Consider the following 108851-nt stretch of genomic DNA (forward strand, 5'->3'; position numbering starts at 1 on the left):
CTCGGCCATGATGCCGCGGCCTTCGCCCGCCGGGAAGGCAACCCAGCCCAGTTCCGGTTCCGGCCAGCCTTCGGGCTGCCAGATACCGGTGATGCCGAGCGTTTCGCCTGTATCCTTGCAGGTGATGGTCCAGAAGCCGAAACCGCGCATTGCCCAGTGTCCCACCGACATGGTGAACCAGCGCCAGGCTTCGTTGCGGTCGAGCGGGCCGCCAAATCCCCAGGAGCGTGCTTCATCGGCGAAGAACATTGCCACCGGCCCGAAATCCGCCGCCTCCGGTCCGCGCAGGACCAGGCGTTCGGTTTCAAGCTGAGGGATGACGGGGAGCCGCATAGGTTACTTCTTCTTGCCGAAGCCGCTGAGGCCTGCGGGCAGGCCCATGCCGCCGCCAAGACCGGGGAGGCCGCCGGGCAGGCCCTTGCCGCCGCCCATCGCCTTGGCCGCCGCTTCCAGCGCCTTGGGGTCCATCTGGCTGGGGTCCATGCCGCCCATGTCCGGCATGCCGCCTTTGCCGAACATGCCGCCCAGGGCCTGTTTCAGCATCTTGCCTTTGCCCATCTTGCCCATTTTCTTCATCACATCGGCCATCTGCCGGTGCATTTTCAGAAGCTTGTTGAGGTCGGAAACCTCCATGCCGGAGCCGGCCGCGATGCGTTTCTTGCGCGACGCCTGCAGCAGCGCGGGGTTGGCGCGTTCCTTTTTGGTCATCGAGTGGATCATGGCGATCTGGCGCTTCAGCACTTTGTCGTCCATGCCGGCGTCCTGCACCTGCTTGGCCATTTTGCCCATGCCGGGCATCATCTGCATCATGCCCTCCATGCCGCCCATCTGGAGCATCTGTTCAAGCTGCATCTTCAGGTCGTTCATATTGAACTGACCCTTCATCATGCGCTTCATCATCTTCTCGGCCTGTTCGGCCTCGATGGTCTCCTGGGCCTTCTCGACCAATGCGACGATGTCGCCCATGCCGAGGATACGGCCGGCGATGCGGTCTGCCTCGAAGGTCTCCAGGGCGTCCATCTTCTCGCCCAGGCCGACAAAGCGGATCGGCTTGCCGGTGACAGCGCGCATCGACAGCGCCGCACCGCCGCGGCCGTCGCCGTCCATCCGGGTCAGCACTACGCCGCTGATGCCGATCTTGGCATCGAATTCCTCGGCCACCTCAACGGCGACCTGGCCAGTCAGGCCATCGACAACCAGCAGGGTTTCGCGCGGGGAGACCACATTGCGGACGTCCTCGACCTCCTGCATCAGCACTTCGTCGATGTGCAGGCGGCCGGCGGTGTCCAGCATGTAGACGTCATAGCCGCCCAGGGTTGCCTGCTGCTTGGCGCGTTTGGCAATATCGACGGGTTTCTGGCCGGGCACGATCGGCAGGGTGTCGACGCCGATCTGGGTGCCCAGGACGGCCAGCTGGTCCATCGCTGCCGGGCGGTAGACGTCGAGCGAGGCCATCAGGACTTTCTTGCCCTCTTTGTCCCTCAGCCGTTTGGCCAGCTTGCCGGTGGTGGTGGTCTTGCCTGAGCCCTGCAGGCCGACCATCAGGACCGGGGCGGGCGGGTTGTCGACCTTAAGCTTGCCGGGGTCTTCGTCACCGCGCAGCACGTCCACCAGCGCGTCATGGACGATTTTGACCACTTGCTGGCCCGGGGTCACCGATTTGGTGACGGACTGGCCGGTGGCCTGCTCCTGCACCTTTTTAACGAAGTCGCGGGCCACCGGCAGCGAGACATCAGCCTCCAGCAGGGCGACGCGGACTTCGCGCAGGGCGGACTTGACGTCCTCTTCATTGAGGGCGCCCTGTTTGGTCAGCCGGTCAAAAACGCCGGAAAGGCGTTCGGATAGATTTTCAAACATGCCTTGCGGCCTCCTGTGCCGGTTTCCAGTTGTAGCGCCCCCGTATGTAGGGGACATGCGATCCATGCGCAAATGCCGCCAAGGTCCTTAGTGTTTGTCGCGAGGGCAAACCAAACGGGTTTGCCCCCACGGGCGTAACACGCTGGTGGAGGGCGATCCCTGGCACGGGCAGGGACCGGAAGACTCAGTGCTTCCGGATGTTCGGAAAGGCGTTACGCCGATTGACCGCCAGAGTCAACAGTTGCAGGGGCAGCTGGCAGCCATGCATTGATCGCATCGGCCAGCCGCTGCGGGCCGCGGCCGTTGGTGTAGGCTGCAACCACCGGGTGGCGGCCCGCTCTCATACCGCCGTCCAGCACCAGCACCGGGCGGTAAAGCGTGCGGGTGCGGCCCTCGCTGCGGCTGGTGGTGCTTTCCACCTCGGCGTGGGACAGGTCGGCGAGGCGGTGTTCGGCTTGGCTGTAGCCGAAGACCGACTGGCGCCGGATCACGATACTGCCGCCGGAGCGGTCTAGGATCACCTGCACCCTGCGCACAAAGAGGCAGAAGGCCAGCGCGCCCATGCCGCCGCCAGCCAAGGTGAAGATAAGGCCGGGCCAGATCAGATCGCCGCCCTGGCTGAGCATACCCAGGCCAGCGCCGGCAAAGGAGAGGATAAAAAAGACGAGCATGATTCCGATCAGCCATGGCGTGTCGGCGAGGATCAGCTGCTCCGGTGTATTGCGGGTGATCTTCATGATTTCAGCTTACCTTGGGGAAGGCTGTAATTCAGGGGAAACTGGCGCTTTTGGCATCAGATATGAGTGCAAACAGGAACAGGCCTTGGGATTGCACGCTTGACTCAGGCGGGGTGGCTTGGCCAACATCAAGGGGCTGGCCCAATGCCGTCCACTCACCGGCGGGCTTGCTTGGATGAGCACCGAGGCAAATCTTCAGCACAGGCATATTACGCGGACCTCAGCGTTCGCGATCCTTACCGAGCAGCCACATCAGCCAAGGGAGGATCAGATACATGCGCGTTTTCACTATTCTGGGACCGTCGCAGTCCGGCAAATCAACGCTGGCCACGGCGCTGGCCAATCTGGACAGCGCCGCCGGTAAACGGCAGGAGGTTGCAGGCGTCGCCGCTTTGCAGCCTTTTTCATTCATGGGCGAGCACTGGGCCGCAATCGACATCGCGGGCGGTGCTGACAATCTGGCGCAGGCTGGGCCTGCACTGGCGGCGAGCGATGCTGCCGTCCTCTGCGTGCCGGCTGATGCCGGGGCTGCGGTACTCAGCGCGCCGTACTTGCGCAAACTGGAAGAGGCGGGCATCCCCGCCTTTCTTTTTGTCAACCGCATGGACCAGGCAGCGGACCGGGTGGCGGAGATTGTTGCCGCGCTTCAGGCCTATTGCAGCCACAACATCATTCTGCGGCAGGTGCCGATCCGCGAGGATGGTGAGGTTGTGGGTGCTGTGGATCTGATTTCCGAACGCGCCTGGCAGTATCAGGAGGGCAAGCCTTCGGCGCTGATTGAGCTGCCGGTGGCAATGTATGCGCGCGAGCAGGAGGCCCGCACCGAGCTGCTGGAAGCGCTGGCGGATTTTGACGACACGCTGCTGGAGGAACTGATCGAAGATCAGAAGGTGATGGCGGAAGAGGTCTATGATGTGGCGACCAAGGTGCTGCAGCATAACGACCTGGTTCCGGCATTGATGGGGTCGGCTGAGCATAAGAATGGCATCCTGCGGCTGATGAAGTCCCTGCGGCACGAGGCGCCGGATGTGGGCGTGGCACTGGAGCGGCTGTCGCAGGACGGCGCGGTGGTGGCCGTCGGCTGCATGGCGGATCTGGTCAAACATCTTGGCAAGACGGTGATGGTGCGCGCGCTGGACAAAGGCATGGGCAATGGCGCCTCTGTCGGCGGCGCGGCTCTGGGGTCGCTGACAGGGATCGGCGGCGCCGTGAACAACGCGTTTCAGGCCGGAGACATTGGGCAGGCGGTTAAATCGGATCATTTGAACCTGGGTTTTGCCTATGGGCCGGACGGGGCGGCGCCGTTGCCGGATTGGGCGCAGCCGCGGCCTTCGACATTCCGGCGGGTGATCACTCCGTTGAATGAGCGCGACGATGCGCGGCTGTCGGGCGCGCTGGAGCGGCTGGCGGAGATCGATCCGGCGCTGGTGGTGGGGCAGGATGAGGCCAGCGGACATCTGCTGCTGAACCTGCAGGGGCCGCTGCACATGCGACGCATCAAGCAGGCTTTGAAAGACGAGTTCGGCGTCGAGGTGGAGGAGCGGCAGGTGCCGCCGGCGCTGCGCGAGACCATCAGCAAGAGCGTGCAGATCCAATACCGTCACCGCAAGCAGTCCGGCGGCGCGGGGCAGTTTGCCGATGTGCTGATCGAGGTGAAGCCGTTGCCGCGCGGCAGCGGTTTTGTGTTCGAGGAAACCGTGAAGGGCGGCGCCGTGCCCAAGAACTACATCCCCTCGGTCGAGGCCGGCGCGCGCGAAGCGCTGGCGCAGGGGCTGAACGGCCATCCGGTAGTGGATATCTGCGTGACGCTGAAGGATGGCAAGCATCACTCGGTCGACAGTTCCGACTATGCCTTCCGCACCGCGGGCAAGAACGCGGTCCGGGAGGCGCTGTCCGAGGCCGGCGCGGTGCTGCTGCAGCCGATCATGCGGGTGCATATCCATGTGCCGTCCGTCTTCACCGGCGGGCTGGTGCCGGTGGTGAGCGGCATGAAGGGGCAGATTCTGGGGTTCGAGGCTGAGGACGGCGTGGCCGGCTGGGACGTGTTCGAAACCCTGCTGCCGATGTCGGCGCAGGATAACCTGTGCAACACGCTGGCCAGTGCCACCCGCGGTACCGGCTGGTTCAGCACTGATTTCGACCACTACGAAGAGGCGCGGCGGGCGGATTTCGCCGAGGCCTAAGTCCAGGCTGGCGCAAATCGGGGCGCAGGGGGCAGAACACCTCTTGCGCCCCGCTGCTGTTTTGCGTGATCTGCTCTGCAATTCGACACTGATTTCGCGGAGCACGCCATGGACGCCTCATCAACCTATCAGGACAGCCTGCCTGTCTCTTCGGATGCGCTGCTGAAGCAGCTGGATGACTGGGGCATCGCCTATCAGCTGCATACCCATGTGCCGCTGCGCACGGTAGAGGACGCCAAGGGTGTCGAGGAGCAGTTCATGGTGCCGGGCGAAAACGCGCTGCGGCTGAAGAACCTGTATCTGCGCGATAAGAAAAAGCGGAACTATCTGGTGACGCTGCAGCAGGACAGGGAGATCGACCTGAAGGCGCTGGGCGCTGAGCTGGGCATCGGCAACCTGTCGTTCGGCTCAGCTGACCGGCTGCTGGAGAACCTTGGCATCCACCCCGGCGCGGTCAGCCCGCTGGCGATGATCACCGGCGCGGAGAAGGGCGTCACCTTCTATATGGACGCCACTGCACAGGAAGCGGATGTGATCTATATGCACCCGCTGGTCAATGACCGCACTGTGGCGATGAAACGCGCCGATGTGATGGCATTCTTTGCAAAGGCCGGGGTCGAAGTGAACTGGGTCTAGCCGGCCTTTTCCTCTGCCAGCGCTAGGTCTAGCGCGGCGGCGACATGGGCGGCAGAGGGGTTCACGAACAGGAAGCCGCCGGCCTCGAAACTGACGTCGTCGATGTGATCGGGGAAGGCCAGCGGCAGTTCGGTGCAGGCCAGCAGAATGGCGGTGCCGGGTTCGGCGTGTTTCTTACAGAACCGCAGCAGGCGGTCCTGTGCGCCACTGGCCGCACCGCCATAGAAGTTCTCGTCGATCATCGCCTGCATCTCTGCGATTTCGTCCTGCGGCAGGGTATCGTTCGCACTGATCCCATGTGCGGCGAGCACATGGGCATAGTTGCGGTCCTGCATAGTGACGGCGGTGCCCAGCACCAACGCCTGGATGGCACCAGTTTGCGCTGCGGCCTCTGCGGTTGCGTCGAAGATGCTGAGGACCGGCATCACCACCCCCTCGCGGATCGCATGCAGCCGGGCGTGCGGGGTGTTGGAGGCTATGATGGCAAAGTCGCAGCCTGCCCGTTCCAGCGTCAGCATCGCTTCGCGGAAGACGGCGTCGAAACCGGCCCAGCTGGCCTCATCCCCCGGCCGGCCGCGCAAGGCACGGGTTTGTGCCTGTACTACGGATTCGATGGTGATCGGCGGCACCGGCAGCGGTGAGCCCGCGCCGCGGGCTGCAAAGAACGCTCCGGCGCCTTCGCAGATGGCGCGGTAGTAATCGACGGTAGAGGCCCAGCCGACGCCGCCGAGGATGCCGATCTTCTTCATGGAAATGCCTGTGTTTAGAAATGCGGGTGCGGGCAGAGTGGCATGGCGGCCACGGGCTGCCAAACGTAAAAATGCCGCCAGCCGGGGGGGGGGGGGCTGACGGCGGGTGCGCGAGGCGGAGGGGATCAGGCCGCCAGCGCTTCGATCTGGGTTTTTGCCTTGGCCAGGGCACTGTCAGCGTTAACCATCAGGGCGTCGGCGGCAACGATCTCAACCTCGGTGATGCCGATGAAGCCCAGCACGTGGCGCAGATAGGTGGTGGCAAAATCTATGTCAGAGCCCGCCTGAGTGCCTCCAGAGGCCACTGCGATGATGGCGCGCTTGCCTTCCAACAGGCCGACGGGACCGGTTTCCTCATAGCGGAAGGTGACGCCCACGCGAGCCACCAGGTCAATCCAGGCCTTGAGTGTGGACGGCACCGAGAAGTTGTAGATCGGCGTGCCGATCACGATGGTATCGGCCTGTTTCAGTTCCTCCACCAGCGAGTCGGAAAGGGCCAGCAGCTGCTTTTGTTCATCGCTGCGCTGGTCTGCCGGGGTGAAGTTGGCCCCGATCCAGGCGCCGTCCAGCAGCGGCAGCGGCGCAGCCAGATCGCGGCGGATCACATGGGAGGCGCCAAGGCGGCTGGTGATCTGCGCCGAAAGATCGCGGGAAACGGAGCCGTCGGTGCGGGCGGAGGAGTCGATATGAAGGATGGTACGGGTCATTACAGTATTCCTGTGCTTGTTGCTGACAGGAATTTGGGTTATTGCATTTTCGAACGCAATGCCGCTTTAATCACATGAATTGTGCGTTTTTGCAAAAATCGCTATTTCGCCGGCAAGGAGGCCGCCATGGATAATTGGGACGAAGTCCGCACCGCCTATCAAGTGGCCCGCATGGGCACGGTCAGCGGTGCCGCCGAGGTGCTGGGCGTGCATCACGCGACGGTGATCCGGCATATCGATGCGATCGAGGCGCGGCTGGGCGTTAAGCTTTTTCAGCGTCATGCCCGCGGCTATACCCCGACGGAATCGGGTCAGGACTTGCTGCGGGTGGCGCAGGCGACCGATGACCAGTTCAGTCAGCTGGTCGGGCGGCTGAAAGGGCAGGGCGACGATGTCTCGGGGGAGCTGGTTGTGACCTCGCTGGCGTCCTTTGCACCGATGATGGTGCCGGCGTTGAAGCTGTTTCAGGATATGCATCCGGGGCTGATTATCCGTTACCTGACCGGTGACCGGCTGTTCCGGCTGGAGTATGGTGAGGCGCATGTGGCGATCCGCGCAGGCAATGCACCGGATCAGCCCGACAATGTGGTGCAGCCTTTCATGAAACAGCAGATCGGGCTCTATGCCTCAAAGGCTTATGCCGAAGAATACGGAATGCTGAAGGGTGTCGAGGATATTCCCAATCACCGGTTTGTCGGTCAGGACGATGAGAGCAGCAGGGCGCCGTTTTCCCGCTGGTTGCGGGCCAATGCGCCGGCTGAGGCCATCGCCTTTCGCTGTACCGATGGCTTTACCCTGAAGTCGGCGGTCCGCAGCGGTGCCGGGATTGGCTTTATGGCGGCCTGGGAGGCGCGGCGGCAACCGGATCTGGTGGAGATGATGCCGCCGCAGGAAGACTGGGAAGGCGCATTGTGGCTGGTGACCCATGTGGATCTGCACCGGACCACCAAGGTGCAGGCGTTCCTGACGTTCCTCAAGGAGCAGGTAAAGGACTGGCAGCTGTGAGCGAGGCACTGCGCGGGCATCTGGCGATGCTGTTGTTTTCGGCACTGGTGGCGGGGTCTTTCTCGCTGGGTGTCATGGTCGCCAACGAGATTGCACCAGCGGCCTTGAATGCGGCGCGGTTTGGTATTGCCGCTGTGGTGATCGGTGTCGCGGCGTTGGCCACCACCGGGCTGCGGCGGGTGCATTTCCGGGCGCCCTGGCGGTTTGCGGTGCTGGGCGGGCTGTTCGGCGGCTATTTCGTGCTGATGTTCTACGGGCTGCAGACAGCGGCGCCGTTCAGTGCCGCAGCGGTGTTCACGCTGGTGCCGGTGATGAGCGCCGTGTTTGGCTGGCTGCTGCTGCGGCAGATCACTACCGGCTGGATGGGACTGGCGCTGGCGATTGGCGCGGCAGGCGCGGTCTGGGTGATCGTGCGCGGTGATCCGGGCGCCTTGGCGGCATTCGAGATCGGCCAGGGCGAGATCATCTATTTCTGGGGCTGCGTGCTGCATGCGATCTATACGCCGATGGTGCGCAAGCTGAACCGGGGCGAGCCGGCGGTGGTCTTTACCTTCGGGATGCTGCTGGCGGGCGGTGCGCTGCTGGCGGTGTTCGGCTGGCAGGACATTCTGGCCACCAATTGGGCCCAGCTGCCCGGTATCGTCTGGATCGGCCTGTTCTATCTGGCGGTCTGTGCCAGCTCGGCCACCTTTGTGCTGCTGCAATATGCGGCGATGCGGCTGCCCTCGGCCAAGGTGATGGCCTATACCTATCTCACCCCCAGCTGGGTGATCCTGTGGGAGATCGCGCTGGGCCGCGGCGCGCCGCCGGGCCTGGTGCTGATCGGGGTGGCGATGTCGGTGGTTGCGCTGGTGATGCTGCTGGAAGGGGCGCGGTCGCGGGTCACAGCCTGAACGCAACGGGCTTGACCGCAACGGGCGTGCCCTCCGGCGGCCCTTCGCCGCCGCTTGCGGCAGGTCAACGCAATTCCCTTGTTTTCCGCTATACTGGTCCTGAGGGACTCTTCGGATAGAGGAGGGAGTAATGTTCAAGCATATCATGGTGCCCGTTGATCTGCACATGCCCGCATCGGTCAAGAAAGCCCTGGATGTGGCGGCGGACTTTGCCAAAAATCACAGCTCGCGCGTAACGCTGGTGCATGTGACGGATCAGCAGGTCAAGCGCGGGCATACAGTAGGGCCGTCAGGTGATGAACTGGCGGATCTGGCAAGCAAGATGGCGGCGCAGACCGGTGCAAGGGTTGAGGGGCTGCCGGTCTATTCGGTGGATGTCGGATCAGAGATCGACTCCATCCTGCCCCGGACCGCTAAGGAGCTGGAGGTGGATCTGGTTGTGATGGGCACCCATATGCCTGGAATTCTGGACTATGTGTTTTCGTCCCACGCCAGCCATCTGGTGCTGCATTCCGAAGCCTCGGTATTTGTGGTGCGCTAGGGGTCCGGCTGGGCGTCCTCGGCCAGATGCTCGGCCTCCAGAAAGCGTTCAAAGGCATCCAGATTGACCGGTTCGAACTGGCCGAAGCCCTGCATCCAGACCGAGGCTGCGCCCATGGCATCCGGTTGCAGCTTGCACCATTTGACCCGGCCATGCTTTTCCTGCGCGATCAGGCCTGCACGGGTCAGGATCACCAAGTGTTTTGAAATTGCTGCCAGCGACATCTCGAACGGTTCCGCCACATCGGTCACCGCCATATCGTCCTCCAACAGCATGGTGAGGATCGCCCGGCGGGTCGGGTCGGCCAAGGCCGCAAAGACAGTGTCGAGAGGGTCGCTCATGCCTGATACTCCTACCCATCGTCCGGCAGTTTGACAATCTGTTCTGAACCGTCATGGTGGCGCCCTTCAAGCGCACGGGGATTGATGGCATGGCATTGAAATACTGGCTGGTGATATTCATTCTCGGCATCGGCTGGGGCATGTCGTTCATGTTCAATGCCATTCTGCTGCGCGAACTGGGACCGTTGTCGGTGTCGATGGGGCGGGTCGGATTTGGCGCGTTGGGCTGCTGGATCTATGTGCTGGCGGCGCGCAAGCGGGTGCCGGCAGAGCCTGGGCGCTGGCTGGCGCTGTTTGGCTTCGGGGTGCTCAGCTATGCCGGGCCGTTTGCCTTTTACGCGCTGGGCCAGCAGCATATCGCCAGCGGTGTGGCCGGGATTGTCAATGCGACCACGCCGGCGCTGGCAGTGGTTGTCTCCCATTTCTGGCCCGGCGGCGAGCGCGCAACCGGGTTGAAGTCACTAGGGGTGGTCTGCGGGTTCCTTGGTATCGTGCTGCTGTCGCTGCCTCTGCTGGAAAGCGGCCGGTCGTCGGAGATCTGGGCGGTTTTGATCACCCTGTGCGCACCCTTGTGTTATGCGTTTTCGGTCAATTTCGCGCGCAGTTTCCGGGACATGGAGCCGGTGGTGCTGGTGGCGATTGCTCTGACCGGGGCCACCGCGGCGATTGCACCGCTGGCTATCTGGAGCGAAGGCCTGCCGCATGTGACGCGGATAGAGACCTGGGCCTCCTTGTTTGTCATCGGTTTTGTTCTGACCTCGGCCGCATTCATCGCCTTTTACTGGGTGCTGCCCAAGGTGGGACCAACCAACATAACCCTGCCGACGCTGATCGCGCCGGTTTCGGCGCTGTTCCTGGGGACCTACATCCTGAAGGAGCAGCTGCTGGCAGAGCATCTGTGGGGCATGGCAGCGATCCTGCTGGGATTGTTGCTGATTGACGGGCGGATTGTGCGCTGGCGGATGGCAAAACCGCCCATTCGCTAAAATCAACCTTTTGGTTGAATATGAAAACTGGGGTGGATTGGCGCTAGCGGTTGCTGCGGCAGAGCGGCGCGGCTTTTCTCGAAATCAAATTATTATATAAAAATCAGCTACTTGATGGCGTTCTGAATCTTCTGTCCTTGTAATTGACTCCTAAGCCCCATGGCCTTAGCAACCTCATAGAAATCGCGTGAGGATGGCGCCCGTGACCGACGACGACCAAAAGCAGCGCATGGCGCAGCTGGAGGAGAAGCTCGCGGCGGCGCGTAAGGCACAACAGCCCAAGCCGCGCGCGGATGAGCACTATTCCATGGCCAATCAGGCCTGGCGGATGGTGATTGAATTGGTGGCCGGTCTTGGGATCGGCTTTGGCATCGGATACGGGCTGGACCTTCTGTTTGGAACCCTGCCCATCTTCATGGTGCTGTTTGTAATGCTGGGCCTTGCGGCTGGAGTGAAGACAATGCTTCGCACCGCGCAGGAGATCCAGGAACAGAAACTGGCCGATGAGGCCAAGAAAAATGCGCAAGACCGGGACTGATCCGACGGGATCAAACGCCGGCGACAGGAGAAGCGGACCGATGGGCAAAATTTTCTTTTACGCAGCGCTGGCGCTGGTGCTGGTATCCGGCCTGATTTTCGCCCCGGCGGAGTCAAAGCTGGCAATCCACCCGATGGATCAGTTCAACGTGGCAGCACTGTTTGGCGATCACATCTCCTGGTACACCCCGACCAACGTGACCCTGTGGATGGCGCTGGCTGTAGCCGCGGTGTTTGCGCTGCTGGTCATGGGCTCATCGCGCCGCGCCATCGTGCCGGGCCGCGCCCAGTCGGTTGCGGAGCTGGCTTATGGCTTCATCTACAAAATGGTCGAGGACGTGGCCGGCAAGGACGGCGTCAAGTTCTTCCCCTACATCATGACCCTGTTCATGTTCATCGTGATGGCCAACTTCCTGGGCCTGATCCCCGGCTCGTTCACCACCACCTCGCACATCGCGGTGACCGCGGTTCTGGCGGCGCTGGTGTTCTTCACCGTGACCATCGTTGGTTTCGTCAAGAACGGCGCTGGTTTCCTGGGCCTGTTCTGGGTGTCGAGCGCGCCGCTGGCGCTGCGCCCGATCCTGGCCATCATCGAACTGATTTCCTACTTCGTGCGCCCCGTCAGCCACAGCATCCGTCTGGCAGGCAACGTAATGGCGGGCCACGCGGTTCTGAAAGTGTTCGCAGGCTTTGCCGCAGCACTGGGCATGTTCAGCTTCCTGCCGATTTTTGCCATCACCGCGGTTTACGCACTCGAAGTTCTGGTGGCCTTCATTCAGGCCTACGTCTTTACCATCCTGACCTGCGTGTACCTGAAGGATGCGCTGCACCCGAGCCACTAAGGCCAGGATCGACAAGTTTACCGGGTGAGCCTGGCGGTTCACCCAGACCCTAAATCACCACATTCCATCGTAAGGAGAATACTCATGGAAGGCGATATCGCACAACTCGGTCAGTTCATCGGCGCAGGCCTGGCAGCAATCGGTTCCGGCGCAGCCGCAATCGGTGTGGGCCACGTTGCCGGCAACTTCCTGGCAGGCGCACTGCGCAACCCGTCGGCAGCCGCCGGCCAGACCGCAACCCTGTTCATCGGCATCGCATTTGCAGAAGCACTGGGCATCTTCTCGTTCCTGGTCGCTCTGCTGCTGATGTTCGCCGTCTAAGACCTCAGGAACCTATTTCCTTACGGCCGGGCAGTGCGGCCTAAATCCGCACTGCCCGGTGTAACGGCAAGTTCCCAAGGAGGACGACATGGCATCTAATACGCAAGACGCAGCACACGGCGCCGCAGACGCAGCGCACGGGTCTGCTCCGGGTATGCCGCAGCTGGACTTCTCGACCTTCGGGAACCAGATCTTCTGGCTCGCGGTCGCTCTGGTCGTGATCTACCTCATCCTGTCGCGCGTCGCGCTGCCCCGCATTGCGGCTGTGCTGGCCGAGCGTCAGGGGACCATCACCAACGACCTCGCCGCGGCTGAAGACCTGAAAGCCAAGGCAGTCGAGGCCGAAAACGCATATAACAAAGCTCTGGCAGATGCCCGTGCCGAATCTCAGCGCATCGTTGCTGAGACACGTGTGGAAATTCAGGCCGGGCTGGACGAGGCAATTGCCAAAGCAGACGAACAGATCTCTGCCAAGGCCGCCGAGTCCGAAAAGGCAATCGCTGAAATCAAGGCCGGTGCGCTGGAAAGCGTAAAGGCTGTTGCCACCGATACCGCAGGGGCGCTGGTAAGCGCACTGGGCGGTTCGGCAGACGCAGACGCAATTGCCGCGGCAGTTGCCGAGCGGACGAAAGGATAAGGACATGCGCAATATTCTCGCCCTTGCCCTGACCTTGGGTGCAGCTTCGCCTGCCTTTGCTGCCGGCGGCGGCCTGGACCTGTCCAACACCAATCTGGTTGTGGGTCTCGGTTTCGTGCTGTTCGTTGGCATTCTGCTGTTTGCCAAAGTGCCGTCGCTGCTCGCAGGCCAGCTGGATAACCGTGCAGAAGGTATCCAGAAGGAGCTGAACGAAGCCCGCGCGCTGCGTGAAGAGGCCCAGACCGTTCTGGCGTCCTATGAGCGTAAGCAGCAGGAAGTTCAGGCCCAGGCAGATCAGATCGTTGCCGCCGCCCGTGACGAAGCTGCCCGCGCAGCGGAACAGGCAAAAGCGGATCTGCAAACCTCCATTGCCCGCCGTCTGGCGGCCGCCGAGGAGCAGATCGCTTCGGCGGAAGCCTCGGCTGTGAAGGAAGTGCGCGATCAGGCGATCACAATCGCTGTTTCTGCGGCGGATCAGGTGATCTCCAAGCAGATGACCGCCGCAGAGGCCAACAAGCTGATCGACGCCGCCATCGCGGATGTGGACGCCAAGCTGCACTGAGTTTGGCAGACACTGTTGAGTTTAAAAAACCCGGCCCAAGCGGCCGGGTTTTTTTGTCTTGCCAGCTGTTGGGGGTAAGTTTCTACCAACACAGCCTTGCGGATACTATTCAATCCGCGCCAAATTGCTTGCAGCCGAATTTTGTCGATTACTGGCCGCGGGCAGTTTTCAACACGGACCTATTGATATGAAACATCTCCGAGTTTGGGCAGTGCGGTTCTTAGGGGCTTATCTCCTAGTTTTGCTAGCAACATTTTTGTTTGCCCTCGGATCAATGAAGTTCAACAGTTTGGCGATCTGGGAACGCAAACTAAACCCATCGACCTTTGTGTTTTGGCAAGGCGGCGAATACTATTCAAATCCGCCGCTTTTTTCGCAAACGATGTCCGATGTGCAGGGGCAATTGACTGCAAGGGAGCCGCGGAGTTTTGAAGATGTAGATATCTGGGTGCTGCTTCTGGATGGTTTCGCAGAAATTAGAAACGTCGAAGTCGCTTTGCAGTTGGGGATCGAAACGGACAAGATCGCGAGAAGACTGCCAAGTCAAACGACCAAGCTTTCAGGTGTAAGCCTAAGCATGCGGCTCCACCCTGTTCCATTTTACGTGAAGCGCAAAAGCGTACTCATCATGAATGCTGAGTTTTTGAGAGAGAACTACAAATTTCAGTGTCTGGACGAGATGGTTTACGGCGCAATGATCGGGCTACGAGATCAAGCGCTGTGGGACAGGTGCGAGGTTAGTTAATCTTCGTCGGAATGAATGGGGTAATTGCTACCCGCATTCACCCCTTCCCCGTTTCATGCTCCAGCCGCTGCCGCGCCACCTCGGCGTTGCGTTCGGCGCGCTGGTGGTCGGTTAGGGCTTGCTTCACATAGTCCAGATGCATCTCCACTGCCGTCCGCGCAGCCTGCGGATCGCGGGCCTGCAGGGCGGCGTTGATGGCGCGGTGCTGCTCCAGCAGCGCCTCATAGGTGGTGTGCTGCTGGAACATGATCCGGCGGTTGTAGAAGACCCCCTCGCGCAGCAGATCGAACATCGAACGCATCATATGCAGCATGATGACGTTGTGGCTGGCGTCCATGATAGCGGAGTGGAACTGAGCGTCGAGCCGGGCCGCTTCCTCGGACACGGCGGGATTGCCGGCCGCCTCCATCTTGTCAAAGATCGTTTGGATCACCTGCAGGTCATAGTCCGACCCGAACCGGGCGGCGCGCTCTGCGGCCAGCCCCTCCATGTCGCGGCGGAAGGAGAGGTAATCAAACACCGCCTCGTCATGGGTGGCGAACAGCTGGATCAGTGCCGGCGAAAAAGCCGATCCCAAAACGTCCCCCACAAACACGCCGGAGCCTGCCTTGGAGGCAAGCAGCCCACGCGCCTGCAACTCGCCGATGGCATCACGCAGGGAGGGGCGGGAGACACCCAGCCGCTCCGCCAGCTCCCGTTCGGCAGGCAGCCGTTCACCAGGTGAGAGGATGCCGCGCAGGATCAGCTGCTCGATCTGCTTAACGACGGAGGCGGAGAGTTTTTCGGGCTGAACTTTCTGAAATGGCATGCGGAGGCTCATCTGAATTGGTCAAATCATATGACCATGGGGGGGGAGGGGCTGCAAGGGCAGGCAGGGATCACGAAGGCTGTAACATTAGGTCAGTATTATTGACATTATTTCGCGCTCTCCTACCGTGGCACCAGATCCCAAGCCAGGAGAGCCAGGATGCAGTTCGACCAGATCATTGCCAGCCGGAACACGCGGATGAAGGCGTCGGAAATCCGCGAATTGCTGAAGCTCTTGGACCAGCCGGATATCATCTCATTTGCTGGCGGCATCCCGGACCCGGCACTGTTTCCGGCGGATGAATTTGCCGAAGCATTCAAGAATGCGCTGACACCGGAACGGCAGGCCATGGCACTGCAGTATTCAGTGAGCGAAGGATATCTGCCGCTGCGTGAATGGATTGTTGAGGAGATGGCGAAGATCGGTATCGCCTGTGATGCGGACAATGTGCTGATCACCTCCGGCTCCCAGCAGGCGCTGGATTATCTCGGCAAGCTGTTCCTGTCGCCGGGGGATACTGCACTGGTCGGCTGGCCTACGTACTTGGGGGCGCTGGCAGCCTTCAACGCCTATGAGCCACGTTATGACCGGCTGTCTTTGAAAGGCAACCGAACGGTGGAAAGTTATGCCGAGGGTGCTGCGGACGCGGGCAGCGCGGTGAAATTCGCCTATCTGTCGCCGGATTTTGCCAACCCAACCGGAGAGACCCTGGACCGTGCCGGGCGGCTGCGGCTGCTGGAATTGGCTGACAGCCTGAAGTGTGCCGTCATCGAAGATGCGGCATACCAGTCGCTGCGCTATGACGGGGAGCCGGTGCCGCCGGTTCTGGCGCTGGAGCTGGAACAGAAGGGCTCGATCGAGGACTGCCGGACGATCTATTGCGGCTCGTTCAGCAAGACCCTTTCGCCGGGTTTGCGGATCGGCTGGGCGGTGGCGGCCAAGCCGGTGATCTCGCAGATGGTGCTGCTGAAGCAGGCGGCGGATCTGCATAGTTCGACAATCAACCAGATGGCAGTCCATGGCGTTGCAGAGGCCCGTTTCGATGCGCATGTGGCGCAGCTGCACGCGGTCTACCAACGCCGCAGGGACGTCATGCTGGCGGCACTGGAGGAGCACATGCCGGAGGGCGTCAGCTGGACCCGGCCTGAGGGCGGCATGTTCGTGTGGATGACCCTGCCGGACCGCATGGATGGGGCGCAGTTGCTGGCCCGTTCTTTGGAGACGGCGAGGGTGGCCTTTGTCCCGGGGCAGGCATTTTTCGCCGATGGCAGCGGTCAGAACACGATCCGGTTGAGCTTTTCCAACTCTAACCATGCGGCGATTGAGGACGGGATTGCCCGGTTGGGGCGGCTGCTGGGCTCAGTCTAAGGCCGGATTGCCCCCGGCTTGGCAAAACACCGCCGGATCCTGCGGGTTATCCACAAGATATGGTGTGGTTTGAGGCAGATTCGCCCCGATTTGGGGATGCAGAGCGTTGACACACACGATAGGAACCGTTGAACTTTCTCGATCCGGAATCACGGAGGGGCAGCTTTGCGGTTTTCCAAGCTCAGGCTGAACGGCTTCAAAAGCTTTGTTGATCCTACGGAACTGGTCATTGCCGATGGGCTGACCGGGGTTGTGGGTCCAAACGGTTGCGGCAAATCCAATCTTCTGGAGGCTTTGCGCTGGGTGATGGGCGAGACCCGCGCCAAGGCAATGCGCGGCGGCGGCATGGAAGATGTGATCTTTGCCGGCACTTCGTCGCGGCCCGCGCGCAACTTTGCCGAAGTCAGCCTGCAAATCGACAATTCTGAACGGCTGGCGCCCTCGGGGTTCAATGAGGCGGACGGGCTGGAAATCGTGCGCCGTATCACGCGCGATGTGGGCAGTGCCTACAAGTCGAACAGCAAGGATGTGCGGGCGCGCGATGTGCAGATGCTGTTTGCCGATGCCTCGACGGGGGCGCATTCGCCGGCGCTGGTGCGGCAGGGGCAGATCGCCGAGCTGATCAACGCCAAGCCCAAGGCACGGCGGCGTATTCTGGAAGAGGCGGCGGGTATTTCCGGCCTTTATCAGCGGCGCCACGAGGCCGAACTGAAACTGAAGAACACCGAGTCCAACCTGCTGCGTGTCGATGACGTGATCGAGCAGCTGGCGGCACAGCTGGCGCAGCTGGCCAAGCAGGCGCGGCAGGCGCAGCGCTACCGCGAGATCGGTGAAAAGCTGCGCCTGGCCGAAGGCATGTTGCTGTACCGCCGCTGGCGCGAAGCGGATGCGTTGCGGCTGGCCTCCGAGGATGAGCTGCGGGCGCGGGTTGAGCAGGCCGCCAAGGCTGAGGCGCTGGTGCGTGCAGCCGCGGCGCAGCGCGGCACGTTTGAAGAAAAGCTGCCGCCCTTGCGTGAAGAAGAGGCGATTGCCGCTGCCATCCTGCAGCGGCTGGTGGTGCAACGGGATTCGCTGGGCGATCAGGAGGCGCAGGCGCGCCAGACCATCGAGCGGCTCAGCAGCCGTGTTGTGCAGCTGGGCAACGACATTGAGCGCGAAGCGGGGCTCAACAAGGACGCCGGCGAAACCATCGAACGGCTGGAGTGGGAGCAGCGCGAGCTGTCCAAGGCCGGCGACGGGCATGACGGCAAGATGGCCGAAGCTGCGGAACTGGCGCGCGATGCCGGCTCGATCTTGCAGGCACGCGAGGATCATCTGGCGCAGGTGACCGAAGATGTGGCCCGTCTGGCGGCTCGCCACCAGTCGGCGCGCCGTGCATTAGAGGATTGCCAACGAGCTTTGGGCCGTTCCGAGGGCGAGGCTGAAAAGGCCCGCGCCGCCAAGGGCGAGGCGCAGGATGCCTTGGAACTGGCGGTGGAGAAATTCGAAACTTCGGTGGCCGCTGAGGAAGAGGCCCGCGAGGCCTCGGAAATGGCTGAAGAGGCGCTGGCCGATGCGGATGAGACCCGCACCGAGACTCAAAGCCGGGAGGCCGAAGCGCGTTCGCAGCGCTCTGAAGCCGAAGGCGGGCTGGGCGCGTTGCGCGCTGAGGTTACAGCGCTGGCCAAACTGGTGGAGCGGGATACCGCCGAGGGTGGGCAGATCCTGGACGAGCTGACAGTGGCTCCGGGGTATGAAAAGGCTCTGGGTGCGGCACTGGCCGATGATCTGCGCGCGCCGCTGGCGGAGGCGGACGGGCCGACGGGCTGGGTGGCGCTGTCCGGTTATGACCATGATGCGCCCCTGCCCGATGGAGTGCAGCCTCTGGCGCTGTTTGTTTCCGGCCCTGATGCCCTGTCCCGCCGGGTGGCGCAGATCGGGCTGGTGGATGGCGATGCGGCAGCAGGGCTGCAAGCGCATCTGACGCCAGGGCAGCGTCTGGTGACGGTTGAGGGTGACTTGTGGCGCTGGGATGGTTACCGCGCCTGGGCCGAGGACGCGCCAAGTGCAGCAGCCCTGCGGCTGGAGCAATTGAATAAGCTGGAAGCGCTGAAGCAGGAGATGGAACGTGTCAGCGCTACTGCGGACGGCGCGCGTGCGGCACATGAGATGCTGTTGCGCAAGCTGGAGGAGGTGACGCTGGCCGACCAGAACGCCCGCCAGGCGCGCCGCGTGGCCGACCAGCGGGTGGCTGACGCCGCGCGTGCGCTGAGCCGTGCCGAGGCGGACCGCAACCTGGCTGAGGCCAAACTTGAGACATTGGGGATTGCCGTCTCCCGCCATGAGGAAGACGCGCTGAGTTCCAGCCTGCAGCTGAAAGAGGCGGAAAAGGCGCTGGGGGATCTCGGCGATCTGGACCAGGCCCGCATTGCGGTTGAGGACATCAAGCAGTCGGTGGAGGCGGCGCGGATCACCATGCTGACGCACCGGTCCTCCCACGATGAATTGCGCCGTGAAGGCGAGGCCCGCACCAAGCGCGCCCAGGAAGTGACCAAGGAGCTGTCCGGCTGGCGCCACCGTCTGGAGAGCGCTGAGGCACGGATCGCAGAATTGGCAGAACGCCGCGAAGCCTCGCAAGAAGAGCTGGAAGAGGCGAATGCGGTCCCGGCTGAGATTGCCGGGAAACGCGAGGAGCTGAACGAGGCGATTTCCGAGGCAGAGCTGCGTAAGTCCGCGGCGACAGAAGCTCTGATTGCAGCCGAGGCCGAACTGCGTGACGCGGTTCACAAGGAACGCGAATGCGAGCGGCTGGCGTCTGAGGCACGCGAAGCACGCGCCCGCTCTGAGGCGCGCAGCGATGCGGCCAAGGAGGCGGTGACCCAGGCCGCGGGCCGCATCATCGAGGCGCAGCAGATCACCCCGCAGGCGTTGCTGGAGAAGCTGGGCGTGTCACCGGATGAAATGCCCGCCTCGGATGACCTGGAACACGACGTGGACCGCTGCAAGCGCCAGCGCGATGCTATGGGTGCAGTGAACTTGCGGGCGGAGGAAGACGCCCGCGGCGTGCAGAACGAGCATGACACGCTGGTCGCCGAGAAGCTGGACCTGGAAGGCGCGGTCAAGACCCTGCGCGATGGGATTGCCAGTCTCAACCGCGAGGGCCGCGAACGGCTGCTGACGGCGTTTGAGCAGGTGAACAGCAGCTTTGCCATGTTGTTCACCCATCTGTTCGGCGGCGGTGAGGCCAATCTGGTGATGGTCGAAAGCGACGATCCGCTGGATGCGGGCCTTGAGATCATGTGCCAGCCGCCAGGCAAGAAGCTGTCGACCCTGTCACTGCTGTCCGGCGGTGAGCAGACGCTGACCGCGATGGCGCTGATCTTTGCGGTTTTCCTGTCGAACCCGGCGCCGATCTGTGTGCTGGACGAGGTCGACGCGCCGCTGGATGACGCCAATGTCACCCGTTTCTGCGACCTGCTGGACGAGATGTGCCGCCAGACTGACACCCGTTTCCTGATCATCACACACCACGCGGTGACAATGGCGCGGATGGACCGGCTGTTTGGGGTCACCATGCAGGAAAAGGGCGTTAGCCAGCTGGTTTCAGTTGACCTGAAGAAAGCAGAGGCGATGGTGGCCTAAGGCAGAGGCACTACTGGGATTGGTGCTTTTGTTTTCGAATTTATTAGTGGAGTGACAAATGAATATGCTCAAAGCAATTGCCGCATCCGTGGTCTTGATGATCCCGGTTGCCGCGGCGGCCCAGAATGTAGTGGCCAAGACCGGCGACAGTGTTGCCGGTTTCTTCAAGGATGAGGGCGCCAAGGTCGAAGTAACCACAGACAGCGTAGGTGATCCCAACCTGAAAGTTGAGTATTACGGCAACGATTTCTCGGTCTATTACTACGGCTGCGACAACAACACCAACTGCGAGGCCATCCAGTTCTTTTCCGGCTATCAGACAGACGGCAGCGTGCGCCTGTCCAAGATCAACGAGTGGAACAATGAAAACCGTTTTGCCCGCGGCTATGTCTCGGAAGAGGGCTCAGCCCGGATCGAAATGGACGTGTTCCTGGGCAAAAAGGGCATGAGCCCGGATGATTTTGCCGAGGCCGTGGGGATCTGGAACCGCGCGATGCAGGATTTCGAAACTTTCATTGACTGGTGAAACCACGAGTCACCGGATCGTGACACCAGCTTAACAAGTGAACCGCTAAGGTAGGGGCATGAAACGGATCATGCCCCTTTTTCTATCTCTGATGGCAGGCAGCGCGTTGGCCGGCGATTGGCCGCTGCGGCCCGGCGACACGGCCTTGGCGCAGGACGAACTGGACGCGCTGCCAGGCCGGTCCTTTCGCTTTTATGATGGCGGAGAGTCGCTGTATGGCAGCGATGGCGCCTATGCTTATACCTACTCGGCGGAGAACGGCGGGGGCACCGCTTGGGGCACTTACCGGATTGCCGCAGATGGCAGCGTCTGCGTGGAATTCGCCAACGGGCTTGGCCGCTGCGATCTGTATGTGCGCAATGGAAGCCGGGTCATCCTGATTACCGAAAAGGGCGAGCGGTTCCCGGTCCGTTAAAGCTTCTGCAGCAGCGCCGGCGTCGGCCAGGCATCAGCGGGCAGGCCAAGGCGGGCTTGCTCTTTTTGCACTGCAATCCGGGTGCGGGCGCCAAGAATGCCGTCGATATCCCCAACGTTATGGCCGCGGGCCTGGAGTATCTGCTGCAACTGCTTCATCTGGGTGCCATTCAGCCCTCTTTCGGGTTGGCCGGCGCTAAAGGCCTCTGCGCCTTTCAGCCGGTTGGCAAAGTAAGCAGCAGTGAGGACATAGGTAAAGCTCTGGTTCCACTCAAAATAGACGTCAAAGTTGGGGTAAGCGAGGAAAGCCGGCCCCTTGTGGCCCTGCGGCAGCAGAAGCGAAGCGCGCAAGGAAGGATCGGGGAGTTTGCCGTCCCGCGCTGAGACGCCCAGACCGCGCCACTGGGCCACGGATTTCTTGCGTCCAGTGCCTGTCAGCGTCAGATCCAGATCCTGGGGGATGATGACCTCTTGCAGCCAGGGCTGGCCCGGTTTCCAACCCAAATGGGACAGCATCCGCGCCCCCGACATCAGCGCGTCGGCGGCAGAGGTTTTCAGGCTGACCTGGCCATCGCCGTCGGCATCGACACCATGATCCAGAATATCTCCGGGCAGCATCTGTACCATGCCGATCTCGCCGGCCCAGGCGCCTGTTGTGCGTTTGGGATCGAAATTGCCCTGGCTGAACAGCTCCAGTGCCGAGAAAACCTGCGGCCGGAAAAGCTCCGGGCGGCGGCAGTCATGCGCCAGGGTGACAAGCGCATCGCGGGTGTTGAAATCGCCCTGATAGCCGCCATAGTCGGTCTCGAAGGCCCAGAACGCCAGCAGCACACCGCGGTCAATGCCATAGGTGTTCTCAATCCGCTGGAAGGTGGCATCATGTTTTTGCGCCATCTGGCGGCCGCGCTTGATCCGGTTTTGCGAGATCAGGTGGCGGGTGAACTCGATGAAAGGTTTTTGGAACACACCCTGGGCACGGTCCGCCTTAAGAACTCGGGCATCTTTGCGGGTGCCCGAGAAGAAGGCGTTGACAGTGGAGGTGTCATACCCGGCCTGCACCGCCTCGTCTTTCATCAGCTTAACAAAATTCTGAAAGCCGCCGCCGCATTGGGCAGTTGCCGCCGCAGGCAGCAGGCTTGCTGCAAGGACGAAGGGCATTAGGCGCATTGTTCCGGCGTTCCTTTGTCTGACCGCTCCCGCAGGGTCTTATGTGCTAGAAAACCGTGGCAATGGCAACCGTCAGGACAAGACCAAGCGCCCAGGTCTGCCACAGCAGGGTCACGGAGCGGGTGATGGTTTCGGCATTGGCGCTTTTGGTACCAAATGCATGGACCCAGGGAAAGTCGCGCATCTGCCCCTCATAAGATCGCGGGCCGGCCAGTGCGGTGTCCAGCGCCCGCGCCATGGCGGCTTCGGGCCAGCCGGCATTGGGCGACCGGTGTTGTCGGGCGTCTGCAGAAATTGCACCCCAGTGGCGCAGCTGGCCGCTGGACAGGGCGATCAGCAACCCAGTAAGGCGGGCCGGGATCAGGTTCAACAGGTCGTCCAGACGGGCGGCGGCCCAGCCGAAATCCTTGTACCGGCTGGTGCGGTAGCCGATCATGCTGTCGGCGGTGTTGACCATCTTGTAAACAATCAGGCCCGGCAACCCGGCAATCAGAAACCAGAATGCAGGGGCGATGACTCCGTCCGACATGTTCTCGGCGCCGCTTTCAATGGCAGAACGGGCGGCTTGCGGCGCCGTCATGGCCGCGGTGTCGCGGCTGACGATCATGGCAACCGCTTGGCGGCCATCCTCCAGGCTGCTGCGCAGGCCCTTGGCAACGGCGGCAACATGTTCGGTCAGCGAACGCTGGGCGATCAGAATGGCTGCCACCAGGATTTCCACCAGCGTGCCGGGCAGCGACAGCAGCTTGCCAGCGATAACACCGCAAAGAACCAGCGCCAACGCGGCCAGCACGCCTTTGCCGCGGCGGTTTTGGCCGGTATTAAGCTTGCGGTCGAAGAAGCCGACTGCCTTGCCCATCAGCACCGCCGGGTGGGTGATACGGGACCACAGCCATTTGGGCTCGCCGAAAACGGCATCCAGCACGAGGGCCACCGCCAGCATGGCCGCGGTGGTCATAGCGCGGCTTCCAGCCGGTCCCAGCCGTCAGCGGGCGGCAGGCCGAGGCGCAGATAGGTTTTGGAATAAGGGAAAATGCGGCTCCAGATGCGGGCGCGGGCAAGTTTGTCCTGCCAGGTAGCGGCATCGTTAACATTGTAGAGGCGGAACAGATCGGTGCCGCCCACCAGGCTGGCGCCCTTGGCAAGCATCATCTCGTCAAGCCGCGCCGCATCCGCCCGGAGCCGGGTGCGGGTGTCTCCGGCCCAGCCGTGGTCCTGCAGGGCCAGCGCGCCAGTTCGCAGGGCCGGGCCGGAGACCGCCCAAGGGCCTTGCCACGTTGACAGAGCGGCGATCAGTTTGGGATCGCCGATCGCAAAGCCCAGCCGCAGGCCGGCGAGGCCCCAGAATTTGCCAAAGCTTTTCAGGACAATCACGCCGGGGCGGGCGGCCATGCGAATCAGGCTCTCCGTTGGGCAGACGTCGCAAAAGCTTTCGTCGATAATAGTGAGCGGTGCGGTGAGTTGATCTTCGCTCCACATCCGGCCGTCGGGGTTGTTCGGATGCACTGCGACACGGGCCTCAGCCGGGCCATCCACGCGGATTTTCCAGCCGCGGGCTTCAAAAGCGGCGGCGTGTTCGTTGTAAGTCGGTTTGGTGATCTGCACCCAGCGCGGCGCGGCCAGCGCAGGCAGGGCTGCGATCAGGGCTGATGCACCGGGGGCAGCCAGCACGGCGGCCTCATCCGGGATGTTCCAGAATGACCGCGCGGCGCGTTCGAGGTCGGCCAGCGCATCAGCATCCGGAAGTGCGCCCCAGTCTCCGGCGGTAAAGTCCGGCAGCGGATAGGGGTGCGGGTTGATACCGGTGGACAGGTCCATCCAATCGCTGCGGGTACCGCCGAATTCTGCCATGGCAACGCCCAAGTTGCCGCCGTGGTCCCTGGATGGGGCTGCATTTTCATGCGGGAGTTCAAGCATCGCGGTAGCCACCGGTTGAATGTTGCTCCGAACGGATCGGACGTCAAATCAGACACAGCGGTTCATAAAGCAACCGGGGCGGGGCGTGAACTCCCTAATTTTAGCGGTATCGGCCGGAAACGCCGGATTGACGGCTGCCCGCGGCGGATCAGCCGCGCCGGTGCGGTTCTTGCCAGTCGATATCCGGATTGACCGGGATGATCCGGTGCGGGTTGATGGTGTCGTGGCTGTAGTAATAGTGGCGCACGATATGCTGCATGCCGACGGTTTCCGCCACGCCCGGCCATTGGTACAGCTCGCGGGTATAGGCCCATAGGTTCGGGTAGTCTGCCAGCCGCTTGCGGTTGCACTTGAAATGCACGTGATAGACCGGATCAAACCGCAGGAGGGTGGTGAACAGCCGCCAGTCGGCCTCGGTCACACGGTCCCCCAGCAGGTAGCGGTGTTGCGACAGCAGGTCCTCCAGCCAGTCCAGGCTTTCAAACAGCGGCTCAACCGCGGTGTCATAAGCCTGTTGCGTGGTGGCAAAGCCGCATTTGTAGACGCCGTTGTTTATGGTGCTGTAGATGCGGGCGTTCACGGCCTCGATCGGCTCTCGCAGCTCTTCCGGCCAGTAATCGCCGGTGTTGCCGGTGATCCCGTTGAACGCTGAGTTGAGCATTCGGATGATCTCGGCGCTTTCGTTGGAAACGATGGTCTCCTGTTCCTTGTCCCATAGAACCGGCACCGTCACCCGGCCGGTATAGCCTGCATCGGCGCGGGTGTAGATCTGGTGCATATGGGAACTGCCGAACAGAGTGTCGCCGGTGGCGCCATGGTCGTCCCTGTCAAAGGTCCAGCCTTCGCCCAGCATATCGGGATGCACAACGGAAACAGAGATATGATCCTCCAGCCCCTTCAGCTTGCGGAAGATCAGCGTGCGGTGGGCCCAGGGGCAGGCGAGCGAGACAAAAAGGTGATAGCGTCCGCTTGCTGCGGGGAAGCCGCCCTTGCCCGAAGGACCAGCGCTGCCATCGGCTGTGATCCAGTTGCGGAACTGCGATTCGCTGCGTTTGAAGGCGCCGCCAGTGGATTTGGTATCATACCACTTGTCGTGCCATTTCCCGTCGATCAAAAGGCCCATCACGTCTGCTCCTGCTGCTGTGCGCAGGAAACATAGACCTGCTCAGGCCGGGTGCCTATGCAGCGCAGCGCGCAAGGCCTCTGCGTCACTGCACAAGAGCAACAAAATTGCGCGACCGTCAAATTTCCGAAAATGTTCACTTGATTTTATATGTTTGTGACGCACCGTTGAAAGAAGGACCCGAGAGACCCTAAGCATTTGGAAGGCCGGAACGATGAATACCTATGTGCCCAAAGCCGTACAGGAAGCGCTGGACACCGCCCGGCTTCAGGGGATGCGCAAGAAAAGCCGTTTGCGGGTAATGGCGGACAATGAGCTGGTCCCGGTTCTGCGGATGTGGAAGACGGGTTTTTCGGTTGAGGCAGAGACTGCGCCGATGCTGCGCGGGCTGGTCGATCTTTACGAGGGAGCGCGGCACCTGTCGCAATGCCTGATCGTTGCCAGCGAAGAAGAGGGTGGCGAGATGCGCTATGAATTCAAGCGCTCTACACCCGCTGCGGACAGGGCACCGCTGGATTTCTACAAATCCCCGGACGCACCTGCCGGGCTGATCCCCTTCGACCAGTCGCAGGGCAAGATCTGAGCTGCTGGTTCAGGGACGGATTTCAACCTCCGTCCCGATTTCTGCCAGGCGCCACAGCGTTTCCATCTGTTCATTGGTGACAGCGATGCAGCCGGCGGTCCAGTCGCCGGGCAGGGTGATCAGATTGCCCACGGAATTCGGCTGTCCATGAATGAAGATGTCGCCGCCGGGGCTGACCCCGGCCGCATGGGCCTGCTTCCTGTCTTCGGGCTGCGGATAGTTGATTCCCAGCGACAGATGATAGGCACTGTTGGGGTTGCGCCGGTCAATCAGGAATGTGCCTTCGGGCGTTTTGCCGTCACTTTCCTGAAACTTGTCACCTGCCGGCTCGAACCCTAGCGCGATAGGAAATTCCAGCACCGTCTCACCCTCGCGGCTGGCGGTCAGGCGGCGGGCTGATTTCTCAATCAGGATGCGGTCGATCCGCTCCACCGCCGCGGCCTGCGGCGGCGGTGCGGGCCGCGGCGCAAAAGCCTGCCAGGCGGCCCAGGCGGCGCCGGCCAGAACAACCAGCGCCAGCAGGCGCAGCAGGCGCTTCATGGTTATTGCAGGTCCGAGAAGGCTGCAGTCAGGCGGCGGCAGGCTTCCTCCACCCGCGACCGCTGAGTGGCCAGGTTGAACCGCTCCATGAACTCCCCCCCTGTGCCAAAGCCGTCGCCGGGCGAGGTGGCGATCTTGGCGTCTTCGCGCAGCCGTTTGAGGAATTCCTGGCGGCTCATACCGGTGCCGGAGAAATCCACCCAGGCCAGATAGGTCGATTGCAGCGGCAGTGATTCCAGCCCCGGCAGGGCGTTCACGGTCTCGTCAAACAGTCTTCGGTTGCCTTCCAGGTGGGCGATCTGGGCGTCGACCCATTCGGCGCCCTCTGGGGAATACGCGGCGGTGATCATCGCAACACCAAGCGCGCTGGGATCATAATCCAGCGTGTTCTGCCGGTGCCGCATTGCGGCGCGCAGCTCTGGGTCTGGGATGATCATGTTACCGGTCCGCTGACCGGCAATGTTGAAGGTTTTCGAGGGCGCAGTCAGAGTCACTGTCCAACCACGTGCGTCGGGGGCCGCCACGTCCATCGGCACAAAAGTGCTGCCAGTATAGACAAGATCATGATGGATCTCGTCGGAGATCAGAATCAACCCGTTGCGCTTGGCAAACTCTGCCACTGCGCGCAGTTCCTCGGCGGTCCAGACCCGGCCTGAGGGGTTCTGCGGCGAGCACCACAACAGCAGCTTCTCGGTTCCGTTCAGGCGCGATTGCGCATCGTCGAGGTCCAGATTGTAGGTGTCGCCGTCGCGCGCCAGCGGGCATTCGGTAACCTTGCGCCCCGACTTGTTCACCTTGTGCGCAAATTCATGATAAACGGGCGAGAAGATAACAGCGCCATCACCGGGCTGGCTCCAGACATCCAGGCAGAGGGCAATGGCATTGCCCAGCCCTTGCGATGTCAGTACCCAATCGGTTTCAATGTCCCAGCTGTGCCGGGTCTTCATCCACCATTGAACTGCCTGCAGATACTCCGGGTGCTGCCAGGAATAGCCGAAGACACCATGTTCGGCTGCGGCTTTGACGGCATCAATCACGCAAGGCGCAGTTTCATAGTCGGAATCCGCCGTCCACATCGCTAGACCGTCCTGCGCCGGGATGCCGTACAGTTTCTCCATCTTGTCCCATTTCGAACTGTGAGTGCCGCAGCGGTCGGTGATTTTGTCAAAATTCATGTGGTGGATTCCCGTGTCGTTGCCCGTAACTTTGCATGCGAAGCTAGTCACTGCAGCGGCACGCGCAAGGGGGCGTTGCGATGGCGCGGCTGATCGCATACATGAAGCGCATGAAACGACCGATCCTGATCCATCCCGATCCCCGTCTGAAAAAGGTCTGCGTGCCTGTGCCGGACCTGAGCGATGATTTGCGCGTGCTGGCGGATGATATGCTGGAAACCATGTATGCAGCCCCCGGCATTGGCCTGGCGGCGCCGCAGATCGGTATTCTGCAACGGCTGATCGTGCTGGATTGCATCAAGGAAGAGGACGGCGATGCACGCCCCCTGGTGATGTTCAACCCGCAGGTCCTGTCGTCCTCGGACGACACCAACGTTTATGAGGAAGGCTGCCTGTCGATCCCGGACCAGTATGCCGAAGTGACCCGTCCCAGGGTCGTAGAGGTCGAATGGATGGATCGCGACGGCAATGCGCAGCGTGAAACGTTTGACGGGCTGTGGGCCACTTGCGTGCAGCATGAGATCGACCACCTGAACGGCAAGCTGTTCATCGATTACCTGAAGCCGCTGAAGCGCCAGATGATCACCCGCAAGATGCAGAAGCTGAAGCGCGAACGCGCCCGCGCCTGAGGAAACATCAGACATGACCGTCCGCACCTGCCTGCCCTGGCCTGACAAGCGCCTGCGCACCAAGGCCGAAGAAGTGAGCGAAATCACCAGTGAGATTCGTGAAATCTGGAACGACATGGTTGATACTATGGACGCGATGCCGGGCGTGGGCCTGGCTGCTACCCAGATCGGCGCGATGCTGCGGCTGGCAGTGGTGGACGGCTCCACCGAACGCGGACGCGCGGTGAAGCTGGCCAATCCGGAGATCCTGCACGCCTCGGTCGAGCTGCGCGAGCATGACGAAGCCAGCCCCAACCTGCCGGGCGTCTCAGCCAAGATCAAACGCCCGCGTGCTGTGACCGTCCGTTTCATCAACGAACAGGGCATGGTGGACCGCAAGGATTTTATCGGGATTGAGGCCACCTCGGTACAGCATCAGATCGATCATCTGAACGGCAGGATGTATTTCGACCGTCTAAGCAAGGTGAAACGCGACATGCTGATCCGCAAGGCGAAAAAGCTGAACGGCTGAGGCCGGATTTCATTTCCCGGGCCGCTTGGGCCCGGTTCGCGCCCGGCCCCGTCCCCAGGGCGGACGCGGATCTGCCTACAGCCCGTCTTGACGGCTGCGGGCAGGGCAACCGGGGCAGGGGATGCAGATGCGTATTGTCTTCATGGGAACGCCTGATTTTTCGGTGCCGGTGCTGGATGCCCTGGTCGATGCAGGACACGAGATTGCCGCCGTTTACTGCCAGCCTCCCCGGCCTGCAGGCCGCGGCAAGAAGGACCGGCCCGCACCCGTCCACGCCCGCGCCGCGGCCTTGGGGCTGGAAGTGCGCCATCCAGTTTCTCTGAAAGGGACAGAAGAACAGGAAGCCTTTGCGGCTTTGAATGCGGATGTGGCGGTGGTTGTGGCCTATGGTCTGATCTTGCCGCAGGCCATTCTGGATGCGCCCGCGCATGGCTGCCTGAACATTCACGCCAGCCTCTTGCCGCGCTGGCGCGGGGCTGCGCCGATCCACCGGGCGATCATGGCAGGCGACGCCGAAACCGGCATCTGCATCATGCAGATGGAAGCAGGGCTCGACACCGGGCCGGTGCTGCTGCGTAAGGCTACCGCAATCGGCGCCGAGGAAACCACCGCCCAGCTGCATGACCGGCTGTCGGAAATGGGCGCTGCGCTGATCGTGGACGCCCTGAGCCGCCTGGCAGAGCTGACGCCTGAGGTGCAGCCGGAGGCGGGCGTTACCTATGCCATAAAGATCGACAAAGGCGAGGCGCAGGTAAGCTGGACCCGTCCGGCGGCAGAGGTGGACCGTCAGATCCGAGGGCTGTCGCCCTTCCCCGGCGCCTGGTGCGAAATCAAGGGCCAGCGGGTCAAGCTGCTGGCTTCGCGATTGGCAAAGGGCCAAGGCGCGCCGGGCGAAGTTCTGGATGACAATCTGACAATCGCTTGCGGGTCCGGCGCGGTCCAGCTGTTGCGCTTGCAACGGGCAGGTAAAAGCGCGCAGGATCCCGAAGTATTCTTACGTGGCTACCCTGTTTCGAAGGGCTGCCGCCTGTAACCGGGAGCCCGGCATGATTCTGACCTTGATGGGCACCGTGGTGATAGCCGGTATTGTCGGCTACGCTTCTGAACGCAGCGGCTTTACCAGCAATGGCTATGTGCCATCGATCATCATTTGCACTGGTGGTGCGTTCCTGTTCTATTTCATGCGGCTGATGTTCGGCATCGGCTTCAGCGCGCCGGGCTGGAATGCGATTGCCTCTTCCGTCGGGGCCTTGGTGATCGTGCCGACCCATTGGCGCAGATAGGGAGATTGCTATGCCCGTTCTTGCTTTGATTATCATCGGCGCTGCGGCAGGTTTCCTGGCGACCCGGCTGATGCGGCTTGAAACCGATATCATCACTACTGTTGTGATCGGCATGGCCGGTGCATTGATCGGCGGGCTGGTGCTGCGTGCCCTGCTAGCGGTCATGGGGTTCATGGCCGGCTTTGCCGGCGCGGTACTGGGTGCTTTGGTGCTGATCTGGCTTTGGCAGCGCTACCTGGGCAAGTAATCCCGGCTGAGGTACGCAGGCCACAGCCGGGGGGAGAACGGGCGATTTCTGCTGCACCGGGCCGCTGAATGAATACAATATCTCAACCGCTGAGCAACGCGGTGGGAAATCGAGGCAGAGGGCATTTGCAGATGACACAGGACAGCGGCCAGCCCGGCGCGCCGAACGTGGTGGTTGTGACCACCATGAAGGATGAAGGCGCTTACATTCTCGACTGGATCAGCCACTACAAATCCATTGGTGTCAGCGATTTTGTCATCTTCACCAATGAATGCTCCGATCCCACGGACCACATCCTGCGCTGCCTGCACCGGATGGGTGTAATCGAACACCGGTTCAGCCGGGTGGTGCGCCGCGGCCCGCACAAAAGCGCACTGATGTGGGCGGAATACGAGCCCAAGGTGAACAATGCTGACTGGGTTCTGGTGATCGACGTCGATGAATATCTGCAGATCAATTCCGGTGACGGCACGTTACCAGGGCTGCTGGCAGAGCGGGCGGATGCAGATGCGGTTTCCTTTGTTTGGCGCATTTTCGGCAATGCAGGGGTTGGGACTGTGGACCATCCCCCGGTGCCGCAGGCCTTTGTGCTGGCTGAACCTGCGGCGGGGCTCCAGGATGAACACCGGTTCTTCAAGACCGCGTTCCGCAAAAATGGAAAATTCACCCGTATGGGGGTTCACCGCCCTTTTCTTGCGGACACGGCGGGCGAGGTGAACTGGCAGCTTGCCGATGGCACACGCCTGCCGGAGGATGAGCTGGAAGGCGCCCTCTACGTGCGCGGCGGCTACGGCTATTCCGCAGCGCAGCTCAACCACTATGCGCTGCGCTCCCGTGACGGGTTCCTGAACAAGAAAGCCCGCGGCCGGGCAAACCATTTCACCTCCTCCATTGAACCAAGCTACTGGCATAAGTTTGACAGGAATGAAGAAGAAGACCGGCGGCTGGCGGACAATTTCTCAGCCGCGCTGCAGATCAAGGAAGATCTGCTGCAAGACGCCAATCTGCGGGAGTACCATGAAATGGCGCTGGTCTGGCATCGGCGCAAGGGTCGGAAAGCCAGGATCAGCAAGGACGGCCAGGAGTTTCTGAACTCCTTGGATGACAGCCGCAAAACCGCTTGATTGCGGCTGATTGGTAGCCGGTGCCATCAGTATCAGCGTGTCTTGGTTTCCGGTGCCGCCAGATTGAGCAGACTTGCTCCGCAGCAGCCGCGTATCTGATTGCGCTGGTGACAGTTTCCGGATCCGGGTTGTGAAGACTGGGTTCACAATCAGGTATTTCCGGTTGATTGGAGGAGGCGCCCATTGCTCTGACCGCAAGCCGGCCTTAACTGCGCGGCGGGCGGCTTTTGTAGACAGGCAGGTGCCAGCCGAACAGGATGGAACCTGCCCGCAAGGTCCAGCACACACCGGCGCAGGCCAGCAGGGCAAACCGCACCTCCAGCCCCAGCCAGATCATCATAACGGCGGTGATCGCGCCTGCCATGGCGCAGGAGATGTACAGCTCACCCTGTTTCAGCACCAATGGCACCTCGTTGCAGACGACGTCGCGCATCAAACCGCCCATGGTTCCGGTGGCCATGCCCATCAGCACGGTGATCACCGGCGGGCTGTCCAGCGCCAGCGCGGCACCTGTCCCCGCGGGGACAGCTACGGCTAGCGCAAAACTGTCGAGCCACACGACCCAGCGCAACCGGCTTTCCAGCAGATGCGCAGAGAAGAACACGGCCACTGCTGCAAAGGCTGCAAGCAGGATGTAATTCGGGTTGCCGATCCAAAACACCGGATTGCGGTCCAAGAGCAGGTCGCGCAGCGTGCCGCCGCCAAGCGCGGTCAGGCAGGCCACAAAGGCAAAGCCGACAATATCAAGCTGTGCCCGGCTGGCCACCAGTGCGCCGGACAGGGCAAAAACCAGAACAGAAGCGTAGTCCAGCAGCGCCAGAAATGTCATAGGCGGTGCGCTTGCATCAGGCGCTTTTCTTTTTCTTGAAGGGCGCCATGCCCGCGCGGGCCAGCTCATCCGCGCGTTCGTTCTCCGGGTGGCCAGCGTGGCCCTTGACCCATTCCCAAGTCACTTTGTGGCGGGCTTGCGCTTCGTCCAGGCGCTGCCACAGCTCGACGTTTTTGACCGGCTTCTTGCTGGAGGTTTTCCAGCCGTTTCTCTTCCAGCCGAAGATCCAGCCGGTGACGCCGTTCTTCACATAGGCCGAGTCGGTCACCACGGTGAGCGTGGACGGGCGCGCCAGGCTTTCCAGCGCGTTAATCGCCGCCAGCAGCTCCATCCGGTTGTTGGTGGTTTCGGCTTCGCCACCCTTCAGTTCTTTCTCCTTGACGACGGTGTCTCCATCCATCGCACGCAGCAACGCACCCCATCCGCCGGGGCCGGGGTTGCCGGAGCAGGCGCCGTCGGTATAGGCAAACAGCTCAGCCATGGGCGGTCACCAGAATGAAGGGGGCCATGGTGCCATCCAGGCCCTCAGCCTCGCCGAATTTGCGGGTTTTCACGTCAAAGCCAGTCTGTTCCAGAAGCTGCACCAGTTCGTCCTCAGAGTAATAGGTATAGAGGCGGCCGATACCGTCGCGGGCTTCGCCTTCCCCCAGTTTCATGCCGATGTGAAACACACCGCCGGGTTTCAGCGCCTGCTTGAGGGCTGCCAGATGCCGGGGCATATCGGCGCGCGGGGCGTGCAGTAAGCTGAAATTGGCCCAGATGCCATCATAGACCCCGGTGCCTCCGATCTGATCGAAGGTCGCCCGGCGGGCGTTGACGCCAGCATGCTGGTCCGCCAATGCGACCATCTCTGCAGAGGCGTCCAGCGCGTCAGCTTGCAGACCGGATTGGGCCATGGCCGCAGCGGAGATACCGGGGCCGCAGCCGAGGTCAAGCACCCGGCCACCCTTGGGGCAGGCTTCGATGAAGGCCGCCAGGCTTGGGTCGTTTCCGGCTTGCTCATCTGTCAGCGCGGCATAATCGGCAGCGCGGCTGTCGTAGACGCGGATGGTTTCAGAATCGGTCATACTGCGGTCTCCGAAGGCTCAGGCGCGTTCCAGCGCTAGCCGGGCGGCGAGGCCTGCAAACACGGCAGCAAAGCCGCGGCTCATCCATTTCAGCACCCGCTCGCTGTTCAGCAGATAATTGCGGGCCTGTGCGGCAAACAGCCCGTAGAACACAAAAATGACGAAGGTCATCATCATGAACACCAGTCCCAGAACGGACATCTCCAGCGTTGCGCTGGCGGGGGTGCCGCTCAGGAACGGCGGGAGCAGGGCCAGAAAGAACACCGACAGTTTGGGGTTCAGAATGTTGATCAGCGCTCCGCGCCAGGCGATGGTCCAGCCGGGCTGGCTGGTTCGCTTTGAACTGACGGCCAGGACGCCGCCGCTGCGCAGGGCCTGCCAGGCCAGATAAAGCAGATAGGCAACGCCTGCGGCCTTGACGATCTGGAACAGCAGCGCCGAGCTGTGCAGAACCGCCGCCAGCCCAAGGGTCGCAGCAGCCAGGTGCGGAAGAATGCCGAAGGTGCAGCCAAGCGCGGCCCAGATCGCAGCGCGGCGGCCTTGGCCAAGGCCCAGGGCCAATGTGTAAATGACGCCGGTACCCGGGGCGAGGACAACAACAAAGGCGGTGATCAGAAATTGCAGAGTAATCATCAATGCGGCTCCAGAAAAAATGTCCGAGTGCTTTTGGGTAACATGATTAGCGTAGCGCAGGTGTGTTTTCTGTGACTTTTGCCGCAATCCGGCCGCGTTTCGTCAGGCGGTTTCGCGCAACACCTTGGGCACCTTGAATTCCACGGTTTCAACAGCGGTTTCCACCACCTCGACCGTCACGTCATAGCGGGTGCGGAAGGCGTCGATCACTTCGTTGACCAGCAGTTCCGGAGCGGATGCGCCGGCGGTGATGGCAACCGAGCCGATGCCCTCCAGCGCGCGCCAGTCGATGTTGTCCGCGCGTTGCACCAATTGGGCGTAATCGCAGCCATTTTTGGCGCCGACCTCGACCAGGCGGCGGGAATTCGAGGAGTTCGGCGCCCCGACCACCAGAAGGGCATCCGCCTTGGGCGCCACCGATTTCACCGCCTCCTGGCGGTTGGTGGTGGCGTAGCAGATATCTTCCTTGTGCGGGCCGGTAATGTTCGGGAACCGCTGGTGCAACGCTGCCACGATGCCCTTGGTGTCATCGACCGACAGGGTGGTCTGGGTGACATAGGCCAGCTGATCCGGGTCGCGCACGTCCACCGCGGCCACGTCCTCGACGGTTTCCACCAGCAGCACCTCGCCGTCGGGCAGCTGTCCCATGGTGCCAATGGTTTCGGGGTGGCCCTTGTGGCCGATCATGATCATCTGCAGGCCGGCTTCAGCGTGGCGCTGGGCCTCGATATGCACCTTGGAGACCAGCGGGCAGGTGGCATCGACAAAGATCATCTCGCGCGCTTCGGCAGCGGCAGGCACCGATTTGGGAACCCCGTGGGCGGAGAAGATCACCGGGCGGTCGTCAGGGCATTCGTCCAACTCCTCGACAAATACCGCGCCCTTGTCGCGCAACGAGTCGACGACGAATTTGTTGTGCACGATTTCGTGGCGCACATAGACCGGCGCCCCCCATTTCCCGATCGCCATTTCGACAATCTTGATGGCGCGGTCCACACCGGCGCAAAAGCCGCGCGGCGCAGCAAGGTAGAGTGTCAGGGCTGGCTTGGTCATTGGCGTCTCCTTGCGGCCAGAGGTAAGCGGTTTGGGCCGCAAGGTCCAGTGCCGGCGCGGCCGCAGCCGGTGCCTGCGGAACTTGCCGCAGCGGCCGGCCGCAAAAAGGCTGGAAGGGCCGCGCGGACAGCGGTGATTGTATGAAAAAGACAATTTCTGCCTCTAAGGGGCAGAGGCTGGCGCGGCCTTTCAGACGGCCCCGGCCAAGCTCAAAGCAGCTTATTGATGCCGGCGGATCTACCAATGCAGAGCATTTCCGGCACGCTGGATGCGCCACACGCAACAATACGGGCAACTCGCCGCAATCAGATCAATAATCAGGCGGGGGAACGCTCTGTCCGGAACAAGGCGCCACCCCATCAGGCGCCTTGTTCCGGCAGGTTCTTCTTAGCCGTGCGCGGCGGTCGCTGAACGCGGTTCGCTTTGCTCACGCGGCGGGCGGCCGATGACATCGCGCAGTTCTTCCAGCTCGATGAAATTGTCAGCCTGGCGGCGCAGATCGTCCGAGATCATAGGCGGCTGGCTGCGGATGGTAGACACCACCGAGACACGCACACCCTGGCGCTGCAGGCTGGCAATCAGCGGGCGGAAATCGCCATCGCCCGAGAACAGCACGATATGGTCCACCCGCGGGGCCAATTCCATGGCGTCGACGGTAAGCTCGATATCCATGTTGCCTTTGACTTTGCGGCGGCCCATGCTGTCGGTGTATTCCTTGGCCGGTTTGGTAACCATGGTGAAGCCGTTGTAATGCAGCCAGTCGACCAGAGGGCGGATCGGTGAATACTCGTCATTCTCCAGCAGGGCAGTGTAATAAAAGGCCCGCAGAAGCTTGCCGCGGCGCATGAATTCCTGCCGCAAAAGCTTATAGTCGATGTCAAACCCAAGCGCCTTAGCTGCGGCGTACAGGTTCGACCCGTCTATGAACAGCGCAAGCCGTTCGTCTTTATAAAACATAAAATGTTCCTTCCGGTATAACCGTCCCGGCCGGGTGTTCCGTGAGTGAGTGCTTGAAATCAGCGGGACGGGTGGACTTAATGTAAGTTATTTGTCATCTGCCGCAAGTATACTGCCATTCTGAAATAGGGTCAAAAATGGCCGGAATCCGGAAAACGTCGCTCATCGCGCTTGGCGGCAACCTGCCTGTCGAGGCAGATGCGCCGCAAGCCACCTTGTCAAAGGCTCTTGCCGCTTTGCAATCGGATGATGTTGTGCTGCGCTGCATCTCGCGGTTCTTTCAGACACCCTGTTTCCCGGCGGGCGCCGGGCCGGATTATGTGAACGCAGCGGTTGCGGTTGAGACGTCCTTGTCCGCGCACGCGCTGCTGGCGCGCTTGCATGAAATTGAAGCGCAGTTTGCGCGGGTGCGCGAGCAGCGCTGGGGGATGCGTACGCTTGATCTGGATCTGATTGACCATGGCGGCGCGGTGCTGCCGGATGCGGACGGGTTTGCCCGCTGGCAGGGGCTGCCGCTGGAGACCCAGATGCAGGAGGCGCCAGGGCAGCTGATCCTGCCGCATCCGCGCATTCAGGACCGCGCCTTTGTGCTGGTGCCGCTTTGCGATATTGCGCCGCGCTGGCGCCACCCGGTGCTGCAGAAAACTGCCGCCGGTTTGCTGGCGGAATTGCCGCCGGAAGATGTGGCAGAGGTCACGCCGTTGCTGGTCGCGTGATGCGGTGTTTTCCGCTCTTGTCAAGGGAAAGGTTTGGGCGTAAATGTCTGCCTTCTGGACCCGGAATGATATGGAGAGTCGCTGATGGCCCGCGTGACGGTTGAAGATTGCGTCGATAAAGTGCCCAACCGCTTTGAGCTGGTGATGCTGGCAGCGCACCGTGCCCGCGAAATCTCGGCTGGTGCCCCGATCACCGTGGACCGCGACAACGACAAAAACCCGGTCGTTTCCCTGCGTGAAATCGCTGACGAGACACAAAGCGCAGACGATCTGCGTGAGCGTCTGATCGAAGGCAACCAGACTCAGATCGAAGTCGATGAGCCGGAAGAAGATTCTATGGCTCTGCTGATGGGCGCGGATCACGACAAGCCCGCCGATGACGATATGTCTGAAGAGAAACTGCTGCGCGCGCTGATGGAGGCCCAGGGCCAGGGCTGAGGCGTACGCTGACGAATTTGAGGCTGCGGACCGGACATGAACTCCCCCGATATTTCCGCTGGAGATCTGCTTGCTCTGGTCCGCAACTACAACCCAAAGACAAATGCGGACAGGATCGCCGAGGCTTATGCATTCGGCGAGCAGATGCATGAAGGGCAATACCGCCATTCGGGCGAACCCTATTTCACGCATCCGGTTGCCGTCGCCGCCATCCTGACCGAGCAGCGCCTGGATGATGCAACGATCATCACCGCGCTTTTGCATGACACCATCGAAGACACCAAGGCCTCTTACGAGGAGGTCACCCGCCGTTTTGGCGATGAGGTGGCGATGCTGGTCGATGGCGTCACCAAACTGACCAATCTGCAGCTCAGCAGCCGCGAGACCAAGCAGGCTGAGAACTTCCGCAAGCTGTTCATGGCCATGTCCAAGGACCTGCGGGTTATCCTGGTCAAGCTTGCCGACCGGCTGCACAACATGCGCACAATCAAGGCGATGCGCCCGGAAAAGCAGGCCCAGAAGGCGCGCGAGACGATGGATATCTATGCGCCGCTGGCGGGCCGCATGGGGATGCAGTGGATGCGCGAGGAGCTGGAGGATCTGGCGTTCCGCGTGCTTAACGCCGAAGGCCGCCAGTCGATCATCCGCCGCTTTGTGACCCTGCAGCGCGAAACCGGCGATGTGATCCACCGGATCACCGGCGACATGCGGCTGGAGCTGGAAAAGACCGGGATCGAGGCCGAAGTGTTCGGCCGCGCCAAGAAGCCCTATTCGATCTGGCGTAAAATGCAGGCCAAGGATCAGGGTTTTTCCCGGCTGTCGGACATTTATGGCTTTCGGGTGATCACCCTGTCGGAAGAAGACGCTTATCGCGCGCTGGGTGCCATCCACCAACGCTGGCGGGCGGTGCCGGGCCGGTTCAAGGATTACATCAGCCAGCCGAAATCGAACGGCTACCGCTCGATCCACACCACGGTGTCGGGCCGCGACGGCAAGCGGGTGGAGGTGCAGATCCGCACCCGGCAGATGCACGACGTGGCCGAAACCGGGGTTGCGGCGCATTGGTCCTACCGCGACGGAGTGCGCACCGAAAACCCCTTTGCGGTTGATCCGGCCAAGTGGATCGCCTCGCTGACCGAGCAATTCGACGCCGAGGATGATCACGACGAATTCCTCGAGGCGGTGAAGCTCGAGATGTATTCGGACCAGGTGTTCTGCTTTACGCCAAAGGGCGATGTGATCAAACTGCCGAAAGGTGCGACGCCGATCGACTTTGCCTATGCCATCCACACCCGCATCGGCCATGCCTGTGTCGGTGCCAAGGTGGACGGGATCCGGGTGCCGCTGTGGACCCGGCTGCGCAATGGCCAGTCTGTGGATGTGATCACCGCCGAGGGCCAGACCCCGCAGGTGAGCTGGCTGGAGATTGCCACCACCGGCAAGGCCCGCACTGCGATCCGCCGCGCCCTGCGCGAAGCGGACCGGGCGCGGTTTGTGAAGCTGGGCCATGAACTGGCACGCTCGGCTTTTGAACATGTCGGCAAGAAAGCCACCGACAAAGCGCTGGAAACCGCAGCGCGCGCCTTGCGGGCAGGCGGGGTGAACGAGTTGCTGGCGCGGCTTGGCGCGGCAGAGATCACCGCGCATGACGTGGTGCAATCGGTTTATCCGGAACTGACCACCACTGGCGATGGCGACGAAATCTCTCCGCGCCGTGCGGTGGTCGGCCTGGAGCCGGGGCAAAGCTTTGAGCGTGCGCCCTGCTGCCAGCCGCTGCCGGGGGAGCGCATCATTGGTATTACCTACCGCGGCCGCGGGGTTGTCGTGCATGCTGCGGATTGCGACAAGCTGGGCGAGTTCGAGGACCAGCCGGAACGCTGGATGGATGTGCAGTGGCACAGCGGCACCCACCCGGCGGCCTATGGAACCACGCTTGAACTGACCATTGGCAATGACGCCGGTGTGCTGGGGCGCATTTGCACATTGATTGGCGAGAAAAAGGCCAATATCTCGGACCTTGAATTTGTCGACAGAAAACCAGACTTTTACCGGCTTATGATCAATGTGGAGCTGCGGGATGTGGAACAGCTGCACTCGCTGATGCTGACGCTTGAAGCCGAAAGCGATGTTGCCGCGGTGGCGCGGTTCCGGAACAAGCCGGAAGAACGCCATTTTCCGGGATAAGCCGCTGAAATTTTGAGCCGGGAACTGGGAAGGACGCACAGCTTTGGTATTCAGGCGCCGGGACAGACGTCCGCCCCTCCGGGCGCTGGCGAATTTTCTCTGGCCGCGCGGCGGCTGGGGAAGGGCGTTCCTGTATGTAAAGCACCGGGTGCGGCGCCTGCCTGATTCGCCCGAGCGCATCGCCCGCGGCATCTGGGCCGGAGTGTTCACCACTTTCACGCCTTTTTATGGGCTGCATTTTCTTGTGGCGGCGATCGTTTCCCGGCTGATGAACGGAAATATTCTTGCCTCGCTCAGCGCCACCTTCTTTGGCAACCCGCTGACCTATGTGCCGATCGGAGTGGCCTCGCTGCAGACCGGGCATTGGATCCTGGGCACCGAGTTCGACGAGGAAGTCGACAAATCCCTGATGGGTAAATTCATGGCGGCTGGCGGCGACCTGAAGGACAACCTGATTGCGCTGTTCAACGACCGGCCTGCCGATTGGCAGGGGCTGTATTTGTTCTACAACGAAGTGTTCTACCCTTACATGATCGGCGGCATCATCCCTGGCATAATCACCGCCACGGTCTGTTATGTGCTAAGCCTGCCGGTGATCCGCGTCTACCAGCAGCGCCGCCGGTCCAAGATCAAGGCGAAGTTCGAGGCAATCAAACAACGGGCAGAAGTCGGGACTGACGCCTGACCCGTGCAGCCGGATTGTACCATTATCACTTGCGGGGTTGCTCTTGCCGGGCTGGTGTCTAGTCTTTGGTTAAAGCATTGACTTCAGACGGATGAGACAGCTGTCATGACACAGAACAAATTGCGCCTGGGCGTAAACATCGACCATGTTGCCACCGTGCGCAACGCCCGCGGCGGTGCCTATCCGGATCCGATCCGCGCCGCGAAGCTGGCCGAGGAGGCTGGCGCCGACGGCATCACGGCGCATCTGCGCGAAGATCGCCGCCATATCACCGATGCAGATATCGACGGGTTGATGGAAGCGCTGACCGTGCCGCTGAATTTCGAGATGGCAGCGACCGAGGAAATGCAGAAGATCGCCCTGCGCCACAAGCCGCACGCGGTTTGCATCGTGCCGGAAAAACGCGAGGAACGCACCACTGAGGGCGGGCTCGAAGTCGCCCGTGAAGAAAACCGCTTGGCCCATTACATCGCACCCTTGCGTGATGCGGGCTGCCGGGTGTCGATCTTCATTGCGGCTGATAAAAAGCAGATCGAAGCGGCGCACCGGATCGGCGCCGAGGTGATCGAACTGCACACGGGCGCCTATTGCGACTATCACGCCGAGGGCAAGGCCGAGGACTGCGACCGCGAACTGGAAGCACTGCGCGAGATGTCCGTTTTTGCCCATTCGCTGGGGCTGGAAGTGCATGCAGGTCATGGCCTCACCTATGAAACAGTAAAGCCGGTGGCGGCCTTTCCAGAGGTGAAGGAGCTGAATATCGGCCACTTCCTGATCGGTGAGGCGATGTTCCGCGGGCTGACACCTGCAGTGCAGGAAATGCGCCGGCTGATGGATGATGCACGGGGGTAACGCGGCTATGCCAGTCAATCTGATCCGCTACGGGCTGCTGTGGATGGGGGCCTCAGTCGCGATGCTACTGCTGGGACTGGTGCTTGCACAGTTCGGGGTTGGCATGCCGGCCGGACTGGCGACGGTTCTGCCGCCGATGTTTGCTGCGGTTCTTGAAGGGATCCGAATTGCCCATTCAACCCGGGCGCCGCTGGCAGGTAAAACGGCTTGGATCAACGCTGCGGCGATGACCGGGGTGGTGGCCGTTCTGACCATCATTCAGCTGCCGCTCTACTGGAACACCCCAATGGTCGCCGAGGCGCGGGAGACTATTCCATTTGTTTACCTGGCCGGAATTTTCCTGCTGCTGCTGGCAGTGATCCTGATGGTCAACCGCCTGTTCCTGGCACATGGAATCAAGCTGGGGTTGAAGCGGTTGGAAGAATGATCCTGGGCGTTGGAACCGATCTCGCCAATATTGAGCGCATCCAGCGCACGCTGGACCGTTTCGGCGACAGGTTCCGCAACCGGGTTTTCACCGAAACCGAACAGAAGAAGGCCGAACGCCGCCGCGACGTGGCGGGCACCTATGCCAAGCGCTGGGCCGCCAAGGAGGCTTGCTCCAAGGCGCTGGGCACCGGCCTGCGCATGGGGATTGCCTGGAGGGACATGGCTGTCAGCAACCTGCGCACCGGCCAGCCGGTGATGCATGTGACCGGTTGGGCTGCCGAACGCCTGCGCGAGATGACGCCCCATGCTCATGAGGCTGTGATCCACGTGACATTGACTGATGATCATCCCTGGGCACAGGCCTTTGTGGTGATCGAGGCGCGTCCCATCCCCGCGAACCCGGCGGAATTGCCCGCCGGAACTTGACTTGCCCCCCTCAGGCCCGCATGAAGCGCCGGACCCTGTTTCCAATCCGGAGAGCCTGATGACGGCCAAAGCAAAGACCAGCAGTTCGATCATCGAGACGATAAAGACCATCGTCTATGCGCTGCTGATCGCCGGTGTCTTCCGCACCCTGTTTTTCCAGCCCTTCTGGATCCCCTCCGGATCGATGAAAGAGACCCTGCTGATCGGGGATTTCCTGTTCGTGAACAAGATGGCTTATGGCTATTCTTATGCGTCCTGTCCCAGCGTGCGCATCCCTGCGGTTGGTCTGAACATCGACGCCAAGAACATCTGCGGATTTCTGGACGGCGACAACACCCGTCTGATGGGCGGCCAGCCCAAGCGCGGCGATGTGGTGGTGTTCCGCCATCCGGTCAACAGCAATGACTTCATCAAACGGCTGATCGGTCTGCCGGGCGACAAGATCCAGATGAAGAACGGCGTGCTGTTCATCAACGGCGAACCGGTCAAGCTGCAGGATGCGGGCCAGTTTGAAGAAGTGATGGAACGCCAGGGGCCGCAGGGCTCCTTCCCGCGATGCGAAAACGCACCGGTGGGCCAGGGGGCTGTCTGCAATAAGTCGCGGAAACTGGAAACTCTGCCGGGCGGCAATGAGCATATTGTGCTCAACATCACCAATCAGGGCATGGATCACACCGGCGTCTATCAGGTGCCGGAAGGCCACTACTTCTTTATGGGCGACAACCGGGACAATTCCTCGGACAGCCGCTTGCCGCAGTCTGCCGGCGGCGTGGGTTTCGTTCCGTTTGAAAACCTGATCGGCCGGGCCGACCGGATCATGTTCTCCTCAGCCGGGCGGTCCATGCTCTACTTCTGGACCTGGCGGAGCGACCGTTTCTTCAAGGGGATCCAGTGAAGCTGTCCAAGGAATTGCGCGCGTTTGAAGACCGGATCGGGCATCGCTTTGCCCGCCCCGACCTGTTGCAGCGCGCCGTGACCCACGCGTCTGTGTCCTCGCCCAACCGCAAGGACAACCAGCGGCTGGAATTTCTGGGTGACCGGGTGCTGGGGCTGGTGATGGCAACGGCTCTGCTGGAGCATGACAAGACCGCCACCGAGGGCCAGCTGGCGCCGCGTTTCAATGCGTTGGTGCGCAAGGAAGCCTGCGCGGATGTTGCCGCTGAAATCGACCTGGGCGCGGTGCTGAAACTGGGCCGGTCGGAGATGATGTCGGGCGGCCGGCGCAAGCAGGCGCTGCTGGGCGACGCGATGGAGGCGGTGATTGCCGCAGTCTACAAAGACGCAGGCTTTGAGGCCGCAGCAGAGATGATCCTGCGCCTGTGGGGCCGCCGTGTTCATCAGGTCGAAAGCGATGCGCGCGACGCCAAAACCTCGCTGCAGGAATGGGCACAGGCACGCGGACAAAAGCCGCCGGACTATGTCGAAGTGTTCCGCAGCGGCCCGGATCACGCTCCGGTCTTCACTATCGCAGCGCGGCTGCAGGACGGCACCGAAGCACAAGCCACCGCAGGCTCCAAACGGCAGGCCGAACAGGCCGCCGCCAAAGCTCTGCTGGAACAGCTCGGCTGAACACTCAGGTCACGCGGATATAGCCCGCGAGACCGGTTTTCTGATGTTCGATCACATGGCAATGGAACGCCCAGTCGCCTGGATTGTCGGCGACCAGCGCGATCTCGGCCACCTCATCCTTCAGCAGCAGCATGGTATCCGTCACGAGCGGCGGCAGCCTGCGCAAGTTTGAGCGGATCGGGATGAACGCCAGCCCGTGCAAATGGATCGGATGCAGGTTCGGCGATTCATTCCTCAGCCGCAGCACATAGCTTTTGCCGCGCTTCAGGGTCGCCAACGGTCCGGTGCCCTTGGCCGCATCTCCGGCCCAGGGCGTGCGGTTGATCGACCAGAAACTGTATCCCAAGGAACCGCAATAGCCGTCATTCGGCGGCCCGCCCTCTGGCGTCCAGCCAAAGACGAAGTCGAGCATCTCGGCGCTTGAGAGGTCTGGACGTGAAGCGGGGTTGGCAGCCAGCGGCTTCAGATCCCGCAGGTCCCGTCCGAGGCCCCCGCCAACGGATCGCAGCTGCGCCATGGTGCGGGTGGGCTGTCCTGGCAGCTCTGCCAGCAGATCCGCCGTCTGCCCCTCGCTTGCTGGCATCCGCACCGCGAAATCCACCCGCTGGCCGGGGCCGATCAGCAGCGGTTCGTCAATAGACGGTAGGGGAAGGTCAATTTCGACGGGGTGCCCATCCCAAGCGATAATCCTTGCCTGACCGGTGCTGAGATGCAGCTTGTAGATCCGTGTGGTGTCGCTGTTCACCACCCGCAACCGCACCAGCCCGCCCGCTGGATGATCGTAAACCGGCGCCTGCAGCCAGTTTGCGGTCAGCACATTGCCGTGGGTTCCGCCGCGGGCCGCGCCGCGGGCGGTGTAGTAAGGCAGGAAGCCGCCATTCCCATCCAGCCGGAAGTCGCGCAGGTTGATCACCTGATCACCGTCGAAACCGGGATCCTCTGCTTCCCTGATTACCATTACCCCGGTCAGCCCATGCGCCATCTGCGCCATGGTCATGCAATGCGGGTGATACCAGTAGGTGCCGGCGTCCGGCGGGGTGAATTCATAGTCAAACGCCTCTCCGCCCGCGATTGGCATCTGGGTCAGATAGGGCACCCCGTCCATTGCGTTGGCGATCCGCAGCCCGTGCCAGTGCATCGCGGTGTAATCTTCGGTGCCGTTGACCACCCGCAGGTGCATGGGGTCGCCCTGGGTCCCGTAAAGAACCGGCGGCGGCGCATCCGGCAACAGGCTCACCAGCCCGTCTGTTGGTTGTTCGCGAAAAGAAAAACGGGCGGTCTGGATGGTCAGCTGCTGTACGGTGCTGCGAGCGCCGCCCCAGCAAGCGGCGCCCATCACCCCTGCCGTCGCAGCAGACCCAAGCAGAAAGTCACGGCGTCTCATCGGAAGCCTCCCCAAGGAAAAATGTCATGAAAAGCCTGGCTTGCGGAATGGCTCGGCGCTGCGGTTGTCACATTGGATCTGCCACAGGTCTTTGACATAGGGCAAGGTTGCGGGAAGGTGCCGGGTCCCCGTTGAAAACGCCTCTGGCCCCTGTGGGTAAAATCCTGTAGGGGGTCTACTCTGCAAACAGGACCAGTACAGATGACCACACGCGCCGGATTCGTTGCCCTGATCGGAGAGCCCAACGCGGGCAAATCGACCCTTCTGAACCGTATGGTCGGGGCCAAGGTCTCGATCGTGACCCATAAGGTGCAGACCACCCGTACCCGGATCCGCGGCGTGGCGATGGAGGGCGACGCGCAGCTGGTTTTCGTCGACACCCCTGGCCTGTTCAAGCCGCGCCGCCGCCTGGACCGCGCTATGGTCGCTGCCGCCTGGGGCGGCGCTGCGGACGCAGATGTCGTCGTGCTGATGATCGAGGCGCACCGGGGCATCACTGAAGGCGTCGAAACCATTCTGGACGGGCTTGAAGAAATCGGCACTGGCCGCAAAGTGGCGCTGGCCATCAACAAGATTGACAGGGTGCCTGCGGAAAAGCTGCTGGGCCTCGCTGAGAATCTGAACAGCCGCTACACATTTGCCGAAACCTTCATGATCTCGGCCGAGCGCGGCCATGGTGTGGATGACCTGCGCCAGTGGCTGGCGGGCAAACTGCCGGAAAGTCCCTGGCTCTATCCCGAGGATCAGATCGCCGACCTGCCGATGCGGATGATCGCGGCAGAAATGACCCGCGAAAAACTGACTTTGCGCCTGCACCAGGAACTGCCCTACCAGCTGACGGTCGAAACCGAGAATTGGGAAGAACGCAAGGACGGCTCAGCCCGGGTGGATCAATTGATCTACGTGGTGCGCGACGGGCATAAGGGTATTGTTCTGGGCAAACGGGGCGAAACGATCAAAGCGGTCAGCCAGGCTGCCCGCGCCGAGCTGGAAGAATTCCTGGACCGCAAGGTGCATCTGTTCCTGCAAGTGAAGGTGCGCCCGAATTGGCTGGAAGAAGCCGAGCGCTATTCCGAAATGGGCCTCGACTTCAAAGACGGTAATTGAAGCTGCACATGCGTTTCACCTTTGTGAAAATACTCCCGCCGGAGGCTCCCGTGCGTTCAACCGGCATCACCGCCGGAAGACGCGCAGCATGACCCGCCTTACTGCTGAATTCTGGGTGCAGGCCTATCTGGCCCGGCTGCGGCTGATGGGAATCCCTGCCTTTGTAACGTCGCATGGTGACGACACGGCGGGTGCCGTACTGGTCAAACTCAACACCCTGGACGGCCAGGCACGCGCTTTCCACCGCACCTATGATCTGATGAGCGGCGCGCGCAAATGGGATGGGCTTTCAGCCGGGCCGGAGGCTGAGGTCGACACTTCTATCCTGCGTCAGCGGTCGTTTGATCCCGACCTCTGGGTTATTGAAGTCGAAGACCGGGCTGGGCGCCATCTGCTGGACGAGCCTGGGCTGGAATAGTCTTGACGCTTGCGGAACGCACCGCAATGCGGTCTGCTGAGGCTGCCAGAACAACAGTGAGGGCCGCCAGTGGAATGGCGTGATCACGGCATTTTGCTTTCGATGCGCCGCCACGGTGAAAACGCGGCCATCATCGATGTATTTACAGAAGAGCATGGCCGGCACGCGGGCATGGTGCGAGGCGGTGCCAGCCGCAAGCTGGCACCGATCCTGCAGCCTGGTGCGCAGCTGGACCTGACCTGGAGAGCACGGCTGGAGGACCATCTGGGCAGCTATCACGCTGAGCCTTTACGCAGCCGTGCTGCAGCTGCGATGTCCGGAAGGCTGGCGCTGGCCGGCCTTAATGCGGTGACAGCGCTGCTGTCCTTCTGCCTGCCAGAGCGTGAGCCGCATCCTGACCTCTATACCCGCAGTGAACGGTTGCTGGATCTCTTGGGTAATGAAGATCTCTGGCCGCTTGCCTATCTGCGCTGGGAGTTGGCGCTGCTGGAGGAGATGGGGTTTGGCCTCGATCTGACAGCCTGCGCCGTGACGGGCAGTGGCAGCGCCCTGTGTTATGTGTCACCGAAATCCGGCCGGGCTGTTTCACGTGAAGGCGCCGGAGGCTGGGCGGAGCGGCTGCTGCCTTTGCCGCCGGTGATGCTGGGGCAGGGCAGCGCGGAGGATGCGGAAATTGTGCAGGCGCTGCGCACCACTGGCTATTTTCTGGACGCGCATCTGGCGCCGTCTTTGGGCAATCAGCCAGTGCCGGAGGCGCGGGGGCGGCTGACGGACCTGCTCATCCGCCGGCTGTGAACAGCATCTCGCGTCCCTGGCCGTTGCTGAGGATCAGCACATCGCCGGAAACCTCGGCTAGCGTCATTTTCTGAAGGGACTGCAGGAAATCGGCTTCGAGTGCCAGTTCCGAGCAGGCAGCGCGTGCAGCAGTAAGCGTCTCAGCGCTGAACCAGGGGTAAGGCGCCGTCTGAGTGCCCTGGAAACTGTTGCAGGGTGCCCGCCCTGCGATTTTTCCAGGTTCCGGGAAGGTCAGCCAGGCAAATGCGGGATAGGCTGCATTATCAATGCTGGAGAGGTGCCAGACCTTTCCCGCCGCACCGTAAGCTGAAAGCGTTTCGTCGCCGGTGCAGGCACTGGCAAACAGCAGCGAACAGATCCAAGCGACGCGCGGCACTGGGTTTCCCAATTGAAGCAATTTGTACACTCTGGCCAAGAGGGGGCAGAAAATGCAAGGCCTCGCCCTGAAAAAGTGACGGCTCCCGCCCGTCGCGGCGGCATTGAAAATGCCTTGCTCCCGTTGGGCGTGGCGCCGCGCAATGCGCGGCGCGGGCCGGGTCCGGGCGCAACGGCGCAGAAAGTGCATTCCAAGAACGCATCTGAAGGGCGGGAGGGGCCGCCTAATTTGCCTGGATAATTTCGGCCACCTTGCGGCCGATCTCGTCGCTGGCCTTTGCCGACGGGTGGATCATGTCGAGCGCGTGATAAGACCGGTCGCCAAAGGGCACCAAATCCTTGAGCGACAGGAAATGAATGCCTGTGTCCAGCGCGGCCAGCCGTTCGATGCGGGATTCCAGCTCGTTTCCTTCGTCGCGGCAGTGCTCAATCAGCGAGCCGGTGCCGGGGCTGCGCAGATAGCCGACGTAAATCACCTTGGCACCGGTTGCGCGCAGTTCTGACAGCATGCCCGGAATCGCACCTTTGCGTCCGTCGGAGGAAACCAGTTTGTTCAGTTTCCGGTTACAGGCAAAACAGCCGCAGCCGAGCCACAGATCATTTCCGCCGCCATTCACGATCACCCAGTCCCATTTTCCGGGCTTGTACTGTTTGCGGATCTGCATCCCCGCCGCGCCTGAAATCGGCAGCTTGTAGATGATCCGCGCGGCCGAGACCGAGCGGTCAACAACTGGTTCCTGCAACTCGCGGGCAACGGTGTCTGCGATGGATTTACCTGCTAGGCTGTGCCAGGCCAGCAGGGAATCCCCCATCGCCAGGATGCGGGGGGATTGTTCCGGCGGCACCGCAGCGGCACAGGCGGAAAACAAAAACAGCAAGGGAAGCAGGAAGCAGCGAAAGAGTGTCATGGACTCTTGTTAACCACAATTGATGAAAGATCGAATAACCAGGATTGGAAACAGTCTTATTCCGTGCGCTGGTTGCAGCGCGAACGCACTCTGGACGGGCTGCGGCTGCAATAAGCCCGGCGTAAACGCCGGGCCTGAACAGGATTGCTCCCGTAGGAATTGCTTTCAGCCGGTTCAGCCCAGCAGGCGGCGGGCGATAACCTGGGCCTGAATTTCTGCCGCGCCTTCAAAGATATTCAGGATCCTGGCGTCGCACAACACGCGGGAGATTTTATACTCTGTCGCAAACCCGTTGCCGCCGTGGATCTGCAACCCGTTGTCCGCGGCGGCCCAGGCGACCCGGGCACCCAGGAGCTTGGCCATTCCGGCCTCCAGGTCGCAGCGGTGGCCGTGGTCTTTTTCCCAGGCCGAGAAATAGGTCAGCTGGCGGGCGATCATGATTTCCACCGCCATCATTGCAAGCTTGCCGGACACACGCGGGAATTTGATCAGCGATTTGCCAAACTGCTTGCGGTCCTGCGCGTACTGCATGGCGATGTCCAGTGCCGACTGGGCCACGCCGATTGCACGGGCCGCGGTCTGGATGCGGGCCGATTCAAAGGTCTCCATCAGCTGTTTGAAGCCTTTGTTTTCCTCACCGCCCAGAAGGTTCCCGCCCTTCACGTGGAAGTTGTCGAAACCCAGCTCGTATTCCTTCATGCCCCGGTAGCCGAGAACTTCGATTTCGCCGCCGGTCATGCCTTCGGTCGGGAACGGTGCCTCATCGGTGCCGGGTGTCTTCTCTGCCAGGAACATCGACAGGCCGCGATGGTCCGTGGTGTTCGGATCAGTGCGTGCAAGCAGGGTCATCACATGGGTGCGGGCGGCATGGGTGATCCAGGTCTTGTTGCCGGTAATCTTATAGTCGCCGTTTTCATCCTTCACAGCCCGGGAGCGCAGGGAGCCGAGGTCGGAACCGGTGTTCGGTTCGGTGAACACGGCGGTGGGCAGGATCTCGGCGCTGGACAGCTTGGGCAGCCAGTTGGCTTTCTGCTCCTCGGTGCCGCCGCACAGGATCAGCTCGGCTGCAATCTCCGAACGGGTGCCAAGTGATCCGACACCGATATAGCCGCGCGACAGTTCTTCCGAAACCACGACCATCGACGCCTTGGACAGGCCGAATCCACCGTATTCCTCGGGGATAGTCAGGCCGAATACGCCCATCTCGGCCAGCTCTTCGATCACGCTGAGCGGGATCAGCTCGTCCTTCAGGTGCCAGTCATGGGCGTGCGGCTCTACCTTCTCCACCGCATAGCGGCGGAACTGGTCGCGGATCATTTCCAGTTCTTCTTCCAGGCCTGAAGCGCCGAACATGGTGGCGCCGGCCTGCTCTTCCATCAGTTCCACGAGGCGGGTACGGGCGGCTTGGCTGTTGCCTTGTTCGCACAGTGTCATCACTGCAGGCACCATCAGCCCGCGCTGCGCGTCCTGGGAGAGGCCCAGATCCTGCAGGCGGATAATCTCGCCCTGGTTCATCTGGATGCCGCCGTAGACCTGCCAAAGGTATTCGCCGAAACCGATCTGATGGATCAGCTGATCCAATTCGCTGAACTTGCCCTCGGCTTGCAGCTTTTCGGCCCATTTCTGCATCTGCCGCAGGCTGTAGACATAGGTTGCCAGCCACGACAGGCCATGTGCGGCAACCTGGTTTTCCTCGATCAGGCGGCCGGAGACCCGGCCCTCTTCGCTCACCATGTCCTTGACCGAGGCGCGAGCGGCCTCAAGCAGCTGGTCCAGCGGTTCCAGTGCGGCGCCGGTCAGTGCCAGCAGGTCGGGAATGAGTGTCGGTTTCATCTGCAAGTCCTGTCCGTCATGAGCCATGAATCAGATCCTTCTTCGGTCGCCCGGTGGTAAATCATTTTGCAGGTGCAGCGCAACAAAAATACTCACAGGTGCGGCGTTTGGATCAAATGTTGCGTATTGATTTTGCCCGTGCAGCACGGCCCGGATGTGGTACAGCGGAGATATGACTGCATTGTTTTCACTCCTTTCCCCGGCAGAGCTGGCAGCGGCTTTTGGCATCGCGCTGCTGGCAGGCACCGTCAAAGGCCTGGTTGGTTTTGCCATGCCGATGATTTTTATTTCCGGTCTCAGCTTGTTCCTGGCTCCGGATCTGGCTTTGGCGGGGCTGATTCTGCCGACCCTGGTGACAAACGGCATGCAGGCGCTGCGCCAGGGGCCGGACGCGGCGATGGCCTCGATCCGCAAGTTCCGGGTATTCCTGCTGATAGGTCTCGTTTGCCTGCTGCTGAGCGCCCAATCAGTGCGGCTGCTGCCGCAGCAGGCGCTGCTTTTGGTGATTGGCCTGCCGGTTACGGTCTTTGCCTGTATCCAGCTGATGGGCAAGACATTCACCATCACCTATCCCTCCCGCCGCAGCGAGGCCATGGTGGGCGGCATCGCCGGGCTGATTGGCGGTGTCTCCGGAGTTTGGGGGCCGCCGACGGTCGCCTACCTGACCGCATTGAATACTGAAAAAACAGAGCAGATCCGGGTGCAAGGAGTGATCTATGGCCTTGGCGCGGTGGCGCTTCTGGTCGCACATATTGGATCCGGCGTGATGCGGATTGAAACTGCGCCCTTCTCGCTGGTGCTGATTGTGCCGGCAGTGGCAGGCATGTGGATCGGCGGTCTGTTGCATGACCGGATCGATCAGGTGCTGTTCCGCCGCGCAACACTTGTGGTTCTGCTGATTGCGGGGGTGAACCTGCTGCGCCGCGGCTTGCTGATGTGACCAGGGGCCGGAGGATGGGATCATGCATCAACGGCTAAGTGCCGGGCAGCTGGCTACAGGCTCTATCCTGATCGCGCTGGCGGTTATGGGGCTGAAGACGGCGGCATGGGTGATGACAGGCTCAGTTGCGCTGCTGTCTGATGCGCTGGAGTCGCTGGTGAATATCGGCGGCGCAGTGATGGCCTGGTTTGCTGTGCGCTACGCCCAGCGGCCGCCGGATGCGGGCCACCCTTTTGGCCATCATAAGGCTGAATACTTCTCTGCCGTGGCCGAAGGCATCCTGATTGTCATCGCCGCTTTGGTCATCGTGCATGAAGCCGTGAATGCCTTGGGCCGGCCTGCCGCCGCCGAGTGGGGCACGGCGGGCATGGTGGTCAATGCCATGGCAATGGGCGTGAACCTGGCCTGGGCGCGGGTGCTGTTACGAGCAGGCAGGCGGCTGCATTCACCGGCGCTGTCTGCCGGCGGGCGGCACCTGATGAGCGACGTCTGGACGTCGGCAGGGGTGTTGCTGGGCCTGGTGCTGGCACTGGCCAGCGGCTGGGCTGTGCTTGACCCGCTGCTGGCGCTGTTGGTTGCGGTCAATATCCTGCGCGAAGGCTGGCTGGTGATTGCCGCATCGGTGAACGGGCTGATGGACACCGCCGCCCCCGAAGGAGAACGTGCGGAGGTCGAGGAAATCATCCACAGTTCGGCCGCCGGAGCGTTGCAGGTGCATGGCCTCAAGACCCGCCGCGCAGGCCGGGCGCTGTTTGTGGAGTGCCACATGGTTGTCAACGGCAGCATGACTGTCCAGGAAGCGCATGACATCTGCGACCGGGTGGAAGGCGCGTTGCGCAAGGCCTTTCCGGACGCGCAGCCGGTGATTCACGTGGAGCCTGAGACCAAGCTGGAACCTGCCGGGATCACGCCGCGCTGAAGCGATTGCATTTCCGCCTAGCCTCCCGTTTAACCGCGTTCAAACAGGCAAAGGAGCAGGCATATGGCGATGGAGTGGAACAGACTGCTGAATCCGGGGCGGCTGTGCCGGCCGGATTACCCTGAAGCGCCGGGGCGCGAGGCCTATTTGCAGGACTATGACCGCATTTTATTCTCCGAACCCTTCCGCCGTCTGGCCCAGAAGACCCAGGTGCATCCGCTCTACAGCCACGACCATGTGCATCACCGGATGATTCACAGCATGGAGACCTGCAGCGTCGGGCGTTCTTTGGGTTCCGGCGTCGGTCAGGCGCTGCTGGCAGCAGATCGCATCACTCCGGATCAGGTTCTGCGCATAGCCGGCCACGTGCAGGCCGCCTGCCTGCTGCATGACATCGGCAACCCGCCCTTCGGCCATTCCGGCGAGGACAGCATCGGCGGCTGGTTCGCCGTGCAGTTCCGCGCGAAACAGGGGCTGGCAGCACAGGTGCCTGCGGACCGGCAGGCCGAATTCGCGCATTTCGAGGGCAACGCCCAGGGCTTGCGCATCGCCGGGCGGCTGGAAATGGCCCGGCGCGAGGGCGGCATGCGGCTCAGCTATGCAACGCTGGGTGCCTTTTTGAAGTACCCCTGCACCCGCCAGGTGCGGGACGCGGCCTGCGGCGATGGCCCGGCGCCCTATGCGGGCCTCAAGAAATTCGGTGTTTTTGCCTCTGACACTGCACTGCTTGAAGAAATCTGCACGGCCACCGGCATGATCCGCGAAGACACAGGCTGGTACCGCCGCCATCCGCTCGCCTTCCTGGTCGAGGCCGCGGATGACATCTGCTACCGGATCATGGATATCGAGGACGCAGGCGCGGTCGGCGACCTGGATCGCGCCGGCGTGGCCGCGGTGCTCGAGGACATCACAGGCAAGCGCAACCGTGAGGAAGACGCGGCCATGCCGTTGAATGACCGGGTCGCCTTGCTGCGCGCCTTGTCAATCGGCGCTGCCACCAGCGCGGCAGTGCAGGCGTTCATGGACAATTATGACGCCATCATGAGCGGCGAATTCGACGGCGATCTGATTGGCGCTTCCGCCAAGGCAGACGCGTTCGCCGAGCTGCAGCGATTGTCGGTGGAGCGGATCTTTGCCGCGCGCCGCAAAACCGAACTTGAAGTGGCAGGCCGCCAGGTGCTGCATCGTCTTCTCGACCAGTTTCACGGGCTTTATGCCGATCTCGCTGCTTGTGATTGGGATCAGGATCAGCTGGGCGAAAAGCACACTCATTGGAAGCAGCTGATCCGCGCCGTGGATTTGGATTTGCGCGGCGTGGAAGACCCCTACACGGCGATGCACTCGCTTGCCGACTTCGTTTCCGGCATGACCGACCGTTACGCGGTCAAGGTCCGGGACATGGTTTCAGGCAGTCTGAATATTTGATCTGCTCAGTCATCTGAAACGAAAAAACCCGGCCATTGGCCGGGTTTTCTGTTTGCGGAGCAAATGGCTCAGCCGATCGCGGCGGCCTTCACGTCCTCGTCGATGAACGGCAGGTACTGCTCAAAGTTGTCGGAGAACATCTGCACCAGCTTGGCTGCCTGCGCGTCATAGGCACCTTTGTCGTCCCAGGTGCGGCGCGGGTCCAGCAGCATCTCAGGAACGCCCGGCACGTCGACCGGCACGTCGAAGCCAAAGTTGGCATCCTTGCGGAATTCGACATTGGCCAGCGAACCGTCCAGCGCTGCGGTCAGCAGGGCGCGGGTTGCCTTGATCGGCATCCGGCTGCCGGTGCCATAGGCGCCACCGGTCCAGCCGGTGTTCACCAGCCAGCAGGTCGCGCCGTGCTGGGCGATCTTTTCGCGCAGCAGGTTGCCGTAAACTTCCGGGCGGCGCGGCATGAAGGGGGCACCGAAGCAGGTCGAGAAGGTTGGTTCCGGTTCGGTCACGCCGCGCTCGGTGCCGGCCACCTTGGAGGTGAAGCCCGACAGGAAGTGGTACATTGCCTGCGCCGGGGTCAGCCGCGAGATCGGAGGCAGAACGCCGAAGGCATCGCAGGTCAGCATAATGATGTTTTTCGGGTGGCCGCCGCGGGCGCTGTCCGAGGCATTGGAGATGTAATGCAGCGGATAGGCACAGCGCATGTTGGCGGTCAGGCTGTCGTCGTTGAAGTCCAGCTCCTTGGTCTCCGGATCAAACACCATGTTCTCGATCACGGTGCCGAACTTGGAGGTGGTGGCATAGATTTCCGGCTCTGCCTCGGCATTCAGGTTGATGGTCTTGGCATAGCAGCCGCCTTCAAAGTTGAAGGTGCCGTTGTCGGCCCAGCCATGTTCGTCATCGCCGATCAGCACCCGGTCCGGGTCGGCGGACAGGGTGGTCTTGCCGGTGCCCGACAGGCCGAAGAACACGGCGGTGTCGACCGGGTTGCCCTTGGCGTGATTGGCCGAGCAGTGCATCGGCATGATGCCTTTGTCCGGCAGCAGGTAGTTCAGCAGGGTAAAGACGGATTTCTTGTTCTCGCCTGCGTATTCGGTGCCGCCGATCAGGATCATCTTGCGGTCGAAGTTCATCGCAATGACGGTCTCAGAGCGGCAATCATGCTTCTTGGGGTCGGCCTGGAAGCTAGGGCAGTTGATGACCGTGAAGTCTGCGATGAAGTCATCCAGGTCTTCGCGGTCCGGACGGCGCAGCATGGTGCGGATGAACAGGTTGTGCCAGGCCAGTTCGGTCACCATGCGGACATTGATGGCATGGGCCGGGTCAGCACCGCCGACCAGATCCTGGACGTAATAGTCCTTGCCCTTCATATGCTCCAGCATGTCGGTGTAAAGCGCGTCAAAGCCTTCCGGGCTCATCGCTGCATTGTTGTCCCACCAGATGGTGTCGCGGACGCTGTCCGACTTGACGACGTGTTTATCTTTGGGCGAGCGGCCGGTGAATTTTCCGGTGGTCACAAGGAAGGCGCCGCCATTGCCCAGCGTGCCTTCGCTGCGCTTCAGCGCGGCTTCGATCAGCGCGGGCTCCATGAAGTTGTAGAAGACATTGCCCAGACCCTCGATGCCCTGATCCTCGAGGCGGAATTGCGGGTTAACCCGTCCAGATGTCATACGTTTTTTCTCCTGTGGCGGCGCGGCTGCACGCAGGCTGCGGGGCTGCGCCAATGGGGCAATAGAACACGGCAAGCCTGCCGGTGGCGGGGTCTTAACACGGCGTTTCGGGCGGTGAACAGGCCGGTTCCCCCGAGTTAGCGCCACCAAGGCGATGTTTAGCGCAACCATCAGTTTAAGCCTGCGCCAGTGCCTGCTTGTTCAGCAGACGCTAAGGTATTTTTGCCCCAATTGAGACCAAAGATCGCCCTGATTCTTTAAATGGGATTGATTCGGGGCACCATAACGGCGATGAAAGTGCTAAAAAACAACACAGAACAGAGCAGATTAGGGGCAATTCCGATGTCAAAAATTGCATTGGTAGATGATGACAGGAACATCCTGACATCCGTTTCCATGACGCTTGAGGCCGAAGGCTTTGAGGTGGAAACCTACAACGACGGCCAGGCGGCGCTGGACGCATTCAACAAGAAGCTGCCGGACATGGCCGTGCTGGATATCAAAATGCCGCGGATGGACGGCATGGACCTGTTGCAGCGGCTGCGGCAGAAATCCCAGATGCCGGTGATCTTCCTCACCTCCAAAGATGATGAGATCGACGAGGTCCTGGGCCTGCGCATGGGCGCTGACGATTATGTTAAGAAGCCGTTCTCGCAGCGCCTTCTGGTCGAACGGATCCGGTCGCTGCTGCGCCGCCAGGAGGCGATCAACAGCGACGCCGCCGGAACCGCCTCGCCCGAAACCAAGGTAATGGAACGCGGCAATCTGCGGATGGACCCGCTGCGCCATGCGGTCAGCTGGAAGGGCAATGATGTGTCGCTGACTGTGACCGAATTCCTGTTGCTGCAGGCGCTGGCCCAGCGGCCGGGTTTTGTCAAAAGCCGGGACCAGCTGATGGATGTGGCCTATGATGATCAGGTCTATGTGGACGACCGGACCATTGACAGCCACATCAAGCGCTTGCGCAAGAAAATGCGCACGGCAGACACGGATTTTGCGGCAATCGAAACGCTTTATGGAATCGGTTACCGTTATAACGAAGAATAAGCGGCACGTTTAAGCGGGGCTGTTTGCCCCGGGGCCGAAGGAGTGGGCGCGCATGCGCGATACCAGCATTACGCAACGCCAGCAGGACGGCGATGTTGTTCTAGGGGAAGACTGGGTCACCCCCGAGCAATCGGTCACGCGGGAGATGCAGGTCAAGCGCGCGCGCCGGGGGCTTTTGTCGCTCAAAGGCTCGCCGCTGACCCGGAAGATCATCACTTTCAACCTGATTGCATTGATCATTCTGGTCACCGGGATCCTGTACCTGAATTCCTCGCGTCAAAGCCTGGTGCAGCAGCGGGCGGGTACTCTGGTCTCCGAAGCCATGCTGGCGGCGGATGTTTTTGAGGCCGAAATGCCGGCCGCAGGCGCGGTCAGCTTCGCTGCAGGTGACGGCATCCAGGTCGAGGACACCCTGGCGCGGCTCAGCCTGCGCGGCGGCGTCGAAGCCTTTGTGTTCGACACCACCGGCAATCTGATTTCCAGTATCAAGGGCGTTGACCGCAGCGATGCCCTGAACGTGTTGAATGACAGCGGCCGAAGCCGCACGCTGATCAGCGATGCGCTGTCGGCCATCTGGGGCATGGCTGATGGCGGCGAGGCGGCGGCTGCTGGTTCCGCCGCGCTGGGTCCGTCCTTAGAGGAACGGCTGGGCGGTTTGGTCGACCGGGCGATGAACGGCGGCACCGGCATTGAAACTGTGGTGGACACCACTGGCAGCCGGGTGATCTCTGCGGCGACGCCGATCATGCATAACGGCAGGGCAGTCGGCGTTATCGCGCTGACGTCCCCCACCGGCGAGGTGGACGCTTTGGTGCGCGGCGAGCAGGAACGCGTGCTGCAGATGTTTGTCGTCGCCCTGCTGGTCTCGGTCGGGTTAAGCTTGGTGCTGGCCTCGACCATCGCCAACCCGCTTGCCGATCTCGCTGAAGCTGCCGAACTTGGCCGCGAGCGCGGCAGCCGCAAGTCTAACCCGGGACGGATCCGGATTCCGGATCTGTCTGCCCGGCCGGATGAAATCGGCCGTCTCAGCCGGGCTCTGCGCGGGATGGTCAAGGCGCTGTACTCCCGGATCGACAGCAACGAACAGTTTGCAGCCGACGTGGCGCATGAGATCAAAAACCCCCTGGCCAGCCTGCAGTCGGCGGTCGGCACGTTGCGCATGGTTCACCGTGATGACCAGCGCGAGAAGCTGATGGATGTGATTGAACACGATGTTCGCCGCCTGGACCGGCTGGTCAGCGACATTTCCAACGCGTCGCGTCTGGATGCCGAGCTGGTCAAGGAGGAAGAAGAAGATTTCGATCTGCTGGCCATGCTGGGCAACCTCAATCAGTATTTGGGGGAAGACGCCCGCACCAAGGGGATCGACTACATCACCGACCTGCCGGCCCAGCCCATTCAATTGCAGGGCCTTGAGGCACGGTTGGCGCAGGTCTTTGTCAATCTGATCACCAATGCGATCTCGTTCTGCGAAGAGGGTGACGCCATCCGGGTCTGGGCCCGGCGCCGTGCCAACCGGGTGCTGATTGTGGTTGAGGATACCGGTCCGGGCATCCCGGATCAGGCGCTGTCGAAGATTTTCAAACGCTTTTACTCGCAGCGCCCGGTAGAGCATTTCGGCAACAACTCAGGGCTTGGTCTGGCGATCTCGAAGCAGATTGTCGAGGCGCATGGCGGCGTGATCTGGGCCGAAAACATCCGTCCGACAGAAGCCGATGTCACCTCCGAACCCTTGGGCGCGCGGTTTGTAGTTGGTCTTCCGGTGTAGCCATGTCTGATACAGAAAGCCTTATCCTGCATGCCTCCTGCGTCGCGCTGGAGGGGCGGGGGCTTTTGATCACCGGCACCTCCGGGCAGGGAAAATCCGCACTGGCATTGCAGTTGATGGCTTTTGGCGCGCAGCTGGTGGCGGACGACCGGGTGTTGCTGCAACTCTTGGACGGGCAGGTTGTGGCCAGCGCGCCAGAGCCGATCCGCGGACTGATCGAGGCGCGGTTTATGGGGCTGCTGCACGCGCAGATCCGCAGCCCTGTGCCGGTTGCGGCGCTGGTGGATCTGGATGAGGTTGAAACCGAACGCCTGCCGATGCGGCACAGCACGCAGTTGCTGGGGCAGGAGGTAATTCGGGTAAAGCGCGTTGACGGCGCGCATTTTGCTCCGGCGCTGATGCAGTATCTCAGATGCGGAGCTTTGGATCCCGATGCCTGAAGCAGAGCAAAAGGCGGTCCCGGCGGTTCTGGTCACCGGCCCCTCCGGGGCGGGCAGGACCACGGCGATCAACGTGCTTGAAGATCTTGGCTTTGAGGCGATCGACAACCTGCCGCTGCGGCTGCTGCCGGGGCTGATTGATGCAGCTGCGGCTCCGCGGCCGATGGCATTGGGGCTGGACAGCCGCAACCGGGATTTCTCGCCACGAGCGCTGCTGGATGTGATCGACATGCTGTCCGGCCGCCGCGAGGTAGAGCTGACGGTGCTCTACCTTGATTCGAAAGCTGACGTGTTGCTGCGGCGCTATTCCGAGACCCGCCGCCGCCATCCGCTGGCACCCGCGGAATCTCCGGGCGAAGGCGTGCGCCGCGAGCTGGATCTGATGGCGCCGATCCGTGACCGTGCTGATATCCTGCTGGAAACTTCGGATATGAATGTGCACCAGTTGAAGGCAGAGATCGAACGCTGGTTTGCGCCTGAAGGCCGCGCGCTGGCGCTGTCGGTGCAAAGCTTCTCTTACAAACGCGGGATGCCGCACGGTATTGACATGGTGTTTGATTGCCGCTTTCTGGCCAACCCTTATTGGCAGCCCGGACTACGGCGATGCAACGGTCTTGACCAGGCTGTGCAGGACTTTGTGCGGGCCGACGGCAGGTTCACCCCTTTCTTTTCCCGGGTGCTGGACCTCACCCGTCTGCTGCTGCCGGCTTACCGGGAAGAGGGGAAGTCGCATTTTTCAATCGCCTTCGGCTGCACCGGCGGGCAGCACAGATCAGTAACGATGGCGGAAACCCTGGCCAAGGCCCTTGCGGAAGACGGCCTGCAAGTGTCAATTAGACACCGCGAGCTGCAAGGCCAGCAAAAGAAGTGAGAGGCCGGGTTGATCGGGATTGTGATCGTAGCGCATGGCGAGCTGGCAAGGGAATACCTTGCCGCTGTGGAACACGTTGTGGGCCCGCAGCCCTGCCTGATGGCCATTGGCATCGGTCCCGAAGACGACAGGGACCGCAAGCAGGATGAGATATGCTCGGCTGCGAATGAAGTGGACACCGGCGACGGGGTCGTTGTGGTCACCGACTTGTTCGGCGGCTCGCCTTCCAACCTCAGCCTGAAGGCATGCGCCCCGGCGGATCGCCGTATTCTGTACGGGGCCAATTTACCGATGCTGATCAAACTGGCGAAATCCCGCCACTTGCCGGTTGCCGATGCAGTCCGGCAGGCAATGGAGGCCGGGCGCAAGTATATCAATGCGCAAAACGTAAACCCTGACGGGGAGCAGGCACACTAAATGGCTCTGAAGACGCTGGAAATCATCAATGAAAAGGGGCTTCACGCCCGCGCCTCGGCCAAGCTGGTAGAGGTTGTAGAAGGGTTTGACGCCACGGCAGAAGTTATCAGGGACGGCCTGTCTGCCTCTGGTGACAGCATAATGGGTCTTTTGATGTTGGCAGCCTCGAAAGGAACGACTATTGACGTCGAGACTTCGGGGCCCGATGCTGATGCGCTGGCGCATGCGCTGGAGGCCCTGGTGGCCGGCAAGTTCGGCGAGGGCTACTAGGCCCGCGCCGGCAGCGGAACGGGAAAAACACTTTGGCGGATACCGCACACGACAGGAATACCGGCGTCGCGCCGGAAACCGCTGATCAGACGGGCGAGGTCTATGACCGCCGCACGCTGACCTATGCCAATTCCTTTGACGACCGCTGGACTTCGCTGGCGATCAAGACCATCGAATGGCTCACCGGCAAGTTGACCATTTTACGTATGGTCAGCAAATTCGAAAAACAGAATGCAGAATACCGCGGTCAGAAGTTCTGGCGCGGGGCCCTCAATATCATGGGCATTGAACTGCAGACACCGGAACAGCAGATCAACAACATTCCCAAGGACGGGCCTGTGGTGATCGTCGCCAACCATCCGCATGGGATGGTCGATGGCATGATTTTTGCCGACCTCATCGGCCGCCGCCGCCTGGATTACCGGATCCTGACCCGCTCAGTGCTGACAGGGCTGGACGAGGCCGCAACTTCCTTCATGATCCCGGTGCCCTTCCCGCATGACCCTGAAGCGCAGCGCAAGATGGTCGACATGCGGGCAAAAACCATGACTTTCCTCAAGGATGGCGGCGCAGTGGCGTTGTTCCCGTCCGGCGTGGTGATGTCCTCCGACAGCTGGTTCGGCCCCGCGGTTGAACGTGAATGGAATGTCTTCACTGCTCAGCTGATCCGCCGCTCTGGCGCCCGGGTGGTGCCGATCTACTTCCCGGGCCACAATTCCCGCTGGTACCAGATCGCGAGCCGGATTTCCCCGATTCTGCGTCAGGGGCTGCTGTTGCGTGAAATCGTACGCTCCTGCAACAAGCCGCAGGCGCCGGTTGTGGGTGAGCCGCTGACGGACGCGCAGATGGAACAGCTGCAAAGCGATCCGCGCGGTTTCATGGCCTGGCTGCGCGAACATACCCTGAGCCTCGGCAAACAAGGCTAAGCCTGCCTCATCACCGGGCCGGAAACACAAAAGCGCCCCGTGGGGCGCTTCTTTGATTTATGGTGCCTGTTACCGGGTCGGCACCGGCACCTCGCCGCGATAGTCATAGAAGCCGCGCTGGGTCTTGCGGCCCAGCCAGCCGGCCTCGACATATTTGGTCAGCAGCGGGCAGGGACGGTATTTGGTGTCCGCCAGCCCGTCATGCAGCACGTTCATGATGGCAAGGCAGGTGTCCAGGCCGATGAAATCCGCCAGCTCCAGCGGGCCCATTGGGTGGTTGGCGCCAAGTTTCATCGACTCGTCGATCGATTTGACTGAACCAACGCCCTCATACAGGGTATAGACCGCCTCGTTGATCATCGGCATCAGGATCCGGTTGACGATGAAGGCCGGGAAGTCCTCGGCGCTGGCAGAGGTCTTGCCCAATCGTGCCACGACCTCCTGGCAGGCCGTGAATGTCGGCTCATCCGTGGCAATTCCGCGGATCAGTTCGACCAGCTGCATCACCGGCACCGGGTTCATGAAGTGGAAACCCATAAACCGTTCCGGCCGGTCGGTGCGGCTGGCCAGCCGGGTGATCGAGATTGACGAGGTGTTGGAGGTCAGGATCGTGTGCGGCAGCAGATGCGGCAGCAGATCATCAAAGATCGCCTGTTTGACAGTTTCCCGTTCGGTGGCCGCTTCGATGACCAGATCGGTTGCGCCGACATCCGCAAGCTTCAGTGAGGGCGTAACGCGGGCCAATGCAGCCTTTACGTCTGCCTCCGAGATCTTTCCCTTGCTTGCCTGGCGCTCCATGTTCTTGAGAATAAGGTTCAGGGCACTGTCCAGCGCAGGCTGGCTGACATCATTCAGCACGACCTCGTACCCGGCAAGCGCCAGAACATGGGCAATGCCATTGCCCATCTGCCCGGCGCCGATCACTCCAACCTTCTGAATTTCCATGCCTCAGGCTCCCGAAATATCTGCGGCAACCTTACTGGCGGGCGAAGGGCAGGCACAAGGGCGGCTGGGGCTGATTTGAGGCAAATTCTCACTTTAGGGAAATTGCAATGCTTGCGCGGCAAGGTGAGTCTCGGGTGAAAAATTGGTGGTGAAATGAGCTATGAACTCAAAAGCGCGGGGGCGCTTTCGGGGGAACCTTGCAGATACGGGCGTTCCAGGCTGCTGGTCCGGGGCCCGCAGCGGTCCCTGGACGATCCCTATGTTGCCTTTCTTGGTGGAACCGAAGTTTACGGGCGATTCGTTGAATTTCCCTTTGTCGACTCCCTGCAAACCCGGCTTGGGATGGATTGCATCAATCTGGGCAGCGTGAACGCCGGGCTGGACAGTTTTGTGCAGGATGACTCTCTGATCGGCATCGCCAGGCAGGCGGATGTATCTGTGGTGCAGATGCTGGGGGCGCAGAACATCTCAAACCCCTATTACCGGGTGCATCCGCGCCGCAACGACCGGTTCCTGCAGGCCCACGCGGCCCTCAAGGCGCTTTATCCCGAGGTGGACTTTACCGAATTTCATTTCAACAAGCATCTGCTGTGCACCCTGCGGGAAATCTCCTGCCAGCGGTTTGAGCAAGTGCAGGAACAGCTGCAACGCAGCTGGATCGAGCGGATGAGTGATTTGGTCGAGGCACTTGATGGCCGTGTTCTGCTGCTATGGCTCCGCTATGATCTGGATGCCGAGACCGGTTTTCCCGAGGAACCGGTTCTGGTCGACCGTGCCATGGCCGATGCCTTGCGCCCCAAGGTTCAGGGGGTGCTGGAGTTCAGAGCTGCTTCGGCGGCAGTGGCGCAGGATATCGCCGGCATGATCTTCGGCCAGATGGAATTGCCCGCCGCCCGCCACATGATTGGCCCGAAGGAACATCTGCGGATTGCCGATGCGCTGGCAGACCGCCTGTCGCCGCTGGTCCGGAAATAGGAACAGCGCCAGTGGCGGAAGCAAAAAGGCCCGCCGGATGGCGGGCCTTTCCTGATTGATCATCTGTCGAACAGGGCTTAGCCCAGTTTTGCGGTCAAGGCCGGGACGGCTTCGAACAGGTCGGCGACCAGGCCGAAATCAGCAACCTGGAAGATCGGTGCTTCTTCGTCCTTGTTGATCGCCACAATGACCTTGGAGTCTTTCATGCCGGCCAGGTGCTGGATCGCGCCGGAGATGCCGATGGCGACATACAGGTCCGGTGCAACAACCTTGCCGGTCTGACCGACCTGCCAGTCGTTCGGGGCGTAGCCCGAATCAACCGCGGCGCGGGATGCGCCAACAGCAGCGCCCAGCTTGTCGGCCAGGGTTTCGATCAGTTTGAAGTCTTCCTCGGAGCCAACGCCGCGGCCGCCGGAAACAACGATACCGGCCGAGGTCAGCTCGGGACGGTCGCTTGCGGCAACCTTGTCTTCAACCCACTCGGACAAGCCCGGGTTTGCTGCAGCCGAGATGCTCTCAACCGAAGCCGAGCCGCCGTCACCGGCTGCATCAAAGGATGCGGTGCGGATCGAGACGACCTTCTTGGCGTCTTTCGACTTCACGGTCTGGATCGCGTTGCCGGCATAGATCGGGCGCTCGAAGGTGTCGCCGTCGACAATGCCGGACACGTCCGAGATCACCATCACGTCCAGCAGTGCCGCAACGCGCGGCAGAACGTTCTTGGCGTCGGTGGTGGCGGGTGCAACGATGTGCTCAAAATCAGAGGCCAGGCCTGCGATCAGCGCCGCGGTCGGCTCCGCCAGGCGGTGGCCCAGCGATGCGTCCTCGGCAACCAGAACCTTGGCAACGCCTGCGATCTTGGCGGCTTCTTCGCCGGCTGCGGCAGCAGAGGCGCCAGCGGCCAGAACGGTCACGTCGCCCAGCGATACGGCAGCGGCCACGGCTTTTGCGGTTGCGTCCAGCGCCAGCGCGCCGTCGGTCACTTCAGCAAGGAGAAGAACAGCCATTACACAGCCCCCGCTTCTTTGAGTTTCTCAACCAGCTCGTCGACGGAACCGACGATGATGCCTGCAGCGCGGGCCTCCGGCTCTTCGGTCTTAACGATTTCCAGGCGCGGCGTGACGTCGACGCCGTAATCGGCGGCGGTTTTCTCGGCCAGCGGCTTTTTCTTCGCCTTCATGATGTTCGGCAGCGATGCATAACGCGGCTCGTTCAGGCGCAGGTCCACGGTGATGATGGCGGGCATCTTCACGGAAATGGTCTGCAGGCCGCCGTCGACCTCCCGGGTCACCTTGGCGGTTTCGCCTTCGATGTCCAGTTCAGAGGCAAAGGTGCCCTGGGACCAGCCCAGCAGCGCCGACAGCATCTGGCCGGTTGCGTTCATGTCGTTGTCGATTGCCTGCTTGCCGCAGAGCACGACGCCGGGCTGCTCTTCCTCGACCACTTTGGCCAGGATCTTGGCAACGGCCAGCGGCTCAATGTCGGTGTGCACGTCGTCGGCTGCAACCACCAGGATGGCGCGGTCAGCGCCCATCGCCAGCGCGGTGCGCAGGGTTTCCTGGGCCTGCTTCACGCCGATCGAAACCGCAATCACCTCGTCGGCCTTGCCGGCTTCTTTCAGACGGATGGCTTCTTCGACGGCAATTTCGTCGAAGGGGTTCATCGACATCTTCACGTTGGCGAGATCGACACCGCTGCCGTCCGCTTTGACGCGGACCTTCACGTTGTAATCAATCACGCGCTTGACAGGCACAAGTACCTTCATTTTGCGTTCTCTCCTTAACAAACGGCAAGCCGCCTTTGGGCGACTCCCCTCCATGCTCTCGCTGCGTTGATACCGGCTGGTGTGCGTCTGCAACAGGGCAAAATCGTCACGTTAGCGCACGCCGACGTCGCGTTTGCGCATTTGGAACATCATTTTTGCAAGAATGTTTCCACAGGGAAATTCGCCTGCCGGAGCAGCGCTGCCGCGGGCATGCAAATGACGCGTTGCCCGCGGGATCGGCCGAAAACCGGCATGAATTCGCGAATCAAGCCGGAGGCAGGGGAATCAGCGGTTGGCGCCAGGAACCCACAAAACGTCGTCCTTGCCGCCGTTGTTCGCCACGCGGGCGGCGACAAAGAACCAATCCGACAGCCGGTTCAGGTATTTCACGGCTGCCGGGTTCACGTCCTCACCGGTGCTTAGATCCGTGGCCAGCCGTTCGGCGCGGCGCGCCACGGTGCGGCAGACGTGCAGATGCGCGGCCAGTTTCGAGCCCCCCGGCAGGATGAAGCTGCGCAGCGCTTCCAGATCCTTGTTCATCACGTCGATTTCAGCTTCCAGCCGTTCAACCTGCGCCACGGCCACCCGCAGCGGCGGGTATTCCGCGTCGGCGTCTTTGGCCATTTCCGGTCGGCACAGATCGGCGCCCAGGTCGAACAGATCGTTCTGAATCCGCGCCAGCGCTGCATCCATATCGCCGTCTGCCTCCAGCCGCGCGACGCCAACAAAAGAATTCAGTTCATCCGAGGTGCCATAGGCATTGACCCGCGCCGAATGCTTGGCGACACGCACGCCATTGCCCAGGGCGGTTTCACCCTTGTCGCCGGTGCGGGTGTAAATCTTGTTCAAAACGACCATCGCCACTTATCCTCCCTTGCTGCGCAGATAGACGTAGGCCAGCAGGATCACTACTGCAATGAACTGAAACAGGATACGCAGGCGCATCATCTTGTTTGCGTTCTTGCGGTTGAACTCGCCGCCCTTGCCAAAGCCGCCGATGCCGACGACCAGGGCCACAACCACGGCGGCAACGGCTGCCAGTCCCAGATAATACAGCGGATCGCTCATCTTGTCCCCCAAAGGCGCATCAATTCTGTTGTCTTCCTCTATCCTGCGTCAGGGCCGTTGGCGACTGCGAATCCGCTATCCGAGCTTCACCAGGATGCGGTCAATTGCCCTTGTGCTGAGGATCCGGCGCAGAAATCCGGCGATATGAGTGGGGGTGGTGACGTAATAGCGTTCGCGCGGACGGCGGGATTCGCAGGCGTGTGCCAGTTTGGCGGTGACGGCTGAGGCCGGCAGTTCGAACCGGTCCGGTCCATTACTCTCGTAAAGCCGCTTCAGCAGGCGGGATTCATACAGCTCCCGCAGGGGCGACGCTTTCCAGTCGATGAACCGCTCAAAATGCGGGATTGATTTTTCCCGGATTTTCGATGTCACCGGTCCTGGCTCAATAAGCACCATATGGATCCCGGTGCCGCGCAGCTCCACCCGCAGCGTGTCGGTCAGCCCTTCCAACGCGTATTTCGTCGCCACATAAGCGCCGCGCCAGGGAAAGGTGACAAAGCCGAGGATCGAGGAATTCTGCACGATCCGCCCGTGCCCCTGCTTGCGCATCACCGGAATCACTTGCCGGGTCAGCTCGTGCCAGCCGAAGAAATTGGCTTCGAAAATTGTGCGCAGCGCGTCGGTCGGCAGATCCTCCACTGCGCCGGGCAGCCCGTGGGCGCCATTGTTGAACAGCGCATCCAAAGTGCTGCCCGTGGCCGCCAGCACTTCGGTCAGGCCTGTTCCGATGCTGGCAGGATCGGTGTAATCGATGCGCGGGCTTTCAAACCCCTCGGCGCGCATCCGGTCGCAGTCGCGCTGCTGGCGGCAGGAGGCAAACACCCGCCAGCCGCGTTCCCGCATGCCGCGCGCCGCATCCAGGCCGATCCCTGAGGAGCAGCCGGTAATCAGAATGGTTTTCTTCATGTGAACGCCTCTTGCCGCGGAATGCTCCGCAGCAGTTATGGGCGTTTCTTGCTTACCAGGGAAGCCGCAATCCAGCCGGTATGGCCTTTGTCCGGGGCGCGGAGATGCAGCCAGCCGGTGCCGCTATCTTCAATCACAATGACCTCCTCGCCGCCCAGAAGGCGGGTGATGACCGGATAAGATGTGCCCGGCCCCTGGCGCATATTCACGCGCGAGGCACGGATGCTGCGGCGGTCCAAAAACGAATCTTCTGCAGGCTGCGGGATCAGTTCTGCGGCGGTCGCAGCGGGGGCCGCGGTGATGGCTGCCAGGCCGCCGTCAAGCGATGCCAGCTGCAAGCCACCGGGTGCCGGCTCGCCTGAAAAGGCGGATTGTGTAGAGGCAAGCACACCGGATGCGCTGGCCAGATGCCCCGCTGCCACGCGCTGGCGCAACGCCGGATCCGCTGCCGGGCGGGGTGGTCTCTGGACCTGTGCCCGCTGAGTGAGAAGTGGCTGGGCCGCGATTGAGGCCGCGAAGAGTCTTGACCGTTCGGCCGGCTGGGCCGCGGTTTCAGTCTCTGCCGCTGCAGCGGGCCGTTTCGGCGGCTCAAAATCCGCGCCTCCGCTCAACTCGTAAAAGCCCCAGCCAAGAAAGGCGAAAGATACCATAACAAATCGCGACATAACCCGGTCCCCCCAGACCAACAGACGGCAGCTGCACTCTCATTGCATGCATTCAGAAACAAACGCGCGGCGCGGCTGCCTGGTTCCAAATTAAATAGTGCAAGTTAAGGCGCAGGGAACAGGGGAGAGTCAGGTGTCTTCTCCCCCGAACTGCCCCCGAACTGTGCAGCGGTGTGCGAATTTCGCGCGCGCCCGCTTTACCAATTCCGGCGGCGGCAGTATCACCGATTCATGACCGATCTGGTAGAAGACCCCGACATGCCGTCCGCCCCCGAACAAGGCGAAATCCTGGAACCGCTGCGCCGCGCCATTGGCGAGCGCTATCTGACCTATGCGCTGAGCACTATTATGCACCGCGCACTGCCCGATGCGCGTGACGGGCTGAAGCCGGTGCACCGGCGGATCCTTTATGCGATGAACCGCCTGCGGCTCAGCTCCACCGGCGGGTTTTTGAAGTCCGCCAAGATTTCCGGCGACACCATGGGCGACTTCCACCCCCACGGCGACGCCGCGATCTATGACGCGATGGCGCGTCTGGCGCAGGACTTCAACGTCCGCTACCCGCTGGTCGACGGCCAGGGCAATTTCGGCAACATCGACGGCGACAACCCGGCGGCCTCCCGCTACACCGAGGCACGGATGACCTTTGTGGCCGAGGCGATGCTCGAAGGCCTGAATGAGGATTCGGTCGATTTCCGCGACAACTATGATGGCCGCCTGACCGAACCGGCGGTGCTGCCTGCCACATTCCCGAATATCTTGGCTAACGGTGCCGCAGGTATCGCGGTGGGCATGGCCACCAACATCCCGCCGCACAATATTGCCGAGCTGATCGACGCCTGCCTGCATCTGATCAAAATCCCGGACGCCCGCGACGACACCCTGCTGAACTACGTGCCCGGTCCGGACTTCCCCACCGGCGGCGTCATTGTCGAGCCCAAGGAAAACATCGCCAAGGCCTACAGCACCGGGCGCGGCTCCTTCCGCCTGCGCTGTACCCACGAGGTCGAGGACCTGGGCCGCGGCCAGTGGCAGATCGTCGTCACCGAGATCCCCTATCAGGTCCAAAAATCCAAGCTGATCGAAAAGATCGCCGAGCTGATTCAGACCAAGAAGGTGCCGATCCTCGCCGATGTGCGCGACGAATCAGCGGAAGACATCCGCATCATTCTCGAACCCAAGTCCAAAAACGTGGACCCCGAGGTTCTGATGAACATGATGTTCCGCAACTCGGATCTGGAAACCCGTTTTAGCCTGAACATGAATGTGCTGATCGACGGTGTCACCCCCAAGGTCTGCTCGATGAAGGAGGTGCTGCGCGCCTTCCTCGACCATCGCCGCGACGTGCTGCAGCGCCGCTCGCAGCACCGGATGGAGAAGATCGACCACCGGCTGGAGGTGCTGGAAGGCTTCATCATCGCCTTCCTGAACCTTGACCGCGTGATCGACATCATCCGCTATGACGACGACCCCAAGGCCGCCCTGATCCGCGAGGACTGGAGCCGCGACCACCCCCGCGCCTTCACCGAGGCGGACTATATTACCCCGGCTCAGGGCGTGGGCGAGCTGACTGAGGTCCAGGCCGAGGCCATCCTCAACATGCGCCTGCGGTCATTGCGCAAGCTGGAAGAGATCGAGCTGACCCGCGAGCGCGACGCCCTGCGTGCGGAACGGGCCGGGCTGGTTGAGCTTCTGGGTTCCGAAGAGCTGCAGTGGAGCCGGATCTCAGAACAGCTGAAGGATACCAAAAAGCAGTTCGGCAAAGACTATGCCGGCGGCGCCCGCCGCACCCGCTTTGCCGAGGCCGGCGAAGTCGAGGACGTGCCGCTGGAAGCGATGATCGACCGCGAGCCGATCACCGTTGTCTGCAGCCAGATGGGCTGGATCCGGGCAATGACCGGCCATATTGACCTTGGCCGTGAATTGAAGTTCAAGGATGGCGACGGCCCGCGCTTTGTCTTCCATGCGGAAACCACCGACCGGCTGCTGGTGTTCGGCTCCAACGGCCGTTTCTACACCCTGTCGGCGGCGAATCTCCCCGGCGGCCGCGGCATGGGCGAACCGCTGCGCCTGATGGTCGACCTGCCCAACGAGGCAGAGATCGTCGATCTGCTGATCCACAATCCCGAAGGCCGGCTGCTTGTTGCCTCCGACGCGGGCAACGGCTTTATCTGCGCGGAGAAGGAAATCGTCGCGCAGACCCGCAGCGGCAAGCAGGTGCTGAACGTCAAGGACGACGACCACGCTAAGATCTGTATCCCGGTCGAAGGCGATCACGTCGCCATTGTCTCGGAAAACGGCAAGTTCCTGGTCTTCGCGGTCGAGGAAATGCCGGAGCTCACCCGCGGCAAGGGCGTGCGCCTGCAGAAATACAACATGGCCCGCGGCAAGCAGGGTTCGCTGGAACTGGACGGCGGTCTCAGCGACATCACGACCTTCAACTGGGATGATGGGCTCAAATGGGAAATGGGCGGTGGCAAGACCCGCCACGAAACAGACCTTGGCCAGTGGCTGGGCAAGCGGGCCGGCGTTGGCAAACGCCCGCCGCATGGCTTCCCGCGTGACTACAAGTTCAAATAAGGCGGCTGAAACCTGCTGCCTGCCTGTGCCCCCCGCGCCACCCGCGCGGGGGCAGCTGTTTCCACCTCTTTACCCGCTGTGCCGTGCCCGGCTATCTGGGCGGTGTCGAATTTCCTTGGGGGGCTCCATGATCCGCTTTCTTTCCATTCTGGCCACGCTGGCCTTGCTCGCGTCCTGCGGTGAAACCCGGTTGGACGAAGCGCCCGAGGACCTTGGCGCTTTTCAGGCACGGGTAACGCATGTCTACACCGAAAAAGCGCTGCAATGGCCGTTGTCCCGCAATGCGGAACACAGCGAATGGGATGCGGCGATGAAGAACGCGCTGGAAACCCGCCTGCGCCGCTATCAGGGCGCGCAGGAGTATGATGTGGCGGTTACGCTGGAGGGTTTCATGCTGGCACCGCCCGGCGTGCCGGTGCTGTTCTCCCCCAAAAGCGCGGTGGTGGTGAATGTCTTTGTCTATGACGTTGCGGCAAAGAAATTCCTGGCCAAGAAGCACCAGATGGAGATCTTTGAAAGCACCACCGGCGAAAGCGCATTGCTGGGATCCGGCCATGCCCGCACCAAAGAGCAGCAAATTCAGGGCCTGGCGGTCAATATTGCCGACAAGGTGGAAGAATGGATGGCTAAACAGCACGAGGACGAAGGCTGGTTTGCACCACGCCCGGCGGCAGGTTCCGAAAGCGGAGCTGCTGCGGATGCCGCCGCGCCTGCGCCAGCCGGCTGAGCCTTGCGAATTCCGCCTCCGTCAAGCAGGAACGGGTTGATTTTTCCGCTCAAACCAAATAATCCGCCCGCGCAGAGGTAACCGGGTCAATGCATGACCCCTGTTTCAAAAGGGCGCCTAAGGAATGGCTAAGGAAAAGTTTGAGCGTACAAAACCGCACGTCAACATCGGCACCATCGGCCACGTTGACCACGGCAAAACCACGCTGACCGCAGCAATCACCAAATACTTCGGTGACTTCAAAGCCTACGACCAGATCGACGGCGCACCGGAAGAAAAAGCCCGCGGCATCACCATCTCGACCGCCCACGTCGAGTATGAGACCGAAGGCCGCCACTACGCCCACGTCGACTGCCCCGGCCACGCTGACTATGTGAAAAACATGATCACCGGTGCGGCGCAGATGGACGGCGCGATCCTGGTTGTGAACGCCGCTGACGGCCCGATGCCGCAGACCCGCGAGCACATCCTGCTGGGCCGCCAGGTCGGCATCCCGCACATGGTTGTCTTCATGAACAAAGTTGACCAGGTCGACGACGAAGAGCTGCTTGAGCTGGTCGAGATGGAAATCCGCGAGCTGCTGTCCTCCTACGACTACCCGGGCGACGATATCCCGATCATCGCGGGTTCGGCTCTGGCCGCTATGGAAGGCAACAAGCCGGAAATCGGCGAAGAAAAAATCCGCGAGCTGATGGCCGCTGTGGATGACTACATCCCGACCCCGGCGCGTGCTGTTGACCAGCCGTTCCTGATGCCGGTTGAAGATGTGTTCTCGATCTCGGGCCGCGGCACCGTTGTGACCGGCCGGGTTGAGCGCGGCGTGATCAACGTTGGCGACTCGATCGAAATCGTTGGTATCCGCGACACCAAAACCACCACCTGCACCGGTGTGGAAATGTTCCGCAAGCTGCTGGACCGCGGTGAAGCCGGCGACAACATCGGCGCCCTGCTGCGCGGTATCGACCGTGACGGCGTTGAGCGCGGCCAGGTTCTGTGCGCACCGAAATCGGTGAACCCGCACACCAAGTTCGAAGCCGAGGCCTACATCCTGACCAAGGAAGAAGGCGGCCGTCACACGCCGTTCTTTGCGAACTACCGTCCGCAGTTCTACTTCCGCACCACCGACGTGACCGGCACCGTGACCCTGCCTGAGGGTACCGAGATGGTCATGCCCGGCGACAACCTGAAGTTCGACGTTGAGCTGATCGCGCCGATCGCGATGGAAAACGGCCTGCGCTTCGCCATCCGCGAAGGCGGCCGCACCGTCGGCGCTGGCGTCGTTTCCAAAATCACCGAGTAAGACGGCTTTGCCGTCTGGCGGGCGGCAGGCGGTTTTCGCTAGAAAATCGCCGGGAGCCCGCACCTCTGAGATGATAGAAAGGGCCGCTCAATCGAGCGGCCCTTTTTGCGTTGCGGCATCCGGAAACCGGCGCGGTTTCCGGGCCGCTTCCCTTGCAGGGAACTGTGCTCAGGTGGTCCGGGACTGCGGGCGCTTGCTAATCCGTCCAGCGGCGCTGTCTGCCGCAGCGGTGATGGCCTCCAGCGAGGCTTCCAAGCTTAACCGCAAGCTTTCGGCCTCGGCATCAGTCGGTTTTTTCGGAACTTCATCTGTCCACTCCTGGCACATCAGCACACCCCGCGAAAATGGCAGAGGCAGCATTTGCCGGTCCCAAGTCGGCAGCTCAACTACTTTTTTCCCGGCGAATGCGACCGTGAACACCCGGCAGCCGGTCATCCGGGCCCAGACAACAGGGACGGTTGAGGATATGCGCGCCGGGCCGCGCGGCCCGTCGGCGGCAATCCCGATTGAACAGCCGTCCCTGGTGCGGCGCAACACTTCGCGCGACAGCGCCACATGGCGTTTGTGGCTGGACATCGGAATGGTCTCAAACCCAAGCCTGACCAGGATTTGCCCGGCCAGCCGCCCGGCGCGGGCCGAGGAAGTCAGGGCGCAGATGCGGCCCAGCGATGTGTCAAACAGATAAGGCGCCATAATCAGCCGCTGGTGCCACAGCACAAAGATCACCGGTTCGCCACGGCGCACGCAGGCGTCCATGTCTTCAAAACCGCTGCGGCTCCAGCGCGAGGTGCGGAAGGCGAATCGCACATAGGCGGCAAGCAGCCCCTCGACGGCGCGGTTGATGCCGGGGCTGTCGGCGATTTTCTTTCTCAGACTCACGGTAGGCGGCTCGTATTTTCGGGCGTCCCGGCGCAGGGGCGCAGTTATCTGCTCTGTCTAACTGCTTGGCTGCGCCATGGCAAAGCCTGCAGCGGCCAAACCGCAGGCCTGTGCGCAGAAAGCCCGTTTTTCCTCTTGCCAGCGCAACACGTCTGCCTTAGGAAATGCCGCACCGCAGGGGTATAGCTCAGTTGGTAGAGCGACGGTCTCCAAAACCGTAGGTCTCGGGTTCGAACCCTGATGCCCCTGCCAGTTCACCGGATCACCAGCAGCACAGTGAAACGCCTTCGGGAAAGCCGCCCGCTTGGGCTGCGGGCGCCATTGCATGGTCAGGCCAGCGGCAGGTGCTCCGGGGCGGCTCCTTGCAAATACCGGTCATAGGCCGCGTCATAGGCCTGTTCGGCCTGCCGTGCCAGGCGTGCCGGGTCCGGCAAAGCTGCATGCTGGAGGCGGTGTTTCAAGGTCTTGCCGGCCTCCGGATCCTGCGCCAGGCCCGCAGCCTTCGCCTCGTAGTCTTCTGTACTGGCGGCGATCAGTTCCGGCAGCCCGGCGGCCTGCAGCAGGCTTGCGACAGTGCGGGCGGCGAATTGCTGTCCCGGCAAGGTGAGCACCGGCAGCCTGGCAGCCAAGGCTGACTGGGCGGCGCTGCGGGAATTCACAGTGAAGGTGTCCAGAAACAAATCTGCCAGCGGCAGGCGGGCCTGGTGTTCCGCCGGCGGGGCAGGCGGTGCAAAGATGAGCCGGTCCGGATCAATGCCGCGCGCTGCCGCAGCCCGGCGCAGGTTGGACACTGCATGCGCGCCGTTATCCTGCAGCCACAGAACGCTGTCCTTGGCCCCGGTCAGCAGCCGCATCCAGATGTTGAATTCTGACGGGGTGATCCGGCTGCCTGCGGCAAAGTTGCAGAAGACAAACCCAGTCTCCGGCAGGCCGCAGCCGGCCCGGTCCGGGCTGCCCGCCGCTGCGGCCGGCGCTGGTGTAACAGCCAGATGGCTTGCCGGCAGGCGCAGCAGGTGTTCGTTGTGATACCGTTCGCTGCCGGGCGGGCACACGGTGTGATCGCCGATCAGGTAGTCGAAGGCGGCGGTGCCCATAGTGCCGGGGTAGCCCGGCCATGCAATGTGCAGCGGAGCCAGCCGGCCGGAAAGCAAGTGGTTCAGGCTGCCGTTTGTATAGCCTGAGACATCCACGGCAATGTCCAGACAGTCTGCCTTGACTGCGACGGCCGCTTCTTGTCCGGCTGTTCCGCCCAATTGCCTGAAGCAGGAGACGGTTTGGCTCAGTTCGGCAGCGGTCTTTGCCGACAGCCCGGAGCCGGTGGCATAGGCGTGGATTTCAAACCGGGTGCTATCGTGGGCTGCCAGCATTGCCGCGTGCCGGATTGCAACTGCGTCTCCATCACTGCCGGCAAAAAAGTACCCTATCCGCAGCCGGGCGGGACGCTGCCGGACGGGTGGCGCCGTTTGCGGCTCTATCACCGGAAATGCGTCGCCGGCATAAGCCTGGGCACGGGCCCGCAGCAGATCCGGGTTGTCTTCCATCAGCATCAGCACGCTTGGATCGCAGCCGCTGCCACGCAAGCCCAGCAGGCGCCGGCAGTCCGCGTATTCCTGCACCCACCGCCAGTCATTGAGCTCCGCCAGAACATGCAGCCGCTGGGTGCGGCTGCGGTCGTCGGATGGGGAAATCTGCAGGATTCTGTCAAAACAGGGCAGGGCATCCGCAAACCGGCCCTCGGCCTTAAGCTGCAGGCCAAGCTGGAAGTGCGCTTCGGTCAGCTGCGGATCCAGGCTGGCGGCACGGGTGTAATGTTCCTTGGCTTCAGCCGTGGCGCCCAGCTTCTGCAGCAGGCCGGCCAAAGTGAAATGCAGTGAGGCATCTTCAGGGGCAAGGGAAACCGCCTGGCGCAGAACGCCGGCGGCCTCGATGCTGCGGCCATCCAGCGGCAGGGCCTCGGCCATGCTGCGCAGGGCGGGCAGGCATTCGGCATCCAGCTTCAGGGCTTTCTGGTACAGGGCCATGGCGTTGTCATGCTGCCCGCGGGCCATATGGACGCGGCCCATCGCGGCATAGGTGCCCGCTTCTTGGGGGTCCAGCCCGCAGGCCTTGTTCAGGCAGGTTGCGGCATTGTCCAAATGGCCTGCCGCCAGATGGCAGCGGCCCAGGAAATCCCACAGGAAATGCGAATCGCGGAACGTCTTGAGCAAGGCGCCGCAGCTGTCAGCCGCATCAAAGTGGCGGCCGGCGGCAAGCGCTGTCTCCAGTTCCGCTTTGGTGTCTGGCGAGGGCTCGCGCTGTTCGCGCAGGCGGCCGCGCAGGGAGTCCAGCGCTTGCAGGGCGCGGGTGTTCTTCGGGTTGCGTGCCAGGATGCCGGAATAGGCAAGCACGGCATCCTCAAGTTTGGAATCACGTTCAAGCTGTTCGGCCTGGGATAAGGAATATGCTGGTGTCATGGCATCCAATCTCATCAATAAACGCGGGGTATGCCTGCACGGCGCGCACATGGCGCCGGGGCTGCTTGGGACAGTTTTGCAGCAAGTGGATTAAAATTGGATTGACTGGGCGGCCCAAGCTGCCCTGCCGCCGGAGCAGGGCTTGAATTTACCGGCAGCAGGCGTTAAATCGCGACCACTGCTAGCAGAGAGACACCCCCAGTATGGCGACTATCAATCCAGTTCAGTTCATTCAGCAAGTCCGTGCCGAAGTGTCCAAGGTCGTTTGGCCGACCCGGCGCGAGGTGCTGCTGACCACGGTCATGGTGTTTATCATGGCGGCGCTTACGGCGGTGTTCTTTGCACTGGTCGACCTGCTGATCCGCTATGGCCTGCAGGGTCTTCTGGGGATGTTCGGCTAAGCCTGCGGCAGTTAGATGGCTTCCACGCCCGTGTTGCTGTGCCGCCCTTGATCTTGGCGGCAATGGACGGTAGTTGAGCCGTAACTATTAAGGCGGGCGTGCGGCGATTCGGTTTGCACGCCGCTTTTAGTTGGAGAGCGCAGCTTACGGGCTGCATCGGGATGATAAAGCGGCGGCGCGGCAATGGCCCGCCTGGCAAAACAAGGACGACGGTTCATGGCGAAACGGTGGTATTCGGTCAGCGTTCTTTCGAATTTCGAAAAGAAAATCGCAGAGCAAATCCGCACCTCGGTCGCAGAACAGGGCCTTGAGGACGAGATCGACGAAGTGCTGGTCCCCACCGAAGAGGTGATTGAGATCCGCCGCGGCAAGAAAGTCTCGACCGAGCGCCGGTTCATGCCTGGCTACGTGCTGGTGCATATGGAGATGTCCGACCGCGGCTACCATCTGATCTCCTCGATCAACCGGGTCACTGGCTTCCTGGGCCCGCAGGGCCGCCCGATGCCGATGCGCGACGCCGAGGTGCAGGGCATCCTGGGCCGCGTCGAGGAAGGCGTCGAAGCACCGCGCACGCTGATCCATTTCGAGATCGGCGAGAAGGTCAAGGTCAACGACGGCCCGTTCGAAGATTTCGACGGCATGGTCGAAGAGGTCGACGAGGACAGCCAGAAGCTGAAAGTCACCGTTTCGATCTTTGGCCGGGAAACCCCGGTCGAACTGGATTTCACTCAGGTCACCAAACAGATCTGATGTGACGCCGGCCGTTTTGGCCGGCACCCCGAGCGTGGGAGGCGGCGGCACCGCGGTGCCAAGGCCGGACCACACAGCAAAGAAGCCCGAAGGACGCGTCCCAAGGGTGTTGGAAAAGGAGAAGGCCAATGGCCAAGAAGCTCGTCGGCACGATGAAGCTGCAAGTTAAAGCCGGTCAGGCAAACCCAAGCCCGCCGGTTGGTCCGGCGCTGGGTCAGCGCGGCATCAACATCATGGAATTCTGCAAGGCGTTCAACGCCAAGACCGCAGACATGGAGCCCGGCGCGCCGTGCCCGACCGTGATCACCTACTATCAGGACAAGTCCTTCACCATGGACATCAAGACGCCGCCCGCGTCTTACTACCTGAAGAAGGCTGCCAAGGTTAAGTCGGGTGCAAAAACCCCGTCGCGTGAAACCGTCGGCACCGTGACCGCGGCCCAGGTGAAAGAAATCGCCGAAGCCAAGATGAAAGATCTGAACGCCAACGACATCGACGCGGCAATGCAGATCATCCTGGGCTCTGCCCGCTCCATGGGCATCGAGGTGAAGTAAGATGGCAAAGCTCGGTAAACGTACCCGCGCCGCGCGCGAAGCTCTGGCTGGCAAAGATAACTTGTCGGTCGAAGAAGCTGTGTCCCTGATCAAGGCGAACGCCACTGCGAAATTCGACGAAACCGTCGAAATCGCCATGAGCCTGGGTGTTGACACCCGCCACGCGGACCAGATGGTCCGCGGTGTTGTCGGCCTGCCGAACGGCACCGGCAAAGCCATGCGCGTTGCAGTGTTCGCCCGCGGCCCCAAGGCAGAAGAAGCCACCGCGGCTGGTGCAGACATCGTCGGCGCCGAAGACCTGATGGAAGCCATCCAGGGCGGCAGCATCGACTTTGACCGTTGCATCGCGACCCCGGACATGATGCCCGTTGTTGGCCGTCTGGGTAAGATCCTCGGCCCGCGCAACCTGATGCCGAACCCGAAGGTCGGCACCGTGACCATGGACGTCAAAGCGGCCGTGGAAGCAGCCAAGGGCGGCGAAGTCCAGTTCAAGGCGGAAAAAGGCGGCGTTGTGCACGCAGGCGTCGGCAAAGCCTCGTTTGACGAAGCCAAGCTGGTCGAAAACGTCCGTGCCTTCATCTCGGCTGTGGCCAAGGCCCGTCCGTCGGGCGCCAAGGGCGCTTACATGAAAAAGATCAACCTGACCTCGACCATGGGTCCGGGCGTCACGGTTGACGTGGACAACGCTGTCACCGAGTAATCCGGTCAGCATTGCCAGAATACGGGCCCCGGGTGCATCACCCGGGGCCTTTTCTTTTGCCGGGCGGCGGTCTGTTGCTCAAATCACCGTGCGGCGCATCTTAACCGGGTATTTACCCTTGTGCCCGCTTGGCTGCGCTCATAATTGCAACCTATGGCGCTTCGCAGTTTCTTTGCTCAGGACAGTTCGAGTCTGGTTGTCACATCGAGTTCAAACGGCTCGATTGTCGGTAATGCGGTCATCAATAATTCGGACACGCCCAACGGGACTGTTTTCGCCTATTCCGGCGGCGCCGGAACCAATGTCACGCTGAATGATACCGGCGGCGGGCGGAACAGGTTCAATGACGACCGGGAATCTGATCACGTCATAACCGATGGCGGCGGCATCGTTGCGGACGGTGCCGAGGTCGAATCCGAGTCGCATATCCTGTTGCGCGAGCTCGACGGCAACGGAAATCCTGTTGGGCCGGAGATTACGGTCTACGTCTTTTCACAGGGCGGCCAGACCTCAAATGTCTGGGGCTATTCGACGGACCTGCCGCTTGAAGCGGGTAAATCCTATGTAAAGACCGGTGGCCAGAACACCGGCACGTCGCGCTATTCGGATTATGTCACCTGTTTTGGGGCCGGGACACTGATTGATACCGCAGATGGCCAGGTGGCGGTTGAGGATATCACCAAGGGGCAGCGCGTCTGGACCAAAGAGGCCGGCCTGCAGCCGGTGCGCTGGGTCGCGGCCGCATCGGTCTGCGGCCACGGCAGCTTTGCGCCTGTGGTCATTGCGCCCGGGGCGATTGGAAATGCGGATGAGCTGGTTCTTTCGCAGCAGCACAGGGTTCATGTGGCATTGCCGGTTGCCGAGATGCTGTTCGGCCAGTCAGATGTCCTGGTGGCCGCAAAACACCTGTGCGGGCTTCCGGGAGTCGGGATCCGTGAGCAGGCCAAAATCCGCTATTTCCACTTCATGTTCGACCGGCATCACATCGTGCGCTCCAATGGCGTGCTGACCGAAAGTTTCTTTCTGGCGCCAGGATCTGTGGCTGCGCTGGATTGGGCGCAGCGCCGTGAACTGCTGTCGCTGTTTCCGTCGCTTGGCCGGGACAGCAGCCGGTTCGGCAAGACTGCGGCGATGACGCTGACCTCAGGCGAGGCGCGTGTGCTGAAGGGCTGCTTGGAATCCCATCGCGGGCAGGTCTGCCTGGCGGCGCAGTGAATTTGCCTGAGGCGGCCAGTTTCCCCCTTGGAAATCCCGTAAAATACGACTAACTACGGCTACGAGATAAAGCGTGCGATTCGTCGTGCGCTTTATTTCATTTCGTCCAAGATGGTGGGTGGCCTTTCGATCGGGCCTTAATCTCCCTCCTGAGACGGGTACAGACCAAGAAGATCGAGGGTTTTCATTCCCTCGGGCGGATTTGGCTCATCCCGTAAAACGGACCTGAACGCCGGGCCTTACGGACCGGCAAATATGAGCCGGGGTGCACAAGCATCCCTAACTTGGAGAGAACTGTGGATAGAGCCCAGAAAGAGAAAGTGGTCGAGGAACTCGGCCAGATCTTCGAAAGCTCTGGCGTCGTAGTGGTTGCCCACTACGCCGGTCTGACAGTTGCCGAGATGCAGGATCTGCGCGCGCGTGCAAGCGACGCGAACAGCTCTGTGCGTGTTGCCAAAAACAGGCTCGCCAAAATCGCCCTCGAGGGAAAGCCGTGTGAAAACATGTCTGGCCTGCTGACAGGGATGACCGTTCTGACCTATTCCGAAGACCCCGTGTCCGCTGCAAAAGTGGCCGAGGGTTTCGCCAAGGATAACAAGAAGTTTGAAATCCTCGGCGGCGCAATGGGTGAGAATGCTCTGGACCGCGCAGGCGTCGAAGCCGTGTCGAAAATGCCGTCCCGCGACGAGCTTATTGCTCAGATCGCAAGCTGCATTGGCGCACCCGCTTCCAACATCGCCGGCGCAATTGGCGCACCTGCAAGCAACATCGCAAGCATCCTTTCGACCATCGAAGAGAAGGCGGAAGCTGCGTAAGCGGTTGGCACTGAATGACTGGCGTGGGGCAAAGCCTGCACGTTGGAACACACATACTGTAAACGGAAAGAGCTGATACAATGGCTGATCTGAAAGCACTCGCAGAAAGCATCGTGGGTCTGACCCTGCTGGAAGCACAAGAACTGAAAACCATCCTGAAGGATGAGTACGGCATCGAGCCCGCAGCTGGCGGCGCAGTTGTCATGGCTGCGGCCGACGGCGGCGCAGCTGCTGAAGAAGAAAAGACCGAATTCGACGTCGTTCTGAAGAACGCCGGCGCTTCCAAGATCAACGTGATCAAAGAAGTCCGCGGTCTGACCGGTCTGGGCCTGAAAGAAGCCAAAGAACTGGTCGAAGCCGGCGGCAAGATCAAAGAAGGCGTGTCCAAGGACGAAGCCGAAGACGTCAAAGCCAAGCTGGAAGCAGCTGGCGCCGAAGTCGAGCTGGCCTAAGCCCTGCTCCTGGTGCATTTCTGATGCATCGGAAATTTGGCTGGGTCCGGAGTTTTCCGGGCCCAGCCGAACCTGTCTTAGAAAGGGCCTCTGAGGAGGCGTTTTTTCAGGCGGAGTTCAAAGGATCGGGAGGCTGCCTTCGGGACGGTGGCCATGAATTGATCCGAACGCGCTGTCTCGTATGGGCAAGGTGCCGGGGCCCGGCGGCATCCTTGACCGGTGAGAACTCGAAAGGTGACATCTGACATGGCTCAATCGTTCCTTGGCCAGAAACGTCTACGCAAATACTACGGCAAAATCCGCGAAGTGCTGGAGATGCCGAACCTCATTGAGGTGCAGAAATCTTCCTACGACCTGTTCCTGCGCTCTGGCGATGAAGCCGAGCCGCTGGACGGCGAAGGCATCAAAGGTGTGTTCCAATCGGTTTTCCCGATCAAGGACTTCAACGAGACCTCGGTCCTGGAGTTCGGCAAATACGCGTTTGAAAAACCGAAATACGACGTCGAAGAGTGCATGCAGCGCGACATGACCTACAGCGCGCCGCTGAAGGTCACCCTGCGCCTGATCGTCTTTGATGTGGACGAAGATACCGGCGCCAAGTCGGTAAAAGACATCAAGGAACAGGATGTCTTCATGGGCGACATGCCCCTGATGACCCCGAACGGCACTTTTGTCGTCAACGGCACCGAGCGTGTGATCGTGTCCCAGATGCACCGTTCGCCGGGCGTGTTCTTTGACCACGACAAAGGCAAGACCCACTCCTCGGGCAAGCTGCTGTTTGCCTGCCGCATCATCCCGTACCGCGGCTCCTGGCTGGATTTCGAATTCGACGCCAAAGACATCGTCTTTGCCCGTATCGACCGCCGCCGCAAACTGCCGGTGACTACTCTGCTGTACGCCCTGGGCCTGGACCAGGACGCCATCATGAGCGCCTATTACAACACCGTCCAGTTCAAGCTTGAAAAGTCCCGCGGCTGGGTTACCCCGTTCTTCCCCGACCGTGTGCGCGGCACCCGCCCGACCTATGATCTGGTCGATGCGGCCACTGGCGAAATCATCTGCGAAGCCGGCAAGAAGGTCACCCCGCGCGCCGTCAAGAAGATGATCGAAGAAGGCACCATCACCGAGCTTCTGGTGCCCTTCGAGCATATTGTCGGCAAATATGTCTCCCAGGACATCATCAACGAAGAAAACGGCGCGATCTATGTCGAAGCCGGTGATGAGCTGACCCTGGAATACGACAAAGACGGCGAACTGATCGGCGGCTCGCTGAAAGGTCTGCTGGATGCCGGCATCACCGACATTCCGGTGCTGGACATCGACAACGTCAACGTCGGCCCCTACATGCGCAACACTATGGCGCAGGACAAGAACCGGTCCCGCGACACCGCGCTTATGGATATCTACCGTGTGATGCGCCCGGGCGAGCCGCCCACCGTCGAGGCTGCGTCGGCCCTGTTCGACACCCTGTTCTTCGATAGCGAGCGTTACGACCTGTCCGCAGTAGGCCGCGTGAAGATGAACATGCGCCTGGCACTGGACGCCGAGGACACCCAGCGCACCCTGCGCAAGGAAGACATCGTCGCCTGTATCAAAGCGCTGGTCGACCTGCGGGACGGCCGCGGCGATATCGACGACATCGACCACCTTGGCAACCGCCGTGTACGGTCCGTCGGCGAGCTGATGGAAAACCAGTACCGCGTCGGCCTGTTGCGGATGGAGCGCGCGATCAAGGAACGTATGTCCTCGGTCGAGATCGACACCGTGATGCCGCAGGATCTGATCAACGCCAAGCCCGCTGCGGCCGCGGTGCGTGAATTCTTCGGCTCCTCGCAGCTGTCGCAGTTCATGGACCAGACCAACCCGCTGTCGGAAGTCACCCACAAACGCCGTCTCTCGGCGCTTGGCCCCGGCGGTCTGACCCGCGAGCGCGCAGGCTTTGAAGTCCGCGACGTGCATCCGACCCACTATGGCCGGATGTGCCCGATTGAAACGCCGGAAGGCCCGAACATCGGTCTGATCAACTCGCTGGCGACCTTTGCCCGTGTGAACAAGTACGGCTTCATTGAGACACCCTACCGCGTCGTGAACGAAGCGAAGGTGACTGACGAAGTTCACTACATGTCCGCGACCGAAGAAATGCGCCACACTGTGGCGCAGGCGAACGCGACCCTGGACGAAGATGGCAAGTTCATCAACGATCTGGTCTCTACCCGCCAGTCCGGCGACTACACCCTGGCGCCGCGCGAAAGCGTGGACCTGATCGACGTCTCGCCGAAGCAGCTGGTATCGGTTGCGGCCTCGCTGATCCCGTTCCTGGAAAACGACGATGCTAACCGGGCTCTGATGGGCTCGAACATGCAACGTCAGGCGGTTCCGCTTCTGCGGGCCGAGGCGCCGCTGGTCGGCACCGGCATCGAGGAAAAAGTGGCGATCGACTCCGGAGCGGCCATTCAGGCCAAGCGTGCGGGCATCATCGACCAGGTCGATGCGCAGCGTATCGTGATCCGGGCCACCTCCGATCTGGAGCTGGGCGACGCGGGCGTTGACATCTACCGTATGCGCAAGTTCCAGCGTTCGAACCAGAACACCTGTATCAACCAGCGTCCGCTGGTGAAGGTGGGCGACACTGTGACCAAGGGCGAAGTCATCGCCGATGGTCCGTCGACCGATATGGGCGAACTGGCCTTGGGTAAAAACGTGGTCGTCGCGTTCATGCCGTGGAACGGCTACAACTACGAAGACTCGATCCTGATCTCCGAGCGCATCGCGCGTGACGACGTCTTCACCTCGGTTCACATCGAGGAATTCGAAGTCGCCGCCCGTGACACCAAGCTTGGCCCGGAAGAAATCACCCGCGACATCCCCAACGTCGGCGAGGAAGCCCTGCGCAACCTCGACGAAGCGGGCATCGTCTACATCGGTGCCGATGTGGAACCGGGCGATATTCTGGTCGGTAAGATCACGCCCAAGGGCGAAAGCCCGATGACTCCGGAAGAAAAGCTGCTGCGCGCCATCTTTGGCGAAAAAGCATCTGACGTGCGCGACACCTCGCTGCGCGTGAAGCCGGGCGATTACGGTACTGTGGTTGAGGTCCGCGTCTTCAACCGCCACGGCGTTGAAAAAGACGAGCGTGCGCTGCAGATCGAGCGTGAGGAAGTCGAACGTCTGGCCCGTGACCGGGACGACGAGCTGGCGATCCTGGACCGCAACATCTATGCCCGCCTGCGCGGCATGATCCTGGGCAAAGTTGCTGTCAAAGGTCCGAAAGGCGTGCGTCCGGGTGCCGAAATCACCGAAGATCTGCTGGACACGCTGTCGCGCGGCCAGTGGTGGATGCTGGCGCTGGAAGACGAGAAGGACGCCCAGGTTGTCGAGGCCCTGAACGAACAGTACGAGGCGCAAAAGCGCGCCCTGGATGCCCGTTTCGAGGACAAGGTCGAGAAGGTCCGCCGCGGCGACGACCTGCCGCCGGGTGTGATGAAGATGGTCAAGGTCTTCATCGCCGTGAAGCGCAAGCTGCAGCCGGGCGATAAGATGGCCGGCCGTCACGGTAACAAAGGTGTGATTTCGAAAGTGGTGCCGATGGAGGACATGCCGTTCCTCGCCGACGGTACTCCGGTCGACTTCTGTCTTAACCCGCTGGGCGTTCCGTCGCGTATGAACGTCGGTCAGATCCTTGAAACCCACATGGGCTGGGCCGCACGCGGTCTTGGCATCAAGGTGGACGACGCGCTGCAGGAATACCGCCGCTCGGGCGATCTGACCCCGGTCCGTGATGCGATGCACCACGCCTATGGCGACGACGTCTATGACGAAGGCATCGCCAGCATGACCGAGGCCGCCCTGGTGGAAGCCGCAGGCAATGTGACCCGCGGTGTGCCGATTGCGACTCCGGTCTTTGATGGCGCCAAGGAAGACGACGTCAACAACGCCCTGGTGCGTGCGGGCTTTGATCAGTCCGGCCAGTCGATCCTGTTCGACGGCCGCACCGGTGAGCAGTTCGCGCGTCCCGTGACCGTTGGCATCAAGTACCTGCTCAAACTGCACCACCTGGTGGACGACAAGATCCACGCGCGTTCCACCGGCCCCTACAGCCTCGTTACCCAGCAGCCGCTGGGCGGTAAGGCGCAGTTCGGCGGTCAGCGCTTTGGTGAGATGGAAGTCTGGGCTCTTGAAGCTTACGGCGCCGCCTACACCCTGCAGGAGATGCTCACCGTGAAATCGGATGACGTCGCCGGCCGGACCAAGGTCTATGAGTCGATCGTCAAGGGCGAGGACAACTATGAAGCGGGCGTACCGGAATCGTTTAACGTTCTGGTGAAAGAAGTCCGCGGCCTCGGCCTGAACATGGAACTCCTGGATGCGGAAGAAGAGTAAGGGCTGCGGCCCTTACCCCCTCCTCCCTTCCGCACGAATTTGAGGTATCAAAATGAACCAGGAAATCACCAACAACCCGTTCAACCCGCTGACGCCGCCCAAGGTCTTTGATGAAATCAAAGTCTCGCTGGCGTCGCCGGAACGGATCCTGTCTTGGTCTTACGGCGAAATCAAAAAGCCTGAGACCATCAACTACCGGACCTTCAAGCCCGAGCGCGACGGCCTGTTCTGCGCCCGCATCTTTGGCCCGATCAAAGACTACGAATGCCTGTGCGGCAAGTACAAGCGGATGAAATACCGCGGCGTCGTTTGCGAAAAATGCGGCGTCGAGGTCACCCTGCAGAAAGTCCGCCGCGAGCGGATGGGCCACATCGAGCTGGCTGCACCGGTTGCGCACATCTGGTTCCTCAAGTCGCTGCCGTCGCGCATCGGCCTGATGCTGGACATGACCCTGCGCGATCTGGAGCGGGTTCTGTACTTTGAAAACTATGTTGTCATCGAGCCGGGCCTGACCGATCTGTCCTATGGCCAGATGATGACCGAAGAAGAGTTCATGGACGCTCAGGATGCCTTCGGCGTGGACGCTTTCACCGCCAATATCGGCGCCGAAGCGATCCGTGACATGCTGGCCCAGATCGACCTGGAATCCGAAGCCGAGCAGCTGCGCGCCGAACTGGCCGAAGCCACCGGCGAACTGAAGCCCAAGAAGATCATCAAGCGTCTGAAAGTCGTGGAATCCTTCCTGGAATCGGGCAACCGTCCGGAATGGATGATCATGACCGTGATCCCGGTCATTCCGCCGGAACTGCGTCCGCTGGTGCCGCTGGACGGCGGCCGCTTTGCGACTTCTGACCTCAACGACCTGTACCGCCGCGTGATCAACCGGAACAACCGCCTGAAGCGGCTGATCGAACTGCGCGCGCCGGACATCATCGTCCGCAACGAAAAGCGGATGCTGCAGGAATCCGTTGATGCGCTGTTCGACAACGGCCGCCGCGGCCGCGTCATCACCGGTGCCAACAAGCGTCCGCTGAAATCGCTGTCCGACATGCTGAAAGGCAAGCAGGGCCGGTTCCGTCAGAACCTTTTGGGTAAGCGCGTCGACTTCTCCGGCCGTTCGGTCATTGTGACCGGTCCGGAACTGAAGCTGCACCAGTGCGGCTTGCCCAAGAAGATGGCGCTCGAACTGTTCAAGCCCTTCATCTATTCGCGTCTGGAGGCCAAGGGCCTGTCCAGCACCGTGAAACAGGCGAAGAAGCTGGTCGAAAAAGAGCGTCCCGAAGTCTGGGATATCCTCGACGAGGTGATCCGCGAACACCCGGTGATGCTGAACCGCGCACCGACGCTGCACCGTCTTGGCATCCAGGCGTTTGAACCCACGCTGATCGAAGGTAAGGCCATCCAGCTGCACCCGCTGGTCTGCTCGGCGTTCAACGCGGACTTTGACGGCGACCAGATGGCTGTGCACGTGCCCTTGAGCCTTGAGGCCCAGCTGGAAGCGCGCGTTCTGATGATGTCCACGAACAACGTTCTGTCGCCGGCCAACGGCGCCCCGATCATTGTTCCCTCGCAGGATATGATCTTGGGTCTTTACTATGTGACCTTGGAACGCGAAGGCATGCCGGGCGAAGGCATGGTGTTCGGCTCGATCGAAGAAGTTCAGCATGCGCTGGACGCTGGTGTTGTGCACATGCACACCAAGATCACCGCCCGGATCACCCAGTTCGACGAAGAAGGCAACGAGGTTAAGTCGCGGTTTGAAACCACGCCTGGCCGTGTCCGTCTGGGCGCGCTGCTGCCGAAAAACGTCAAAGCCCCGTTTGAGCTGGTCAACCGCCTGCTGCGGAAGAAAGAAGTGCAGCAGGTCATCGACACCGTCTACCGCTACTGCGGTCAGAAGGAATCGGTTATCTTCTGTGACCAGATCATGACCATGGGCTTCCGCGAAGCGTTCAAGGCGGGCATTTCGTTCGGCAAGGACGACATGGTGATCCCCGACACCAAATGGACGCTGGTTGAAGAAACCCGTGATCAGGTGAAGGACTTTGAACAGCAGTACATGGACGGCCTGATCACCCAGGGCGAAAAGTACAACAAAGTTGTCGATGCATGGTCCAAGTGCAACGACAAGGTCACCGACGCGATGATGGGCACCATCTCGGCTGACAAGCGCGACGAGGCTGGTGCCGTTATGGAACCGAACTCGGTTTACATGATGGCCCACTCCGGTGCGCGTGGCTCGGTTACCCAGATGAAGCAGCTGGGCGGCATGCGCGGCCTGATGGCCAAGCCGAACGGCGACATCATCGAGACCCCGATCATCTCGAACTTTAAAGAAGGCCTGACCGTTCTCGAGTACTTCAACTCGACCCACGGCGCCCGTAAAGGTCTGTCCGATACCGCGCTTAAGACGGCGAACTCGGGTTACCTGACCCGCCGTCTGGTGGACGTCGCACAGGACTGCATCGTGCGTGAGAACGATTGCGGCACCGAGCGTGCGATCACTGCCGAAGCGGCTGTGAACGATGGTGAAGTTGTCGCGACCCTGGGCGAACGTCTTCTGGGCCGCGTGGCTGCAGACGACATCCTGCGTCCTGGCACCGAAGAAGTCATCATTGCTGCAGGCCAGCTGATCGACGAACGTATGGCAGATGCGGTGGAAGAGGCCGGCGTTCAGTCGACCCGTATCCGCTCGCCGCTGACCTGCGAGTCGGAAGAGGGCGTCTGCGCCATGTGCTATGGCCGTGACCTGGCGCGCGGCACCAAGGTGAACGAAGGCGAAGCGGTGGGTATCATCGCGGCGCAGTCGATCGGCGAACCCGGCACCCAGCTGACGATGCGGACCTTCCACATCGGCGGCGTTGCCCAGGGTGGCCAGCAGTCGTTCCAGGAAGCGTCCCAGGAAGGCAAGATCGTCTTCGAGATGCCGCAGACCCTGGAAAACGCCAACGGCGAGACCATGGTTGTGGGCCGCAACATGAAGCTGATCATCCAGGACGAACACGGCGAAGAACGTGCCAGCCACAAGCTGGGTTACGGTTCCAAGCTGTTCGTCAAGGAAGGTCAGGACATTGCGCGCGGCGACAAGCTGTTCGAATGGGACCCCTATACCCTGCCGATCATCGCCGAGAAGCCGGGTACTGCCAAATACGTGGACCTGGTCTCGGGCCTGGCTGTCCGTGACGAGACCGACGAAGCCACCGGCATGACCCAGAAGATCGTGATCGACTGGCGCACGGCTCCGAAAGGCTCGGATCTGAAGCCGGAGATCATCCTGGTCGACAGCAACGGCGAGCCGATGCGCAACGACCTTGGCAATCCGCTGACCTATCCGATGTCGGTGGATGCGATCCTCTCGGTCGAAGATGGCGATCAGGTTGTGGCTGGCGACGTTGTTGCGCGTATCCCGCGTGAAGGCGCCAAGACCAAGGACATCACCGGTGGTCTGCCGCGCGTTGCCGAACTGTTCGAAGCCCGTCGTCCGAAAGACCACGCGATCATCGCCGAAATCGATGGTTACGTGCGCTTTGGCCGCGACTACAAGAACAAGCGCCGCATCGCGATCGAACCGTCGGACGAGACGCGGGATGCCGTCGAATACATGGTGCCCAAGGGCAAGCACATTCCGGTTCAGGAAGGTGACTTTGTCCAGAAGGGCGACTACATCATGGACGGCAACCCGGCGCCGCATGACATCCTGTCCATCATGGGTGTCGAGGCTCTGGCCAACTACATGATCGACGAAGTCCAGGACGTCTACCGCCTGCAGGGTGTGAAGATCAACGACAAGCACATCGAGGTGATCGTCCGCCAGATGCTGCAGAAGTGGGAGATTTCAGACTCCGGCGACACCACGCTGCTCAAGGGCGAACACGTGGACAAGCAGGAGTTTGACGCAGCCAACGAGAAATCGCTGGCCCGCGGCAAGCGCCCGGCACAGGGCGCACCGATCCTGCTTGGCATCACCAAAGCGTCGCTGCAGACCCGTTCCTTCATCTCGGCGGCCTCCTTCCAGGAGACCACCCGGGTTCTCACCGAGGCTTCGGTGCAGGGCAAGAAGGACAAGCTGGTCGGCCTTAAGGAAAACGTCATCGTGGGCCGCCTGATCCCGGCCGGCACCGGTGGTGCAACCCAGGCAGTGCGCGCCATTGCCCAGGGCCGCGACAACGTGGTTCTGGAAGCCCGCCGCGAAGAAGCCGAAGCCGCTGCAGCCCTGGCCGCACCGGTGATGGACGAAGACGCGATGGGCGGCGACGATCTGGATATCCTGGTCGAAACCCCGGAAAGCCGCGACTAAGCCACGGCACATACCTACAGGAAAGCCCCCGCATGATCTCATGCGGGGGCTTTTTCATATCCGCAACCACAGCTATCGTCAGCCGGGCGCGGGATCACGCCGGGCAACACGGCTGGCAGGCAGGGGACGGTGATGGACATCAGGCTGCGGATGATTGGACTGGTGCGGTTTTCCGTGCTCAGCACGAATTACTATTCAGAGCGGTTCAACAGTTTGGAGGAAAAGGCAGCACATCTGTTCTCACCGGAACGGATGGAATTGCGCTTCAGGCTGTTTGAACATTTGTGCCTGCGGTCGCTGACACAGCAAAGCGACCCGAGTTTCCGGCTGATCGTTCTAACCTCGGAAGACCTGCCTGATCCCTATCTGGAACGGCTGCTGGAACTGACAGAACCTTACAGCAACATCTTCTGCCACGGTGCGGCGCCGGACACGCACTACCAGCAGCTGAAGGACGCTTTTGGCCTGGTGAATTTACGGCGTGCCACCCATCATGTTCTGTTCCGGCTGGATGATGATGATGCTTTGGACCGGAATTTCGTCAAACGCACCAAGGGCTTTGCCCGCGGCATGATCCCGTTGCAGGGCGAAGGCCAGACTCCGTTTATCATTGCCCATAACCGCGGCCTGTATCTGGAAAAATCAGCCAAAGGCGCCGAACTGTATGACACCTGCGAGCGGTCGCCGTTGTCCACCGGCCTGTCGCTGGTTGCTCCGGCGGATCACCGCGCCAACCCCTATGCGTTCAACCACCGCAAAATCGCGCAGCACTACAATACGTTTTCCGACATCTCGGTGCCCGCCTTCCTGCGGACCATTCATGGCGACAATAAATCGGATCCTGCGCAACTGGGTCTGACCCGGAAATGGCCCGCCCGCCAGGTCGAAGACGCGCTGAACGAGCATTTCGGCTTTACACCGGCGCGACTCAAGGCCTTGCTGCCGTAGCTGCCAGCCTGGCCGCGGCCGGTTTAGCGCGGCTTGAACGCCGCCCGCACCTTGGCTGCCCGCAGGCCAAAGACCGTTGCAAATTCAGCTTCCTGCTTGCCCGTCAGCGGTGCGACATCGACAGCTGCGGCGCCGTCTTGCCGGGAGTCATTGAACCGGTTGTGGCTGCGGACCCACATGGGGACGTCGGTAATGGTGACAGATGGCATGTGGTGGTGAATACGGTGATGGGCAAAGTTCATGATCGTTTTGCGGCTGCCCGCTGCCACATGCATGCCAAGGGCTGCGGTGAAATAGGGCCGGACGGTTGGTGCTGCTGAAATGCCGTCCGGGCCGAACTCCGCGACATAGCCCCGGTTGAAATCAATCGCAGCCGAGGCGGATTTGGCAAACAGCTTGGCGCAGTCTTTTGCGGTGTCCCGCAGGCGCTCGACAAATTCCGTTGCCACCGCGTCATCATCGTCGAACCTGAATTGCAGGCAGGGCTGGCCGGGTTTCCGCCTTGCACCGTTCAGAAGATCTTTCATCACCTCGCGATGCCTGCGCGGCGGCTCTGCGTGAAGCCGGATTTGCGGTATGTCCGCGATCAGATCCTGCAGCCGGTCGCGGTGAACCTGGGGCAGGCTGTCGCCGATCACCATGATCAGGTCGAAATCCTGGTCAGTCTGCTCCCGCAGGCAGGGCAGGGCGACGGTTTCCAGCAGCCGGAACCGCTCTTCCATCCGGGCTTCGACATAGAGATAGGCAATCCGCTCCTCAATCGTTTCATGCTCCACTTGGAACCCGCCGATGGCCGGATAGGAAAACCGGCACAATCCGATGACTTGCATTTTGAAATCCGTCTTATACTAAAGCACTGCCGCCGCGACTATGCCGCTGTGCGGTGCCGCGGGCAAGGGCGGGCCGGGGCGGGCAGGGGGCACGGACACGCGTGCGGACCTGCCGGCGGCAGGGCCGCCTCTGCCCGCTGTTGACAACCTTGGCGACTCCCCATATACGCGCGCTTATCCGGCACCCGGAGTGTATTCTTCGAAAGCCGAATTCAAAATTGCAGTGGCTCAAGGCTTGGGCACTTTTACCACCCGGGCCCTCTGTAACCTCACCGCGTCGTCTCACCTCGGAATGGGAGCGATTGCGGTTTTTGCGCTTGTGGACGCACAAGTGCAGCGAAATCACCCGCACGCGCCGGCGTGCATGACAGTGTTGCGAAAACGGGGAAAACCTGAATGCCAACGATCCAGCAGCTGATCCGCAAGCCGCGTCAGCCGAAACGCAAAGTTTCGAAGTCCCAGCACCTCGAGCAGTGCCCGCAGAAGCGCGGCGTCTGCACCCGCGTGTACACCACCACACCGAAGAAACCGAACTCCGCTATGCGGAAAGTTGCGAAGGTCCGCCTGACCAACGGTTTCGAAGTGATCTCCTACATCCCCGGTGAAAGCCACAACCTTCAGGAGCACTCTGTGGTTCTGATCCGTGGCGGCCGGGTAAAAGACCTTCCGGGTGTCCGTTACCACATCCTGCGCGGTGTTCTGGATACCCAGGGCGTTAAAGACCGTAAACAACGCCGTTCGAAGTACGGCGCCAAGCGTCCTAAGTAAGAAGGAGAGGCTGATATGTCACGTCGTCACGCCGCCGAAAAACGCGAAGTCCTGCCCGACGCCAAGTTCGGCGACCGCGTTCTGACCAAATTCATGAACAACCTGATGATCGACGGCAAGAAGTCGGTCGCAGAGCGTATCGTCTACAACGCCTTTGACCGCGTTGAAGGCAAAATCAAGCGCGCTCCGGTTGAAGTGTTCCACGAAGCTCTCGACAACATCAAACCCTCGGTCGAAGTCCGTTCGCGCCGTGTGGGCGGTGCCACCTACCAGGTGCCGGTTGAAGTCCGCCCCGAGCGCCGTGAAGCACTGGCAATCCGCTGGCTGATCACTGCTGCGCGCAAGCGCAACGAAAACACCATGGAAGAGCGCCTTGCAGGCGAGCTGATGGACGCTGTCCAGTCCCGTGGCACCGCAGTGAAAAAGCGCGAAGACACCCACAAGATGGCCGAGGCGAACAAAGCCTTCAGCCATTACCGCTGGTAAGCCGGAGGACCTAGACCTATGGCACGCGACTATCCGCTAGAACTGTACCGTAACTTCGGTATCATGGCGCACATCGACGCAGGTAAAACCACCTGCTCCGAGCGCATCCTGTATTACACCGGCAAATCCCACAACATCGGTGAGGTGCACGACGGTGCAGCCACCATGGACTGGATGGAGCAGGAACAGGAACGCGGCATCACCATCACTTCGGCTGCGACCACCACATTCTGGGAACGCACCGAGGATGGCGAAACCGCTGACTCGCCCAAGCACCGCCTGAACATCATCGACACCCCCGGCCACGTTGACTTCACCATCGAAGTTGAACGCTCGCTGGCGGTTCTCGACGGTGCTGTCTGTGTTCTGGACGCCAACGCCGGTGTTGAACCCCAGACCGAAACCGTGTGGCGTCAGGCTGACCGCTACAAGGTTCCGCGCATGGTGTTCGTCAACAAGATGGACAAGATCGGCGCTGACTTCTTCAACTGCGTCAACATGATCGAAGACCGCACCGGCGCCCGCGCGGTTCCGGTTGGTGTGCCGATCGGCGCCGAAACCGAGCTGGAAGGCCTGGTTGACCTGGTCAACATGGAAGAATGGCTGTGGCAGGGCGAAGACCTTGGCGCATCGTGGATCAAAGCACCGATCCGCGACAGCCTGAAGGACATGGCTGACGAATGGCGCGGTAAGATGATCGAGGCGGCCGTCGAAATGGACGACGACGCCATGGAAGCTTACCTGGAAGGCGAAGAGCCTGACGTGCCGACCCTGCGCAAACTGCTGCGCAAGGGCACGCTGGAAATGGCCTTTGTGCCGGTTCTGGGCGGCTCCGCGTTCAAAAACAAAGGTGTTCAGCCGCTGCTGAACGCTGTGATCGACTATCTGCCCAGCCCGCTGGACGTTGTTGATTACATGGGCTTCAAACCCGGTGACGAAGAAGAAGTCCGTGACATCGCCCGCCGTGCGGACGACAACATGGCGTTCTCGGGTCTGGCGTTCAAAATCATGAACGACCCCTTCGTCGGCTCGCTGACCTTTACCCGGATCTATTCCGGTGTCCTGAACAAGGGCGACACGCTCTTGAACTCGACCAAAGGCAAGAAAGAGCGCGTTGGCCGGATGATGATGATGCACTCGAACAACCGTGAGGAAATCACGGAAGCGTTCGCGGGCGACATCATCGCGCTGGCAGGTCTGAAAGACACCACCACCGGTGACACCATCTGCGCTGTCAACGACCCGGTCGTGCTGGAAACCATGACCTTCCCCGATCCGGTGATCGAGATCGCGGTTGAGCCCAAGACCAAGGCCGACCAGGAGAAAATGTCCCAGGGTCTGCAGCGTCTTGCTGCTGAAGATCCGTCCTTCCGCGTCGAGACCGACATCGAGTCCGGTCAGACCATCATGAAGGGCATGGGCGAACTTCACCTGGATATCCTGGTTGACCGCCTCAAGCGTGAATTCAAGGTCGAAGCCAACATCGGTGCGCCGCAGGTTGCCTACCGCGAGACCATCTCCAAAGAGGTCGAGCATTCCTACACCCACAAGAAACAGTCGGGTGGTTCGGGCCAGTTCGCCGAGGTGAAACTGATCATCTCGCCGACAGAGCCGGGCGAAGGCTACTCCTTCGAATCCCGCATCGTTGGCGGTGCGGTTCCGAAGGAATACATTCCGGGCGTCGAAAAAGGCATCAAGTCCGTCATGGATAGCGGCCCGCTGGCCGGCTTCCCCGTGATCGACTTCAAAGTTGCCCTGATCGACGGTAAGTTCCACGATGTGGACTCCTCGGTTCTGGCCTTTGAAATCGCGGCCCGCATGGGCATGCGTGAAGGCATGCGCAAGGCTGGTGCGAAACTGCTCGAGCCGGTGATGAAAGTCGAAGTGATTACCCCGGAAGACTATACCGGCGGTATCATCGGCGATCTGACCTCGCGCCGGGGCCAGGTGTCCGGCCAGGAGAACCGCGGCAACGCAATCGCAATCGACGCGTTTGTGCCGCTGGCGAACATGTTCGGCTACATCAACACCCTGCGTTCGATGAGCTCGGGCCGCGCCCAGTTCACCATGCAGTTCGACCACTACGAACCGGTTCCGCAGAACATCTCGGAAGAGATCCAGGCGAAATTCGCGTAAGCGTCAAAAAATTGAGGGGTTCGCGTCCGCAGCGGCCCCCTCTCGAAACAATAGGAGGCCATCATGGCTAAGGAAAAGTTCGAACGTACAAAACCGCACGTCAACATCGGCACCATCGGCCACGTTGACCACGGTAAAACCACGCTGACCGCAGCAATCACCAAATACTTCGGTGACTTCAAAGCCTACGACCAGATCGACGGCGCACCGGAAGAAAAAGCCCGCGGCATCACCATCTCGACCGCCCACGTCGAGTATGAGACCGAAGGCCGCCACTACGCCCACGTCGACTGCCCCGGCCACGCTGACTATGTGAAAAACATGATCACCGGTGCGGCGCAGATGGACGGCGCGATCCTGGTTGTGAACGCCGCTGACGGCCCGATGCCGCAGACCCGCGAGCACATCCTGCTGGGCCGCCAGGTCGGCATCCCGCACATGGTTGTCTTCATGAACAAAGTTGACCAGGTCGACGATGAAGAGCTGCTTGAGCTGGTCGAGATGGAAATCCGCGAGCTGCTGTCCTCCTACGACTACCCGGGCGACGATATCCCGATCATCGCGGGTTCGGCTCTGGCCGCTATGGAAGGCAACAAGCCGGAAATCGGCGAAGAAAAAATCCGCGAGCTGATGGCCGCTGTGGATGACTACATCCCGACCCCGGCGCGTGCTGTTGACCAGCCGTTCCTGATGCCGGTTGAAGATGTGTTCTCGATCTCGGGCCGCGGCACCGTTGTGACCGGCCGGGTTGAGCGCGGCGTGATCAACGTTGGCGACTCGATCGAAATCGTTGGTATCCGCGACACCAAAACCACCACCTGCACCGGTGTTGAAATGTTCCGCAAGCTGCTGGACCGCGGTGAAGCCGGCGACAACATCGGCGCCCTGCTGCGCGGTATCGACCGTGACGGCGTTGAGCGCGGCCAGGTTCTGTGCGCACCGAAATCGGTGAACCCGCACACCAAGTTCGAAGCCGAAGCCTACATCCTGACCAAGGAAGAAGGCGGCCGCCACACGCCGTTCTTTGCGAACTACCGTCCGCAGTTCTACTTCCGCACCACCGACGTGACCGGCACCGTGACCCTGCCTGAGGGTACCGAGATGGTCATGCCCGGCGACAACCTGAAGTTCGACGTTGAGCTGATCGCGCCGATCGCGATGGAAAACGGCCTGCGCTTCGCCATCCGCGAAGGCGGCCGCACCGTCGGCGCTGGTGTTGTGTCGAAAATCACCGAGTAAGACGGCTTTGCCGTCTGGCGGGCGGCAGTTGGTTTTGCGCAGCAAAATCAATGAGAGCCCGCACCTCAGAGATGATAGAAAGGGCCGCTCGAAAGAGCGGCCCTTTTTCTATGCGGCATCCTCTGAAAAGGGCAGGGACCGGCCAGGGGACGAAGGCCGTCTTGCAAAAGCTCCGGTGGAGCTTTTGAGGCCGCAGGGAGCGTCAGCTCCGGGTGCGATGCAATCGCGCCCGCCCTCCGGGCTGGCCGGGCGCGGCCCGAACGCGGGGCGTCCGGGCGGGTGTTCTTCTGGGAGTCTCGAAAATATTACTTTTGGCGGCTGAGCGATGAAACTAGTTCGCGCGAATGAGAGGCGATCTGTGAACCTCTGCGCGCTGCATACTCATTTATCTGGCGCAGGTGCGATGGCTGTAATTGCGTTAACTGAGAAACTTGGTTGTTTGGGTCTCTTAGCCAAACCATGCAATGAGCTGGGGAGACGGGCATCCAAAGTTCAAAGCGCGGATTTGATAGCCCGTTCGGACCGCCATTGCCAATCCGGTACGCAATTACATCAGACAGGACAAACGACTTTCGAGGCGGAGCGCTTACCCATCGCAAACTTAGTTCAGATAGGGCCTCTTCGCACTTTGGGCTAGGAAGGAGGGTGGCGCGCACACGAATGTCTCGCCCGACTGCAGTAGCGCTTTGTCCCCCAAATCCTGTTCCTATGACCTGTGACTGTTCTTTGTCTCCGTATACTTCTCGGTTTAGTTTGGTCACTTCTTCGATAGCTGTGTTCCCTAGACTTTCGTCGCCTTCATAGTCTGGAATAAATTGAGGTGTTCTCTTAGCCATCTCGAACACCACATCCCGCAGGTCTTTGAGCGTGTCCGTTGCGATGTTAGGGACACTCTTGGCTCGAAGGGTGGTATTTAGCTTTGGTAGTGTTCTCCCAAGAAAATTGTCAACTGCACCATAGAAATCACTTTCGATGATAGAGGATAGCTTGTCGTCCTCCAGAACTGTGTAGTAGTCGCGTATCCAAAATGCTCCTTTCGGGGACCGGCGGTCGGGAGTTGAATATCGGTTAGAGTCGTTCCTTGCCGAATACCAAATCTTTCCTTCCGCGTCTGTGAACTGGTGTTGCAGTATTTGTGGCACGACATGGTGACGCTTCGCACGTTTGCTAGGCATGATACGGTTAACTTATTTTGGTTAAATCATATTGGTAGCGTAACACTGAGAACTCTGCCTTCAATGGTTGAGATGGGTCTTACCATTCACCTTAATGCTCCCTTTAACACTCCCTAAACAAACCCCAAACCCACCGTCCGCCGCAAACGCAACCGTTTCGCCGCGAAACCCCTTGCCACATTGCCCCATCAGGCGTATAGCGCGCAGGTTCGCCATGTGCGGATAGAGGCGGGGTGATTCCCGCCTTTTGGGTTCGACGAGGGTTCCGCGGTGGTCGCAGGCCCTCCTCTCAACCTCAACGCCTCAATAAAGGCAGATGTAATGCAAAGCCAAAACATTCGCATTCGGCTGAAGGCATTCGATTACCGCGTCCTGGATGCCAGCACGCAGGAAATCGTCAACACAGCCAAGCGCACCGGCGCTCAGGTTCGTGGCCCGATCCCGATGCCGAACAAGATCGAGAAATTCACTGTTCTGCGTGGCCCCCACGTTGACAAGAAATCCCGTGACCAGTTCGAAATCCGGACGCACAAGCGTCTTCTCGACATCGTTGATCCGACCCCCCAGACCGTGGACGCGCTGATGAAGCTCGACCTCGCCGCTGGTGTGGACGTCGAAATCAAGCTGCAGTCGTAAGATCGGAGGGTAATGAATATGCGCTCTGGTATTATCGCAAAGAAAGTCGGCATGACCCGGCTGTTCCTGGAAGACGGCAAGCAGATCCCTGTGACCGTTCTGTCGCTGGACGGCCTGCAGGTTGTTGCGCAGCGCACCGATGACAAAGACGGCTACACCGCCGTTCAGCTCGGTGCTGGTTCCGCCAAGGCAAAGCGCACGTCGCAAGCCATGCGCGGCCACTTCGCAGCAGCCAAGGTTGCGCCGAAGCGCAAGCTGGTGGAATTCCGCGTCCCCGCAGACGCGCTGATCGAAGTCGGCGCCGAGATTTCGGCCGAACACTTCCTGGCTGGCCAGAAAGTGGACGTCACCGGCACCTCGATCGGTAAAGGTTTCGCCGGTGCCATGAAGCGGCACAACTTCGGCGGCCTGCGCGCCACGCACGGTGTGTCGATCTCGCACCGTTCGCATGGTTCGACCGGTCAGTGTCAGGATCCGGGCAAAGTCTTCAAAGGCAAGAAGATGGCCGGCCACATGGGCGCTGCCCGCGTGACCACCCAGAACCTGGAAGTGGTGAAAACCGACGCCGATCGCGGCCTGGTCTTCATCAAAGGCGCCGTTCCCGGCCCGAAATCCGGCTGGGTTACCGTCAAGGACGCCGTGAAGAAGAAAGCGCCCGAAGGTCTGCCGTTCCCGGCCGGTCTGAAAGCGGCTGCAACCGATGCACCGGCTGTTGAAGCCCCCGCGGAAGGTGGTGAAGCATGAAACTTGACGTGATCAAACTCGACGGCGGCAAGTCCGGCGACATCGAGCTGTCCGAAGACCTGTTCGGCCTGGAGCCGCGTGCGGACATCCTGCACCGTGTGGTCCGCTGGCAGCGCAACAACGCGCAGGCCGGCACCCACAAGGTGAAGACCCGCTCCGAGACCTCCTATTCGACCAAGAAGATCTATCGCCAGAAGGGCACCGGCGGCGCACGCCACGGTGACCGCAACGCGCCGATCTTCCGCAAGGGCGGTATCTACAAAGGCCCGGTTGTCCGTTCGCACGGCCACGATCTGACCAAGAAGTTCCGCAAGCTGGGTCTGCGCCACGCGCTGTCCGCTAAGGCAAAAGCGGGTGAGCTGGTCATCATCGAGGATGCAGCCTCCGAAGGCAAAACCGCCGCTCTGGCCAAACAGGTGAAAAACCTGGGCTGGAAACGCGCGCTGGTCATCGACGGCTCTTCGGTCAACGAAGACTTCCTGAAAGCGTCGCGCAACATTGAAGGCCTGGATATCCTGCCGACAATGGGTGCAAACGTCTATGACATCCTGAAGCGTGACATCCTGGTGATCACCAAGGCAGGTGTCGAAGCACTGGAGGCTCGCCTGAAATGAGCGCGAAAGCAGAACACTACGACGTGGTCCGCAAGCCGATCATCACCGAGAAAACCACCATGGCGTCCGAAAACGGCGCGGTAGTTTTCGAAGTGGCAATCGACTCGAACAAGCCGATGATCAAAGAAGCTGTCGAAGCTCTCTTTGGCGTCAAGGTGAAGGCGGTCAACACCACCATCACCAAAGGCAAGGTCAAGCGGTTCCGCGGCCAGATGGGCCGTCGTAAAGACGTCAAAAAAGCCTATGTGACCCTGGAAGAAGGCAACACAATCGACGTGTCCACCGGACTCTGAGATTTGCCTTTTTGAGACTTTGGAAGGCCCTCGCGATTGCGGGGGCCTTTTGCGTATGTGCGGGGCAGGCATGTCTGCATGGCGGGTTCCTTGGTGATATCTGTCCGCTGATTAATAACCGCTGGGGGTTAAGGTCCGCGAAGCCCCGCGTGCGCTGCCTGCGCAACGGGCAGCGTTCAGAAACGACGCCCCGGCACTATCATTCCTGGCGCTATAGCGTATGGGAGGGGTGCCTTAAGGAGAATGAATGATGGGACCTTCACAGAGTTTACCTGAACTGGTCGCGGCGGCGCGGGCCAATGCCAAGACGCTTGAGGATCGCATCATGGCGGCGCAAACCCCTGACGGCCAGAGTGAGGAGCTGCGCGCTGCCACGGCCGCGCTGGAAGCGGAAGCGGTCGATATCTTCACTTTGTTCGAGGCGCGGATGCAGCACCATTTCAGGCGGGGGCCGTTTTCGCGGAAACTGACATCCCTGCTGTCGCAGTCCGGGGAAGCCGGCCTCGCCGAGAGAGTTCATCAGTATTATCTGGTGATCAACGTTCTGAAGCATGGCAAGGGGGCGAGCTACCGGGAATTGCTGAATGCTCCGGCGTCAAAATTTGCCTTGACCACCGGCCAGGACACTGCCGCCAATGACGGGGTGGCAACCGTGGGGCTGGTGGATATCAGTTTCCCCGGCTTCTTTGCCGGGCTGACTGAGACCATTCTGGACGCCAGCCGGTTCCTCGAGGCGCAATAGGGCGCAGCCCGCCGCGCCAGCGTTATGCAGAAGGCATGCCATTGGCAGGAGCAGCCCCCATGACGCCACGGCGAAGTCTGGTCCCCGGCGCGGAACAAGGCCGCAGGCCGCCGCGCCAGCGCCATGCTGAAAGCATGCCTCCGGCATGTCCCGCCCCCATGGGGCGGCGCTTTGGCTGGTGTCCAGCATGTCGGTGAGGTTCTACGGATTTGGCTGGGATAAAGTGCCATACGCGATGTCGGGGCGCCACCTCGCGGGACGGCGCTGGCACGTCTTTCTAATTGAAGCCAGCTAAAAGCTGAATAGGGTCAACCACTGTTGGCGAGGGAGCTAACCGAAGTCGGAAAGCGGGGAATGTTCAATAGAAGAGTTGTCTCTATGGAATCATAGATACAACCATTGCCACCTTTCCCCGACTCTGCTAAGCCGCACCAATCCTGCAGACCCCGGATTCGTTCCGGGGTTGTTACGTTTGTCAGGATGTTTGAACTTTGGGACCTTCGGGGCCCTATACATCGGCCACCCTAGTAGGGCGTCTCCACAGGAGGCAACCGGGCGGGGGGCTTACACATAGCGGGTCCAAAGACAAAAACCTAAGGGCCTGCACGCTAAACGGAAGACAGAAAGCATGGCACTTAAGTCGTATAAGCCGACGACGCCGGGCCAGCGTGGGCTGGTTCTGATCGACCGTTCGGAGCTTTGGAAAGGGCGTCCGGTCAAATCTCTCACTGAGGGTCTGACCAAATCGGGCGGCCGGAACAACACCGGACGGATTACTTCTCGCCGCCGCGGCGGCGGCGCAAAGCGTCTCTACCGGATCGTTGACTTCAAACGGAACAAATTTGATGTCGCGGCCACCGTTGAACGGATCGAATACGACCCGAACCGGACCGCATTCATCGCGCTGATCAAATACGAAGACGGCGAGCAGGCCTATATCCTGGCACCGCAGCGTCTGGCAGTCGGCGACAAGGTCATCGCTTCGGCGAAGGCTGACATCAAGCCGGGCAACGCAATGCCGTTCTCGGGCATGCCGATCGGTACCATCGTTCACAACATCGAAATGAAGCCCGGCAAAGGCGGCCAGATCGCCCGTGCAGCCGGTACTTACGCTCAGTTCGTTGGCCGTGACGGCGGTTACGCCCAGATCCGCCTGTCCTCGGGCGAGCTGCGTCTGGTGCGTCAGGAATGCATGGCCACCATCGGTGCCGTCAGCAACCCCGACAACTCGAACCAGAACTTCGGTAAAGCCGGCCGTATGCGCCACAAGGGCAAGCGTCCTTCGGTGCGTGGTGTGGTTATGAACCCGATCGACCACCCGCACGGCGGTGGTGAAGGCCGGACCTCCGGTGGCCGCCACCCGGTGACCCCCTGGGGTAAACCGACCAAGGGCAAACGGACCCGCAACAAAAACAAGGCGTCGCAGAAGCTTATCGTCCGCTCGCGCCACGCCAAGAAGAAAGGCCGCTAATCCATGGCACGTTCCGTATGGAAAGGCCCCTTCGTTGATGCTTATGTCCTGAAAAAGGCCGAAGCAGCGCGTGAGTCGGGCCGCAATGAAGTGATCAAGATCTGGTCGCGCCGTTCCACCATCCTGCCGCAGTTTGTCGGTCTGACCTTTGGTGTCTACAACGGCAAAAAGCACATCCCAGTCAACGTCTCGGAAGACATGATCGGTCAGAAGTTCGGTGAGTACTCGCCGACCCGCACCTATTATGGCCATGCCGCTGACAAAAAAGCGAAGCGGAAGTAAGTCATGGGTAAGGAAAAGAATCCCCGCCGCGTGGCAGACAACGAAGCAATGGCAAAACTGCGCATGCTCCGTACCTCGCCGCAGAAACTGAACCTGGTGGCTCAGATGATCCGTGGCAAGAAAGTCGAGAAGGCGCTGACCGACCTGACATTCTCCAACAAGCGGATTGCAGCAGACGTGAAGAAATGCCTTCAGTCCGCCATCGCAAACGCCGAAAACAACCACAACCTGGACGTCGATGAACTGGTCGTCGCCGAGGCGTGGGTCGGCAAAAACCTGACCATGAAGCGCGGCCGTCCGCGTGCCCGTGGCCGGTTCGGCAAAATCCTGAAGCCGTTTGCGGAGATCACCATCAAGGTGCGTCAAGTTGAGGAGCAAGCCTAATGGGTCATAAAGTCAATCCGATCGGCATGCGCCTGCAGGTGAACCGCACCTGGGACAGCCGCTGGTACGCTGACACCAAAGACTACGGTGATCTGCTGCTCGAGGACCTGAAAATCCGCGAGTTCATCAAAACCGAGTGCAAGCAGGCGGGCATCGCCCGTGTGATCATCGAGCGCCCCCACAAGAAGTGCCGTGTGACCATTCACACCGCGCGTCCGGGCGTGATCATCGGCAAGAAAGGCGCGGACATCGAAGTGCTTCGCAAGAAGCTGGCTTCGATGACCGACAGCGAGCTGCACCTGAACATCGTTGAAGTCCGCAAGCCGGAACTCGACGCTGCTCTGGTCGGCGAGTCCATCGCTCAGCAGCTGGAACGCCGTGTGTCCTTCCGCCGCGCGATGAAACGTGCCGTGCAGAACGCCATGCGCATGGGCGCCCTGGGTATCCGGGTGAACGTCGCTGGCCGTCTGGGCGGTGCTGAAATCGCCCGTACCGAATGGTACCGCGAAGGCCGCGTGCCGCTGCACACCCTGCGTGCCGACATCGATTACGCACCCACCGAAGCGGTGACCCCTTATGGGATCATCGGGATCAAGGTCTGGATCTTCAAAGGCGAGATCATGGAGCACGATCCTTCGGCACGTGACCGTAAAGCACAAGAAATCCAGGACGGCCCAGCACCTCGCGGTGCCGGTGGCGGCCGTCGCTAAGGAGGATTTGAGATGCTTCAGCCAAAGCGCACTAAATTCCGCAAAATGCACAAGGGCCGGATTCACGGCCTGGCAAAAGGCGGTTCCGACCTGAACTTCGGCACCTATGGCCTGAAGGCAACCACTCCTGAGCGTGTGACTGCACGCCAGATTGAGGCTGCCCGCCGCGCCATGACCCGGCACATGAAACGCCAGGGCCGTGTCTGGATCCGTATCTTCCCGGACACTCCGGTGACCTCGAAGCCGACCGAAGTCCGTATGGGTAAAGGTAAAGGTTCCGTGGACTACTGGGCAGCCAAGGTTAAGCCTGGCCGCGTGATGTTCGAGATCGACGGCGTCACCGACGAAGTCGCCCGCGAGGCCCTGCGCCTGGCAGCGATGAAACTGCCGGTCAAGACCCGCGTCGTGGTTCGCGAAGACTGGTAAACGGCGGCCTTGCCGCCGCCTGCGCGGCCGTTGCTTTTGCCTGCAAGAGCGATGAAAGCGCAGCCGGTTTCTAAAATCAAAGGACCCCCGCTGAGCAATCAGCGGGGGTCCTTCCGTTGTGTCCGCCAGCCGGGGCGCTGCCCCCGCCGCCTTTGGCGGCTCCCCCGGGGTATTTGCACCCAGAAAGAAGCTGCAGGAAGCATCTCGCCAAGGCAGGGGCACTGCGCTAAGACGGCGCTATGGCCCAGATTGAATCGCTTTTTGTGACCCGCCTCTACCGCGCACAATTGTCCGAACACGGACCATCGATTGACGCGCAGGAAATGGAAAACTCCTGTCTTGTCATCGCCGGTGATGACGATGCCGGGCAGGACTGGTGCGAGGAGAACGGCTATCCCGGCTATACCTCCTATGCCTCGCTCACCGATCTGCCCTGGCGGTTCCCGGTCTTTGCCGATCTGGTGAAATCGCTGGATCTGCATGTTGCGGCATTTGCCAGGGATCTGGAGCTGGATCTGGACGGGCGCGCGCTGGTGCTGGAGGATCTGTGGATCAATATCCTGCCCGAGGGTGGCACCCATGCCAGCCACATTCACCCGCATTCGGTGATTTCCGGCACCACCTATGTGTCGATGCCCGAGGGCGCCTCGGCGCTGAAGCTGGAGGACCCGCGGCATGCGATGATGATGGCGCATCCGCCGCGCGTGAAGGATTGCCGCCAGGAACTGAAAACCTTTGTCTATCAGGCGCCCGGCGTGGGGGATGTGCTGCTATGGGAAAGCTTCATCCGTCATGAGGTGCCATTGAACATGGCCGAAGAAGAGCGGATCTCGGTCAGCTTCAACTATAAGTGGGAGTAAGCAGGCTTCCCTGAAACGCTCCGGGGCGTGTTTCGCCTGCGAACGGGCGGAGCGCTGGCCTGGACCGGCGCGATTGCGTAATGCGGAAAACTTGCTAAGCCTGTTGAGAGCATCTCTTTGAAAGGCTTTGCCATGGCTCCCCGTCCTGACTTTGAAATCGGCGGCTTCCGCATTGCGCCCGGCACCCGCCGCACGGTGGACCTGCCGGTGAGCGTGCTGTCGGACCACACGCCGGTCACCATGTCCGCCCATGTGATCCACGGGGCCGCGGACGGGCCGGCGCTGTTTGTTTCGGCTGCCATTCACGGCGATGAGGTGATCGGGGTGGAAATCGCCCGCCGCCTGCTGCGCAGCCGCAAGTTCTCACGTCTTAAGGGCACCCTGATCGTGGTGCCGATTGTCAACACCTTCGGGTTTTTGAACCATTCCCGTTACCTGCCGGACCGGCGCGACCTGAACCGCTGTTTTCCCGGCAGCGAGGGCGGTTCGCTGGCCAGCCGCCTGGCGCATCTGTTCATGACCGAAGTGGTGGACCGCTGCGATCTGGGCATCGACCTGCATTCTGCCGCCATCCACCGCACCAATATGCCGCAGATCCGGGTGTCGCCGAAGGCCCAGGAGACGCTGGCCTATGCCGATGCCTTTGGCGCGCCGGTGGTGATCCGCTCCGGGTTGCGCGACGGTTCCCTGCGCAAGGAGGCGCAGGCGCGCGGGGTCGATGTCCTGCTGTATGAGGCCGGCGAGGGGTTGCGGTTCGACGAGCAGTCTGCGCGTGTGGGGGTTGCCGGCATCCTGCGGGTGATGCACGCGCTGGACATGATCCCCGAGGATGGCGTGCCGCTCGCCGAAGTGGTGCCGGTCCGGGCGGGCAGCAGCAGCTGGGAGCGCGCGCCCGCCGGCGGGTTGCTGCGGACCTACAAGACCACCGGTGAAATGGTCGAGGAGGGCGATGTGCTGGGGGTTGTTTCCGATCCCTTTGGCGAACACGAAGAAGAGCTGCAGGCAGGCCAGGCGGGCCTCATCATCGGCCGTGCCAACATGCCGATCGTGAATGAGGGTGACGCCCTGTTCCACATTGCCAGGGTGGCGACGCCGGTGGAGGCTGAAAGCCGCATCGAGAGCCTGCATGCGCAGCTAGAGGACGCGGCAATGTTCGACGAGGATGAGATCATCTGAACCGGCTCCGCTGCAGGGCGGGCGGGCTTGCGGCGGAGCCGGGATCTTTCCCTTGCCCCTGCACCCGGTCTCCTCTATAGGGACCCATCGCCTGTCCCTTATCCGCGTTGGATTTGGGCCGGGTGATTCTTTTTTGCCGCGTCTTTGGCGCGGTTGACATAACCCACCAGGTCAAAGGTTACCCATCGGGGCCTTCTGGTGCTTTGGACAAGGAACAAAGGCGATGAACGCCAATGATCTGCGCGACAAAACCGTGGATGAACTCCGCGATGCCCTCGCATCCCTGAAAAAAGAGAGCTTCAACCTGCGCTTTCAGCAGGCGACCGGTCAGCTGGAAAACACTGCAGGCATCAAAGCGGCCCGCCGCAATGCTGCCAAAGTGAAGACCATCCTGAACGAAAAAGCTGCTGCAGCAGCTGAATAAGGAGCGACACGATGCCCAAACGTATTCTCACTGGCACCGTGACCAGCGATGCCAACGCCCAGACCGTAACTGTCTCGGTTGAACGCCGCTTCACGCATCCGGTTCTGAAGAAAACCATCCGTAAGTCCAAGAAATACCGGGCTCACGATGAAAAGAACGCTTTCAAGGTCGGCGACTCTGTACGCATCATCGAATGCGCGCCGAAATCGAAAACGAAACGCTGGGAAGTTCTGGAAGCCTAAGAGTCTCATCCGAGACTCCTGGCGGCTAGACTTAACAGTCAGTCGAAACCCTGGGGGATCACGCCACGCATCGGCGCCCCATAGGTCGGGAGAAACCACATGATCCAGATGCAAACAAATCTGGATGTTGCTGACAACTCCGGCGCCCGCCGAGTTCAGTGCATCAAGGTTCTGGGTGGCTCCAAGCGTAAATACGCATCCGTAGGCGACATCATTGTCGTTTCGGTCAAGGAAGCCATCCCGCGCGGCCGCGTGAAAAAAGGCGACGTCCGTAAGGCCGTTGTCGTACGCACCGCCAAAGAAGTCCGCCGCGAAGACGGCACTGCAATCCGGTTCGACCGGAACGCAGCCGTTATCCTGAACACCAACAATGAGCCGGTCGGTACCCGGATCTTTGGCCCGGTTGTTCGTGAACTGCGCGCGAAAAACTTCATGAAGATCATCTCGCTTGCTCCGGAGGTGCTGTAATCATGGCTGCTAAACTCCGCAAAGGCGACAAGGTCGTCGTGCTGTCCGGCAAAGACAAAGGCAAAGAAGGCGCAATCGCCTCCGTTGACCCGAAAGCCGGCAAAGCCATCGTCGACGGCGTGAACATGGCCATCCGCCATACCCGCCAGTCGCAAAACGAACAGGGCGGCCGTCTGCCCAAAGCACTGCCGATCGACCTGTCGAACCTGGCGCTGCTGGACAGCAACGGCAAAGCAACCCGTGTCGGCTTCCGCGAGGAAGACGGCAAGAAGGTGCGCTTCGCCAAGACCACCGGGGAGACTGTCTGATGCTTGACGCTGCAACCTACACCCCGCGCCTGAAAGCTCTGTACAAGGACACCATCCGTGGCGCCCTGAAAGAAGAGTTCGGCTACAAGAACGACATGATGCTCCCGAAGCTGGAGAAAATCGTTCTGAACATCGGCTGCGGCCGCGCTGCTGTCAAAGACAGCAAGAAAGCCAAATCCGCCCAGGCCGATCTGACCCTCATCGCGGGCCAGAAAGCTCTGACCACCGTGGCAAAGAACTCCATCGCCGGCTTCCGCGTTCGCGAAGGCATGCCGATGGGCGCCAAGGTGACCCTGCGCGGTGACCGGATGTACGAATTCCTCGACCGTCTGATCACCATTGCGATGCCCCGTATCCGCGACTTCCGCGGTGTTTCGGGCACCTCTTTCGACGGCCGTGGCAACTATGCCATGGGCTTGAAAGAGCATCTCGTGTTCCCGGAAATCGATTTTGATAAGATCGATGAAAACTGGGGCATGGACATCGTGATCGCCACCACCGCGAACACCGACGCGGAAGCAAAGGCGCTGTTGAAAGCTTTCAACATGCCCTTCAACAGCTAAGCGGGGGAAGGATAGAGACCATGGCTAAGAAAAGCATGATCGAACGCGAGAAGAAGCGCGAGCGCCTGGTGGCAAAATACGCCGCAAAGCGCGCCGAGCTGAAAGAAATCGCGACTGACGAAAGCCGCCCGATGGAAGAGCGTTTCACAGCGCGTCTGAAACTGGCGAAACTGCCGCGCAACTCGTCGGCAACCCGTCTTCACAACCGCTGCCAGCTCACCGGCCGTCCCCACGCTTACTACCGTAAGCTGAAGGTCAGCCGTATTGCGCTGCGCGAGCTGGGTTCTGCTGGTCAGATCCCCGGCATGGTGAAATCGAGCTGGTAAGGGAGAGACAGATATGAACGATCCTATCGGCGATATGCTCACCCGTATCCGTAACTCTCAGATGCGCGGCAAATCCACCGTCCTGACCCCGGCTTCCAAGCTGCGGGCCTGGGTGCTGGACGTGCTGGCAGACGAGGGCTACATCCGCGGTTATGAGAAGATGACTGGTGCCAATGGCCACCCGGCCATCGAAATCAGCCTGAAGTACTTCGACGGCGAACCTGTTATTCGCGAGCTTAAGCGGGTCTCCAAGCCCGGCCGCCGCGTTTACATGGGCGTCAATGACATCCCGTCGGTCCGTCAGGGCCTGGGCGTGTCGATTGTCTCCACCCCCCAGGGTGTGATGTCGGACGCAAGCGCACGCGCAGCCAACGTTGGCGGCGAAGTGCTCTGCACCGTCTTCTAAGGAGGCTCGCAGATGTCCCGTATTGGTAAAAAACCGGTCGAACTGCCCAGCGGCGTGTCCGCTGCCGTGTCCGGCCAGACCATCGAAGTGAAAGGCCCGAAAGGCGCCCGCACCTTCACTGCCACCGACGATGTCACCCTGTCGGTCAACGACAATGTTGTCACCATCGAGCCGCGCGGCAAGTCCAAGCGTGCCCGTCAGCAGTGGGGCATGTCCCGCACTCAGGTGGCCAACCTTGTGACCGGCGTGACCCAGGGCTTCAAGAAAGAACTGGAGATCCAGGGTGTGGGTTACCGGGCTCAGATGCAGGGCAATACCCTGAAGCTGAACCTGGGCTACAGCCACGATGTCGACTTCACTGCACCTGATGGCGTCACCATCACCGCACCGAAGCAGACCGAAATCGTTGTGGAAGGTATCGACCAGCAGCAGGTGGGCGAAGTCGCGGCGAAAATCCGCGAATGGCGCCGTCCCGAGCCCTACAAAGGCAAAGGCATCCGCTACAAGGGCGAATTCATCTTCCGCAAGGAAGGCAAGAAGAAGTAAGGACCAGCAAAATGGCAAACAGCAAACGTACCCTGTTTCTGAAGCGCCGGCTGCGCGTCCGGAACAAGCTTCGCAAAGTGAACGCAGGCCGTCCGCGTCTTTCTGTGCACCGTTCGAACAAGAACATCTCTGTTCAATTGATCGACGACCTGCGCGGCGTGACCGTGGCCTCCGCTTCGACCCTGGAAAAAGATCTCGGCGTAGTTGGCAAAAACAACGTCGAAGCAGCGACCAAAGTTGGTGCTCTGATCGCCGAACGCGCAAAAGCGGCCGGAGTCAGCGAAGCCTACTTCGATCGCGGCGGCTTCCTGTTTCACGGCAAGGTGAAGGCTCTGGCCGACGCTGCGCGTGAAGGCGGCCTGAAGATCTAATCTATTGCGGGCGGTCTTTCGGGACCGCCCCGATGATCCGGGACCCCGGGCTTTGCCCGGGTGTCACCAGGATTGGAACAACAGGCGCCCGTGCTTTGTGCAGTGCGCCTCTCTTAAAAGGAATGCCTGATGGCAGAACGTGATAACCGCCGTGGCAACCGCCGCGACCGTGACGAGACACCGGAATTCGCAGATCGCCTGGTCGCGATCAACCGCGTGTCCAAAACCGTAAAAGGCGGTAAGCGCTTTGGCTTCGCTGCCCTGGTTGTTGTTGGCGACCAGAAAGGCCGCGTCGGCTTTGGCAAGGGTAAAGCAAAAGAAGTGCCCGAAGCGATCCGCAAGGCGACCGAACAGGCCAAGCGCCAGATGGTCCGTGTGCCGCTGAAAGAGGGCCGCACCCTGCACCACGACATGGCCGGCCGTCACGGCGCAGGCAAAGTTGTGATGCGTACCGCGCCTGAAGGTACCGGTATCATCGCAGGTGGTCCGATGCGTGCTGTCTTCGAAATGCTTGGCGTCAAAGACGTTGTTTCGAAGTCGATCGGTTCGCAGAACCCCTACAACATGATCCGCGCCACCCTGAACGGCCTGTCCAAAGAGCAGAGCCCGCGTTCGGTGGCTCAGCGCCGCGGCAAAAAGGTCGCTGACATCCTGCCCAAGCGGGATGAAGCACCGGCAGCTGCCGAAGCTGAAGCGTAAGGAGTAGAGAAACATGGCAAAAACCATCGTGATCAAGCAGATCGGCTCGCCGATCCGCCGTCCTGCCAAACAGCGCGCAACCCTGATT

Annotated in this window: 122 protein-coding genes and 1 tRNA gene (2 of these 123 only partly in view); 87 read left to right on the top strand and 36 right to left on the bottom strand. The window is 61.2% G+C overall.

The genetic code is table 11. The annotated features are described in order from the left end of the window. The 3 genes from K3724_RS00670 to K3724_RS00680 all read right to left on the bottom strand — a co-directional run. Positions 1 to 333 carry the 5' portion of a GNAT family N-acetyltransferase gene (locus K3724_RS00670; RefSeq protein ID WP_259989133.1) on the bottom strand. Its footprint begins 219 nt before the window's first position, so the window shows 333 of its 552 coding nt (coding positions 1–333); the start codon lies at positions 331 to 333; its stop codon lies off the left edge, out of view. Between the two features lie 3 nt (positions 334 to 336). Further along, a complete protein-coding gene (gene ffh / locus K3724_RS00675) occupies positions 337 to 1857 on the bottom strand; it encodes a signal recognition particle protein (protein ID WP_259989135.1) in 1521 nt (506 codons plus the stop codon). Between the two features lie 212 nt (positions 1858 to 2069). Beyond that, positions 2070 to 2594 (bottom strand): hypothetical protein, encoded by a 525-nt coding sequence (locus K3724_RS00680; protein ID WP_259989137.1) that lies wholly within the window; start codon positions 2592 to 2594, stop codon positions 2070 to 2072. A gap of 275 nt (positions 2595 to 2869) precedes the next feature. Between K3724_RS00680 and K3724_RS00685 the strand changes: the two genes are divergently transcribed. Beyond that, entirely contained in the window at positions 2870 to 4777 is a 1908-nt protein-coding gene (locus tag K3724_RS00685) for an elongation factor G (protein WP_259989139.1), read from the top strand. Between the two features lie 108 nt (positions 4778 to 4885). After that, the gene (locus K3724_RS00690; RefSeq protein ID WP_259989140.1) at positions 4886 to 5413 is read left to right on the top strand and encodes a prolyl-tRNA synthetase associated domain-containing protein; all 528 of its coding nucleotides are present in this window, start codon (positions 4886 to 4888) and stop codon (positions 5411 to 5413) included. Here the strand turns inward: K3724_RS00690 and K3724_RS00695 are convergent. Further along, entirely contained in the window at positions 5410 to 6162 is a 753-nt protein-coding gene (locus K3724_RS00695) for an aspartate/glutamate racemase family protein (RefSeq protein ID WP_259989142.1), read from the bottom strand. The two genes, K3724_RS00690 and K3724_RS00695, sit on opposite strands and share 4 nt — an antisense overlap. A gap of 125 nt (positions 6163 to 6287) precedes the next feature. Then, a complete protein-coding gene (locus tag K3724_RS00700; protein WP_259989145.1) occupies positions 6288 to 6869 on the bottom strand; it encodes an FMN-dependent NADH-azoreductase in 582 nt (193 codons plus the stop codon). 126 nt (positions 6870 to 6995) lie between these two features. Between K3724_RS00700 and K3724_RS00705 the strand changes: the two genes are divergently transcribed. The 3 genes from K3724_RS00705 (at position 6996) to K3724_RS00715 (ending at position 9308) form a co-directional block, all read left to right on the top strand. Then, a complete protein-coding gene (locus K3724_RS00705) occupies positions 6996 to 7874 on the top strand; it encodes a LysR family transcriptional regulator (protein WP_237455866.1) in 879 nt (292 codons plus the stop codon). Next, positions 7871 to 8767, top strand: coding sequence for a DMT family transporter (locus K3724_RS00710; RefSeq protein WP_259989150.1), 897 nt, complete (start codon positions 7871 to 7873; stop codon positions 8765 to 8767). The genes K3724_RS00705 and K3724_RS00710 overlap by 4 nt, the downstream gene beginning before the upstream one ends. Before the next feature lie 130 nt (positions 8768 to 8897). Then, the gene (locus tag K3724_RS00715; RefSeq protein ID WP_259989152.1) at positions 8898 to 9308 is read left to right on the top strand and encodes a universal stress protein; all 411 of its coding nucleotides are present in this window, start codon (positions 8898 to 8900) and stop codon (positions 9306 to 9308) included. Here K3724_RS00715 and K3724_RS00720 read toward each other — a convergent pair. Then, on the bottom strand, positions 9305 to 9649 hold the full coding sequence (locus K3724_RS00720; RefSeq protein WP_259989154.1) for a helix-turn-helix transcriptional regulator: 345 nt from the start codon (positions 9647 to 9649) through the stop codon (positions 9305 to 9307). The two genes, K3724_RS00715 and K3724_RS00720, sit on opposite strands and share 4 nt — an antisense overlap. Before the next feature lie 89 nt (positions 9650 to 9738). Between K3724_RS00720 and K3724_RS00725 the strand changes: the two genes are divergently transcribed. The 7 genes from K3724_RS00725 (at position 9739) to K3724_RS00755 (ending at position 14279) form a co-directional block, all read left to right on the top strand. Continuing rightward, positions 9739 to 10635, top strand: coding sequence for a DMT family transporter (locus K3724_RS00725; RefSeq protein ID WP_259992532.1), 897 nt, complete (start codon positions 9739 to 9741; stop codon positions 10633 to 10635). Positions 10636 to 10828: 193 nt separating this feature from the next. Further along, positions 10829 to 11173: an AtpZ/AtpI family protein gene (locus tag K3724_RS00730; protein ID WP_239032530.1), complete on the top strand. Its 345-nt coding sequence runs from the start codon at positions 10829 to 10831 to the stop codon at positions 11171 to 11173. Between the two features lie 40 nt (positions 11174 to 11213). Next, positions 11214 to 12014, top strand: coding sequence for a F0F1 ATP synthase subunit A (locus K3724_RS00735; RefSeq protein WP_129369298.1), 801 nt, complete (start codon positions 11214 to 11216; stop codon positions 12012 to 12014). Positions 12015 to 12098: 84 nt separating this feature from the next. Continuing rightward, positions 12099 to 12335, top strand: a complete 237-nt coding sequence (locus K3724_RS00740; protein WP_008205040.1) for a F0F1 ATP synthase subunit C — start codon at positions 12099 to 12101, stop codon at positions 12333 to 12335. Between the two features lie 88 nt (positions 12336 to 12423). After that, positions 12424 to 12972, top strand: a complete 549-nt coding sequence (locus K3724_RS00745; RefSeq protein ID WP_259989163.1) for a F0F1 ATP synthase subunit B' — start codon at positions 12424 to 12426, stop codon at positions 12970 to 12972. A gap of 4 nt (positions 12973 to 12976) precedes the next feature. Beyond that, on the top strand, positions 12977 to 13534 hold the full coding sequence (locus K3724_RS00750) for a F0F1 ATP synthase subunit B (RefSeq protein ID WP_259989165.1): 558 nt from the start codon (positions 12977 to 12979) through the stop codon (positions 13532 to 13534). A 187-nt stretch (positions 13535 to 13721) separates the two neighbouring features. Beyond that, a complete protein-coding gene (locus K3724_RS00755; RefSeq protein WP_259989167.1) occupies positions 13722 to 14279 on the top strand; it encodes a hypothetical protein in 558 nt (185 codons plus the stop codon). Between the two features lie 37 nt (positions 14280 to 14316). Here K3724_RS00755 and K3724_RS00760 read toward each other — a convergent pair whose 3' ends face one another. Beyond that, positions 14317 to 15087, bottom strand: a complete 771-nt coding sequence (locus K3724_RS00760; RefSeq protein WP_259989169.1) for a FadR/GntR family transcriptional regulator — start codon at positions 15085 to 15087, stop codon at positions 14317 to 14319. Between the two features lie 159 nt (positions 15088 to 15246). Between K3724_RS00760 and K3724_RS00765 the strand changes: the two genes are divergently transcribed. From K3724_RS00765 to K3724_RS00780, 4 genes are all read left to right on the top strand, one after another. Continuing rightward, positions 15247 to 16455: a PLP-dependent aminotransferase family protein gene (locus K3724_RS00765; RefSeq protein WP_259989171.1), complete on the top strand. Its 1209-nt coding sequence runs from the start codon at positions 15247 to 15249 to the stop codon at positions 16453 to 16455. 165 nt (positions 16456 to 16620) lie between these two features. Next, positions 16621 to 20076, top strand: a complete 3456-nt coding sequence (locus K3724_RS00770; RefSeq protein WP_259989173.1) for a chromosome segregation SMC family protein — start codon at positions 16621 to 16623, stop codon at positions 20074 to 20076. A gap of 58 nt (positions 20077 to 20134) precedes the next feature. Then, a complete protein-coding gene (locus tag K3724_RS00775) occupies positions 20135 to 20602 on the top strand; it encodes a YbjN domain-containing protein (protein WP_259989175.1) in 468 nt (155 codons plus the stop codon). A 70-nt stretch (positions 20603 to 20672) separates the two neighbouring features. Further along, positions 20673 to 21017 (top strand): hypothetical protein, encoded by a 345-nt coding sequence (locus tag K3724_RS00780; protein ID WP_311200010.1) that lies wholly within the window; start codon positions 20673 to 20675, stop codon positions 21015 to 21017. Here the strand turns inward: K3724_RS00780 and K3724_RS00785 are convergent. The 4 genes from K3724_RS00785 to K3724_RS00800 all read right to left on the bottom strand — a co-directional run bounded on the left by K3724_RS00785 (position 21014) and on the right by K3724_RS00800 (position 25223). Next, entirely contained in the window at positions 21014 to 22183 is a 1170-nt protein-coding gene (locus K3724_RS00785; protein ID WP_259989179.1) for a lytic murein transglycosylase, read from the bottom strand. The two genes, K3724_RS00780 and K3724_RS00785, sit on opposite strands and share 4 nt — an antisense overlap. 46 nt (positions 22184 to 22229) lie before the next feature. Further along, complete coding sequence (gene cbiB / locus K3724_RS00790; protein WP_259989181.1) at positions 22230 to 23141, bottom strand: adenosylcobinamide-phosphate synthase CbiB; 912 nt, start codon at positions 23139 to 23141, stop codon at positions 22230 to 22232. Next, positions 23138 to 24100, bottom strand: coding sequence for a threonine-phosphate decarboxylase (locus tag K3724_RS00795; RefSeq protein ID WP_259989183.1), 963 nt, complete (start codon positions 24098 to 24100; stop codon positions 23138 to 23140). The genes cbiB and K3724_RS00795 overlap by 4 nt, the downstream gene beginning before the upstream one ends. Before the next feature lie 148 nt (positions 24101 to 24248). Beyond that, positions 24249 to 25223: a glutathione S-transferase family protein gene (locus K3724_RS00800; RefSeq protein WP_259989185.1), complete on the bottom strand. Its 975-nt coding sequence runs from the start codon at positions 25221 to 25223 to the stop codon at positions 24249 to 24251. 214 nt (positions 25224 to 25437) lie between these two features. On the opposite strand from K3724_RS00800, the gene K3724_RS00805 reads away from it, so the two are divergent. Next, on the top strand, positions 25438 to 25806 hold the full coding sequence (locus K3724_RS00805) for a hypothetical protein (RefSeq protein ID WP_027257273.1): 369 nt from the start codon (positions 25438 to 25440) through the stop codon (positions 25804 to 25806). A 9-nt stretch (positions 25807 to 25815) separates the two neighbouring features. On the opposite strand, the gene K3724_RS00810 is transcribed toward K3724_RS00805, so the two are convergent. After that, positions 25816 to 26346, bottom strand: a complete 531-nt coding sequence (locus tag K3724_RS00810) for a murein L,D-transpeptidase family protein (RefSeq protein ID WP_259989187.1) — start codon at positions 26344 to 26346, stop codon at positions 25816 to 25818. Positions 26347 to 26348: 2 nt separating this feature from the next. Continuing rightward, positions 26349 to 27521 carry a MalY/PatB family protein gene (locus K3724_RS00815; protein WP_259989189.1) on the bottom strand — a complete coding sequence of 391 codons (1173 nt, stop codon included), beginning with the start codon at positions 27519 to 27521 and terminating at the stop codon, positions 26349 to 26351. A gap of 110 nt (positions 27522 to 27631) precedes the next feature. Here K3724_RS00815 and def (K3724_RS00820) point away from each other — a divergent pair, with 110 nt between their 5' ends. From def (K3724_RS00820) to K3724_RS00845, 6 genes are all read left to right on the top strand, one after another. Further along, positions 27632 to 28150: a peptide deformylase gene (gene def / locus K3724_RS00820; protein ID WP_259989191.1), complete on the top strand. Its 519-nt coding sequence runs from the start codon at positions 27632 to 27634 to the stop codon at positions 28148 to 28150. Between the two features lie 13 nt (positions 28151 to 28163). Further along, the gene (gene def, locus K3724_RS00825; protein WP_259989193.1) at positions 28164 to 28661 is read left to right on the top strand and encodes a peptide deformylase; all 498 of its coding nucleotides are present in this window, start codon (positions 28164 to 28166) and stop codon (positions 28659 to 28661) included. 127 nt (positions 28662 to 28788) lie between these two features. Continuing rightward, complete coding sequence (fmt, locus tag K3724_RS00830) at positions 28789 to 29694, top strand: methionyl-tRNA formyltransferase (RefSeq protein ID WP_259989195.1); 906 nt, start codon at positions 28789 to 28791, stop codon at positions 29692 to 29694. Between the two features lie 13 nt (positions 29695 to 29707). Then, positions 29708 to 29944, top strand: coding sequence for a hypothetical protein (locus K3724_RS00835; protein WP_259989197.1), 237 nt, complete (start codon positions 29708 to 29710; stop codon positions 29942 to 29944). Positions 29945 to 29954: 10 nt separating this feature from the next. Continuing rightward, positions 29955 to 30191 carry a GlsB/YeaQ/YmgE family stress response membrane protein gene (locus K3724_RS00840; protein ID WP_259989199.1) on the top strand — a complete coding sequence of 79 codons (237 nt, stop codon included), beginning with the start codon at positions 29955 to 29957 and terminating at the stop codon, positions 30189 to 30191. A 131-nt stretch (positions 30192 to 30322) separates the two neighbouring features. Further along, positions 30323 to 31315: a glycosyltransferase family 2 protein gene (locus K3724_RS00845; protein WP_259989201.1), complete on the top strand. Its 993-nt coding sequence runs from the start codon at positions 30323 to 30325 to the stop codon at positions 31313 to 31315. A gap of 205 nt (positions 31316 to 31520) precedes the next feature. Here the strand turns inward: K3724_RS00845 and K3724_RS00850 are convergent, their stop codons facing one another. The 6 genes from K3724_RS00850 to K3724_RS00875 all read right to left on the bottom strand — a co-directional run bounded on the left by K3724_RS00850 (position 31521) and on the right by K3724_RS00875 (position 35854). Then, positions 31521 to 32144 carry a trimeric intracellular cation channel family protein gene (locus K3724_RS00850; RefSeq protein ID WP_259989204.1) on the bottom strand — a complete coding sequence of 208 codons (624 nt, stop codon included), beginning with the start codon at positions 32142 to 32144 and terminating at the stop codon, positions 31521 to 31523. A 16-nt stretch (positions 32145 to 32160) separates the two neighbouring features. Further along, a complete protein-coding gene (gene rnhA / locus K3724_RS00855) occupies positions 32161 to 32625 on the bottom strand; it encodes a ribonuclease HI (RefSeq protein WP_134830827.1) in 465 nt (154 codons plus the stop codon). Continuing rightward, a complete protein-coding gene (locus K3724_RS00860) occupies positions 32618 to 33211 on the bottom strand; it encodes a class I SAM-dependent methyltransferase (RefSeq protein ID WP_259989206.1) in 594 nt (197 codons plus the stop codon). The genes rnhA and K3724_RS00860 overlap by 8 nt, the downstream gene beginning before the upstream one ends. An 18-nt stretch (positions 33212 to 33229) precedes the next feature. Beyond that, positions 33230 to 33844 (bottom strand): LysE family translocator, encoded by a 615-nt coding sequence (locus K3724_RS00865; protein WP_237455849.1) that lies wholly within the window; start codon positions 33842 to 33844, stop codon positions 33230 to 33232. A gap of 102 nt (positions 33845 to 33946) precedes the next feature. Beyond that, a complete protein-coding gene (gene ispH / locus K3724_RS00870; RefSeq protein ID WP_259989208.1) occupies positions 33947 to 34897 on the bottom strand; it encodes a 4-hydroxy-3-methylbut-2-enyl diphosphate reductase in 951 nt (316 codons plus the stop codon). A gap of 387 nt (positions 34898 to 35284) precedes the next feature. After that, positions 35285 to 35854, bottom strand: a complete 570-nt coding sequence (locus K3724_RS00875) for an NYN domain-containing protein (RefSeq protein WP_019296609.1) — start codon at positions 35852 to 35854, stop codon at positions 35285 to 35287. A gap of 137 nt (positions 35855 to 35991) precedes the next feature. On the opposite strand from K3724_RS00875, the gene folK reads away from it, so the two are divergent. From folK to rnc, 9 genes are all read left to right on the top strand, one after another. Then, positions 35992 to 36570 (top strand): 2-amino-4-hydroxy-6-hydroxymethyldihydropteridine diphosphokinase, encoded by a 579-nt coding sequence (folK, locus tag K3724_RS00880; protein ID WP_259989211.1) that lies wholly within the window; start codon positions 35992 to 35994, stop codon positions 36568 to 36570. A gap of 84 nt (positions 36571 to 36654) precedes the next feature. Next, the gene (gene rpoZ / locus K3724_RS00885; protein ID WP_129369324.1) at positions 36655 to 37008 is read left to right on the top strand and encodes a DNA-directed RNA polymerase subunit omega; all 354 of its coding nucleotides are present in this window, start codon (positions 36655 to 36657) and stop codon (positions 37006 to 37008) included. Between the two features lie 36 nt (positions 37009 to 37044). Beyond that, positions 37045 to 39192 carry a bifunctional (p)ppGpp synthetase/guanosine-3',5'-bis(diphosphate) 3'-pyrophosphohydrolase gene (locus K3724_RS00890; protein ID WP_259989214.1) on the top strand — a complete coding sequence of 716 codons (2148 nt, stop codon included), beginning with the start codon at positions 37045 to 37047 and terminating at the stop codon, positions 39190 to 39192. 43 nt (positions 39193 to 39235) lie between these two features. Continuing rightward, on the top strand, positions 39236 to 39877 hold the full coding sequence (locus K3724_RS00895; protein ID WP_259989215.1) for a DUF2062 domain-containing protein: 642 nt from the start codon (positions 39236 to 39238) through the stop codon (positions 39875 to 39877). A 105-nt stretch (positions 39878 to 39982) separates the two neighbouring features. Beyond that, the gene (locus tag K3724_RS00900; protein WP_259989217.1) at positions 39983 to 40729 is read left to right on the top strand and encodes a pyridoxine 5'-phosphate synthase; all 747 of its coding nucleotides are present in this window, start codon (positions 39983 to 39985) and stop codon (positions 40727 to 40729) included. 7 nt (positions 40730 to 40736) lie between these two features. Then, positions 40737 to 41156 (top strand): ABZJ_00895 family protein, encoded by a 420-nt coding sequence (locus K3724_RS00905; protein ID WP_259989219.1) that lies wholly within the window; start codon positions 40737 to 40739, stop codon positions 41154 to 41156. Then, positions 41153 to 41584, top strand: coding sequence for a holo-ACP synthase (gene acpS, locus K3724_RS00910; RefSeq protein WP_259989221.1), 432 nt, complete (start codon positions 41153 to 41155; stop codon positions 41582 to 41584). The genes K3724_RS00905 and acpS overlap by 4 nt, the downstream gene beginning before the upstream one ends. Positions 41585 to 41642: 58 nt before the next feature. After that, a complete protein-coding gene (gene lepB / locus K3724_RS00915) occupies positions 41643 to 42479 on the top strand; it encodes a signal peptidase I (protein WP_259989223.1) in 837 nt (278 codons plus the stop codon). Then, a complete protein-coding gene (gene rnc, locus K3724_RS00920; protein WP_259989225.1) occupies positions 42476 to 43153 on the top strand; it encodes a ribonuclease III in 678 nt (225 codons plus the stop codon). The genes lepB and rnc overlap by 4 nt, the downstream gene beginning before the upstream one ends. A gap of 4 nt (positions 43154 to 43157) precedes the next feature. Here the strand turns inward: rnc and K3724_RS00925 are convergent, their stop codons facing one another. After that, positions 43158 to 44537, bottom strand: a complete 1380-nt coding sequence (locus K3724_RS00925; protein WP_259989227.1) for a multicopper oxidase family protein — start codon at positions 44535 to 44537, stop codon at positions 43158 to 43160. 201 nt (positions 44538 to 44738) lie between these two features. Between K3724_RS00925 and era the strand changes: the two genes are divergently transcribed. The 3 genes from era (at position 44739) to recO (ending at position 46857) form a co-directional block, all read left to right on the top strand. Then, positions 44739 to 45644, top strand: coding sequence for a GTPase Era (gene era, locus K3724_RS00930; protein ID WP_259989229.1), 906 nt, complete (start codon positions 44739 to 44741; stop codon positions 45642 to 45644). 88 nt (positions 45645 to 45732) lie between these two features. Next, positions 45733 to 46062 carry a DUF1491 family protein gene (locus K3724_RS00935; RefSeq protein ID WP_129369334.1) on the top strand — a complete coding sequence of 110 codons (330 nt, stop codon included), beginning with the start codon at positions 45733 to 45735 and terminating at the stop codon, positions 46060 to 46062. Positions 46063 to 46131: 69 nt separating this feature from the next. Then, a complete protein-coding gene (gene recO / locus K3724_RS00940) occupies positions 46132 to 46857 on the top strand; it encodes a DNA repair protein RecO (RefSeq protein WP_259989233.1) in 726 nt (241 codons plus the stop codon). Here the strand turns inward: recO and K3724_RS00945 are convergent. The 4 genes from K3724_RS00945 to K3724_RS00960 form a co-directional block, all read right to left on the bottom strand. After that, positions 46841 to 47233: an META domain-containing protein gene (locus K3724_RS00945; RefSeq protein ID WP_259989235.1), complete on the bottom strand. Its 393-nt coding sequence runs from the start codon at positions 47231 to 47233 to the stop codon at positions 46841 to 46843. The genes recO and K3724_RS00945 overlap by 17 nt on opposite strands. 223 nt (positions 47234 to 47456) lie before the next feature. After that, positions 47457 to 48140, bottom strand: coding sequence for an SGNH/GDSL hydrolase family protein (locus K3724_RS00950; protein WP_259989237.1), 684 nt, complete (start codon positions 48138 to 48140; stop codon positions 47457 to 47459). A gap of 174 nt (positions 48141 to 48314) precedes the next feature. Next, entirely contained in the window at positions 48315 to 50000 is a 1686-nt protein-coding gene (locus tag K3724_RS00955; RefSeq protein WP_259989239.1) for an acyl-CoA dehydrogenase family protein, read from the bottom strand. A gap of 3 nt (positions 50001 to 50003) precedes the next feature. Continuing rightward, positions 50004 to 50246 (bottom strand): hypothetical protein, encoded by a 243-nt coding sequence (locus K3724_RS00960; protein WP_259992728.1) that lies wholly within the window; start codon positions 50244 to 50246, stop codon positions 50004 to 50006. On the opposite strand from K3724_RS00960, the gene K3724_RS00965 reads away from it, so the two are divergent. The 3 genes from K3724_RS00965 (at position 50146) to dgt (ending at position 53257) form a co-directional block, all read left to right on the top strand. Further along, the gene (locus K3724_RS00965; protein WP_259989241.1) at positions 50146 to 50913 is read left to right on the top strand and encodes a sulfite exporter TauE/SafE family protein; all 768 of its coding nucleotides are present in this window, start codon (positions 50146 to 50148) and stop codon (positions 50911 to 50913) included. The genes K3724_RS00960 and K3724_RS00965 overlap by 101 nt on opposite strands. Positions 50914 to 50935: 22 nt before the next feature. Beyond that, positions 50936 to 51832: a cation diffusion facilitator family transporter gene (locus K3724_RS00970; protein ID WP_259989243.1), complete on the top strand. Its 897-nt coding sequence runs from the start codon at positions 50936 to 50938 to the stop codon at positions 51830 to 51832. A gap of 63 nt (positions 51833 to 51895) precedes the next feature. Continuing rightward, on the top strand, positions 51896 to 53257 hold the full coding sequence (gene dgt, locus K3724_RS00975; RefSeq protein ID WP_259989245.1) for a dGTP triphosphohydrolase: 1362 nt from the start codon (positions 51896 to 51898) through the stop codon (positions 53255 to 53257). A 68-nt stretch (positions 53258 to 53325) separates the two neighbouring features. On the opposite strand, the gene K3724_RS00980 is transcribed toward dgt, so the two are convergent. Then, a complete protein-coding gene (locus K3724_RS00980; RefSeq protein WP_259989247.1) occupies positions 53326 to 54924 on the bottom strand; it encodes a phosphoenolpyruvate carboxykinase in 1599 nt (532 codons plus the stop codon). A 342-nt stretch (positions 54925 to 55266) separates the two neighbouring features. Between K3724_RS00980 and K3724_RS00985 the strand changes: the two genes are divergently transcribed. Genes K3724_RS00985 through K3724_RS01015 form a run of 7 tightly spaced genes read left to right on the top strand, consistent with a single transcriptional unit; the run spans position 55267 to position 60663 of the window. Further along, positions 55267 to 55971 (top strand): response regulator transcription factor, encoded by a 705-nt coding sequence (locus K3724_RS00985; RefSeq protein WP_129369341.1) that lies wholly within the window; start codon positions 55267 to 55269, stop codon positions 55969 to 55971. Positions 55972 to 56023: 52 nt separating this feature from the next. Then, complete coding sequence (locus K3724_RS00990) at positions 56024 to 57739, top strand: sensor histidine kinase (protein WP_259989249.1); 1716 nt, start codon at positions 56024 to 56026, stop codon at positions 57737 to 57739. Between the two features lie 2 nt (positions 57740 to 57741). After that, the gene (locus K3724_RS00995; RefSeq protein WP_259989251.1) at positions 57742 to 58179 is read left to right on the top strand and encodes an HPr kinase/phosphorylase; all 438 of its coding nucleotides are present in this window, start codon (positions 57742 to 57744) and stop codon (positions 58177 to 58179) included. Further along, a complete protein-coding gene (gene rapZ / locus K3724_RS01000) occupies positions 58172 to 59050 on the top strand; it encodes an RNase adapter RapZ (protein ID WP_259989253.1) in 879 nt (292 codons plus the stop codon). The genes K3724_RS00995 and rapZ overlap by 8 nt, the downstream gene beginning before the upstream one ends. A gap of 9 nt (positions 59051 to 59059) precedes the next feature. Then, entirely contained in the window at positions 59060 to 59467 is a 408-nt protein-coding gene (locus K3724_RS01005) for a PTS sugar transporter subunit IIA (RefSeq protein ID WP_027257311.1), read from the top strand. Next, the gene (locus tag K3724_RS01010) at positions 59468 to 59737 is read left to right on the top strand and encodes an HPr family phosphocarrier protein (protein ID WP_237455838.1); all 270 of its coding nucleotides are present in this window, start codon (positions 59468 to 59470) and stop codon (positions 59735 to 59737) included. A gap of 32 nt (positions 59738 to 59769) precedes the next feature. Beyond that, entirely contained in the window at positions 59770 to 60663 is an 894-nt protein-coding gene (locus K3724_RS01015; RefSeq protein WP_259989256.1) for a lysophospholipid acyltransferase family protein, read from the top strand. A gap of 69 nt (positions 60664 to 60732) precedes the next feature. On the opposite strand, the gene K3724_RS01020 is transcribed toward K3724_RS01015, so the two are convergent. After that, positions 60733 to 61608 (bottom strand): 3-hydroxybutyryl-CoA dehydrogenase, encoded by an 876-nt coding sequence (locus K3724_RS01020; protein ID WP_259989258.1) that lies wholly within the window; start codon positions 61606 to 61608, stop codon positions 60733 to 60735. Between the two features lie 153 nt (positions 61609 to 61761). Here K3724_RS01020 and K3724_RS01025 point away from each other — a divergent pair, with 153 nt between their 5' ends. Beyond that, complete coding sequence (locus K3724_RS01025) at positions 61762 to 62583, top strand: DUF6473 family protein (RefSeq protein ID WP_259989260.1); 822 nt, start codon at positions 61762 to 61764, stop codon at positions 62581 to 62583. A gap of 77 nt (positions 62584 to 62660) precedes the next feature. Here K3724_RS01025 and K3724_RS01030 read toward each other — a convergent pair whose 3' ends face one another. The 6 genes from K3724_RS01030 to K3724_RS01055 all read right to left on the bottom strand — a co-directional run bounded on the left by K3724_RS01030 (position 62661) and on the right by K3724_RS01055 (position 66987). After that, complete coding sequence (locus tag K3724_RS01030) at positions 62661 to 63590, bottom strand: electron transfer flavoprotein subunit alpha/FixB family protein (RefSeq protein WP_259989262.1); 930 nt, start codon at positions 63588 to 63590, stop codon at positions 62661 to 62663. Continuing rightward, positions 63590 to 64348 (bottom strand): electron transfer flavoprotein subunit beta/FixA family protein, encoded by a 759-nt coding sequence (locus K3724_RS01035; RefSeq protein WP_259989264.1) that lies wholly within the window; start codon positions 64346 to 64348, stop codon positions 63590 to 63592. The genes K3724_RS01030 and K3724_RS01035 overlap by 1 nt, the downstream gene beginning before the upstream one ends. A gap of 285 nt (positions 64349 to 64633) precedes the next feature. Further along, on the bottom strand, positions 64634 to 65206 hold the full coding sequence (locus tag K3724_RS01040) for a cob(I)yrinic acid a,c-diamide adenosyltransferase (RefSeq protein WP_259989266.1): 573 nt from the start codon (positions 65204 to 65206) through the stop codon (positions 64634 to 64636). A 6-nt stretch (positions 65207 to 65212) separates the two neighbouring features. Beyond that, on the bottom strand, positions 65213 to 65416 hold the full coding sequence (locus tag K3724_RS01045) for a twin transmembrane helix small protein (protein WP_259989268.1): 204 nt from the start codon (positions 65414 to 65416) through the stop codon (positions 65213 to 65215). A gap of 75 nt (positions 65417 to 65491) precedes the next feature. After that, entirely contained in the window at positions 65492 to 66322 is an 831-nt protein-coding gene (locus K3724_RS01050; RefSeq protein WP_259989270.1) for an SDR family NAD(P)-dependent oxidoreductase, read from the bottom strand. Between the two features lie 35 nt (positions 66323 to 66357). Then, complete coding sequence (locus K3724_RS01055) at positions 66358 to 66987, bottom strand: SH3 domain-containing protein (RefSeq protein WP_259989272.1); 630 nt, start codon at positions 66985 to 66987, stop codon at positions 66358 to 66360. A 231-nt stretch (positions 66988 to 67218) separates the two neighbouring features. On the opposite strand from K3724_RS01055, the gene K3724_RS01060 reads away from it, so the two are divergent. The 3 genes from K3724_RS01060 to tuf (K3724_RS01070) all read left to right on the top strand — a co-directional run bounded on the left by K3724_RS01060 (position 67219) and on the right by tuf (K3724_RS01070) (position 71594). Further along, positions 67219 to 69567: a DNA topoisomerase IV subunit A gene (locus tag K3724_RS01060; protein ID WP_259989274.1), complete on the top strand. Its 2349-nt coding sequence runs from the start codon at positions 67219 to 67221 to the stop codon at positions 69565 to 69567. A 127-nt stretch (positions 69568 to 69694) separates the two neighbouring features. Further along, positions 69695 to 70294, top strand: coding sequence for a hypothetical protein (locus K3724_RS01065; RefSeq protein ID WP_259989276.1), 600 nt, complete (start codon positions 69695 to 69697; stop codon positions 70292 to 70294). Between the two features lie 124 nt (positions 70295 to 70418). Beyond that, complete coding sequence (gene tuf / locus K3724_RS01070) at positions 70419 to 71594, top strand: elongation factor Tu (protein ID WP_259989277.1); 1176 nt, start codon at positions 70419 to 70421, stop codon at positions 71592 to 71594. Between the two features lie 168 nt (positions 71595 to 71762). Here the strand turns inward: tuf (K3724_RS01070) and K3724_RS01075 are convergent, their stop codons facing one another. Continuing rightward, positions 71763 to 72473: a lysophospholipid acyltransferase family protein gene (locus K3724_RS01075; protein ID WP_259989279.1), complete on the bottom strand. Its 711-nt coding sequence runs from the start codon at positions 72471 to 72473 to the stop codon at positions 71763 to 71765. A 176-nt stretch (positions 72474 to 72649) separates the two neighbouring features. Between K3724_RS01075 and K3724_RS01080 the strand changes: the two genes are divergently transcribed. Further along, positions 72650 to 72725 (top strand) — tRNA-Trp (locus K3724_RS01080). 77 nt (positions 72726 to 72802) lie between these two features. Here the strand turns inward: K3724_RS01080 and K3724_RS01085 are convergent. Continuing rightward, positions 72803 to 74926 (bottom strand): UDP-N-acetylglucosamine-peptide N-acetylglucosaminyltransferase, encoded by a 2124-nt coding sequence (locus K3724_RS01085; RefSeq protein WP_259989281.1) that lies wholly within the window; start codon positions 74924 to 74926, stop codon positions 72803 to 72805. Between the two features lie 203 nt (positions 74927 to 75129). On the opposite strand from K3724_RS01085, the gene secE reads away from it, so the two are divergent. The 10 genes from secE (at position 75130) to K3724_RS01135 (ending at position 89438) form a co-directional block, all read left to right on the top strand. Beyond that, a complete protein-coding gene (gene secE, locus K3724_RS01090) occupies positions 75130 to 75327 on the top strand; it encodes a preprotein translocase subunit SecE (RefSeq protein ID WP_027257327.1) in 198 nt (65 codons plus the stop codon). Positions 75328 to 75543: 216 nt separating this feature from the next. Continuing rightward, positions 75544 to 76077 (top strand): transcription termination/antitermination protein NusG, encoded by a 534-nt coding sequence (nusG, locus tag K3724_RS01095; RefSeq protein ID WP_129372236.1) that lies wholly within the window; start codon positions 75544 to 75546, stop codon positions 76075 to 76077. A gap of 128 nt (positions 76078 to 76205) precedes the next feature. Beyond that, the gene (gene rplK / locus K3724_RS01100; RefSeq protein ID WP_129372235.1) at positions 76206 to 76631 is read left to right on the top strand and encodes a 50S ribosomal protein L11; all 426 of its coding nucleotides are present in this window, start codon (positions 76206 to 76208) and stop codon (positions 76629 to 76631) included. 1 nt (position 76632) lies between these two features. Next, positions 76633 to 77331 carry a 50S ribosomal protein L1 gene (gene rplA, locus K3724_RS01105; RefSeq protein ID WP_259989286.1) on the top strand — a complete coding sequence of 233 codons (699 nt, stop codon included), beginning with the start codon at positions 76633 to 76635 and terminating at the stop codon, positions 77329 to 77331. Between the two features lie 153 nt (positions 77332 to 77484). After that, positions 77485 to 78546 (top strand): Hint domain-containing protein, encoded by a 1062-nt coding sequence (locus K3724_RS01110; RefSeq protein ID WP_259989288.1) that lies wholly within the window; start codon positions 77485 to 77487, stop codon positions 78544 to 78546. Positions 78547 to 78842: 296 nt separating this feature from the next. Continuing rightward, positions 78843 to 79361, top strand: a complete 519-nt coding sequence (gene rplJ, locus K3724_RS01115; RefSeq protein ID WP_259989290.1) for a 50S ribosomal protein L10 — start codon at positions 78843 to 78845, stop codon at positions 79359 to 79361. Between the two features lie 80 nt (positions 79362 to 79441). Next, a complete protein-coding gene (gene rplL, locus K3724_RS01120) occupies positions 79442 to 79813 on the top strand; it encodes a 50S ribosomal protein L7/L12 (protein WP_129372232.1) in 372 nt (123 codons plus the stop codon). Positions 79814 to 80059: 246 nt separating this feature from the next. After that, entirely contained in the window at positions 80060 to 84193 is a 4134-nt protein-coding gene (gene rpoB / locus K3724_RS01125) for a DNA-directed RNA polymerase subunit beta (protein WP_259989293.1), read from the top strand. A gap of 52 nt (positions 84194 to 84245) precedes the next feature. After that, a complete protein-coding gene (rpoC, locus tag K3724_RS01130; RefSeq protein WP_259989295.1) occupies positions 84246 to 88490 on the top strand; it encodes a DNA-directed RNA polymerase subunit beta' in 4245 nt (1414 codons plus the stop codon). A gap of 132 nt (positions 88491 to 88622) precedes the next feature. Next, entirely contained in the window at positions 88623 to 89438 is an 816-nt protein-coding gene (locus tag K3724_RS01135; protein WP_259989297.1) for a putative rhamnosyl transferase, read from the top strand. 23 nt (positions 89439 to 89461) lie between these two features. On the opposite strand, the gene K3724_RS01140 is transcribed toward K3724_RS01135, so the two are convergent. After that, positions 89462 to 90268, bottom strand: coding sequence for a putative rhamnosyl transferase (locus K3724_RS01140; RefSeq protein ID WP_259989298.1), 807 nt, complete (start codon positions 90266 to 90268; stop codon positions 89462 to 89464). Between the two features lie 396 nt (positions 90269 to 90664). On the opposite strand from K3724_RS01140, the gene rpsL reads away from it, so the two are divergent. The 4 genes from rpsL (at position 90665) to tuf (K3724_RS01160) (ending at position 94897) form a co-directional block, all read left to right on the top strand. Beyond that, the gene (gene rpsL / locus K3724_RS01145; RefSeq protein WP_008204009.1) at positions 90665 to 91036 is read left to right on the top strand and encodes a 30S ribosomal protein S12; all 372 of its coding nucleotides are present in this window, start codon (positions 90665 to 90667) and stop codon (positions 91034 to 91036) included. 15 nt (positions 91037 to 91051) lie between these two features. Then, positions 91052 to 91522: a 30S ribosomal protein S7 gene (gene rpsG / locus K3724_RS01150; RefSeq protein WP_027257337.1), complete on the top strand. Its 471-nt coding sequence runs from the start codon at positions 91052 to 91054 to the stop codon at positions 91520 to 91522. An 18-nt stretch (positions 91523 to 91540) separates the two neighbouring features. Continuing rightward, complete coding sequence (gene fusA / locus K3724_RS01155) at positions 91541 to 93658, top strand: elongation factor G (protein ID WP_259989301.1); 2118 nt, start codon at positions 91541 to 91543, stop codon at positions 93656 to 93658. A gap of 63 nt (positions 93659 to 93721) precedes the next feature. Beyond that, positions 93722 to 94897 (top strand): elongation factor Tu, encoded by a 1176-nt coding sequence (gene tuf / locus K3724_RS01160; protein ID WP_259989277.1) that lies wholly within the window; start codon positions 93722 to 93724, stop codon positions 94895 to 94897. 305 nt (positions 94898 to 95202) lie between these two features. Here tuf (K3724_RS01160) and K3724_RS01165 read toward each other — a convergent pair whose 3' ends face one another. Continuing rightward, positions 95203 to 96072, bottom strand: a complete 870-nt coding sequence (locus K3724_RS01165) for a DUF4238 domain-containing protein (RefSeq protein ID WP_259989303.1) — start codon at positions 96070 to 96072, stop codon at positions 95203 to 95205. A 321-nt stretch (positions 96073 to 96393) separates the two neighbouring features. Here K3724_RS01165 and rpsJ point away from each other — a divergent pair, with 321 nt between their 5' ends. The 23 genes from rpsJ to rpmD form a co-directional block, all read left to right on the top strand. Then, the gene (gene rpsJ, locus K3724_RS01170; RefSeq protein ID WP_019298501.1) at positions 96394 to 96708 is read left to right on the top strand and encodes a 30S ribosomal protein S10; all 315 of its coding nucleotides are present in this window, start codon (positions 96394 to 96396) and stop codon (positions 96706 to 96708) included. 18 nt (positions 96709 to 96726) lie between these two features. After that, positions 96727 to 97452: a 50S ribosomal protein L3 gene (gene rplC, locus K3724_RS01175; protein ID WP_027257340.1), complete on the top strand. Its 726-nt coding sequence runs from the start codon at positions 96727 to 96729 to the stop codon at positions 97450 to 97452. Then, positions 97449 to 98066 carry a 50S ribosomal protein L4 gene (gene rplD / locus K3724_RS01180; RefSeq protein ID WP_259989305.1) on the top strand — a complete coding sequence of 206 codons (618 nt, stop codon included), beginning with the start codon at positions 97449 to 97451 and terminating at the stop codon, positions 98064 to 98066. The genes rplC and rplD overlap by 4 nt, the downstream gene beginning before the upstream one ends. Further along, on the top strand, positions 98063 to 98359 hold the full coding sequence (locus tag K3724_RS01185; protein WP_024088533.1) for a 50S ribosomal protein L23: 297 nt from the start codon (positions 98063 to 98065) through the stop codon (positions 98357 to 98359). Before rplD ends, K3724_RS01185 begins: the two co-directional genes overlap by 4 nt. Positions 98360 to 98606: 247 nt before the next feature. Further along, on the top strand, positions 98607 to 99101 hold the full coding sequence (locus tag K3724_RS01190; RefSeq protein ID WP_259989307.1) for a hypothetical protein: 495 nt from the start codon (positions 98607 to 98609) through the stop codon (positions 99099 to 99101). 628 nt (positions 99102 to 99729) lie between these two features. After that, entirely contained in the window at positions 99730 to 100572 is an 843-nt protein-coding gene (gene rplB / locus K3724_RS01195) for a 50S ribosomal protein L2 (RefSeq protein WP_259989309.1), read from the top strand. Positions 100573 to 100575: 3 nt separating this feature from the next. Then, positions 100576 to 100854 carry a 30S ribosomal protein S19 gene (rpsS, locus tag K3724_RS01200; RefSeq protein WP_024088539.1) on the top strand — a complete coding sequence of 93 codons (279 nt, stop codon included), beginning with the start codon at positions 100576 to 100578 and terminating at the stop codon, positions 100852 to 100854. Between the two features lie 3 nt (positions 100855 to 100857). After that, the gene (rplV, locus tag K3724_RS01205; RefSeq protein ID WP_035919887.1) at positions 100858 to 101238 is read left to right on the top strand and encodes a 50S ribosomal protein L22; all 381 of its coding nucleotides are present in this window, start codon (positions 100858 to 100860) and stop codon (positions 101236 to 101238) included. Next, the gene (gene rpsC / locus K3724_RS01210) at positions 101238 to 101948 is read left to right on the top strand and encodes a 30S ribosomal protein S3 (protein WP_044008297.1); all 711 of its coding nucleotides are present in this window, start codon (positions 101238 to 101240) and stop codon (positions 101946 to 101948) included. Before rplV ends, rpsC begins: the two co-directional genes overlap by 1 nt. A gap of 12 nt (positions 101949 to 101960) precedes the next feature. Continuing rightward, positions 101961 to 102374, top strand: a complete 414-nt coding sequence (gene rplP / locus K3724_RS01215) for a 50S ribosomal protein L16 (protein ID WP_024088541.1) — start codon at positions 101961 to 101963, stop codon at positions 102372 to 102374. A 239-nt stretch (positions 102375 to 102613) separates the two neighbouring features. Then, positions 102614 to 103234: a TIGR02466 family protein gene (locus K3724_RS01220; RefSeq protein ID WP_259989316.1), complete on the top strand. Its 621-nt coding sequence runs from the start codon at positions 102614 to 102616 to the stop codon at positions 103232 to 103234. 132 nt (positions 103235 to 103366) lie between these two features. Then, a complete protein-coding gene (locus K3724_RS01225) occupies positions 103367 to 104410 on the top strand; it encodes a succinylglutamate desuccinylase/aspartoacylase family protein (protein WP_259989318.1) in 1044 nt (347 codons plus the stop codon). 223 nt (positions 104411 to 104633) lie between these two features. Then, a complete protein-coding gene (rpmC, locus tag K3724_RS01230; RefSeq protein ID WP_024088545.1) occupies positions 104634 to 104834 on the top strand; it encodes a 50S ribosomal protein L29 in 201 nt (66 codons plus the stop codon). A gap of 11 nt (positions 104835 to 104845) precedes the next feature. Next, positions 104846 to 105076, top strand: a complete 231-nt coding sequence (rpsQ, locus tag K3724_RS01235) for a 30S ribosomal protein S17 (RefSeq protein WP_024088546.1) — start codon at positions 104846 to 104848, stop codon at positions 105074 to 105076. A gap of 99 nt (positions 105077 to 105175) precedes the next feature. Further along, a complete protein-coding gene (gene rplN, locus K3724_RS01240) occupies positions 105176 to 105544 on the top strand; it encodes a 50S ribosomal protein L14 (RefSeq protein ID WP_027257350.1) in 369 nt (122 codons plus the stop codon). 2 nt (positions 105545 to 105546) lie between these two features. Further along, positions 105547 to 105852: a 50S ribosomal protein L24 gene (gene rplX, locus K3724_RS01245; protein WP_027257351.1), complete on the top strand. Its 306-nt coding sequence runs from the start codon at positions 105547 to 105549 to the stop codon at positions 105850 to 105852. Continuing rightward, positions 105852 to 106415, top strand: coding sequence for a 50S ribosomal protein L5 (rplE, locus tag K3724_RS01250; RefSeq protein ID WP_259989323.1), 564 nt, complete (start codon positions 105852 to 105854; stop codon positions 106413 to 106415). Before rplX ends, rplE begins: the two co-directional genes overlap by 1 nt. A gap of 20 nt (positions 106416 to 106435) precedes the next feature. Then, positions 106436 to 106741: a 30S ribosomal protein S14 gene (rpsN, locus tag K3724_RS01255; RefSeq protein WP_129372217.1), complete on the top strand. Its 306-nt coding sequence runs from the start codon at positions 106436 to 106438 to the stop codon at positions 106739 to 106741. A 13-nt stretch (positions 106742 to 106754) separates the two neighbouring features. Further along, positions 106755 to 107147 carry a 30S ribosomal protein S8 gene (rpsH, locus tag K3724_RS01260; RefSeq protein ID WP_024088550.1) on the top strand — a complete coding sequence of 131 codons (393 nt, stop codon included), beginning with the start codon at positions 106755 to 106757 and terminating at the stop codon, positions 107145 to 107147. A 12-nt stretch (positions 107148 to 107159) separates the two neighbouring features. Next, a complete protein-coding gene (rplF, locus tag K3724_RS01265; RefSeq protein ID WP_129372216.1) occupies positions 107160 to 107693 on the top strand; it encodes a 50S ribosomal protein L6 in 534 nt (177 codons plus the stop codon). Between the two features lie 11 nt (positions 107694 to 107704). After that, a complete protein-coding gene (rplR, locus tag K3724_RS01270; RefSeq protein ID WP_027257354.1) occupies positions 107705 to 108064 on the top strand; it encodes a 50S ribosomal protein L18 in 360 nt (119 codons plus the stop codon). A gap of 129 nt (positions 108065 to 108193) precedes the next feature. Next, positions 108194 to 108763, top strand: a complete 570-nt coding sequence (gene rpsE, locus K3724_RS01275; RefSeq protein ID WP_129372215.1) for a 30S ribosomal protein S5 — start codon at positions 108194 to 108196, stop codon at positions 108761 to 108763. 13 nt (positions 108764 to 108776) lie between these two features. Next, positions 108777 to 108851: the 5' end (the start) of a 50S ribosomal protein L30 gene (rpmD, locus tag K3724_RS01280; protein WP_129372214.1), read on the top strand. 114 nt of this gene lie beyond the right edge of the window; the window shows 75 of its 189 coding nt (coding positions 1–75); it begins with the start codon at positions 108777 to 108779; its stop codon lies beyond the right edge, outside the window.

The sequence above is a fragment of the Leisingera sp. M658 genome, from assembly GCF_025144145.1.
Classification (GTDB): Bacteria; Pseudomonadota; Alphaproteobacteria; order Rhodobacterales; family Rhodobacteraceae; genus Leisingera.

What these genes read in the sequence shown, in the direction of transcription:
- ffh (WP_259989135.1), bottom strand. Translation starts at nt 1,857, where the DNA reads ATGTTTGAAAATCTATCCGAACGCCTTTCCGGCGTTTTTGACCGGCTG.
- K3724_RS00680 (WP_259989137.1), bottom strand. Translation starts at nt 2,594, where the DNA reads ATGAAGATCACCCGCAATACACCGGAGCAGCTGATCCTCGCCGACACG.
- K3724_RS00685 (WP_259989139.1), top strand. Translation starts at nt 2,870, where the DNA reads ATGCGCGTTTTCACTATTCTGGGACCGTCGCAGTCCGGCAAATCAACG.
- K3724_RS00690 (WP_259989140.1), top strand. Translation starts at nt 4,886, where the DNA reads ATGGACGCCTCATCAACCTATCAGGACAGCCTGCCTGTCTCTTCGGAT.
- K3724_RS00695 (WP_259989142.1), bottom strand. Translation starts at nt 6,162, where the DNA reads ATGAAGAAGATCGGCATCCTCGGCGGCGTCGGCTGGGCCTCTACCGTC.
- K3724_RS00700 (WP_259989145.1), bottom strand. Translation starts at nt 6,869, where the DNA reads ATGACCCGTACCATCCTTCATATCGACTCCTCCGCCCGCACCGACGGC.
- K3724_RS00705 (WP_237455866.1), top strand. Translation starts at nt 6,996, where the DNA reads ATGGATAATTGGGACGAAGTCCGCACCGCCTATCAAGTGGCCCGCATG.
- K3724_RS00715 (WP_259989152.1), top strand. Translation starts at nt 8,898, where the DNA reads ATGTTCAAGCATATCATGGTGCCCGTTGATCTGCACATGCCCGCATCG.
- K3724_RS00720 (WP_259989154.1), bottom strand. Translation starts at nt 9,649, where the DNA reads ATGAGCGACCCTCTCGACACTGTCTTTGCGGCCTTGGCCGACCCGACC.
- K3724_RS00725 (WP_259992532.1), top strand. Translation starts at nt 9,739, where the DNA reads ATGGCATTGAAATACTGGCTGGTGATATTCATTCTCGGCATCGGCTGG.
- K3724_RS00730 (WP_239032530.1), top strand. Translation starts at nt 10,829, where the DNA reads ATGGCGCCCGTGACCGACGACGACCAAAAGCAGCGCATGGCGCAGCTG.
- K3724_RS00735 (WP_129369298.1), top strand. Translation starts at nt 11,214, where the DNA reads ATGGGCAAAATTTTCTTTTACGCAGCGCTGGCGCTGGTGCTGGTATCC.
- K3724_RS00740 (WP_008205040.1), top strand. Translation starts at nt 12,099, where the DNA reads ATGGAAGGCGATATCGCACAACTCGGTCAGTTCATCGGCGCAGGCCTG.
- K3724_RS00745 (WP_259989163.1), top strand. Translation starts at nt 12,424, where the DNA reads ATGGCATCTAATACGCAAGACGCAGCACACGGCGCCGCAGACGCAGCG.
- K3724_RS00750 (WP_259989165.1), top strand. Translation starts at nt 12,977, where the DNA reads ATGCGCAATATTCTCGCCCTTGCCCTGACCTTGGGTGCAGCTTCGCCT.
- K3724_RS00755 (WP_259989167.1), top strand. Translation starts at nt 13,722, where the DNA reads ATGAAACATCTCCGAGTTTGGGCAGTGCGGTTCTTAGGGGCTTATCTC.
- K3724_RS00760 (WP_259989169.1), bottom strand. Translation starts at nt 15,087, where the DNA reads ATGCCATTTCAGAAAGTTCAGCCCGAAAAACTCTCCGCCTCCGTCGTT.
- K3724_RS00765 (WP_259989171.1), top strand. Translation starts at nt 15,247, where the DNA reads ATGCAGTTCGACCAGATCATTGCCAGCCGGAACACGCGGATGAAGGCG.
- K3724_RS00775 (WP_259989175.1), top strand. Translation starts at nt 20,135, where the DNA reads ATGAATATGCTCAAAGCAATTGCCGCATCCGTGGTCTTGATGATCCCG.
- K3724_RS00780 (WP_311200010.1), top strand. Translation starts at nt 20,673, where the DNA reads ATGCCCCTTTTTCTATCTCTGATGGCAGGCAGCGCGTTGGCCGGCGAT.
- K3724_RS00785 (WP_259989179.1), bottom strand. Translation starts at nt 22,183, where the DNA reads ATGCGCCTAATGCCCTTCGTCCTTGCAGCAAGCCTGCTGCCTGCGGCG.
- cbiB (WP_259989181.1), bottom strand. Translation starts at nt 23,141, where the DNA reads ATGACCACCGCGGCCATGCTGGCGGTGGCCCTCGTGCTGGATGCCGTT.
- K3724_RS00795 (WP_259989183.1), bottom strand. Translation starts at nt 24,100, where the DNA reads ATGCTTGAACTCCCGCATGAAAATGCAGCCCCATCCAGGGACCACGGC.
- K3724_RS00800 (WP_259989185.1), bottom strand. Translation starts at nt 25,223, where the DNA reads ATGGGCCTTTTGATCGACGGGAAATGGCACGACAAGTGGTATGATACC.
- K3724_RS00805 (WP_027257273.1), top strand. Translation starts at nt 25,438, where the DNA reads ATGAATACCTATGTGCCCAAAGCCGTACAGGAAGCGCTGGACACCGCC.
- K3724_RS00810 (WP_259989187.1), bottom strand. Translation starts at nt 26,346, where the DNA reads ATGAAGCGCCTGCTGCGCCTGCTGGCGCTGGTTGTTCTGGCCGGCGCC.
- K3724_RS00815 (WP_259989189.1), bottom strand. Translation starts at nt 27,521, where the DNA reads ATGAATTTTGACAAAATCACCGACCGCTGCGGCACTCACAGTTCGAAA.
- def (WP_259989191.1), top strand. Translation starts at nt 27,632, where the DNA reads ATGAAACGACCGATCCTGATCCATCCCGATCCCCGTCTGAAAAAGGTC.
- def (WP_259989193.1), top strand. Translation starts at nt 28,164, where the DNA reads ATGACCGTCCGCACCTGCCTGCCCTGGCCTGACAAGCGCCTGCGCACC.
- fmt (WP_259989195.1), top strand. Translation starts at nt 28,789, where the DNA reads ATGCGTATTGTCTTCATGGGAACGCCTGATTTTTCGGTGCCGGTGCTG.
- K3724_RS00835 (WP_259989197.1), top strand. Translation starts at nt 29,708, where the DNA reads ATGATTCTGACCTTGATGGGCACCGTGGTGATAGCCGGTATTGTCGGC.
- K3724_RS00840 (WP_259989199.1), top strand. Translation starts at nt 29,955, where the DNA reads ATGCCCGTTCTTGCTTTGATTATCATCGGCGCTGCGGCAGGTTTCCTG.
- K3724_RS00845 (WP_259989201.1), top strand. Translation starts at nt 30,323, where the DNA reads ATGACACAGGACAGCGGCCAGCCCGGCGCGCCGAACGTGGTGGTTGTG.
- K3724_RS00850 (WP_259989204.1), bottom strand. Translation starts at nt 32,144, where the DNA reads ATGACATTTCTGGCGCTGCTGGACTACGCTTCTGTTCTGGTTTTTGCC.
- rnhA (WP_134830827.1), bottom strand. Translation starts at nt 32,625, where the DNA reads ATGGCTGAGCTGTTTGCCTATACCGACGGCGCCTGCTCCGGCAACCCC.
- K3724_RS00860 (WP_259989206.1), bottom strand. Translation starts at nt 33,211, where the DNA reads ATGACCGATTCTGAAACCATCCGCGTCTACGACAGCCGCGCTGCCGAT.
- K3724_RS00865 (WP_237455849.1), bottom strand. Translation starts at nt 33,844, where the DNA reads ATGATTACTCTGCAATTTCTGATCACCGCCTTTGTTGTTGTCCTCGCC.
- ispH (WP_259989208.1), bottom strand. Translation starts at nt 34,897, where the DNA reads ATGACCAAGCCAGCCCTGACACTCTACCTTGCTGCGCCGCGCGGCTTT.
- K3724_RS00875 (WP_019296609.1), bottom strand. Translation starts at nt 35,854, where the DNA reads ATGTTTTATAAAGACGAACGGCTTGCGCTGTTCATAGACGGGTCGAAC.
- folK (WP_259989211.1), top strand. Translation starts at nt 35,992, where the DNA reads ATGGCCGGAATCCGGAAAACGTCGCTCATCGCGCTTGGCGGCAACCTG.
- rpoZ (WP_129369324.1), top strand. Translation starts at nt 36,655, where the DNA reads ATGGCCCGCGTGACGGTTGAAGATTGCGTCGATAAAGTGCCCAACCGC.
- K3724_RS00890 (WP_259989214.1), top strand. Translation starts at nt 37,045, where the DNA reads ATGAACTCCCCCGATATTTCCGCTGGAGATCTGCTTGCTCTGGTCCGC.
- K3724_RS00900 (WP_259989217.1), top strand. Translation starts at nt 39,983, where the DNA reads ATGACACAGAACAAATTGCGCCTGGGCGTAAACATCGACCATGTTGCC.
- K3724_RS00905 (WP_259989219.1), top strand. Translation starts at nt 40,737, where the DNA reads ATGCCAGTCAATCTGATCCGCTACGGGCTGCTGTGGATGGGGGCCTCA.
- acpS (WP_259989221.1), top strand. Translation starts at nt 41,153, where the DNA reads ATGATCCTGGGCGTTGGAACCGATCTCGCCAATATTGAGCGCATCCAG.
- lepB (WP_259989223.1), top strand. Translation starts at nt 41,643, where the DNA reads ATGACGGCCAAAGCAAAGACCAGCAGTTCGATCATCGAGACGATAAAG.
- K3724_RS00925 (WP_259989227.1), bottom strand. Translation starts at nt 44,537, where the DNA reads ATGAGACGCCGTGACTTTCTGCTTGGGTCTGCTGCGACGGCAGGGGTG.
- era (WP_259989229.1), top strand. Translation starts at nt 44,739, where the DNA reads ATGACCACACGCGCCGGATTCGTTGCCCTGATCGGAGAGCCCAACGCG.
- K3724_RS00935 (WP_129369334.1), top strand. Translation starts at nt 45,733, where the DNA reads ATGACCCGCCTTACTGCTGAATTCTGGGTGCAGGCCTATCTGGCCCGG.
- K3724_RS00950 (WP_259989237.1), bottom strand. Translation starts at nt 48,140, where the DNA reads ATGACACTCTTTCGCTGCTTCCTGCTTCCCTTGCTGTTTTTGTTTTCC.
- K3724_RS00955 (WP_259989239.1), bottom strand. Translation starts at nt 50,000, where the DNA reads ATGGCTCATGACGGACAGGACTTGCAGATGAAACCGACACTCATTCCC.
- K3724_RS00965 (WP_259989241.1), top strand. Translation starts at nt 50,146, where the DNA reads ATGACTGCATTGTTTTCACTCCTTTCCCCGGCAGAGCTGGCAGCGGCT.
- K3724_RS00960 (WP_259992728.1), bottom strand. Translation starts at nt 50,246, where the DNA reads ATGGCAAAACCAACCAGGCCTTTGACGGTGCCTGCCAGCAGCGCGATG.
- K3724_RS00970 (WP_259989243.1), top strand. Translation starts at nt 50,936, where the DNA reads ATGCATCAACGGCTAAGTGCCGGGCAGCTGGCTACAGGCTCTATCCTG.
- dgt (WP_259989245.1), top strand. Translation starts at nt 51,896, where the DNA reads ATGGCGATGGAGTGGAACAGACTGCTGAATCCGGGGCGGCTGTGCCGG.
- K3724_RS00980 (WP_259989247.1), bottom strand. Translation starts at nt 54,924, where the DNA reads ATGACATCTGGACGGGTTAACCCGCAATTCCGCCTCGAGGATCAGGGC.
- K3724_RS00985 (WP_129369341.1), top strand. Translation starts at nt 55,267, where the DNA reads ATGTCAAAAATTGCATTGGTAGATGATGACAGGAACATCCTGACATCC.
- K3724_RS00990 (WP_259989249.1), top strand. Translation starts at nt 56,024, where the DNA reads ATGCGCGATACCAGCATTACGCAACGCCAGCAGGACGGCGATGTTGTT.
- K3724_RS00995 (WP_259989251.1), top strand. Translation starts at nt 57,742, where the DNA reads ATGTCTGATACAGAAAGCCTTATCCTGCATGCCTCCTGCGTCGCGCTG.
- rapZ (WP_259989253.1), top strand. Translation starts at nt 58,172, where the DNA reads ATGCCTGAAGCAGAGCAAAAGGCGGTCCCGGCGGTTCTGGTCACCGGC.
- K3724_RS01010 (WP_237455838.1), top strand. Translation starts at nt 59,468, where the DNA reads ATGGCTCTGAAGACGCTGGAAATCATCAATGAAAAGGGGCTTCACGCC.
- K3724_RS01020 (WP_259989258.1), bottom strand. Translation starts at nt 61,608, where the DNA reads ATGGAAATTCAGAAGGTTGGAGTGATCGGCGCCGGGCAGATGGGCAAT.
- K3724_RS01025 (WP_259989260.1), top strand. Translation starts at nt 61,762, where the DNA reads ATGAGCTATGAACTCAAAAGCGCGGGGGCGCTTTCGGGGGAACCTTGC.
- K3724_RS01030 (WP_259989262.1), bottom strand. Translation starts at nt 63,590, where the DNA reads ATGGCTGTTCTTCTCCTTGCTGAAGTGACCGACGGCGCGCTGGCGCTG.
- K3724_RS01035 (WP_259989264.1), bottom strand. Translation starts at nt 64,348, where the DNA reads ATGAAGGTACTTGTGCCTGTCAAGCGCGTGATTGATTACAACGTGAAG.
- K3724_RS01040 (WP_259989266.1), bottom strand. Translation starts at nt 65,206, where the DNA reads ATGGTCGTTTTGAACAAGATTTACACCCGCACCGGCGACAAGGGTGAA.
- K3724_RS01045 (WP_259989268.1), bottom strand. Translation starts at nt 65,416, where the DNA reads ATGAGCGATCCGCTGTATTATCTGGGACTGGCAGCCGTTGCCGCCGTG.
- K3724_RS01050 (WP_259989270.1), bottom strand. Translation starts at nt 66,322, where the DNA reads ATGAAGAAAACCATTCTGATTACCGGCTGCTCCTCAGGGATCGGCCTG.
- K3724_RS01055 (WP_259989272.1), bottom strand. Translation starts at nt 66,987, where the DNA reads ATGTCGCGATTTGTTATGGTATCTTTCGCCTTTCTTGGCTGGGGCTTT.
- K3724_RS01060 (WP_259989274.1), top strand. Translation starts at nt 67,219, where the DNA reads ATGACCGATCTGGTAGAAGACCCCGACATGCCGTCCGCCCCCGAACAA.
- K3724_RS01065 (WP_259989276.1), top strand. Translation starts at nt 69,695, where the DNA reads ATGATCCGCTTTCTTTCCATTCTGGCCACGCTGGCCTTGCTCGCGTCC.
- tuf (WP_259989277.1), top strand. Translation starts at nt 70,419, where the DNA reads ATGGCTAAGGAAAAGTTTGAGCGTACAAAACCGCACGTCAACATCGGC.
- K3724_RS01085 (WP_259989281.1), bottom strand. Translation starts at nt 74,926, where the DNA reads ATGACACCAGCATATTCCTTATCCCAGGCCGAACAGCTTGAACGTGAT.
- secE (WP_027257327.1), top strand. Translation starts at nt 75,130, where the DNA reads ATGGCGACTATCAATCCAGTTCAGTTCATTCAGCAAGTCCGTGCCGAA.
- nusG (WP_129372236.1), top strand. Translation starts at nt 75,544, where the DNA reads ATGGCGAAACGGTGGTATTCGGTCAGCGTTCTTTCGAATTTCGAAAAG.
- rplK (WP_129372235.1), top strand. Translation starts at nt 76,206, where the DNA reads ATGGCCAAGAAGCTCGTCGGCACGATGAAGCTGCAAGTTAAAGCCGGT.
- rplA (WP_259989286.1), top strand. Translation starts at nt 76,633, where the DNA reads ATGGCAAAGCTCGGTAAACGTACCCGCGCCGCGCGCGAAGCTCTGGCT.
- K3724_RS01110 (WP_259989288.1), top strand. Translation starts at nt 77,485, where the DNA reads ATGGCGCTTCGCAGTTTCTTTGCTCAGGACAGTTCGAGTCTGGTTGTC.
- rplL (WP_129372232.1), top strand. Translation starts at nt 79,442, where the DNA reads ATGGCTGATCTGAAAGCACTCGCAGAAAGCATCGTGGGTCTGACCCTG.
- rpoB (WP_259989293.1), top strand. Translation starts at nt 80,060, where the DNA reads ATGGCTCAATCGTTCCTTGGCCAGAAACGTCTACGCAAATACTACGGC.
- rpoC (WP_259989295.1), top strand. Translation starts at nt 84,246, where the DNA reads ATGAACCAGGAAATCACCAACAACCCGTTCAACCCGCTGACGCCGCCC.
- K3724_RS01135 (WP_259989297.1), top strand. Translation starts at nt 88,623, where the DNA reads ATGGACATCAGGCTGCGGATGATTGGACTGGTGCGGTTTTCCGTGCTC.
- K3724_RS01140 (WP_259989298.1), bottom strand. Translation starts at nt 90,268, where the DNA reads ATGCAAGTCATCGGATTGTGCCGGTTTTCCTATCCGGCCATCGGCGGG.
- rpsL (WP_008204009.1), top strand. Translation starts at nt 90,665, where the DNA reads ATGCCAACGATCCAGCAGCTGATCCGCAAGCCGCGTCAGCCGAAACGC.
- rpsG (WP_027257337.1), top strand. Translation starts at nt 91,052, where the DNA reads ATGTCACGTCGTCACGCCGCCGAAAAACGCGAAGTCCTGCCCGACGCC.
- fusA (WP_259989301.1), top strand. Translation starts at nt 91,541, where the DNA reads ATGGCACGCGACTATCCGCTAGAACTGTACCGTAACTTCGGTATCATG.
- tuf (WP_259989277.1), top strand. Translation starts at nt 93,722, where the DNA reads ATGGCTAAGGAAAAGTTCGAACGTACAAAACCGCACGTCAACATCGGC.
- K3724_RS01165 (WP_259989303.1), bottom strand. Translation starts at nt 96,072, where the DNA reads ATGCCTAGCAAACGTGCGAAGCGTCACCATGTCGTGCCACAAATACTG.
- rpsJ (WP_019298501.1), top strand. Translation starts at nt 96,394, where the DNA reads ATGCAAAGCCAAAACATTCGCATTCGGCTGAAGGCATTCGATTACCGC.
- rplC (WP_027257340.1), top strand. Translation starts at nt 96,727, where the DNA reads ATGCGCTCTGGTATTATCGCAAAGAAAGTCGGCATGACCCGGCTGTTC.
- rplD (WP_259989305.1), top strand. Translation starts at nt 97,449, where the DNA reads ATGAAACTTGACGTGATCAAACTCGACGGCGGCAAGTCCGGCGACATC.
- K3724_RS01185 (WP_024088533.1), top strand. Translation starts at nt 98,063, where the DNA reads ATGAGCGCGAAAGCAGAACACTACGACGTGGTCCGCAAGCCGATCATC.
- K3724_RS01190 (WP_259989307.1), top strand. Translation starts at nt 98,607, where the DNA reads ATGATGGGACCTTCACAGAGTTTACCTGAACTGGTCGCGGCGGCGCGG.
- rplB (WP_259989309.1), top strand. Translation starts at nt 99,730, where the DNA reads ATGGCACTTAAGTCGTATAAGCCGACGACGCCGGGCCAGCGTGGGCTG.
- rpsS (WP_024088539.1), top strand. Translation starts at nt 100,576, where the DNA reads ATGGCACGTTCCGTATGGAAAGGCCCCTTCGTTGATGCTTATGTCCTG.
- rplV (WP_035919887.1), top strand. Translation starts at nt 100,858, where the DNA reads ATGGGTAAGGAAAAGAATCCCCGCCGCGTGGCAGACAACGAAGCAATG.
- rpsC (WP_044008297.1), top strand. Translation starts at nt 101,238, where the DNA reads ATGGGTCATAAAGTCAATCCGATCGGCATGCGCCTGCAGGTGAACCGC.
- rplP (WP_024088541.1), top strand. Translation starts at nt 101,961, where the DNA reads ATGCTTCAGCCAAAGCGCACTAAATTCCGCAAAATGCACAAGGGCCGG.
- K3724_RS01220 (WP_259989316.1), top strand. Translation starts at nt 102,614, where the DNA reads ATGGCCCAGATTGAATCGCTTTTTGTGACCCGCCTCTACCGCGCACAA.
- K3724_RS01225 (WP_259989318.1), top strand. Translation starts at nt 103,367, where the DNA reads ATGGCTCCCCGTCCTGACTTTGAAATCGGCGGCTTCCGCATTGCGCCC.
- rpmC (WP_024088545.1), top strand. Translation starts at nt 104,634, where the DNA reads ATGAACGCCAATGATCTGCGCGACAAAACCGTGGATGAACTCCGCGAT.
- rpsQ (WP_024088546.1), top strand. Translation starts at nt 104,846, where the DNA reads ATGCCCAAACGTATTCTCACTGGCACCGTGACCAGCGATGCCAACGCC.
- rplN (WP_027257350.1), top strand. Translation starts at nt 105,176, where the DNA reads ATGATCCAGATGCAAACAAATCTGGATGTTGCTGACAACTCCGGCGCC.
- rplX (WP_027257351.1), top strand. Translation starts at nt 105,547, where the DNA reads ATGGCTGCTAAACTCCGCAAAGGCGACAAGGTCGTCGTGCTGTCCGGC.
- rplE (WP_259989323.1), top strand. Translation starts at nt 105,852, where the DNA reads ATGCTTGACGCTGCAACCTACACCCCGCGCCTGAAAGCTCTGTACAAG.
- rpsN (WP_129372217.1), top strand. Translation starts at nt 106,436, where the DNA reads ATGGCTAAGAAAAGCATGATCGAACGCGAGAAGAAGCGCGAGCGCCTG.
- rpsH (WP_024088550.1), top strand. Translation starts at nt 106,755, where the DNA reads ATGAACGATCCTATCGGCGATATGCTCACCCGTATCCGTAACTCTCAG.
- rplF (WP_129372216.1), top strand. Translation starts at nt 107,160, where the DNA reads ATGTCCCGTATTGGTAAAAAACCGGTCGAACTGCCCAGCGGCGTGTCC.
- rplR (WP_027257354.1), top strand. Translation starts at nt 107,705, where the DNA reads ATGGCAAACAGCAAACGTACCCTGTTTCTGAAGCGCCGGCTGCGCGTC.
- rpsE (WP_129372215.1), top strand. Translation starts at nt 108,194, where the DNA reads ATGGCAGAACGTGATAACCGCCGTGGCAACCGCCGCGACCGTGACGAG.